At 45.0% G+C, this 115,343-nt stretch carries 97 protein-coding genes and 3 pseudogenes (2 of these 100 only partly in view); 57 read left to right on the top strand and 43 right to left on the bottom strand.

The window, feature by feature from the left end:
* The 3 genes from M5J74_RS29045 to M5J74_RS29035 form a co-directional block, all read right to left on the bottom strand.
* Positions 1–1,296, bottom strand: partial view of an NAD(P)H-quinone oxidoreductase subunit 5 gene (locus M5J74_RS29045; protein WP_106218935.1) — the 5' portion only. It extends 771 nt beyond the left edge of the window; 1,296 of the gene's 2,067 nt are visible here — the first part of the coding sequence; it begins with the start codon at positions 1,294–1,296; its stop codon lies beyond the left edge, outside the window.
* Between the two features lie 323 nt (positions 1,297–1,619).
* Positions 1,620–1,982, bottom strand: a complete 363-nt coding sequence (locus M5J74_RS29040) for a co-chaperone YbbN (protein ID WP_015157343.1) — start codon at positions 1,980–1,982, stop codon at positions 1,620–1,622.
* Between the two features lie 153 nt (positions 1,983–2,135).
* A complete protein-coding gene (locus M5J74_RS29035; RefSeq protein WP_250014749.1) occupies positions 2,136–2,849 on the bottom strand; it encodes an NnrU family protein in 714 nt (237 codons plus the stop codon).
* Between M5J74_RS29035 and M5J74_RS29030 the strand changes: the two genes are divergently transcribed.
* The 3 genes from M5J74_RS29030 (at position 2,841) to M5J74_RS29020 (ending at position 5,724) form a co-directional block, all read left to right on the top strand.
* Positions 2,841–3,041: a hypothetical protein gene (locus M5J74_RS29030; RefSeq protein WP_250014747.1), complete on the top strand. Its 201-nt coding sequence runs from the start codon at positions 2,841–2,843 to the stop codon at positions 3,039–3,041. The two genes, M5J74_RS29035 and M5J74_RS29030, sit on opposite strands and share 9 nt — an antisense overlap.
* A gap of 186 nt (positions 3,042–3,227) precedes the next feature.
* Positions 3,228–4,235 (top strand): LysR family transcriptional regulator, encoded by a 1,008-nt coding sequence (locus tag M5J74_RS29025; protein WP_015157340.1) that lies wholly within the window; start codon positions 3,228–3,230, stop codon positions 4,233–4,235.
* A 139-nt stretch (positions 4,236–4,374) separates the two neighbouring features.
* A complete protein-coding gene (locus tag M5J74_RS29020) occupies positions 4,375–5,724 on the top strand; it encodes a serine/threonine-protein kinase (RefSeq protein ID WP_127022718.1) in 1,350 nt (449 codons plus the stop codon).
* Here the strand turns inward: M5J74_RS29020 and M5J74_RS29015 are convergent.
* On the bottom strand, positions 5,704–5,940 hold the full coding sequence (locus M5J74_RS29015; protein ID WP_250014745.1) for a hypothetical protein: 237 nt from the start codon (positions 5,938–5,940) through the stop codon (positions 5,704–5,706). The genes M5J74_RS29020 and M5J74_RS29015 overlap by 21 nt on opposite strands.
* A gap of 21 nt (positions 5,941–5,961) precedes the next feature.
* Between M5J74_RS29015 and M5J74_RS29010 the strand changes: the two genes are divergently transcribed.
* The 3 genes from M5J74_RS29010 (at position 5,962) to M5J74_RS29000 (ending at position 10,010) form a co-directional block, all read left to right on the top strand.
* A complete protein-coding gene (locus M5J74_RS29010; RefSeq protein WP_106171011.1) occupies positions 5,962–7,383 on the top strand; it encodes an ABC transporter substrate-binding protein in 1,422 nt (473 codons plus the stop codon).
* A gap of 30 nt (positions 7,384–7,413) precedes the next feature.
* Positions 7,414–8,136, top strand: coding sequence for an MgtC/SapB family protein (locus M5J74_RS29005; RefSeq protein ID WP_015157337.1), 723 nt, complete (start codon positions 7,414–7,416; stop codon positions 8,134–8,136).
* A 431-nt stretch (positions 8,137–8,567) separates the two neighbouring features.
* The gene (locus M5J74_RS29000; RefSeq protein ID WP_015157336.1) at positions 8,568–10,010 is read left to right on the top strand and encodes an ABC transporter substrate-binding protein; all 1,443 of its coding nucleotides are present in this window, start codon (positions 8,568–8,570) and stop codon (positions 10,008–10,010) included.
* Positions 10,011–10,049: 39 nt separating this feature from the next.
* Here the strand turns inward: M5J74_RS29000 and M5J74_RS28995 are convergent, their stop codons facing one another.
* Positions 10,050–11,012 (bottom strand): AEC family transporter, encoded by a 963-nt coding sequence (locus tag M5J74_RS28995; protein WP_106547944.1) that lies wholly within the window; start codon positions 11,010–11,012, stop codon positions 10,050–10,052.
* Positions 11,013–11,854: 842 nt separating this feature from the next.
* Here M5J74_RS28995 and M5J74_RS28990 point away from each other — a divergent pair.
* From M5J74_RS28990 to M5J74_RS28980, 3 genes are all read left to right on the top strand, one after another.
* Positions 11,855–12,619, top strand: coding sequence for an HPP family protein (locus M5J74_RS28990; RefSeq protein ID WP_106168506.1), 765 nt, complete (start codon positions 11,855–11,857; stop codon positions 12,617–12,619).
* A 286-nt stretch (positions 12,620–12,905) separates the two neighbouring features.
* The gene (locus M5J74_RS28985; RefSeq protein ID WP_015157332.1) at positions 12,906–13,322 is read left to right on the top strand and encodes a hypothetical protein; all 417 of its coding nucleotides are present in this window, start codon (positions 12,906–12,908) and stop codon (positions 13,320–13,322) included.
* 367 nt (positions 13,323–13,689) lie between these two features.
* Positions 13,690–14,757: a PstS family phosphate ABC transporter substrate-binding protein gene (locus M5J74_RS28980; RefSeq protein ID WP_250014743.1), complete on the top strand. Its 1,068-nt coding sequence runs from the start codon at positions 13,690–13,692 to the stop codon at positions 14,755–14,757.
* Positions 14,758–14,798: 41 nt separating this feature from the next.
* Here the strand turns inward: M5J74_RS28980 and M5J74_RS28975 are convergent, their stop codons facing one another.
* On the bottom strand, positions 14,799–15,515 hold the full coding sequence (locus tag M5J74_RS28975; RefSeq protein WP_015157330.1) for a Crp/Fnr family transcriptional regulator: 717 nt from the start codon (positions 15,513–15,515) through the stop codon (positions 14,799–14,801).
* Between the two features lie 571 nt (positions 15,516–16,086).
* Between M5J74_RS28975 and M5J74_RS28970 the strand changes: the two genes are divergently transcribed.
* The gene (locus M5J74_RS28970) at positions 16,087–17,028 is read left to right on the top strand and encodes a DALR anticodon-binding domain-containing protein (protein WP_250014741.1); all 942 of its coding nucleotides are present in this window, start codon (positions 16,087–16,089) and stop codon (positions 17,026–17,028) included.
* 294 nt (positions 17,029–17,322) lie between these two features.
* Here the strand turns inward: M5J74_RS28970 and M5J74_RS28965 are convergent, their stop codons facing one another.
* Positions 17,323–18,144: a Cof-type HAD-IIB family hydrolase gene (locus M5J74_RS28965; RefSeq protein WP_250014739.1), complete on the bottom strand. Its 822-nt coding sequence runs from the start codon at positions 18,142–18,144 to the stop codon at positions 17,323–17,325.
* A 150-nt stretch (positions 18,145–18,294) separates the two neighbouring features.
* Positions 18,295–18,894 carry a hypothetical protein gene (locus M5J74_RS28960; protein ID WP_015157327.1) on the bottom strand — a complete coding sequence of 200 codons (600 nt, stop codon included), beginning with the start codon at positions 18,892–18,894 and terminating at the stop codon, positions 18,295–18,297.
* Between the two features lie 243 nt (positions 18,895–19,137).
* On the opposite strand from M5J74_RS28960, the gene rpsD reads away from it, so the two are divergent.
* Entirely contained in the window at positions 19,138–19,746 is a 609-nt protein-coding gene (rpsD, locus tag M5J74_RS28955) for a 30S ribosomal protein S4 (RefSeq protein ID WP_015157326.1), read from the top strand.
* Positions 19,747–19,951: 205 nt separating this feature from the next.
* Here rpsD and moaA read toward each other — a convergent pair whose 3' ends face one another.
* Positions 19,952–20,941, bottom strand: coding sequence for a GTP 3',8-cyclase MoaA (moaA, locus tag M5J74_RS28950; RefSeq protein ID WP_015157325.1), 990 nt, complete (start codon positions 20,939–20,941; stop codon positions 19,952–19,954).
* 97 nt (positions 20,942–21,038) lie between these two features.
* Positions 21,039–22,484, bottom strand: a complete 1,446-nt coding sequence (locus tag M5J74_RS28945) for an MFS transporter (protein ID WP_250014738.1) — start codon at positions 22,482–22,484, stop codon at positions 21,039–21,041.
* A 267-nt stretch (positions 22,485–22,751) separates the two neighbouring features.
* Here M5J74_RS28945 and M5J74_RS28940 point away from each other — a divergent pair, with 267 nt between their 5' ends.
* On the top strand, positions 22,752–23,252 hold the full coding sequence (locus M5J74_RS28940) for a PH domain-containing protein (RefSeq protein WP_250014736.1): 501 nt from the start codon (positions 22,752–22,754) through the stop codon (positions 23,250–23,252).
* An 82-nt stretch (positions 23,253–23,334) separates the two neighbouring features.
* Here the strand turns inward: M5J74_RS28940 and M5J74_RS28935 are convergent, their stop codons facing one another.
* The 6 genes from M5J74_RS28935 to M5J74_RS28910 all read right to left on the bottom strand — a co-directional run bounded on the left by M5J74_RS28935 (position 23,335) and on the right by M5J74_RS28910 (position 34,107).
* Complete coding sequence (locus tag M5J74_RS28935; protein WP_250014734.1) at positions 23,335–26,268, bottom strand: hybrid sensor histidine kinase/response regulator; 2,934 nt, start codon at positions 26,266–26,268, stop codon at positions 23,335–23,337.
* 136 nt (positions 26,269–26,404) lie between these two features.
* Positions 26,405–30,025, bottom strand: coding sequence for a GAF domain-containing protein (locus M5J74_RS28930; RefSeq protein ID WP_015157321.1), 3,621 nt, complete (start codon positions 30,023–30,025; stop codon positions 26,405–26,407).
* 167 nt (positions 30,026–30,192) lie between these two features.
* Positions 30,193–30,717 carry a chemotaxis protein CheW gene (locus M5J74_RS28925; protein WP_015157320.1) on the bottom strand — a complete coding sequence of 175 codons (525 nt, stop codon included), beginning with the start codon at positions 30,715–30,717 and terminating at the stop codon, positions 30,193–30,195.
* 13 nt (positions 30,718–30,730) lie between these two features.
* Complete coding sequence (locus M5J74_RS28920; protein WP_015157319.1) at positions 30,731–31,093, bottom strand: response regulator transcription factor; 363 nt, start codon at positions 31,091–31,093, stop codon at positions 30,731–30,733.
* Between the two features lie 128 nt (positions 31,094–31,221).
* Entirely contained in the window at positions 31,222–32,478 is a 1,257-nt protein-coding gene (locus M5J74_RS28915) for a response regulator (RefSeq protein WP_250014732.1), read from the bottom strand.
* 591 nt (positions 32,479–33,069) lie between these two features.
* Positions 33,070–34,107, bottom strand: a complete 1,038-nt coding sequence (locus tag M5J74_RS28910) for a helix-turn-helix domain-containing protein (protein ID WP_250014730.1) — start codon at positions 34,105–34,107, stop codon at positions 33,070–33,072.
* Between the two features lie 145 nt (positions 34,108–34,252).
* Here M5J74_RS28910 and M5J74_RS33725 point away from each other — a divergent pair.
* The 5 genes and pseudogenes from M5J74_RS33725 to M5J74_RS28890 all read left to right on the top strand — a co-directional run bounded on the left by M5J74_RS33725 (position 34,253) and on the right by M5J74_RS28890 (position 38,168).
* Positions 34,253–34,498 (top strand): annotated as a pseudogene (locus M5J74_RS33725) (UPF0175 family protein).
* 102 nt (positions 34,499–34,600) lie between these two features.
* Complete coding sequence (recQ, locus tag M5J74_RS28905; RefSeq protein ID WP_250014728.1) at positions 34,601–36,727, top strand: DNA helicase RecQ; 2,127 nt, start codon at positions 34,601–34,603, stop codon at positions 36,725–36,727.
* 190 nt (positions 36,728–36,917) lie between these two features.
* Complete coding sequence (locus M5J74_RS28900) at positions 36,918–37,223, top strand: RNA-binding protein (protein ID WP_106167977.1); 306 nt, start codon at positions 36,918–36,920, stop codon at positions 37,221–37,223.
* A 232-nt stretch (positions 37,224–37,455) separates the two neighbouring features.
* Positions 37,456–37,968: a hypothetical protein gene (locus M5J74_RS28895; RefSeq protein WP_106167978.1), complete on the top strand. Its 513-nt coding sequence runs from the start codon at positions 37,456–37,458 to the stop codon at positions 37,966–37,968.
* A complete protein-coding gene (locus M5J74_RS28890) occupies positions 37,965–38,168 on the top strand; it encodes a hypothetical protein (protein ID WP_015157311.1) in 204 nt (67 codons plus the stop codon). Before M5J74_RS28895 ends, M5J74_RS28890 begins: the two co-directional genes overlap by 4 nt.
* Before the next feature lie 157 nt (positions 38,169–38,325).
* Here M5J74_RS28890 and M5J74_RS28885 read toward each other — a convergent pair whose 3' ends face one another.
* From M5J74_RS28885 to M5J74_RS28860, 6 genes are all read right to left on the bottom strand, one after another.
* Positions 38,326–38,679 carry a DUF86 domain-containing protein gene (locus M5J74_RS28885; RefSeq protein WP_015157310.1) on the bottom strand — a complete coding sequence of 118 codons (354 nt, stop codon included), beginning with the start codon at positions 38,677–38,679 and terminating at the stop codon, positions 38,326–38,328.
* On the bottom strand, positions 38,676–38,969 hold the full coding sequence (locus M5J74_RS28880; RefSeq protein WP_015157309.1) for a nucleotidyltransferase family protein: 294 nt from the start codon (positions 38,967–38,969) through the stop codon (positions 38,676–38,678). The genes M5J74_RS28885 and M5J74_RS28880 overlap by 4 nt, the downstream gene beginning before the upstream one ends.
* Before the next feature lie 168 nt (positions 38,970–39,137).
* Entirely contained in the window at positions 39,138–40,424 is a 1,287-nt protein-coding gene (locus M5J74_RS28875; protein WP_015157308.1) for a glutamyl-tRNA reductase, read from the bottom strand.
* A 117-nt stretch (positions 40,425–40,541) separates the two neighbouring features.
* Positions 40,542–41,579 carry a class II fructose-bisphosphatase gene (gene glpX, locus M5J74_RS28870; RefSeq protein WP_015157307.1) on the bottom strand — a complete coding sequence of 346 codons (1,038 nt, stop codon included), beginning with the start codon at positions 41,577–41,579 and terminating at the stop codon, positions 40,542–40,544.
* Positions 41,580–41,936: 357 nt separating this feature from the next.
* Complete coding sequence (locus M5J74_RS28865) at positions 41,937–42,788, bottom strand: pentapeptide repeat-containing protein (protein WP_015157306.1); 852 nt, start codon at positions 42,786–42,788, stop codon at positions 41,937–41,939.
* 5 nt (positions 42,789–42,793) lie between these two features.
* Entirely contained in the window at positions 42,794–43,438 is a 645-nt protein-coding gene (locus M5J74_RS28860; RefSeq protein ID WP_015157305.1) for a microcompartments protein, read from the bottom strand.
* Positions 43,439–43,686: 248 nt separating this feature from the next.
* Here M5J74_RS28860 and grxC point away from each other — a divergent pair, with 248 nt between their 5' ends.
* From grxC to grxD, 6 genes are all read left to right on the top strand, one after another.
* The gene (gene grxC, locus M5J74_RS28855) at positions 43,687–43,998 is read left to right on the top strand and encodes a glutaredoxin 3 (protein WP_015157304.1); all 312 of its coding nucleotides are present in this window, start codon (positions 43,687–43,689) and stop codon (positions 43,996–43,998) included.
* Positions 43,999–44,088: 90 nt separating this feature from the next.
* Positions 44,089–44,592 carry a tRNA adenosine(34) deaminase TadA gene (gene tadA / locus M5J74_RS28850; protein WP_250014726.1) on the top strand — a complete coding sequence of 168 codons (504 nt, stop codon included), beginning with the start codon at positions 44,089–44,091 and terminating at the stop codon, positions 44,590–44,592.
* Between the two features lie 129 nt (positions 44,593–44,721).
* Positions 44,722–45,504: a 1-acyl-sn-glycerol-3-phosphate acyltransferase gene (locus M5J74_RS28845; protein ID WP_015157302.1), complete on the top strand. Its 783-nt coding sequence runs from the start codon at positions 44,722–44,724 to the stop codon at positions 45,502–45,504.
* A gap of 223 nt (positions 45,505–45,727) precedes the next feature.
* Positions 45,728–46,384, top strand: a complete 657-nt coding sequence (locus M5J74_RS28840) for a hypothetical protein (protein ID WP_250014724.1) — start codon at positions 45,728–45,730, stop codon at positions 46,382–46,384.
* Between the two features lie 71 nt (positions 46,385–46,455).
* Entirely contained in the window at positions 46,456–46,716 is a 261-nt protein-coding gene (locus M5J74_RS28835; protein ID WP_015157300.1) for a BolA family protein, read from the top strand.
* A gap of 65 nt (positions 46,717–46,781) precedes the next feature.
* Entirely contained in the window at positions 46,782–47,105 is a 324-nt protein-coding gene (gene grxD, locus M5J74_RS28830; protein ID WP_015157299.1) for a Grx4 family monothiol glutaredoxin, read from the top strand.
* A gap of 237 nt (positions 47,106–47,342) precedes the next feature.
* On the opposite strand, the gene M5J74_RS28825 is transcribed toward grxD, so the two are convergent.
* Complete coding sequence (locus M5J74_RS28825; protein ID WP_015157298.1) at positions 47,343–47,594, bottom strand: DUF6761 family protein; 252 nt, start codon at positions 47,592–47,594, stop codon at positions 47,343–47,345.
* A 529-nt stretch (positions 47,595–48,123) separates the two neighbouring features.
* On the opposite strand from M5J74_RS28825, the gene M5J74_RS28820 reads away from it, so the two are divergent.
* The 7 genes and pseudogenes from M5J74_RS28820 to M5J74_RS28790 all read left to right on the top strand — a co-directional run bounded on the left by M5J74_RS28820 (position 48,124) and on the right by M5J74_RS28790 (position 56,900).
* Complete coding sequence (locus M5J74_RS28820) at positions 48,124–48,930, top strand: response regulator transcription factor (RefSeq protein ID WP_015157297.1); 807 nt, start codon at positions 48,124–48,126, stop codon at positions 48,928–48,930.
* 93 nt (positions 48,931–49,023) lie between these two features.
* Entirely contained in the window at positions 49,024–50,130 is a 1,107-nt protein-coding gene (locus tag M5J74_RS28815; RefSeq protein ID WP_250014722.1) for a Gfo/Idh/MocA family protein, read from the top strand.
* A gap of 591 nt (positions 50,131–50,721) precedes the next feature.
* Positions 50,722–53,031: an ATP-binding protein gene (locus M5J74_RS28810; protein WP_250014720.1), complete on the top strand. Its 2,310-nt coding sequence runs from the start codon at positions 50,722–50,724 to the stop codon at positions 53,029–53,031.
* A complete protein-coding gene (locus M5J74_RS28805) occupies positions 52,976–53,425 on the top strand; it encodes a response regulator (RefSeq protein ID WP_015157294.1) in 450 nt (149 codons plus the stop codon). The genes M5J74_RS28810 and M5J74_RS28805 overlap by 56 nt, the downstream gene beginning before the upstream one ends.
* A gap of 52 nt (positions 53,426–53,477) precedes the next feature.
* Positions 53,478–53,830: pseudogene (locus M5J74_RS33720) on the top strand (four helix bundle protein).
* An 85-nt stretch (positions 53,831–53,915) separates the two neighbouring features.
* The gene (locus M5J74_RS28795) at positions 53,916–55,097 is read left to right on the top strand and encodes a hybrid sensor histidine kinase/response regulator (protein ID WP_041462649.1); all 1,182 of its coding nucleotides are present in this window, start codon (positions 53,916–53,918) and stop codon (positions 55,095–55,097) included.
* Positions 55,098–55,331: 234 nt separating this feature from the next.
* Positions 55,332–56,900, top strand: a complete 1,569-nt coding sequence (locus M5J74_RS28790) for a ferredoxin--nitrite reductase (protein ID WP_250014716.1) — start codon at positions 55,332–55,334, stop codon at positions 56,898–56,900.
* A gap of 137 nt (positions 56,901–57,037) precedes the next feature.
* Here the strand turns inward: M5J74_RS28790 and ggt are convergent, their stop codons facing one another.
* On the bottom strand, positions 57,038–58,591 hold the full coding sequence (ggt, locus tag M5J74_RS28785; RefSeq protein ID WP_250014708.1) for a gamma-glutamyltransferase: 1,554 nt from the start codon (positions 58,589–58,591) through the stop codon (positions 57,038–57,040).
* Between the two features lie 268 nt (positions 58,592–58,859).
* Here ggt and M5J74_RS28780 point away from each other — a divergent pair, with 268 nt between their 5' ends.
* Complete coding sequence (locus M5J74_RS28780; protein WP_127022694.1) at positions 58,860–59,657, top strand: N-formylglutamate amidohydrolase; 798 nt, start codon at positions 58,860–58,862, stop codon at positions 59,655–59,657.
* Between the two features lie 144 nt (positions 59,658–59,801).
* On the opposite strand, the gene M5J74_RS28775 is transcribed toward M5J74_RS28780, so the two are convergent.
* From M5J74_RS28775 to M5J74_RS28765, 3 genes are all read right to left on the bottom strand, one after another.
* Positions 59,802–60,263, bottom strand: coding sequence for an Hsp20/alpha crystallin family protein (locus M5J74_RS28775; protein ID WP_015157289.1), 462 nt, complete (start codon positions 60,261–60,263; stop codon positions 59,802–59,804).
* Positions 60,264–60,476: 213 nt separating this feature from the next.
* Positions 60,477–60,773 (bottom strand): hypothetical protein, encoded by a 297-nt coding sequence (locus tag M5J74_RS28770; protein WP_015157288.1) that lies wholly within the window; start codon positions 60,771–60,773, stop codon positions 60,477–60,479.
* Between the two features lie 218 nt (positions 60,774–60,991).
* Positions 60,992–63,103 carry a TIGR00300 family protein gene (locus M5J74_RS28765; protein WP_015157287.1) on the bottom strand — a complete coding sequence of 704 codons (2,112 nt, stop codon included), beginning with the start codon at positions 63,101–63,103 and terminating at the stop codon, positions 60,992–60,994.
* Positions 63,104–64,049: 946 nt separating this feature from the next.
* On the opposite strand from M5J74_RS28765, the gene M5J74_RS28760 reads away from it, so the two are divergent.
* The 6 genes from M5J74_RS28760 to M5J74_RS28735 all read left to right on the top strand — a co-directional run bounded on the left by M5J74_RS28760 (position 64,050) and on the right by M5J74_RS28735 (position 71,924).
* A complete protein-coding gene (locus M5J74_RS28760; RefSeq protein WP_106168226.1) occupies positions 64,050–66,356 on the top strand; it encodes an ATP-binding protein in 2,307 nt (768 codons plus the stop codon).
* Positions 66,304–66,750, top strand: coding sequence for a response regulator (locus M5J74_RS28755; protein ID WP_015157285.1), 447 nt, complete (start codon positions 66,304–66,306; stop codon positions 66,748–66,750). Before M5J74_RS28760 ends, M5J74_RS28755 begins: the two co-directional genes overlap by 53 nt.
* Positions 66,751–66,814: 64 nt before the next feature.
* Positions 66,815–68,020 (top strand): hybrid sensor histidine kinase/response regulator, encoded by a 1,206-nt coding sequence (locus M5J74_RS28750; protein WP_250014706.1) that lies wholly within the window; start codon positions 66,815–66,817, stop codon positions 68,018–68,020.
* A gap of 175 nt (positions 68,021–68,195) precedes the next feature.
* Positions 68,196–70,076 carry an aspartate kinase gene (locus tag M5J74_RS28745; protein WP_250014704.1) on the top strand — a complete coding sequence of 627 codons (1,881 nt, stop codon included), beginning with the start codon at positions 68,196–68,198 and terminating at the stop codon, positions 70,074–70,076.
* On the top strand, positions 70,076–70,693 hold the full coding sequence (locus tag M5J74_RS28740) for a TVP38/TMEM64 family protein (protein ID WP_106168228.1): 618 nt from the start codon (positions 70,076–70,078) through the stop codon (positions 70,691–70,693). Before M5J74_RS28745 ends, M5J74_RS28740 begins: the two co-directional genes overlap by 1 nt.
* A gap of 22 nt (positions 70,694–70,715) precedes the next feature.
* Positions 70,716–71,924, top strand: coding sequence for a chromate transporter (locus tag M5J74_RS28735; protein ID WP_106218606.1), 1,209 nt, complete (start codon positions 70,716–70,718; stop codon positions 71,922–71,924).
* A 67-nt stretch (positions 71,925–71,991) separates the two neighbouring features.
* Here the strand turns inward: M5J74_RS28735 and M5J74_RS28730 are convergent, their stop codons facing one another.
* From M5J74_RS28730 to gcvT, 4 genes are all read right to left on the bottom strand, one after another.
* Entirely contained in the window at positions 71,992–72,609 is a 618-nt protein-coding gene (locus M5J74_RS28730) for an exopolysaccharide biosynthesis protein (RefSeq protein WP_250014702.1), read from the bottom strand.
* A gap of 279 nt (positions 72,610–72,888) precedes the next feature.
* The gene (gene gcvP / locus M5J74_RS28725) at positions 72,889–75,873 is read right to left on the bottom strand and encodes an aminomethyl-transferring glycine dehydrogenase (RefSeq protein ID WP_250014700.1); all 2,985 of its coding nucleotides are present in this window, start codon (positions 75,871–75,873) and stop codon (positions 72,889–72,891) included.
* A 384-nt stretch (positions 75,874–76,257) separates the two neighbouring features.
* A complete protein-coding gene (gene gcvH / locus M5J74_RS28720; RefSeq protein WP_015157278.1) occupies positions 76,258–76,647 on the bottom strand; it encodes a glycine cleavage system protein GcvH in 390 nt (129 codons plus the stop codon).
* 117 nt (positions 76,648–76,764) lie between these two features.
* Entirely contained in the window at positions 76,765–77,898 is a 1,134-nt protein-coding gene (gene gcvT, locus M5J74_RS28715) for a glycine cleavage system aminomethyltransferase GcvT (protein ID WP_250014699.1), read from the bottom strand.
* Between the two features lie 657 nt (positions 77,899–78,555).
* Between gcvT and M5J74_RS28710 the strand changes: the two genes are divergently transcribed.
* From M5J74_RS28710 to M5J74_RS28700, 3 genes are all read left to right on the top strand, one after another.
* On the top strand, positions 78,556–79,401 hold the full coding sequence (locus M5J74_RS28710) for a calcium-binding protein (RefSeq protein WP_250014697.1): 846 nt from the start codon (positions 78,556–78,558) through the stop codon (positions 79,399–79,401).
* Between the two features lie 761 nt (positions 79,402–80,162).
* Complete coding sequence (locus M5J74_RS28705; RefSeq protein ID WP_250014695.1) at positions 80,163–81,128, top strand: calcium-binding protein; 966 nt, start codon at positions 80,163–80,165, stop codon at positions 81,126–81,128.
* Positions 81,129–81,181: 53 nt separating this feature from the next.
* Complete coding sequence (locus tag M5J74_RS28700; RefSeq protein WP_250014694.1) at positions 81,182–82,030, top strand: calcium-binding protein; 849 nt, start codon at positions 81,182–81,184, stop codon at positions 82,028–82,030.
* Positions 82,031–82,038: 8 nt separating this feature from the next.
* Here M5J74_RS28700 and M5J74_RS28695 read toward each other — a convergent pair whose 3' ends face one another.
* Positions 82,039–82,182 carry a hypothetical protein gene (locus tag M5J74_RS28695; protein WP_250014692.1) on the bottom strand — a complete coding sequence of 48 codons (144 nt, stop codon included), beginning with the start codon at positions 82,180–82,182 and terminating at the stop codon, positions 82,039–82,041.
* A gap of 26 nt (positions 82,183–82,208) precedes the next feature.
* Here M5J74_RS28695 and M5J74_RS33170 point away from each other — a divergent pair, with 26 nt between their 5' ends.
* Genes M5J74_RS33170 through M5J74_RS28665 form a run of 4 tightly spaced genes read left to right on the top strand, consistent with a single transcriptional unit; the run spans position 82,209 to position 84,682 of the window.
* A complete protein-coding gene (locus M5J74_RS33170) occupies positions 82,209–83,279 on the top strand; it encodes a calcium-binding protein (RefSeq protein ID WP_015157274.1) in 1,071 nt (356 codons plus the stop codon).
* Between the two features lie 9 nt (positions 83,280–83,288).
* A complete protein-coding gene (locus M5J74_RS28675) occupies positions 83,289–83,474 on the top strand; it encodes a hypothetical protein (protein ID WP_250014690.1) in 186 nt (61 codons plus the stop codon).
* Between the two features lie 40 nt (positions 83,475–83,514).
* Positions 83,515–84,528, top strand: a complete 1,014-nt coding sequence (locus M5J74_RS28670; RefSeq protein WP_250014688.1) for a phosphorylase — start codon at positions 83,515–83,517, stop codon at positions 84,526–84,528.
* Complete coding sequence (locus M5J74_RS28665) at positions 84,518–84,682, top strand: hypothetical protein (RefSeq protein WP_250014686.1); 165 nt, start codon at positions 84,518–84,520, stop codon at positions 84,680–84,682. Before M5J74_RS28670 ends, M5J74_RS28665 begins: the two co-directional genes overlap by 11 nt.
* Before the next feature lie 27 nt (positions 84,683–84,709).
* Here the strand turns inward: M5J74_RS28665 and M5J74_RS28660 are convergent, their stop codons facing one another.
* The gene (locus M5J74_RS28660) at positions 84,710–84,877 is read right to left on the bottom strand and encodes a hypothetical protein (RefSeq protein WP_250014685.1); all 168 of its coding nucleotides are present in this window, start codon (positions 84,875–84,877) and stop codon (positions 84,710–84,712) included.
* A gap of 118 nt (positions 84,878–84,995) precedes the next feature.
* Here M5J74_RS28660 and M5J74_RS28655 point away from each other — a divergent pair, with 118 nt between their 5' ends.
* The 5 genes from M5J74_RS28655 to purF all read left to right on the top strand — a co-directional run bounded on the left by M5J74_RS28655 (position 84,996) and on the right by purF (position 95,127).
* Entirely contained in the window at positions 84,996–88,160 is a 3,165-nt protein-coding gene (locus M5J74_RS28655; protein WP_250014683.1) for a PAS domain S-box protein, read from the top strand.
* Positions 88,161–88,170: 10 nt separating this feature from the next.
* Positions 88,171–88,650, top strand: a complete 480-nt coding sequence (locus M5J74_RS28650) for a response regulator (RefSeq protein ID WP_015157271.1) — start codon at positions 88,171–88,173, stop codon at positions 88,648–88,650.
* Complete coding sequence (locus tag M5J74_RS28645; RefSeq protein ID WP_305883613.1) at positions 88,647–90,929, top strand: response regulator; 2,283 nt, start codon at positions 88,647–88,649, stop codon at positions 90,927–90,929. The genes M5J74_RS28650 and M5J74_RS28645 overlap by 4 nt, the downstream gene beginning before the upstream one ends.
* A 104-nt stretch (positions 90,930–91,033) precedes the next feature.
* Positions 91,034–93,433, top strand: coding sequence for a phosphoribosylformylglycinamidine synthase subunit PurL (purL, locus tag M5J74_RS28640; protein WP_250014681.1), 2,400 nt, complete (start codon positions 91,034–91,036; stop codon positions 93,431–93,433).
* Between the two features lie 218 nt (positions 93,434–93,651).
* Entirely contained in the window at positions 93,652–95,127 is a 1,476-nt protein-coding gene (gene purF / locus M5J74_RS28635; RefSeq protein ID WP_371934097.1) for an amidophosphoribosyltransferase, read from the top strand.
* A gap of 238 nt (positions 95,128–95,365) precedes the next feature.
* Here the strand turns inward: purF and M5J74_RS28630 are convergent, their stop codons facing one another.
* Complete coding sequence (locus tag M5J74_RS28630; protein WP_106169572.1) at positions 95,366–96,250, bottom strand: alpha/beta fold hydrolase; 885 nt, start codon at positions 96,248–96,250, stop codon at positions 95,366–95,368.
* Between the two features lie 192 nt (positions 96,251–96,442).
* Between M5J74_RS28630 and M5J74_RS28625 the strand changes: the two genes are divergently transcribed.
* The 3 genes from M5J74_RS28625 to M5J74_RS28615 all read left to right on the top strand — a co-directional run bounded on the left by M5J74_RS28625 (position 96,443) and on the right by M5J74_RS28615 (position 99,016).
* The gene (locus M5J74_RS28625) at positions 96,443–97,243 is read left to right on the top strand and encodes a dienelactone hydrolase family protein (protein WP_250014679.1); all 801 of its coding nucleotides are present in this window, start codon (positions 96,443–96,445) and stop codon (positions 97,241–97,243) included.
* Between the two features lie 237 nt (positions 97,244–97,480).
* Complete coding sequence (locus M5J74_RS28620) at positions 97,481–98,353, top strand: transposase (protein ID WP_106168975.1); 873 nt, start codon at positions 97,481–97,483, stop codon at positions 98,351–98,353.
* Between the two features lie 318 nt (positions 98,354–98,671).
* Positions 98,672–99,016, top strand: coding sequence for a hypothetical protein (locus tag M5J74_RS28615; RefSeq protein ID WP_106168974.1), 345 nt, complete (start codon positions 98,672–98,674; stop codon positions 99,014–99,016).
* Positions 99,017–99,092: 76 nt separating this feature from the next.
* On the opposite strand, the gene M5J74_RS28610 is transcribed toward M5J74_RS28615, so the two are convergent.
* The 3 genes from M5J74_RS28610 to M5J74_RS28600 form a co-directional block, all read right to left on the bottom strand.
* Positions 99,093–99,515, bottom strand: coding sequence for an FHA domain-containing protein (locus M5J74_RS28610; protein ID WP_015157263.1), 423 nt, complete (start codon positions 99,513–99,515; stop codon positions 99,093–99,095).
* Positions 99,516–99,631: 116 nt separating this feature from the next.
* A complete protein-coding gene (locus tag M5J74_RS28605) occupies positions 99,632–102,259 on the bottom strand; it encodes a cation-translocating P-type ATPase (protein WP_250014678.1) in 2,628 nt (875 codons plus the stop codon).
* 135 nt (positions 102,260–102,394) lie between these two features.
* A complete protein-coding gene (locus M5J74_RS28600) occupies positions 102,395–102,868 on the bottom strand; it encodes an SHOCT domain-containing protein (RefSeq protein ID WP_250014676.1) in 474 nt (157 codons plus the stop codon).
* A 332-nt stretch (positions 102,869–103,200) separates the two neighbouring features.
* Here M5J74_RS28600 and M5J74_RS28595 point away from each other — a divergent pair, with 332 nt between their 5' ends.
* Positions 103,201–103,635 (top strand): DUF29 domain-containing protein, encoded by a 435-nt coding sequence (locus M5J74_RS28595; protein WP_106168971.1) that lies wholly within the window; start codon positions 103,201–103,203, stop codon positions 103,633–103,635.
* Between the two features lie 61 nt (positions 103,636–103,696).
* On the opposite strand, the gene M5J74_RS28590 is transcribed toward M5J74_RS28595, so the two are convergent.
* On the bottom strand, positions 103,697–105,379 hold the full coding sequence (locus tag M5J74_RS28590; protein WP_250014674.1) for a type II CAAX endopeptidase family protein: 1,683 nt from the start codon (positions 105,377–105,379) through the stop codon (positions 103,697–103,699).
* A 146-nt stretch (positions 105,380–105,525) separates the two neighbouring features.
* Here M5J74_RS28590 and M5J74_RS28585 point away from each other — a divergent pair, with 146 nt between their 5' ends.
* Both M5J74_RS28585 and M5J74_RS33715 read left to right on the top strand, forming a co-directional pair.
* Positions 105,526–106,893 (top strand): histidine phosphatase family protein, encoded by a 1,368-nt coding sequence (locus M5J74_RS28585; protein WP_106170400.1) that lies wholly within the window; start codon positions 105,526–105,528, stop codon positions 106,891–106,893.
* 123 nt (positions 106,894–107,016) lie between these two features.
* Positions 107,017–108,359, top strand: a pseudogene (locus M5J74_RS33715) (dihydroorotase).
* Positions 108,360–108,367: 8 nt separating this feature from the next.
* Here M5J74_RS33715 and lepB read toward each other — a convergent pair.
* Together lepB and M5J74_RS32970 are read right to left on the bottom strand one after the other, a co-directional pair.
* Positions 108,368–108,946: a signal peptidase I gene (gene lepB / locus M5J74_RS28570; protein WP_015157258.1), complete on the bottom strand. Its 579-nt coding sequence runs from the start codon at positions 108,944–108,946 to the stop codon at positions 108,368–108,370.
* A gap of 131 nt (positions 108,947–109,077) precedes the next feature.
* A complete protein-coding gene (locus M5J74_RS32970; protein ID WP_256498643.1) occupies positions 109,078–109,212 on the bottom strand; it encodes a hypothetical protein in 135 nt (44 codons plus the stop codon).
* Between M5J74_RS32970 and M5J74_RS28565 the strand changes: the two genes are divergently transcribed.
* Both M5J74_RS28565 and M5J74_RS28560 read left to right on the top strand, forming a co-directional pair.
* A complete protein-coding gene (locus M5J74_RS28565; protein WP_250014668.1) occupies positions 109,206–110,534 on the top strand; it encodes a dihydroorotase in 1,329 nt (442 codons plus the stop codon). The genes M5J74_RS32970 and M5J74_RS28565 overlap by 7 nt on opposite strands.
* A 417-nt stretch (positions 110,535–110,951) precedes the next feature.
* Positions 110,952–113,294 (top strand): diguanylate cyclase domain-containing protein, encoded by a 2,343-nt coding sequence (locus M5J74_RS28560; protein ID WP_250014666.1) that lies wholly within the window; start codon positions 110,952–110,954, stop codon positions 113,292–113,294.
* Between the two features lies 1 nt (position 113,295).
* Here the strand turns inward: M5J74_RS28560 and M5J74_RS28555 are convergent, their stop codons facing one another.
* The 3 genes from M5J74_RS28555 to yvcK form a co-directional block, all read right to left on the bottom strand.
* Positions 113,296–113,937: a LysE family transporter gene (locus tag M5J74_RS28555; RefSeq protein WP_250014649.1), complete on the bottom strand. Its 642-nt coding sequence runs from the start codon at positions 113,935–113,937 to the stop codon at positions 113,296–113,298.
* Positions 113,921–114,388, bottom strand: coding sequence for a tRNA (adenosine(37)-N6)-threonylcarbamoyltransferase complex ATPase subunit type 1 TsaE (tsaE, locus tag M5J74_RS28550; RefSeq protein WP_250014647.1), 468 nt, complete (start codon positions 114,386–114,388; stop codon positions 113,921–113,923). Before tsaE ends, M5J74_RS28555 begins: the two co-directional genes overlap by 17 nt.
* A gap of 114 nt (positions 114,389–114,502) precedes the next feature.
* Positions 114,503–115,343, bottom strand: the 3' portion of a protein-coding gene (yvcK, locus tag M5J74_RS28545; RefSeq protein WP_015157253.1) for a gluconeogenesis factor YvcK family protein. The gene runs 548 nt beyond the window's last position; the window shows 841 of its 1,389 coding nt (coding positions 549–1,389); its start codon lies beyond the right edge, outside the window; it ends in the stop codon at positions 114,503–114,505.

Here is a 115,343-nt window from a genome sequence, read left to right as displayed (position 1 = left end):
CCAAAGTAAAGGATTCGTGGCAAAAGCTGCCCCTAGAATCTCGTCTTTCGACCAAAAACCAGCAAAAGGCGGAATTCCCGAAATTGCCAAACAGCCAATTAAAAAAGTAATTGCCGTGACTGGCATATAGCGCCGCAATCCTCCCATGAGTCGCATATCCTGCGCCAAAACGGGGTCGTGACCGACAACAGCTTCCATCCCGTGGATGACTGAGCCGGAGCCAAGGAAGAGCATTGCTTTGAAGTAAGCGTGGGTCATTAAGTGGAACAATCCCGCGCCATACGCGCCTAAACCCATTGCCATCACCATATAACCCAATTGGGAGATGGTGGAATAAGCCAAGCCTTTCTTAATGTCGTTTTGAGTAATTGCGATCGTTGCCCCTAAAAATGCCGTAAACGCACCAGTATAGGCAATCACATTCATTGCTGCTGGGATGCCTTCAAACAAGGGATACATCCGAGCGATCAAAAATACCCCAGCTGCTACCATCGTCGCCGCGTGGATCAAAGCTGAGATGGGGGTGGGACCTTCCATCGCGTCCGGTAGCCAGACGTGCAAGGGAAACTGAGCTGACTTGGCAACTGGTCCTAAGAATACGAGAACGGCGAATACAACTGCCAAGAAACTGCTGATAGAACCTGATTCAACCAGAGTTTGCAACCGTTCGCCAATTTCGCCAAACTCAAAGCTGTTGGTTGCCCAGTAAAGCCCTAGAATGCCCAACAATAAACCAAAGTCACCCACACGGTTGACGACAAATGCTTTTTGACAAGCATCTGCTGCTGCCTTGCGATCGTACCAGAACCCAACTAGTAGGTACGAACACATCCCCACTAATTCCCAGAAAATATAAATCTGGACGATATTTGGGCTGACCACCAGACCGAGCATGGAAGAACCAAACAAACTCAGGTAGGAATAGAAGCGCACGTAACCTGGGTCGTGAGCCATGTAACCATCGGTATACACCATCACTAGCAAAGCTACCGTGGTCACTACCACCAACATCATGGCTGTCAGATGGTCGATCGTATATCCCATACTTAAATGGAAATTTCCGGCTGCTGCCCATTCCAGGGTTCTGGTATAGGGCGCGTGTCCTTGGATTTGACTCCAAAGAATCGCGAAAGACAGTACCGTTGCTGCTCCCATTAAAGAGATGACAAATACAGCATTGAGTTGCCGCAGGCGGTTAGTCGCCTGATTTGCCGATATTAACCCCAGACCGACCAGCATCGCCCCGACCAAGGGTAACACCGGAATCAGCCAGGCATATTGATAGATAGCTTCCATCACTTGCGCCTACTTTGAGAACTTTACTACTAACTTACTCAATGAAGCTATTAGCTTTTTTGTCATTTGTCATTTGTCATTTGTCATTTGTATGGAACTGAGTACAAATAACTGATGATGAATAACCTCTGACGACTAATCGCTTACTCCAAACTGTTAACAATTGTGACACATGGCTCCGATCGTAAAATACCCCACCTGAGGGAACCTAGATGGGGAAAACTTACTATGACTTTAGCTTTAGTAAGGGGTAGGAGAGTAGTTAGTGGCTAGTGACTGGTGGCTAGTTGCTAGAAAACACTAGTCCCCAGCCACTTATCTTTCTAGCTCCTAGCCCCTATTTCAAGTCGAACGGAGTTAGCGTAGTCGTACTGAATTGACTTTAGGATTTGCCGAAGTTCATCTCGACTGTGTAGGCGATCTAATCGCTGTCTGACAATACCTTTCTCAATCAAAATCAGTGTGGGCAAGGTTGTGAGTCGATAAGTATTGGATAATCTAAAATTTTCATCGGCATTTACGCCCACTATCTTGACGTGCTGGCTACCATGCTTGTGAAACTCTGATAGTACAGGTTGGATTAAATGACACAACCCACACCAGGGAGCCCAAAAATTGACTAAAACTGGAACTGAAGATTCTAAAACTTCTTTTGTAAACGTCCGCTCGTTAACTGACAATATCATGTTTCCTCTAGGCGGAATTATCTGAGTTTGCTATCAACTTGGAATTATGCTACATCGATTCGGGATCAATTCAAAAGTGGGAAAGATCGATTTTGTCAGCTATTGGGGAGTCGGGAATCGCGAACTTCCAAGTAGTTAATTCTGAATTCCCCACTACCAGGGAACTTTGGCTGTAGCTTGGATCAGCAGGGGATGCGATCGCCACAATAAAAAGACAAAAATGGCAACACCTATGTATGCAGGGCGGAGAAATTCTTGCCAATATAATGTTTGCCGTCCCTGCACGATCGCTAGAAAGGGAATGATGGAGGTGCGAGACTTAACTTTTTCAAATGCTTCTGAATAACGTTGACTCAAGCGGCGATCGCCATGCCACACTCCAAAGAGATGATGTAAGACTAAGCCAATGGAAGTGACGAGGGTAAAACTCGTTCCCAACCATAAAGTATGGGCAATACACCAAATCAACTGTCCTACCATCTGCGGATGACGGGTGATGCGAATAATTCCCGTCTCGTAGAGATGGACTTCGGGTTTTTGGACTGCGGCAATTTCCAGTAAATTAAATGTAGCGGGATAAAGAAAGAGGAAAGAAACAGCAGATAGCACCCAAACAATCTCGCGCACGCCTGGGACAGCTTGTACTTGCCAGAGTTGCGCTCCGTCGTAGCGATGGTTGAAAAAGTAAATTACTAAACCGACAGCTAAAGGTAAGCTGACGCTAGCAAATAAGACTCGGTAAAGCCTAGCACCAATTGCTTTTTCTGCCTGCATTCGCAGGGCGGCTAAACCGCTATGGGCGATCGCAAATCCTAGTAATAGACCCAGCATGACAAAATGACTGGGCGTTAGCCAACTGTGATTCATTTTAGGGGAAGGGACAAGGAAGACAAGGGAGACAAGGAGGACAAGGGAGACAAGGAGGACAAGGGAGACAAGGGAGACAAGGAAGACAAGGAAGACAAGGAAGACAAGGGAGACAAGGGAGACAAGGAAGCGAGAATAACCAACTACCCATTACCCATTACCCATTACCTCTCACCACCCACTTTCTATTAGTAAATTTTATATATTTTGTTCCTGTAAAGCTCCGATCGCGAATTATTAGGTAACTTTATATATTAATGTGGTGTTAGGGTCATTTTCGCGGAATGTTTCCCACTTTGAGCAGATGACACATTCGCGCTCTCTCACTAATCGAGTAGGTTGCCTGAAGTCTCCTTTCGTATTCATGGATATAGCTGTATGTCTGACCTACCTTTCACCTTAGATCAGTTACGCATTCTTAAAGCGATCGCTGCTGAAGGGAGCTTCAAGCGTGCCGCTGACAGTCTTTATGTCTCTCAACCTGCGGTGAGCTTGCAGGTGCAAAACTTAGAGCGGCAATTGGACGTGCCTTTATTCGACCGAGGCGGACGTAGAGCGCAACTGACAGAAGCAGGGTATTTGCTGCTCAACTATGGCGAAAAAATTCTCAGCCTCTGTCAAGAAACCTGTCGGGCAATTGAGGATCTGCAAAACCTTCAAGGCGGAACTCTGATTGTCGGTGCTTCTCAAACTACTGGCACGTACCTTTTACCCCGCATGATCGGCATGTTTCGGCAAAAATATCCTGATGTCGCGGTACAGTTGCACGTCCACTCAACTCGGCGCACTGCTTGGAGCGTGGCAAACGGACAGGTAGACTTAGCGATCATCGGTGGCGAAATTCCCTCAGAGTTACATGAATCTTTACAGATCGCTCCTTACGCCGAAGATGAGCTAGCCCTGATATTACCAGTGCTGCACCCCTTAGCAAAAGCCGAGAAAATCTATAAAGACGACCTCTATAAACTTCAGTTCATCGCTCTCGATTCCCAATCGACCATTCGCAAAGTCATTGACTCTGTATTAACTCGCTGCGAGATCGATACGCGACGACTCAAAATTGAAATGGAACTCAATTCAATTGAGGCAATTAAAAACGCCGTGCAGTCAGGGTTAGGAGCGGCTTTTGTTTCCGTCTCTGCGATCGCCAAAGAGCTACAAATGGGTATCTTGCACCGCTCTGCAATTGAGGGAGTCGTGGTGCGACGGACGCTAGCAGCAATTTTAAACCCCAACCGTTATCGCTCGAAAGCAGCTGATGCGTTTATCCGCGAGATTTTACCCCAATTTACAACTCCAGGTTGGGGCAAGGAACTGTTAGAGTCGCCGCGAGTTGCCAAGGAAACTATAGAAGTCGTAACGCCAGAGGTCGAGGAAGTGAATTGAGTTGTTTGAGCTAGACAGCTAAATTAAAAGCTATAGGAGTGGCTAGTGGTTAGTGGCTAGGGCTAGAAAACACCAGTCACTAGTCACCAGTCACTAGCCACCAGCCACTTATCTTTCTAGCCCCTAGCCTTTGCCGTTCATGGAAGTTTTCTGCACTCGTTTAGGCTGTCCCCGTCCGCTCAATCATTTTACCGATCTCGATAACAGCGCCATTCTCAAAACAACAGAACAAAAGTATTGCACCTGTTGCGGTATGCCGCTAATTTTACAGGGGCGCTATCTACCGGTAAAACTACTAGGACAAGGGGGATTTGGTGCGGCTTTTTTGGCACGCGATCGCTACACGCCTGGGATGCGTCAGTGTGTCGTGAAGCAATTCAAGCCTTCTGGTGACTTGAGCGCGACTCAGCTGATGACTGCCCAAACCCTATTTGAACGGGAAGCAGTCGCCTTAGAACAACTCGGCGATCGCCACGACCAAATCCCCGATTTGTTGGCTTTTTTTGAATTGAGCGTCCCGAGTTGGCAACCCAATAAACAGGAACGTTTTTTTTATCTCGTTCAAGAGTTTATCGACGGTGAAACTCTAGAAGCAGAACTAGAATCTCAAGGTCGGTTCTCCGAATCGCAGGTCTTGCAACTGCTCTACGCCATTTTACCCGTTTTACAGTTCGTTCACGAACAAAAAGCGATTCATCGGGATATCAAACCTTCTAATATCATCCGCGATCGCCACGGTAAGCTTTACTTACTCGATTTTGGTGCGGTCAAACAAGTGACGAGCCAAGCAGGAGGAGCGCAATCTGCTTCGACCGGAATTTATTCTATGGGTTTTGCCCCTCCCGAACAAGTCTCAGGCGGGGAAGTTTACCCTTCTACGGACTTGTATGCCTTGGCTGTAACCGCAGTCAACCTACTCACTGGCAAAAAACCTACAGATTTATATGATGCCGGTCGCAATCAATGGCATTGGCGAATGCATGTTGAAGTTAGCAGTGAGCTTGCCAGCATTCTGACCAAGATGCTATCAGCTCAACCCCAGCAGCGCTATCAGTCAGCTGCCGAAGTCCTTACCGCTCTGCACCAGCTCGATCGCCCCACCCCTATACCATCTACTCCCCCACCAATAACCAGGCGACCTAGTTTTGCTCTGTGGGAGGTTTTAACGGGAGCGGCTTTTAGCGGTTTTGAAGGTGCTTTGCTGGCGATCGCGCTTTCCAGCCTTTTTCCCTCTCCCGCTCTTGGTTGGGCAATCGCCGCTGTGATTTTGAGCGGTCTAGTTTTTGCCTTATCTCGTCGCTGGATCGAAAAAGTAGATTTATTAATTATTTCAGTAATTTCCTTGGTAGTTGTGGTTTTTATTCCTGCCCTGCACGCCAATCTCAGCGTTTCTAGCATTTTGGTTCTGGCGATCGGTGGCGGACTAATTGCAGTTGCCCTCACAGCTTTATTTAAAATAATTTATCAACTACTCGATCGAATTCTTTAACGAGGAAGTAGGGGGTAGAGTGTAGGGAATTGGTAGTTGGTAATGGGTAATGGGTAATGGGTAGTTGGTAGTTGGTAGTTGGTAGTTGGTAGTTAGTGGTAGTTGCCCCTCTGCTCCTCTGCTCCCCTGCCCCTCTGCTCTCTTCTCTCCCTTGTCCCCTTGTCTCCCCCCTCTCCCTTGTCTCCCTTGTCCCCCTTGTCTTCCCCTACTCCCCACTCCCTACTCCCTAGTTCTAATATGTCGCGTAAAAATGAAACAGTGCTTCTGCTACTATCGCTACTAATTACGCTCGGATTAGTAGGGGGAGGAGCTTTACTATTCAGTAATTTTTTTGGCAAATCGTTTGTCGGTATTGGAAATCAATCTAACTCGACTCCTACAGATGGTACTTCTGCAACTGGAAAACCAATTAGTTTTGGTGAGAAAACGTTATTTTCAGGGAAGATATTACCAGCAAAACAGGAAGGAATAGAGGCGATCGCGGCTCGAAATTGGAGTGTTGCAACCGAGAAATTGCAAGTAGCATTAACACAAAATCGCAACGATCCCGAAACCCTAATTTTCCTTAACAATGCCAAGATAGGCGATCGCAAAAGCTACGCAATTGCTGTTGTCGTTCCCACTGGTACTAGTCCTAATGGAAGTTTGGAAGTTCTACGTGGCGTTGCGCAGGCACAGACCGAAACAAATCAAACGGGGAATATTAATGGTGTTCCCTTGAAAGTGGCGATCGTCAACGACAACAATCAAGAAGACCAAGCTCAACAAGTTGCTTCAACTTTGGTCAACACTTCTGAAATTTTGGCAGTTATCGGTCACTGGGCAAGTCAAGTCACCCTTGCCGTTGCACCTATATATGATGAGGGAAAGTTAGTCGCGATCTCTCCTGTCAGTACTTCTGTTAAACTTTCCGGCATCAGTCCCTACATTTTTCGTACCGTTCCCAGCGATTATATTGCTGCAAGAGCTTTGGCAAATTATATGCTGACCAATTTACAGCAAAAGAATGCTGCTGTTTTTTTCAATCCCCAAAGTGCTTACAGCCAATCCTTAAAATCTGAGTTTGTCACAGCGGTTCTACTCGGAGGTGGAAAAGTCACATCTGAGTTTGACTTATCAGACCCTAGTTTTAGCCCAGCTAACAGCATTAACCAAGCCATCAAGCAAGGGGCAAAAGTCCTGATGTTAGCACCTAATACTGGGTCTAGTACTAGCATTATCGATAAAGCCCTACAGGTCGTGCAAGTCAACCGCAGACGATTGCAACTTCTAGGTGGTGATGCCATTTACAACTCAACCACGCTAGAGGTCGCAGGAGACGCGGCTGTGAATATGGTAGTTGCTATTCCGTGGGATATTGATACCGATCCGAAATCTCAGTTCGTGCGTCAGTCACGACAGTTTTGGGGAGCTGAGGTCAACTGGCGTACTGCTCTTGCCTACAATGCAACCAAGGCTTTGACTGCGGCAATGCAGAAGTCTCCTACTCGTGAAGGGATTCAACAAACTCTGACTAGTAATGATTTTTCCACTCCTGGCGCAGCTAATCCAGTGCAGTTTCTTCCCTCTGGCGATAGTAACGCACCAGTGCAGCTAGTACAAGTCGTGCGTCAAGTCAATACAAGTACTGGCTATGATTTCGTACCAGTGCGACAATAGCAATTTGGGTGCAACCAAACGAAAAAAACAATGACTTGGGTAGATTTTGCAATTCGCCTGCTACTGGCATTCATTCTCGGTGCGGCAATTGGCAGCGAAAGACAATGGCGGCGAACTCGCTCGGTACTGAAAACAAATGTGTTGGTGTCTCTTGGTGCTGCTATGTTCGTCATGCTCTCGGCAATGATTCCCGGCGATGCCAGTCCTACACGTATAGCAGCCCAAGTTGTCTCTGGCATTGGCTTTTTGGGTGGCGGTGTAATTTTGCGGGAAGGAACCAGCGTGCGCGGACTCAATACCGCAGCTACCCTCTGGTGTGCTGCTGCCGTGGGTAGTTTGGTCGGGGCGGGATTGCTATTTCAAGCTTATTTTGGCACTTTAGCAGTGGTAGGAGCAAATCTACTTTTGCGCCCGATGGTACAGTGGTTTCAGCAGTTAGACGAGCAATTGATTACGCACACAAAAGCAGAAACTCGCTATTGCTGTCGCCTCATTTGTTTAACTGAAGACGAAGTAGCTGTGAGGGCTGTGCTACTGGCACAAACCACACCAGGACAAATGATATTGAATGAATTGTCTAGTAAAAATATTAACAGTAAAGATCTCGATAACTTCTCTTCAGTAGAAATCAAGGCAGAATATACTTCCAATGGTCGCAACGATCTGTTGATGGAAGAGATTGTCATGCAGTTGCGATCGCAAATAAAAGTGACTGCAATTAAGTGGGAAGTAGTTACAGAAGATACAGATTGAGCGGAGCGCGATCGCCAAACTCTTTACTGCTATAGTTAAGTAAATCTCTTATACGTATAGGCTTAGACTCAGTAAATTTGCGTAAGTAATTTCACGGTTAAAATCAGCTGCATTATATTTTTTCCGTAAAATTACGGTTGGTACGCAAGTAGTTGTGGCTCTATTTTGTTTGGTTATGGGTCAAATCAAATATTATTTATTTATATGTTAAAAAAACCAACTTTCAAGCTGTAGCTTTGTTTGTGGGTATTCATCTCGTACTATTATTGCGATCGCCCAAAGTGCTGTTGCTAAAAAGAATATGATTTAGATCCTTATAGATTCTTCGACATCTGGGTTGTACCAAGTCATGGCGATACAGAAAATATGAGGCTGGGAAAGTTATCTAGAAATGTCTAACAATACTTGACTTAACTCCCGTTCCAAACTTTATGTTGCAAAGCAAAAAAAACACTGTCCTGGTTCTCTATCTCATCGCCCTCTGCTTGATCGGTCCGCTAATTTTTTGGTTGAGTTATCGCAGTGGTAGAGGAGGGCAACAAGCAACTCAACCATCTCTCAATGGATTGCTCAATCCCCCCAACCGCAACCCAGCTTTGCAAAAACGAATTAGTTTAGGTAATAAAGTTTTATTTACTGCCGACAATAATCCAGACAAACAAGCAGGGGTACAAGCTTTTGCCGCAGGAGATTTTTCCACGGCAGTCACCAAATTTAATGCGGCTTTGCAGGTGAAGCGCAACGATCCCGAAACGTGGATTTATTTAAATAATGCTTCGGCAGCTGCAATTAGCAATACAGTTAAGATCGGTGTTAGCGTTCCTGTAGGAGGTAACTTAAACGTTGCCAGAGAGATGCTGCGGGGCGTGGCACAGGCACAATACGAAATTAATCACGGTGGCGGGATTGGCGGCAAGCTGGTTCAAGTGCAAGTTGCCAACGACGATAATAACCCCATTGTTGCCAAACAAATCGCGGCTGAATTTGCCAACGATCCAGATATTCTCGCAGTAGTAGGACATAACTCTAGTGATGCATCCATCGCCGCTGCTCCCATCTATCAAAAAAGCGGTTTGGTGATGATCTCGCCCACGAGCGTAGCGCGTAACTTAAGTGGAGTTGGGAGATTTATCTTTCGGACTACGCCAAATTCAAGAGCGATCGCCGATGCTTTGGCTAGCTACGTCGTGAAAACAGCACGCAAAACCAGAATTGCGATCTGTGCGGATTCTCAGGCAGAAGCAAGTCGCTCGTTTCAAGAGGAGTTCACTTCTAGCGTGTTTGAAAATGGCGGTTATATCACCAGTACCCCCTGCGATTTTGCTGCTACTAATTTTAACCCTAGCGAAATTCCCTCTCAAGCAGTCAGCGATGGAGCAGAAGCTTTGCTGCTAGCACCAGATGTAAATAGAATGGGTCGTGCAGTGGAAGTAGCGCAAGCAAATCGCAGTCGATTGACTTTGTTCGGCAGCCACACAATGTATACGTACGACACGTTGCAGCAAGGACAAGCTGATGTTAATACTATGGTGCTTTCTGTACCTTGGCATCCTTCTGCTTTCCCCAATAGTTCTTTCATTGCCAATGCTAAGCGGTTTTGGGGTGGGGCTGGTAATTGGCGAACTGCATTGACTTACGATGCAACAATTGCTGTTTTCACGGGTTTAAAAGCGAGTACGAATCGCGAACAGCTACAGAAAGCTTTATCTAATACTGGTTTTATGTTTAAAGGGGCAACTGGGATAGTCAAGTTTTTACCGTCAGGCGATCGCCAAGAATCAGGAACTCTAGTCAGAGTTCAGCCTGGTAGATACTCCGGCACTGGTTACGATTTTACTCCCCTACCTAGTTCGGTTGACACGAGCCTTCGTTGATCGAGAGACGACGCAGAGAAGTTCCACGCAGAGTCTCTATTATCTAAATAAATACAACCATAGGGGAAGTACCAGTGGTAGCAAAACCGTACTGAGAACAATCGTACTGGCAGCTAGCGGACGATTGAGGTTGTACTCTTCTGCTAAAATCGCATTGGCGAAAGCACTTGGCATTCCAGACATCAAGACTAAAGCCAAGCGTGCTTCGTGGGGAAATCCCAAGCATGTTATTACCATTCCTGCCAAAATGGGCAGAACAAATGTCTTGATCGTACTGGGAACGATCGCCCCTCGTAGATTTTCAATTCCTTGAAGCCGTGATAATTGCATCCCAATCAACAAAAAAGCTCCAGGTACGACTAAATAGACTATTGCTTGAAGTAAGGGATCGATGAAACTGACAATTTGCCAAGGTTTACTATAGTAACCCAGCGCAAACGCCCATAAAGCAGGAACGCGCAAAATGTCTCGCCATGCAGCTTTCCATTTATTATTTGCTGTGGTTTGCCCAAAATAACTTGCTAAAAATACTCCCAGTCCGTAACTACCAATTAGATTGTGCGTTACGCCATACAACACTACCCAAACTAAATAGTCTTGACTGACAAAAGCTGGAACGATCGCTAACCCGATGAAGCCGGTGTTTCCCAAAATTGAAGCGAGGACAAAACTACCTTGTTCAGCGCGATCGCTAGGATAAAAACTATCGGACAATTGTTTTACCCATGAAACCGAGCGGTACTGAGTCAGTTGTTTGAGTAGCTGTAAACTGACATAAGCTAAGCCCAAACCCAACAGCAATATTGCAATTGTCAAGATTGGGGGCAACCAAATCGATTGCGATAAATTTGACTTGCGCGTCAGTACTAAAATTTGCAAAGGTACACCCAGCCAGTAAAGAAGGCGACCTAGCAAATTGGGAAAGGAACGAGGAATTATTTCTCTTCTGAATAAGAATGCACCCAGACTCGTACAAAAAACGCTTGCTGTAATTTCTATCATCAGTTTCGTTCTATCTCAACAGCACCCATGAATTAGCAATTCAACAACCACATTTTCAAGTTAAATCGCGATCGCTTGGTTTAGTTTCGCTACTATTGCGTAACAAATTAAGCTCTCATTACGTAACAATTAAAACTAACCCAACAAACAAATTTGCCTCTGTATCAAGTCACAATCTATAGCTTTACTAGCATTTCCATGCAGAGGCACAGAAGCTAAAAAGCTAATCTTCAGATTTTACTCAACCGTGCAGCAAAAATGCTGCAACCAAAGTTACAGTAAAAATACGATAAATCTCAAAGCTATTCCATAACACTAAGAGCAATTAAAATTTTGATGAATAAAATTAAAATACAAGATTAACTCTCTTGAAATAAAAAATTTGAATACCATCGAATAAACAAAGAACACTTCGATCGATTCTGAAATGTCTTGTCAGATTTTAACTACAATAATTAAATATAGTTATACAGCGATAAATATTTGAGCGAGCTATAGCAGTTCTAAATGATTTGTAAAGTAGGCTTCTAGCCTGCTCCACGTTCATGAATCAAATAGGATTGCTCTAGTAGCTAGCGATCGCTGTCAATATTTTTTGAAAAAATTAATTTATCCATTTAATTTATTTGATAGTTCTAGCGTTATTGCGAGCGTAGTTTGCTCTAAGTTGCAAGTATAAAATAGTACTTTTTCGTTGATTGTATGCGGTTAGAGCAATTTCAAAATGCGCTTCTTTCATGAGCAATAATATTCCGTATCAGTTAACACAATTTATAGTAGTGAGATCGCAATATCACAGAATTAATCTAAGTTTTTGCAATTCATTATTTAGCGATCGAAGTATGAAAGACATTAGTAAAACTGCGGCGAAACCAAATACAAATACTAGCTCTATGACAAAACTTACCAAAGCTATGTCTACCTTTGAGTTGACAAGCAAACAACAACAATTCCAGCAGTATCAACAGCAACTAGAACAACAGCAACAGCAATTAATCATTCAGCAGCAACAACTAGAGCAACTCACAGCTGAACTAGCTGCTTTGAGAAAAAATCGTTCCCAGTCTACATGGAGCTTTCGATTTAAATCGGCTCGACTCAAAAACTTCTTGGCTAAAATTCACGGCAGCTCTAAATATCAACCCCGCTTTCCTTTAAAGCAAATTGTTTTTTCTTACATAGGTAGTTTTATTGGCATTGCCGCGCTAGCTTACATCAGCGTTAGTACGCATTATCCTCTAATCGCAGCTCCTTTCGGAGCGGCTGCCGTTTTATTATTTGCTGCACCCGATAGTCCTCTAGCACAGCCACGCAACTGTATTGTAGGCAATTTTCTCGGCGGATTAGTCAGCTTAATTATGGTACATTTATTCGGCTCAGAACCTTGGGTAATGGCTTTAGCTGTTGCTACAGCAATCAAAGTCATGCAACTGACAAAAACTCTCCATCCACCAGGAGGAGCAGTTGCTTTAGTAGGAGTGATGAGCCGTGCTGAATGGAGTTTTCTATTCACGCCAGTATTAGCAGGTTCAATTGTTTTAGTCTTTTGTACTTTTGTTTTTAACAATCTCATGCCAGGTAGAACTTATCCAAAACACTGGTTGTAATCTGTAGAAGGAGGCAGAAGTTAGAAAATTAATTGTGAAAAAGCTGCAATTAATGCTACGAAATCAAAAACTTTTCTGATGTAAAATGTTGATTTTGTTGGTATAAAAACTAATATAGCAATCCAAATTGATTTGTGAACGTTTTCCCTGTAGAGACGTTCCATGTGTGTAGAGACGTTACATGGAACGTCTCTACAGGAACAATCGATTTCACGATTCATTTAGAATTGCTATATCCACTTCTGACTCTTCTTTATTAAAAAGCTTGTGATTCAGGAAATTAATTATGAGTCAGATCTATCTAAAAAGAAAACGAGCCGTTATAGTAATTTTAGCTACAATTTTTGCTGCGGGGATAGTCACAGTAACTCCTGCAATAAATTTAGAATTATTCAAGCAAATATTTTTGACGGTTGCTGATGTTGCTATGTGTACTGTTGTCTGGGATATATACTTTGATGAGGAACTAGCAACCAAGGATACTAAATCTATACTTTTAGAATTAGGACTGATTAGTATAATTTCTGCCGTTACTGCATTCATTACGGCGAAAGCAGTTTTAGCTTTACTAGGAAGATTAATTATATTAGTAGGAGCATTCGGCTGGGTTATAGCGGGGATAATTGCTAGCGTAACTACAGCTATTTTGGGTATAGCTTGGTTATTTTACTGCGACGATCTTTTCAGACACTCTAATCACTAGGTTAAATAAGTCGTAATTTGTAATTCGTAAGTCGTAAGTAAGAAATTCTTACCCTTACCCCTATTCTCATGACCAACGATCGTGACTTTATGTAGTTGTGTGTATACTATTTGTGCCAAAAGCCGCTAAATATATATAGTTAATCGTCCTGACAAGATTAAGGTTAGGTTATGATAAAACAGACATAAGAGTTTAATTCATAGGATTACTGAGAGCAAAACACTTAACTTAAGTACTTTGATTTCATCATAGGACGATCGCTTGAATTAGAGGCGATCTCACAGGGATGCAACACTGCTTTGCTGCGGGGATAATCTGTACGCAAGCAAGTATATGTTGCACTTATTACAGCACTTATCATTCTGTTATGTCGTCGCAAAAAAATGAAACAGCTGTTCTCGTTCTGACTCTATTGATCGTAGCTGGGGGTTTAGCTGGTGGTTTTTGGTGGCTGACGAGAAATTCTAGCACTAGTGTCGAACTCAGCGATCCTCAGCCAAGATCTATTTCCACCCCCAACACATCCGATATAACTTCAGATCCAGAATTGACTGGCTCAAGTTTTAGCGGTGTTTCAGGCATTCCTAAAGGGTTATTCAGCTATGGTGGTAGTACTTCTTGGGCAGCAATTCGACAAGCGATCGATCCGCAAATTAGGGCAGCTTATCCAGAATTTCAGTTACGATTTGTAGAACCGACAAATGCTTCCCCAGGAACCAGTAATGGTATTCGGATGCTGATTGAAGGTAGGCTTACCTTTGCTCAGTCGTCTCGACCCTTACAAGATCGAGAGGTATCTCGCGCTCAGCAAAGAGGATTTAATTTAAAAGAAATTCCGGTAGCAATTGATGGTTTAGCAATCGCAGTTCACCCCAGCCTAAATATACCAGGACTAACCTTGGCACAGCTGCAAGCAATTTACACGGGTAAGGCAAATAACTGGAAACAACTCGGTGGTCCTAACCTGCCGATTCAACCTTATTCTCGTCCGATGAGCGAGGGTGGTACGGTCGAGCTTTTCGTACAGGATGTTTTAGCAGGTCAAGCATTAGCTGCTAATGTTGAATTTGTCAGTACGACAACTCAAGCTCTACAAAAGCTAGCTAGTAACCGTGGCGGAATTTACTACGCCTCGGCTCCAGAAATCGTACCTCAGTGTAGGATTAGACCCTTACCGCTAGGTCGTCAATCAGGGCAATTTACTCCTCCCTACCAAGAACCTTTAGTAACAGCGAATAACTGTCCTCAGCGGCGCAATCAGCTCAATACAGATGCTTTTCAAACCGGACAATATCCTCTGACACGTAACCTGTACGTTGTCGTCAAGCAGGATGACGATTTAGCACAGCAAGCAGGAGAAGCTTATGCTAAATTACTGCTGACGCAGCAAGGACAGTCGGCGATCGCTAACGCTGGATTTGTGCGAATGCGCTAGGCATAGGATTATAGAGACGCGAAGTTTCGCGTCTCTATAATTCAACTAGCTCGATTGATTGAATCGGCTGGCAAACAGATGAGATTATCTTCTTGGGCGATAAGTAAACCGCGTTGGCGTAACTTACCCATTAAACGAGTCACCGTAACTCGCGTCGAACCGATCGCACTACCAATTTGGGCGTGCGTCAGCGTAAACGGTAGAGAGTATCCGCGCAGAATCTCGGGATCTTCTTCACTTGTCGCTGGTTGTCCGTATTCTTCTACCAGCAGGGTTAAGAATCCCAAGAGACGATCGATCGTCCGTCGCTGTCCTAAAGCACTCAGCCACAGTAACTTGCGCTGATGTTGGTAGCGAAATGCATCGAGAACTTCCCGCCGAAAGTGGGGCCAGTTATCCAAGTCATGCCAGTACATCCACACGACTAAAGTGGGTTCTACGTGGGCATAAGCTTGGAGCGTAAACGGAGATTGGGCAACAATTTCAAACGGCTGTCCAGCGCCAACAAAGCCTAAAAAAGCTTCTTCAGGTGTTCTGTTGATGCGCCGAGATGATAGCTGACTAGTTGCGCTAACTTGAGCTGTACCTACAAGTCGCACAGCACCTCTTTGAACGAGATAGAGCAGTCCAGGTCGAGCTGGAATGCGTTCGTCTTTACTAAAAGAGCGAACGCGATAGTGTTCCTGCGCCCAGTCAAGAATCCGTTGCCAGGTTAAAAATGGTCTTTGCGACTCTGGAGAAGCGGATGGGGAATGCATAATTTGCAGCAGTTGGCGATAGACGAAACGTCACTGTGAAGCTCACCTATTGCCAAATTGGTTGGCAGGTGAACTCCACTCCTCAAACCAGTAATAGCAATCGCAGCTAAGCGAACTTAGCCATAGATTTGTTTTATCTGTCTTGCAACACAATCCTAGTATTCTCAATCACTCAATTACTCGATCAAGTCTCCTGCTTTTCAGTTTTTTTATCCGTATAGTTCATGTTTAAAACAACAGATAAGTGTAAACAATCAAACCAGGGAATTGCAAGTAACAGTTGTACAAATGATTGTAGTTGAGCTAGGGAAAATTGTGACAAAATATTGTCAACAACATAGGACTGAGTTTTTTTGTACCGTAAATCTACTGAAATCACCAGATTTTTTAGCGAAAACTCATAGATCTTTCAGTACGATCGCGGATGAACGAACGCTCCAGTAATAGTAAATTTCGCTAGGGCATAGTATTCTCAGGTAGCCATTCAAAAAATAGGGGTTAAGCAATTCGTTTGCATGGAACCTTGGTAAATCCCCCAGGTAGGGATAGGGATTTTAACTATAAATTAAAAGTGGATCACCGATCGCCTCCATTAGCTGAGTTAACACCTAAGCAAGCGCTGTTACAGCAGATACAAGCAGCGCTAAGTTTGTATATATTAGACACTCCATCCTTAACAGATCGCAAAAGTTATATTCCTTTACAGTTATCTAAACAGCGCCCGGTTGTTTACAGGTGCGCGATCGCGTTTAAATTAAGTAAACTTGTCAACTCCCCAACTATAGAAGTTGCCCAATCTATATCGCAGCTAATTGCCCAACAAGATTGTCAACAAAACTTGATTCTTCAAGTTGTTCCCCCAGGGTGGATCGACCTAGAATTACCTCAACCCAGTCTGGCTGCTTGGTTGCAACACTGGATTGAGACACTACCCTGTTTAGGGAGCAGGGGGGAGAAGAGAGCTGAGGGAGCTGAGGGAGCTGAGGGAGCTGAGGGAGCTGAGGGAGACATTGCCAACTACCAATTACCAATTACCAATTACCAATTACCAATTACCAATTCCCTATTTCCCATCCAATACGCTCATGCTCGTTGTTGTTCTCTATTGAAAATGGCTCATGAGGAGAAAATAATTATAATTAAGTCAAAAAACTCTGACATTAAGTCTTCATGTCTACAGGTCATATCACCTCAACCTATTCCTTGGTTGAGTGAAGCAAAAATTTGTTTGCACCACCCATCCGAGTTAAATTTACTCCTCGAATCGATTGGAGTATTAGACGCTCTCTATTGCCCCGATCCTACTCGCAAGTCTTTAAATTGGTTGAAAGTAGCTCTGAATCTGAGTCAAGCTTTTCAAACTTTTTATAGTCAATGTCGCATTTGGGGAGAGGTCAAAAATCAAAATCTCAACTTAGCACAAGGGCGACTTGGCTTAATAGCGATCGCTCAATCTGTATTCAGAATTCTATTAGTAGAAGTACTAAATAGTTGCGCACCCTTAGAACTTTGAACTAGCGAACAGTATAAAACTGGTCACTAGTCACCGGTCACTGGTCACTGGTCACTGGTCACTGTATAAGGCATCTTGCTCTATAGGCAAATCTTATCTGTCTTTAGGTAGAAATTAGCGTTCAAGGGGGTGACAAATCAAGAACATTACTCTAATATAAGGGTGTGTGAGGAGCGAACCAGTCAGGACACCAAGACGAAACACGGACAGTCGTTGGTGTCCTTTCTGATTTTTGGTCATTCGTCGTTAGTAGAACGCTTGCCAATGACAACTGACAACTGACAAATGACTGATTTAAAGTAAGAATTTTTCAATTGCAATTGCAACACCATTTTGCTCGACACTAGGCGCTACCCACTGAGCGATCGCCTGTACGTCAGATGGAGCATTACCCATCGCTACACCGATCCCGGCATACTCTAGCATCTCTACATCGTTAAAGTTGTCACCAATTGCCATCACGTTAGCAGCAGTGATTCCCAGGAGTTCTTCAGCTAAGTAACGCACGCCTACACCCTTATTAATCGAAGGGTTGGTTGCTTCAAAGAAGGTAGCAACGGATTTAGTCAGGTACAGTTCAGCAGGGGTATATTGCTGGCGCAGACTGCTGAGTAAGTTATCGATGATTTCGGTATCGTCGCACAGAGCTAATACTTTTGTTGGTTCTGTTGTTAAAGCTTGGCGTAAATCTCCCACCGCGATCGCTTCAATCCCAGAGCGTTCGGAGTAAAGTCGAGTTTCAGAAGTCAGTTCGCGCACGTAGAGGCAATCGTTGATATAGAAATGAACCGAAAGCAGCGATCGCAATTCAGGTTGCTCGAAGTAATCTAACAGTTGAATTGCTGTTTGCTTGGCAACAGTCCAATGACGGTGCATTTTCTGGGTAGCTGGATCTTGAATCCAAGCACCTTGATAGGCAAGTAGAGGCAAAGTCGAACCTATCTCATGATGGAAACGTAGGGCAGAACGATACATTCGTCCTGTTGCTACAGCCACTTGTATGCCTTTTGCCCGCACTGCTTGAATCGCTTTTTTAACTTTGGCATGAATTTGATTTGACTTACCCGCGATCGTCCCATCAATATCGAGGACGAGTAATTTAATTTCTTGGTTCATAACGGGGAGTCAGTTATCAGTTATCAGTTATCAGGAAACCGTAGGGGCGGGTTTAGCCAACAATTCATGGCTACGACCAAAAATCTTGCCGCAAAACCCGCCCGTACAGGAGTAATTCCGAATTCCGAATTCCGAATTCCGAATTCCGTTCTAAGGTGCATCTGGCGCGGGAGCAGTTTGTTCGGGTGTTGCAGGTGTAGTCAGAGCCGGAGATGTGACTGGTGGTTGTAATTGACCTTGGGGAATAAAATTAGGTGCAAAATCCAAAGGGCGATCGCCTGCACTAATACAAGTTTCCATTGCTTGGGTAGGAGCTAACTCATTAATTTCTCGCCGCAATCCAACGACACATTCAGCATAACGAATTGGTAATAAACTGCGACCGCAAAAATCTAATACTCCTGGTACGGGCTGCCCTTGACTATTTTCGCTAATGCCAACGACACATCTTGACAACTCTACAGGTCGGCGGGCTTGGGTGCAAGTTGCTAAAGCATCTTGGGCAGAAATTTCCGTCTGCCCCTCAATTCTCGTCACGCAACGAGCGACATCCTTCGGGTAAAGCGCTCCCGCACAGGCTCTTGCTGCTGCTTCCGGTGAAACTCCAGAATTGAGCATTCGCCCCGTACAAGCACGATAGCCGTTGCGTAAAGAGTCGGTGACAATTTCAGCCCCAGTTGCAGGAAAATTGCTACCGATCCAACCGGCGATCGCCAAAGAGCCAGCCACTAAATACATTGTTTTCCCCATAACACTCCCACCAAGAAATTTGTAAATAACTACAATTTGAGGGTATCAGTTATCAGTTATCAATTATGAGTTATCAGCGACCAGTTGTCAGTGACTATTGGCTGGTGACTAGTGACTAGATGAAGAATTCTACGACTAGCCACTAGCCACTAGCCACTAACCAGGGCTTTTCAGACACAAGCTTTTAGACTTATAATTATAGTTTTGGAATAGTTCGCGCAGAATTAAGCAGAGGAAGATTGAATGTCCCGCTATCGAGGACCAAGACTAAGAGTTGTTCGTCGCCTGGGCGATCTGCCAGGTTTGACTCGGAAAAATGCCAGACGCTCCTACCCACCTGGACAACACGGACAGGCTCGCAAGAAGCGTTCTGAGTATGCTATTCGTTTGGAAGAAAAGCAAAAGCTCCGCTTTAACTACGGCTTGACTGAAAAGCAGTTGCTGCGTTACGTGCGGCGGGCAAGAAGAGTGACTGGCTCTACCGGACAAGTGCTGTTGCAACTGTTGGAAATGCGTTTGGATAATACCGTTTTTCGCATGGGTATGGCTCCCACAATCCCAGCAGCGCGGCAGCTAGTCAATCACGGTCACGTTATGGTAAACGGTCGTGAAGTTAATATCGCTAGCTATCAATGTCGTCCAGGGGAAGTCATTGGGATCAAAAATAAAGCGCAATCGCGGCAGTTAGTAGAAAATAATCTCCAGTATCCTGGTTTAGCAAACCTACCCAGCCACCTCGAATTTGATAAGAATAAGCTGGAAGGTAAAGTTAACAGCGTCATTGAGCGCGAATGGGTCGCCCTGCAAGTGAACGAACTGTTGGTAGTTGAATACTATTCCAGACAGGCTTAATTTCGATGGCTGCACTCGTGCGGCTGCGGTGCGCCATTGACGATCCTATGATTAAGTTTTGTAATTTTTAATATCAAGCCCTCCGATTCCGTCAATTGGAGGGCTTGTTGATTTTTACCCGTTTGATTTTGGATGAGGGCGCACAGAAATTGGGGGTAGGGGCGCGCAGAAATTGGGGGTAGGGGCGCACAGCTGTGCGCCCCTACTATCCGCCAATTTGCGACATGGTACGGGCATAAGTTCCGGCAGATGTTCCAGATTCTCTTTGTTTGTAATTAATCTCCGATTTCAGGGCAAGTAGTTGGGCTACTCGATCGCGAATTTCAGTAGTAGGAACGCCAGCGCGCAGGGCAGATTTAAGGTCAATTTGTCCCATTTCGTTGAGCAGACAGGGACGCAGCCAGCCATCAGCAGACAGACGCATTCGATTGCAGCGATCGCAAAAACATTCTGACATTTGGCTGATAAATCCCAGCGTCCCTTTTGCCCCAGGAATTTGAAATACGTCAGCAGGTCCATTACCCCGCACTTGCGACTCGACTAAGCCGTAAGCCTCGCAGATGCGCTGGCGTAACTCAGCCGAAGCAACCCAACCGCGATCGCCAAATAGTTGTGAGTTACCGATAGGCATAAATTCAATAAACCGGACGTGCCAGTAACGAGTTAGGGTAAGGGCGGCTAAATCTAAGACTTCGCAATCATTTACCCCAGGAATCACGACGACATTCAATTTCAAGGGGTCGAAACCCACCCGATGCGCGGCGAGAATGCCGTCCCAAACCTGCTGCCAACGGGAACGTCCGCGACTACCCACAATGCGATCGAACACTTCAGGATCGAGGGAGTCGAGGCTGATATTGATCCGTCTTAACCCGGCATCGTAGAGATTTTGTGCCTTGTTTGCCAACAAAAATGCGTTTGTTGTCATCGCCAGGTCTTGAGTTTGAGGTAGAGTTGCGATCGCCCGGACAATTTCCACAACCTGCGGATGCAGTAATGGTTCGCCGCCAGTCAATCGAAATCGCGTAAACCCTACTGGAATGAATACCTCGCGAATTAAAGTTAGCAATTCCTCAGCCGTCAATAGCTGTTGTCGCAAAATATAATCCAGCTCTGCACCTTCGGGCATACAATACTGGCACCGAAAGTTACAGCGATCGATTAAGCTAATTCGGAGGTAATCTACTTGATTCATGCTGTTGATTCGGGTGAGAAAACGGGAGTCGGGAGTTGGGAGTCGGGAGTCGGAGGTGACGACTCACTACTCACTACTTACCACTCACTACTCACCTTTATTGTGCAGAATTAGTCGCGCTTGTTGCAGGCTCCTGTGTTACTAATTGCGGTTTCCGTAAGTGACGCAAAACTTGCGTAAGAGGCTGGCTGCGCGGTTCGCGGACGAAAATTAAGGGAAATAAAGCAAGTAAGCGCACAATAGCAGAAATAATAAATACTCCAGGTAGACCGCCGATCGCATCTAAAGTTGCGAGTTGACTGCCTACAGTTGTCCCCAAAGCGCCAAATACCCCAGCAGTGGCAGCAGCGATCGCAAAATAACTGGAAGGATGGGACTTGGGTGCTAATTCCATTTGGATATTGTTACTACACAAGTCAATTGCTGCCCACAGGGAACCTTTAACCAGGTGAATGAGCGGCAACCACAACCACAGCGATAATAAGTTATTTCCCGTTCCCAGCCAAAATAAAGGTAAAACTCCCACTAAAATCCCTACTATTAACAATAAGGGACGATTCCCCAGGCGATCGGCTAGCTTACCCCAAATAAGCAGCATCACCAAGTTCGTGCCTGCATGGAGACTCGTATATAAAGACACCCAATTGAGGTCTAGTTTTAAATTGTCTAGCAAGTAAAGGTTATAAAACGGCACGATTAAGTTAACCGCAAATGCCCACAAACCGAAGTACAGCAGAAATTTGACAAAATTTAAATCTCGGAACAAGCTAAAAATTGGCGGCGGTTGTATGACTTCTGCTACTGCTAGAGAATTTGATTTTGATGGCGATAACAGCGATGGTGGTGGCAATTGGGGATTGACATCGACCATAAAATTTTGACACGCCAAACTGAGAATTCCTGCAATAATTCCCAATCCCAAGACGATTCCGTATCCTTGAATGGTGCTACCAGGCAGAATTGAAATCGCAAATCCGGCTAGTGGTACGGCGATTAAAGTCGTCAAACTTGCCGCACTATTGCGAAAGCCAAAATATCGACCCCGCAAGCGATGGGGGACTAAAGCCGCCATCCAGCTCAACCATGAGGAAGTCCCTAAGCCTGCAAGAATGTTGCTAGCAAAAATTGTTACCAAAGTCAAACTGACTAATTGGTGAGAGTTAGTATTAAACCAAACAATCCAACAAATACCTGCGATGGGAATTAACCATAACAGTCGTGCGGGGATAAAAGTCCACCAACAAAAAAAGTGACGGCTGCTACTTCGTTCGGCTAAGTATGCTCCTAATGGTTGTAGTAAACTCGTCAGCATTGGAATCGAAGAGAGCATTCCAACTTCTAGAGGATTTGCCCCCAACTGAAGCAAAAAGTTAGTTAGTAAGACACCACTGGTAACGCTAGAAAAGATGGCAGCAAAAACACCATCGATAGTAGAAGCCTTGAGGCTAGTCCGAAGGACGGGTTTAGAAATTATCGGCGGCTGGTGGGTGGTGGTTAATTCTGTTACAGCCGCTAGAGGTTGCGTATTGCTGAGAGCTGACAAGGTTTCTACAAGAGTTGAGTAAATAATGAGTTTAGGCGATCGCGCTCTGCCAACTTAACATTTTTCAACGCCTATAATTAGCGGTCGAAAAGGCTCGTTTAGCAGCATTTCGAGCAGCATAAGTTAGCCCGAAAGAGGTAGGCAAGTGTCAAGGGGAAGAAAGATTTTGATATGAATTGGTAATGGGTAGTTGGTAATGGGTAGTTGGTAGTTGGCGATCGATACTACAGTCAAACTATTCTGAAGTTTGAAAAGTGGAGGGAACTTATGTATACGGGTACGGTTTTTAATGCCCCTTGGGATAAGTCACTCATTTTCAGTACTATGCTCTTTAGCTCTATTTTGCTAGGGGTAGCTTTGATTGGCTTATTAGTAGGGGAAGAACGGAACAATTTTTTCTGGCTACTAGCAATGGTTGTACTACCTCTAGCAATTCTTATTGCATCGGCGCTGTTCGGTGTTAGAGGATACAAACTAACAAATGACGCACTTTACATTCAGCGCTTTGGCTGGAATTCTAAGATTCCATTAACGCAGCTAATCAATGCTGAGAGCAATCCGCACGCTATGGACAACTCGCTACGAACGTGGGGAAATGGGGGATTATTTGCGATAACTGGACGGTTTCGCAACGATCGCCTTGGTTCCTATCAAGCTTATGCTACCGATCCCCTGCGATCTGTAATTTTGAGATTTCCGCAGCGCACGATCGTCCTGACTCCAGATAATCCAGAACAGTTTGTCAGAGAAGTGCGGCAAATGATGTAGGTAAGTCAAAAGTTAAAAGTCAAAAGTCAAAATCAGCCACTCACTAATTACAAATGACGAATGACAAATGACCAATGACACTTTATCGAACTAACTGAGCCACAGTTGCCAAAAGTTCCTGGTGCGATCGCGATTTATTGATATAGTCAGTTGCGCCTAATTCCATTGCTGCCGTCCGATTTTCTGCATCAGTATTAGCAGTCAAAATTAAAAAGGGAATTTGGGCAAAACTTGAAGATTGACGACAGTAGTGGAGTAATTCCAAGCCATTCATTTCTGGCATTTCTAAATCGCAGACGATCGCCCCAAAATCGGGATGCGATCGCATTTGTGTCATTGCCTCGCGACCGTTATCTGCTTGTATCACTAGATATCCAGCCTGTTGTAGCGTCAGTGCTAAAGTTTGTCGCCAAGTGAGCGAATCATCGACTAACAAGATTTTTGCTCCCACAGCAGTTTGTTTCGATGGCAATTCCCCAATCGAGCGCATAGGCGTAACGCTACCTAGTAGACTGCTATCCTTGTCACTCCTCACCTGCCCCATGCCCTGAGTTACTTGTCGCTCTAGTACGTACTTTGCTAAAGCAGTAGTGTCAATTGCCAGGGTAAGTTTGCCATCAGCCAAAATACTACCACCATAAACATAGCTAGGCGGAACGATCGTCGGGTCTAGAGGTCGAATCACCAATTCTTGTTCGCCGATCGCCTGGTCTATTTCTACTGCTATAAGTTGGTCTTGATAGCGTAGCAATACAATGCGTCCTTGTAGAGCGGTGGAACTATCAGCAGGAGACGTTAGCGGTGCAAAGTAGGGCAAAATTCCTTTCAGGAGTAAAACAGGAATTAACTGTTCTGCATTTGCTTCACCCCATCGCAATACCTTACCTCCCCGCCAAGGGCGCAATTGTTCTGGTTGAGGTAGTAAGATTTGCTCGATCGCGCTTCCGAGTAAAGCATAGGTAGTAGAACCAACCTGACAGAGAAATAATTTCGCAATTGTCAAACTTAAGGGAATTTGGAGGATGAAAGTCGTACCGCGTTGGGGTTGAGAATAAACCGCGATCGCTCCTTGAAGAGAATGTAACTGAGCGCGAACCACGTCTAGTCCCACACCTCGTCCTGAAAGGTTGTTCACCTGAGTCGCAGTCGAAAAGCCTGGTTCAAAAATAAAATCCATTAGCTGAACTTCGCTGAGACTGCTAGCGTCAACTGGTGAAACTAAACCCATTTCGAGCGCTCGTTGGCGAATGCGATCGTAATTGAGTCCTTGTCCGTCATCTTGGATTTCAATTGTCAGGTGGCTGCCTTGATGAAAAGCACGAATGGCAATTCGACCCGTTGACGCTTTCCCCAATTGCGATCGCCTAGACTTAGGCTCAATACCATGATCGAAGGCATTGCGCACCAAATGCAAAAGGGGGTCGTAAAGTTTTTCAGCGACGGCTTTGTCTATGAATACTTCTTTACCGCTGAAATCCAACGCTACAGACTTATCGTGCAGAGTTTCTAGTTGTCTTAAAATAGGGGGCAGGCGATCGAAAACAACGCTGATGGGAATAACTCTCGCTGTCAAAAACTCATCTCGCACGCTATTTAACAAGCGGCTTTGTTTTTCCAACATCTGGCTAGACTGACGAGTATAAATGTCAATTTCATCCCCAGTTGCTTGCAGTTGCGCTCCATTTGCTAATAAAGATTGCACCAACACGGCAAGTTTACTAGAACTGTCTTTTTCCTGTAAGTCCAAGCGCTGCTTGAGTTCCATCAACATTTGCTGTTGCTGTTGGATTAATTCAAGTAACCCTTGCATCCCGCCTTGTAGTTTTTCATCTTGTAAAGTCTGGCGGTTTTGATTAGTCAGCAATTCGCCAATCGAATAATTCAGCCGCTCTAAATGCCCGACATTAACTCTGACTGTATCCGACATAGCTGCATCTCTTTTCGCTAAAGATGAAGGTGGCGACACCGATCGCTCGGAGTTAGTATTGGTTGCTGTGGTGACTGTCTCTGACGGCTCTGATGGTTCTGCTTCCTCATCGTCTACAGGTTCGGCGATCGTCCAGATTGACTCTAACAAGGAGTTTTCATCTTCGGGAGTCGGGAGTGGGAGAGTGGGAGTCGGGGAGAAGAGAGCTGGGGGAGTTGGGGAAGAAAAGCTTCCTTGTCCCCTTGTCCCCTTGTCTTCCTTGTCCCCCTTGTCCCCCTTGTCCCCCTTGTCCCCCTTGTCTTCCTTGTCCTCTCCTCCCACCAATTCCAACAACTGCGCCGAAGGACTCCCACCTCCACTGCGATCGCCTGCTAGGATGGATGCTTGCCCTTGTTGAAAGTCTGCTAGGGCTATTTGGGCAATGGTTATCGCTTTGTCGGGATCGCCAGCCAAAGCTGCGATCGCCAGTGCGGCGATCGCTCCAAATCCCGGTAAATTTAAAGACTCTGCCAAGCCCAAAAAGACTTCGGCTTGAGTTTGCAGCGCGATCGCGATCGTCTCCACTTCCCCACCAGCTAAAGCGCGATCGATCTCTGCCAGGCGTTGAGCTACTCCAACTTCAAAAATAGATTTGGTGACATCAAACCCCAATTCATCTGAGTTAGGAATTTCAACTTCTGACGCGAAATTAACTCCTAGTTTTGCTTGCAATTCGCTAAAAACTGCGGCAGCGCGATCGAAGACTTCGGCATCATGACTGTGGCTGCCAGTAATTTCTGCCATCAAAGGGGTACGCAGGCAGTCATAAGCTTCAAATAGTAAGGCTTCCGTTTCGCGATCGAGCGTAACTTCCGGTCGGCACAGGTGGCGGAAAATATCTTCAAAAGAGTGTGCGATCTGCTTGATACTGTCCAAACCAACACAAGCCGCCGAGCCTTTAAGCGTGTGAGTTACCCGCATGAGAGTATGAACCTTATTCATACTCCACTCGGCTTTCAGATTCAATAATTCCTCTTCCAAAACTTGCAACAATTGCGGTGCTTCTTGGAGAAAGTAAGCATAGCTTTGTTCGTGGAGCGAGTCGTTCATACTAGGGGTGAGGAGTTAGAAGTTAGGGGTTGGGGAGGGACAAGGGAGACAAGGGAGACAATTCAAGTTACAAGTCGCAAGTCGCAATGACTAGCCACCAGCCACTAGTCACTAGCCACTCCTGACTCCCGACTCCTTACTCCCGACTCACAATAAACTTACTAGCACTGGCTTGTAGTTCTTGTGACATGATGAGTAATTCGTGGAAGGCGATAGATAGCAGAGTGGCATCGTCGGAGGTTCTGGTAGCAATATTTGCCACTTCGGATACGGCTTGGGTGACGGACTGGGACTGCTGAGTTTGCGATTGGGTGGCTTGATTAATCCCGGCAACGAGTTGACCGATTTCGGCGGTGGCTTCCACGATCGCAGTGAGGCTAGAGCGGGTATCGCTGACTAAATGACTGCTGGCGATCGCCTGTTGCACGCCTGTTTCCATTGCTTGGCTGACTTGCGCCGTGCTGGCTTGGATCTCTTGCACGAGCTTGCCAATTTCTGTGGTTGCTGTGGCTGACTGACGGGCAAGCGATCGCACTTCATCGGCAACTACAGCAAAGCCTCGACCGTATTCTCCGGCTCTAGTCGCTTCAATCGCGGCGTTGAGGGCGAGAAGTTGAGTTTGAGTCGTAAAGTTACCGATCGCGTCTACGGCTTTAGAAATCTTTTGCGAGGAGGCACTCAAGCGCTGGATTAATTGGCTGGTTTCTGCTACTGTCTCCCGCAAGGCAAGAATCCCCTCCACCGTGCGGTTCATTGCCGCATCCCCTTGCCGTACGGTCTGGTGGGTGCGTTGCGCCGCTTTTTCTACCTGTGCGGCATCGGCAGCTACAACTGTGGTAGCATCAACCATCGCTTGAATTTCGGTCATGGCACGCTGCAACGCTGTCAATTGTTGTTGTGCTTGTATCGTCAGTGCCGACATTGCCGACTCGCTATTTTGGGAAGTTTGGCTAACTTGTGTCGATGCCGTTTGTAATTGCATGACAATTCGCCGCAGGCTTTGCAAGGTATTATTGTAAGCATCCGCGATCGTCCCAACTTCATCATCTGTGATGGGAGCGCGGACTGTCAGATCGCCATTTAGAGCGGGGCGCACGGCAACGAGTAGCTGCATCGCCCTTTGCTGAAGTTGTTCTTTGGCTACTTTTTCCCTTTGGGCGAGTTGTTGCAATTGTTCTGTCTGAGTGCGAATTTGTTCTAGATAATTTACTTTTTGTAACGCTGCGCCGACTTGGTTGCCTACTTGTGCTAAGGCACTGACTTCTGTTTCTTCCCATTCACGGGGCGCAGAATTCTGATAGGCTGCGAGTAAACCCCAAAGTTCCTGCTGAACGAAGACGGGGACGATCGTGTAGGCTCTGGCTTCCATTTGCTCTAGCAGTTCCACATGACAAGCAGAGTGTCCTGCTGTATAAATATTGTTTACAGCTATAGTTCCTCCTTGGCGATAGCGTCCGCCTTGGGTGTCTTGTAAGTGGCTGTCTTCAATTACGGGTAAGACTTCTAGCAAGCTACTCCACCCAGCCGCCACGGATTCTGCGACAAACTCGCCGCCCCAATCGGGCTTGAATTTATACAAAACTACGCGCTCGGCTGCTAGCATTTGCCGCACTTCTTTCGGAATAATTTTATAAATCGCCGACTCCGTATCGAGCGATCGCAACAAGCGACTGGTAATTCGAGTCACGGCTTGTTCTATAGTTGCCGCACGGCTCAATTTTGCCGATGTTGCTTGGACTTGCTGTAATGCTTCTGCCTGTTGTAGCGCAATCCCCAAAGGGTTACGTACTTGCAGCATAATTTCTATTTCCTCTGCTTGCCAGTGGCGCGCTCCAGAATTTTGATAGGCAGCCAACAAGCCCCACAACTTATCTCCTTGATAAACTGGTATGGTAATGTAGGCTCTGGCTTGGAATTTATCGAGCAATTCCATATAGCACGCCGAAAAATCAGCCTTGTAAACATCATCGACTTGAAGATATTGCTTGTCTCGCAGCGAACTACCCTTGTTATTTTGTAAGAAAGTATCAACGGTAGTCGATCCTGGCGCAGGTATATCTTTGACGACACAGCCTTCATCGTCCGTAAAGTTATGCTGGAGGCTATCGTCTTGTTTTTGCGCTTCTAGTAGCGATCGCCACCCAGGAGCGATGGATTCCGCCACAAATTCCCCACTCCAATCGGGATTGAAGCGATAAATCGCGACTCGATCGGCTTTGAGTAATTGGCGTAATTCGTATGTCGTGGTTCTAAATATATTATTGATATTCAAAGACTGCCGGATCTTATCGATAATCCGAGTCACGGTACGTTCCCGTTCGGCGGCTTGGGCAATTCGATCGGCTTGAGACTGCAATTGCTGACGGACTTCTGCCTGTTGCAAAGCAATTGCGAGGGGATTGCTTAATTGCAGCATGATATTGACTTCCCCGTCTTGCCAGTGGCGGGGACCAGAATTTTGATAAGCAGCTAGCAGTCCCCATAGTTTCGTATCTTGGAAAATGGGAACGATGACATATGCCCGCGCTTGGTATTTCTCTAAGCTGGCGATATAACAGGGAGAAAATCCCGCCGTGTAGATATCATCCACGCGCTTAAATTTTTCCCCTCTAGCGTAGCCACCACCTTTTGTATCTTGCAAATAGGTATCGGCATCGGCGTTAGGAGTATAGGCTGTCAAGTTTCTTAACGTACAGCGGTCTTGGCTGGCGCGATCGCTTTTTAAAACCTCGTCTCCCTCCTGCGCTTCAATCACCGAAACCCAGCCAGCAGCGACGGACTCCGCAATAAATTCCCCACTCCAATCGGGATTGAAACGATAAATTGCCACTCGATCTGCTTTGAGTAACTGGCGTAATTCTTGAGTAGTCGTGCGGAATATACTGCCAATGTCGGGGGAACCTTGAATTTTTTCAATCACCCGCGCTAAGACTTTTTGCTGTTCGCCAAGCGATCGCAAAAGAATCTTGTATTCTTCTGGTTGTACGAGCAAGGCTAATTCAGTGGCAACTCGATCCAGCAGACTGATTTCGCTTTCCGTCCAACTACGAGGACTCTGGCATTGCTGCGCCACCAACAGACCCCATCCTCCCTCTGGCAAAGCAATCGGGACGCTTAAGCTAGCACAAACTTGAAACCGTTCTAGCAATTGAATTTGATAGGGACTCAAGGAAGCTTGATAAATATCTGCTAGAGCGATCGCGGGCGAGTGTTGGTACGCTTGTAAATTTTCTGCCCCAAACATCCGCACTGCTAGAGTTTCCCCCAAACTCGGGGTAAAATCTCCCACCATTGCCTCTGCTAAAACAACACCTTTTTCCTCATCCAAAAAACGATAAATTAATACTCGGTCGGCTTGCAGATACTGACACACCAGATGAGCTGTCGTTGGTAACAGTCCGTCTTCTGCTGCCGCTTGTCGCATCACGCTGGCGATCGCGCTCAATCGTTGCCGTTCGCTTTTGAAGCTACTAGCAGTTGCTACATCCTGGTCTTTCATTCCCATTTGAAGCATTTGTGCCAATTGCTCCAACTGGAGAAACTTAGCTCTAGCTTCCGGTGCATTCAACAATCCCGCTTGTTCTAATTCCGCTTTCATGGCATTGACTAGTGCGGTAGGTTGAGTTGCATCTGCAACTGCGTCACTAGCAGACTGCTGCGTGCTATCTAAAGGTGGCAGTATTTTTGTGCTACCGCGATATTGTTGTCTCTGCTCTGGAAGTTCCTGTTCTTGCTTAAATAAATTTTTAAATTGCATTAGTTGTTAGTTGTTAGTTGTTAGGAGAGTGAGTAGTGAGTATTTATCAGTGTAGAGACGTTACATGTAACGTCTGTACAAAGTTATCAGTTGTCAGTAGAGAGTAGTGCGCGGTGCGTGGTGCATCTTCAATTCCGAATTCCGAATTCCGAATTTTGAATTCTCCCCTATCCCCTATGCAGTTGCCACATCGGACAACGGGCGATCGCCTCGGGGTCGAGGACTATAGCATCGGCTTGAGGCAAGTATCCTTGTAAAAAGGGTAAGGTTTTGGCAGCAAATAAACTTGCTGTTGCTGGTTGAATCTGACTCGGATCGTGCCATTCGATATCCTGCACTTGCGATACCACTAGACCCATTGACTGTCCTTCAATCTGCATGACGATCGCCATCAGCGGGACGCTGGCGATTTCTGAGGCGACAAGGGGCGGATAGTCGAGAAAGAGATTCAGATCGACTAGCCACAGCATTTTTCCCCGCCAGTTGCAAATTCCCAAAATGCATTCAGGCATGGCGGGTACGGGTAATATTTCTGCTAATACAATTTGTATAACTTCGGCAACATGAATTAAAGCCAGCAAACCGCTATCTTGGGAGCCGAGGCGACAGCGGAGAAACTTTTCCTGGGAGGATGGTGCTACTCCATCCAGTCGTAACGAACTCGTTTTAGCTAGAGAATCAAGTATCTCCATAAGTTCTCTAAAACTATAAAATAAACTGTTGGATGACTTGCAGTAATTGTTGTTGGTCTACTGGTTTAGCTATGTAAGCATTTGCACCTAACATAGAACCCCACAGGCGATCGACTTCCGTACCTTTGGAAGAACAAATCACGATTGGGATTTTCTTGGTTGCATCATTTGTTTTCAAGCTGTGACAGAGTTCAAATCCACTTTGACCAGGTAAAATGACATCCAAGATCACCAAGTCTGGTGTTTGCAATCTTAGCTGTGCCTCGGCTTCTTCACCGCTTTGCACGCCAATTACCGTTAATCCTATTTGTCTGAGATAGCGGGTTAATAGTTCGGCATCAGTCAAACTATCTTCTACTAACAAAACTGTACTCACAAACTCTCTCCTACCAATTGCTCCAATTCAATTGTCCTGCTTACCACCCCACTCGCGACAACAAGGCTCGGTCGATTTCAATCAATTCCATATTCCATCGCTGGTTTCTCGTCGGCAACGCGAGTATTTCAATCGCCGAATTCTAAATATTTTCTCACCACGTTGAGGATTTTCGGCGCTTCGATTGGTTTTGAGATAAATTCTGTCGATCGCACGACTTTGGCACGGACGCGATCGATAATCCCGTCGTTACTGGTTAAAATAATGGCGGGTGTATCTTTCAATACAGAAGTTCGGCGGATTTGGGCGCAAATTTCGTAACCATTGGCGATCGGCATCACCAAATCTAAGAAAATTAAACTAGGTTTATGTTCTAAAAGCATTGGTAGGGCAAGCACGGAGTCTTGCAAGCTGATGTATCGATAGCCTGCTTGGGTGAGAATTCTGCCTAACAACTGGCTATCTCTAGGACTGTCATCGATATAGGCTATGAGAGGACTCGTCGTCTTTGGCTGTGCGGTAGAAGACTGGGAACCTCTCTTGATGATGTGTTCCAGCTTCTCGCCAATATCCCCCACTTCAATCGACTTCATCCAGCCGCGCCGGATATAGGGGAGCAGAGATTGGGTGAGTAATATCGGGTCTTGTCGCAATCTCAAGGCTAAATCTCGCAGCGTTCGCTTACCATCTACCATCGATACCAGACTGCGGTAGACGACGGGTGAAGATTGTTGCTGCAATTCTTCGCGCTGCCAGATCAACGGAGCCACATTCGGTGAAAACTCTTCTAGTCCCGCCTGACACCATTTCTGCCAAGCCTGCTTTGCTTGCTGCCAAGAACGATCTGGAGAGAGAAAAACTAAAGGCGCAGCATATAAGTTTTCTTCGGGAGTAAAAGTATAGCTCAGGGGCGGAAGGGAGCGATCGCGCAGCCACTGTTCCTGTTGCAGAATATCAAATAAGACTTCTGCTACGCTACCTTGAACCACCGATACCATTTGCTGGCGCAGTATCTCTCTTTTGCTCATCAATGCAGCTAAAAACTCATAATCGTCGCGGCGATATTTTTGTTCTTGGTAAAGGTGTATCGGATCGACTTGAATTTGAGGGCAGTACTGCGCCAACTGACGCAGCCAACGCCGCCGGGGATGCACTCCGCCTGCATCCCCAATCAGATGACCCAAGTGAAAATACAAACTCCACTGCTGCCGTCCATTGGAGTCTTGAATCTTCAACCTACCGTTCCTTAATTGCCCTTGGCTCCAAGCTTGTAGCCAGTTGTTTAGTTTCACTGTATGTAAATGACTCTCAGTCATTGCCGATTCCATGTGGCAGATGCTTGTGTTGGTAGTTGGTATGTGACAATCTAGTTCGTATCGACGCATGATGTTCGCGCCGACTCACCTTCTCGGTAGAGCAGGTCAGCCTCAAATGCTACCTGCTGAATCGAGCAGTTCTACTCCTGGCATTTCACTCCATCGACTCGGTTACTAATTCTGATTAATAAGAATAAGAGAATTTGTGAATACTTAATAGTACTAGAAGCAAATTGTCAATTGCCAGTAATAATCTTTAGAAAATTAAGCTACTTGCAGATTTATATCGCTTATCGCTTTGACTTTTTTCATAGAGCATAAAGTCTAAGCCCTCCTGAAGTCAAGCAGTTGTCCCACCCGAGCCAGCTTTCGCTATTGTCTTGTTTGTTTGCCCCTACTGCAAATTTATGTATATTAAAATACCGCAGCTTGTACCTGAATATGATACTGGCTTTCTCTCGTTTCTAGACTAGAGCGATCGCAGAGATTTCTGTTTGTCTAATAAAGCCTTGTCGTTCTTGAAGGCGCACGATATGAACTAGAGCTATATGTAAGGGCGCGATCGGCAGTACCATTCTCCCCATCAATACCAATAATGATACGCGATCGTAACACAAGCTCGTAATCGAAAATACTTGATTTCTTCATGTCTATGGCTGTTTAGCTTGAAGGCTTACGCCAAACAATTGGATAATATTTTCCCATATAAGTTGTGAAGTCAAAAGAGAAAGTATGCTGCTCAGAATTTATCTGGCAAATTCCCATGTTTCTCTGATCTGAACCTTTAGGCATAGCTTTTAGCTTGACAGTTCCATTGCAAAAAGGGCATACACCATAAGTTTCGGTCAAAAAAATGTTTCCATTGCTATTACTCTTTAAAGATATCCCAGCTTTTAACCAAACATTTCTCTTATTTCTGAGCGCCGAGCCTGAACCTAAAGATGTGGCACTCAACCAAGCCAATAAGAAAAAAGCAATAGAAAAGTTACTTCCTAAAATGACATAGGTATAAATGAAGCCGATGATACTAGGGAAAATTCCAATCCGTCCCCACTTAACTAAACTTGTCGGATTAAAAAAAGTATAAATCAAGCCAACAATACTTGAAAAAAGTCCAATCTGTATCCATTGAATTAGACTTCGTGAAGTAAAAGGAAGTAGCTTTACTGGTTTATATTGATATTGGATTAAAGGACTAAGCCCTTCTGTTAGATTTTGTACTACCTCAGCAGCACCCATACTTGCTATTTCTTCTATTGTGGCTTCAAACCTAGATGAACTACCACGCCTAACATAGACAATATTTTTTTTCAATTGTCCATAGTTTTGCTTTAGAAAAACTGGACGCTTCTGCATTGGTATAGTGATAATACCAATCTGACGACCTTCAAACGGATATGCCCTATAGGAAAATTCTATGGGATGCTGTGTCTTACTGTTGACAAATTGTTGAAGGCTTGCATCATCTAAGTGGTGCTGAACTCCTACAACACGACTCCTCTCACCCCTTACTTCATCGACTCCAACAAGTATATAAGCAGATGTTCTTCGCCAAGCATTAGTAAAAGCTAATATGTCTTTAAGAAGTTCACTTTTTTCTTCATTACTAGCATTAGCAAAGGGATATTGATCTCGCTTGAAGTCAAGAGATGAGCTTTCATCTTCATTCAAGAGCTGTTCTAGCAAAATATCATCCATAAATTACCCAGCTTTAACTACTGTCCACGCCACATTGCTTCAATGGAGAATGACCCTTTAATACCTGAGAGAACTTCCTAGCTTAAATACATTACGTCTTATGTATGTAATATAGATTAAATATTAACATCAAAGGACGAAAAGGATGAGTATTACTATTTTTGACGAAATGCTAGCGACGACTCGCATGAGTGAAGCCGCAATGAAACAGGAAATTGCAGTGATGCTGTTTTAAAAGGAGAAATTAACCATAGCCCAAGCGAGTTGATTTGCTGGAACGAATCGCATCGCATTTCAGCATCTACTGGCGAGTCGCCAAATTCTAGTTCATTACGGTGTGGAAGATTTTGAACAAGATATTAAGAATTTGTGGGAAATGGGTAGGCTGTGATCGCTGTCAGCGATACCTCGCCTATTTTCCAACTACAAACCTTTTCGCGCATCGTGAATCTGGGCAAAATACAATATAGTAATCCCGCACACTACCTCAACCATGCCTCGGTTTCAATCCCTGGAAGCAGCACTCAAACACTACTTCGGCTACGATAGCTTCCGCCCTGGACAAAAACAAATCGTCGAACAAGCGCTGCAAAATCGGGATCAACTGATTGTCATGCCTACAGGTGGCGGAAAATCTCTCTGCTTTCAGCTGCCAGCCCTGTTACAGCCAGGTTTAACTGTAGTCGTATCCCCCCTGATCGCCCTCATGCAAGACCAGGTGGAGGCGCTGCGAGATAACGGAATTGGGGCAACATTTCTCAATAGCAGCCTCAACTTACATCAAGTGCGATCGCGGGAACAAGCGATTCTCAGCGGCAAAACTAAACTCCTCTACGTCGCCCCAGAACGCCTGTTAAACGAAAAATTTCTGCCTTTTCTCGACTTAATTCGCGAGAAAATCGGGATTGCAGCTTTTGCAATCGATGAAGCCCACTGCGTCTCGGAGTGGGGACACGACTTTCGCCCCGAATATCGCCAGTTAAAACAGTTGCGTCAGCGTTACCCTGGTGTACCAACCCTCGCCCTCACCGCCACAGCCACAGATAGAGTTCGTCAAGATATTATTCAACAGTTAGGATTATCACAACCTAGCATTCATATTGCGAGTTTCAACCGCCCTAATCTTTACTACGAAGTTCAACCGAAACAAAAGCAAAGTTACAGCCAACTTTTACAAATTATTCGTCAATCGGAAGGATCGGGAATTGTCTATTGTCTCAGTCGTCGTAAAGTAGATGAGATTGCCTTTAAGTTACAACAAGACAAAATTGCGGCTCTACCTTACCATGCAGGTTTAAGCGATACAGAAAGAGCGGAAAATCAAACCCGTTTTATTCGCGATGATGTCAGAGTTATGGTAGCAACGATCGCCTTTGGGATGGGAATTAATAAACCTGATGTACGATTCGTTATCCATCACGATTTACCTCGAAATATTGAAGGTTACTATCAAGAATCGGGACGGGCGGGAAGAGATGGTGAAACAGCCCGTTGTACTCTATTTTTAGGTTACGGTGATATCAAAACAATTGAATATTTAATCGACCAAAAAACCGATTTGCAAGAACAAAGAATTGCCCGTCAACAGTTGCGTCAGGTCATAGATTTTGCTGAAGGGACAGATTGTCGGCGCACAATTGTCTTAGGCTATTTTGGCGAAAGATTTGCCGGACAATGTAGCGGTTGCGATAATTGTCTTGCACCTAAACCAGTTGCGGACTGGACAATCGAGGCGATGAAATTTCTTTCTTGCGTGGCGCGCTGCAAAGAGAAATTTGGCATGAATCACATTATTGATATCTTGCGCGGTTCTAAAAATCAAAAAGTTTTGCAATACAACCATAATAAACTTTCAACTTACGGAATTGGCAAAGATAAAACTGTAGAAGAATGGCGATTGTTAGGGCGATCGCTACTACACCAAGGTTTACTAGATCAAACAACTGATGGTTATTCTGTTTTAAAACTTAATGCTGCAAGTTGGGAAGTCATGCGGCGACAGCGGACAGTTTCAATTGCAATCGATACCACCCCAAATCTCTCGGCTCAACCGTTAGAAGCACGAACGGCTGAAGTCGAAATGTTATTTCAAAAATTGCGATCGCTGCGTAAAGAAATTGCTGACGAACAATCAGTTCCACCCTATGTCATCTTTGCCGATTCTACGCTGAAATTGATGGCGTTGCAGCAACCACAAACTTTAACTGAATTTGCCCAACTTTCGGGTGTAACCTCACATAAAATAGCTCAGTATGGCAATAAATTCTTAACAGAAATTCAAGCTTACACTAAAACTCAAACCCAAACTTCAAATATACCAACTGACACCGAACAATTTACATTACATTTATATCAACAAGGATTAAGCGTAGCAGAAATTGCCCAAAAGCGAGATTTGCGCCCGACAACAATTATCCGCCACCTGTCAGATTTGGTGGAAAAGAATCAAGATGTAGATTTAGATCGTTTAGTGAATCGCGATCGCCAGATTAAAATTTGTCAAGCTTTAGAAAAACTGGGTGATATTTCCCTGACCCCAATTCGAGAATATTTAGGTGAGGATTATTCCTACGACGAAATCCGCTTGGTGAGGGGACGCTGGCGAAAAGACAAAAATTGAAGCTGGCTCTAAAAGGTCAACTAGCGCGCCATTGAGATCGCGATCGCCGCGATCGCGATCGTCCAAAAATCTCATAATGCGGTAGCATATAGACGAGACAATGAAATTCGGTTGTATTGTTTGTGATTAAAATCAACAGGCTTCTCTCCGAAATCTGAATCTCTGCACCTTCTGATTTTGGAGACAATGTATGTCAATTTATGTAGGTAACTTATCATATGAGGTAACGCCAGAAGACCTCAGCGCTGCTTTTGCACAGTATGGCTCTGTAAAAAGAGTTCAATTACCAACCGACCGCGAAACAGGTCGAGTGCGTGGTTTTGCATTCGTAGAAATGGATACAGATGCCGAAGAAACCACTGCTATTGATGCCCTCGATGGCGCTGAGTGGATGGGGCGGAATATGAAGGTGAATAAAGCAAAGCCTAGAGAAGACAGAGGCTCGTCTGATGGTAGACGTGGAAGCAACAACGGGGGATACTCTCGTCGTTACTAAACTTTGATACAAAGAATTTGACTCTAAGGTTTGAGGGTAGACAAGGAGTCTGCCCTTTTGTTTTTGAACATAGCTTGCGGAGCAGGTTGGCTAAATTCTAGCCTAGTTGATTTTATAACAAAGGAACACAGCTAGATTGGAGTGACTGCATTTTCGCAACTACAAACACCATACTTAGTATTGACAAAATAGCCAAAAATGAAAGCAACTTAAGTAAAAAAACACTTAAAATATGACTCCAGAAGCAATACGCATTGTTACTCAATTAAGGCGTGAGTTTTATTCTCTCTTTGCTACAGAGATGAGAGTTCCAGTAATTATTACTAACAGTAACTCATCCGCTAGTAATCCTTCTATAGCTTCTTGGGTAGATCGTCAACAAAGATTAAACTATGTATATATTTACGTCCACTTATCACCTGATGAATTAATCCCCAACCGTCCATTTCTGCTGAAGTTAGCTATTAATAAAGGTGCTGGTATAGCTACATTTACGAAACAGCATCAAGACTATCGAAAACCGAATCAGCGTTGGTACTTCGAGTTAACTCTATTGCCAGAAGAAATCTTAGATTTTCTGCCCTGGATAGTTAGCTTGGTTCAGTCTCATGAAAAAGGTTTTAACTCATTTGCGTTAGAACCACCACATCCGTTTGAGGTCAAGATGTCTCATCTACGATTATCCGGTGATATTTGGACTCAGAAAGCTGGACAGCAAGCTTCTCATACTCTGGTAGTCCAATGAAAATTCAAGCATTAAACATTCAGATTGGCGATCGCATTGTTGCCTATTGTAATAGCAAGAGACAAATCTGTACTGTCAAGCAAGTACTAGATTCCGGTCAAGGTAGCATCGCACTGACAGTATGCCCTTCTGGGAATAATCGGCTTTCACTTTCACGGGTGATTCGGTTCCACCAAGATGCTTCTGTCGATGTCCTGTAGAGACTTTACATGTAACGTCTCTACAGACTCGTCTCCAGATTTTCAACGATCTCTGCTGCTAGCACATCGGGTTCTGGTGGATTGTCTAGATCGTACAGGCTCTCATCCTTAAGATAACGTTTGCCTTACTTGGCCGATCGGATTACACAATATCTTATTAAGAAAAGTCTTTTACATCTCGCAAAACTTCCGAAATCATTGTTTTCAACTGAGGAACGTCTTCTTGAACCGCTTTCCAGATAATTTCTATATCCGTATTGAAATAATCATGGATTAGTTTATCCCGCATTCCAGCAATATCTCGCCAGGGAATATCAGGATATTGGCTTCTCACTGAATCGGGGATTCGCTTCACGGCTTCGCCAATAATTTCGATCGCCCTTGAAACGGCAAACACCTTCTCCAGGTTTTGTGAGAAATCCTCAAAGTTAATGCCTGTCGTAAACTGCTCGATCGCAGCAACAGCATCCAAAATATCCTGCAAGTAGTCTGCAACTTCCCGCTTACTCACAGATAGACGACCTCTGCCAAAATCCGCTCTCCAATGCGTGGTTTTAAACCAGCCTTATGCACCAGATCGACCTTGACTCCCAGATTATCGCTGAGATAGTTCTCTAAATTGACAAATTTCAACAAGCTTGGTGTCTCAAAAAACTCCACTAGCACATCCACATCGCTAGTTTCGGTCTGTTCTTGCCTAACGTAAGAACCAAAAACCCCTAACTCTCGAACTTTGTAACGTTCCTGCAACAATGACTTGTTTTGTACAAGCCACTGCTTAATCTCCTCCAGCGTTTTCATAAAGCCTAACTCCCTCAAGGCAAGCACAGCACGTAATCTAGCTTACCCTGCTCTGTTCCGGCTCTGAAATTGTGGTTAGGACGGGCTGACAAAGATCCTTGTATTTATTCAAAGATTCCTGGTGAACCCGCCCCTACGAATGACAAATGACAAATGACGAATGACAAACTAACCAAACTGTTCCTCAGCATCCAAATTAAACAGGACTTGAAGAGTCTGCATACAACGCCGCCTCGCTTCAATATCCTGCTGCGATCGCAACTGTACCATCGGATCGTGCAAAATTTTATTTACGATTCCTCTAGTTAAAGCTTCGATTACTTCTTGGTGCTTTTCGGCAAATTCCGAACCCAAACGCGATAGAGCTTTTTCTAACTCTTGTTCGCGAATGGTTTCGACTTTATGACGCAAGCAACTGATCGTAGAAACAGTTTCCAGCGATCGCCACCACACGTCAAATGTTTCTACTTCCTCATCCAGCAGCTTTTCAGCTTCCATTGCCATTCTGCGACGGCTTTCTTGGTTTTGAGCCACCACAGCCTTTAAATCGTCTACGTTAAACGCTTGTACGTTGTCTAAATTGTTGACATCTTCATGTACGTTACGCGGTACGGAGATATCAAATAGCATCAATGGGCGATTTGGTTCTAAAGCAATTTCTAGCTTAGCGCGATCGATCAGCGGTTCTGTAGCCGAGGTACTAGTAAATACCAAATCTGATGTTGCCACCACTGGCATCATTTCTGATAGTAAACAAAGTTTTAAATCTGCATGTTGAAACTGATTAGCTAAAGCTTGCGATCGCTTTAAAGAACGATTCAAAATACAAATTTGACTCGCACCTTTTGCCACCAAATGTTTGACGAGTAACTCCGACATTTTACCCGCCCCAACGATCGCCACTCGGCAAGCAGCCAAATTAGCAACTTTCATTTGGGCTAATTCTACTGCCGCAGAACTAATCGAAACCGCACCAGTACCGATACTAGTTTCAGAACGTACCCGTTTGCCAGCCGTAATTGCTTGTTTAAACAGCTTATTCAGAATGAGTTTGATACCGTTATATTGTTGTCCTAAACTGTGAGTTTGTTTTACCTGAGCTAAGATTTGCCCTTCTCCTAACACCAAGCTATCCAAACCAGCCGAGACTCGCATCAAGTGCATGACTGCATCTTGGTGGAGCAAAATAAATAAATGTTGTCTTAAATCGCGGACTGGTAATTTGCTATGTTCGCCCAAAAACTGGGTCACTTCTCGAATCCCTTGTTCCGTTTCTGGAGTAACAATATAAATTTCCAGACGATTACAAGTGCTAAGTATTGCTGCTTCGGTAATATGCGGATAGCTACACAAAAGAGCGATCGCGCCTTCCAACTGCGATTCTGGAATACTCAGCTTTTCCCTAACTTCTACTGGGGCTGTTTTGTGACTTAACCCGATAACCGCAATGTTCATGTCTCCTCCCAAATGAGGGGCTAGGGGTGAGGAGTGAGGGGCGAGGGAATTCTTCATTAATTCCGAATTCCGAATTCTCCCTGCTCGATCGCTCCTGCTCCCTGCTCCCTTTTCTTCCTACTTCAGTTGCAGTGTCTTTGGTTCGTCAAACATATGGATCGTGTCTACAAACCGCGCCGTGCGAGATTGGCTGGAGATAACTAAACTTTGGGTTCTGGCTCCACCTTTGAAGAAGCGGACACCTTCCATCAGCGTACCTGGGGTAATACCACAAGCAGCGAACAGAACGGTTTGACCCGAAGCTAACTCTTCAGCATTGTAAACTCGGTCTGGGTCATTAATTCCCATTTCTTTCAAACGGGCAATATTTCCCTCTTTACTTTCGCCAATCAAACCAGTTTTGACTACTTCTGGATCGTAGATCAATTGTCCTTGGAAATGCCCGCCCAAACAGCGCAATGCAGCAGCAGAAATCACGCCTTCTGGAGCTGCGCCAATTCCCATCAAGGCATGAATGTTCGTTCCCGAGAAAGCGCAGGAGATCGCGGCGGAGACATCACCATCGCTAATTAAGCGTACTCTTGCCCCTGCTTGACGAATTTCTTGAATGAGTTCTTTGTGGCGAGGGCGATCCATCACGACCACAACTAGCTCCTCTACGGCGCGTCCGAGGCATTCTGAGAGGATTTTGAGGTTTTGGGTAGCCGATTTATTAATATCGACATGACCGCGTGCTGGGGCTGGTGCTGCGAGCTTTCTCATGTAAAAGTCAGGAGCAGCAAACAAACCACCTTTTTCGGCGATCGCCAACACAGCCATCGAGCCGTTTTGTCCGTAGGCGACTAAGTTAGTCCCTTCACAAGGGTCAACGGCAATGTCAATTTCAACTAATTCATCTGGGTTACAGTAATCTTTGGCATCGGCACGGGTACAAATCCCGACTTCTTCGCCAATGTATAACATGGGGGCTTCATCCCGTTCGCCTTCACCGATGACAATCCGACCCCGCATGTAAATTTTATTCATTCTCTCCCGCATGGCTTCTACAGCCACTTGGTCAGCAGTGTTTTTCTCGCCTTTACCCATCCAACGGGAAGATGCGATCGCTGCTTGTTCTACAACTTCAATAATCTCTAAACCTAGAGTATTTTCCACGCGGTCTGTCCTCCCAATGCTCTGTTTGCTGCTGTTGTTTTGCGGCTGTATCAGTACATAAGTCTACCAAACGGCGTAACCCCGTGGACTACAAGTATTTACTCAGGTTTTGTTAAGTTTTGCTGCTGAAGATGGGTAAGGGGTAAGGGGTAAGGGGTAAAAGGGAATTGAGGAGGCGATCGCAACTTCAATTTTCTTGACCGTCTTTTAGTATTTTTGTACTTATGGTTTAGCAATTGTTATAGAATTCGCGGCTATAACAGACAAAACCTGCCTCCGCAGGTTTCAAATCTTCCATTGTTTCCTAGTCCGCCTGTGCGGACTTAGTTTGTCTAGCTGCGATTTTAATCGCCCATTTTAATGACGAACCTTACCATCAGGCATAATTGCCCCCTGAAAAATCGCCTTACTCAAATTAGCTCCATCCAACTTAGCTTCGGTTAAATTAGCCCCTATAAAAATAGCCCTACTCAAATTAGCGCCCCGCAAATCTGCTCTAATTAAATTAGCATTTGTAAAATTAACTTTACTTAAATTCGTCCATCTCAAATCCGTCAGATAAAGCTCTGCTGCACTTAAATCAGCACCAAACAAATACGCCCCACCAAAATGAGCTTCACTCAAATTAGCTTGACATAAATTAGCGCGATAAAAATAAGTAGCGATCGCCTCAGCCTCATATAAATTAGCACTACTCAAATTAGCATGACTGAAATTAGCCCCAGTTAAATTAGCATAAACCAGACTAGCCCGACTTAATTTCGCCACGCTCAAGTCTGCTTCGCTAAGAGTAGCTCCAATAAATTCAGCCGCCGTCAAATTAGCATGGCTGAGATCTGCGGCTTTTAAATCGACACCCCGCAAATCTGCTCCTATCAGGTTGGCATAAGCTAAATCTGCACCCATCATTTGAGCCGAAATTAACTGAGCGTCAACTAATTCGGCTTTTTGCAAATTAGCGTCAATCAATTCAGCTTCGCACAAACTAGCTGCACTGAGATTAGCCCCACATAAATTAGCTGCAATCAGTTTAGCGCGATCGAGATTGGCTCTTTTTAGATTAGCCTTGGTAAGATTAGCACCCCTAAAATTAGCCCCACACAAATTAGCCGCGCTCAAGTCAGGTACAATCTGCACGTATGAAGAGCGCCACTCTAACCAAGTAACCGCACCCTGTTGCAGTAGCGCCAGATGCTCCCGATTTGCCATTCCTGCTACTCCTTGCGCCCACCAACAGTAGGAAGTTCGCGCCCGTGGGCATTTTCCATCGCCGCCAACGCCGCACTCGAACCCGCAATAATATCTCGTTCTTCCCCACCCAGGTAAAGCCGTCCAAAACTACCCACCGCTTGAATCTCTAGAATATTAATCAAAGCTGCTTTTTCTGCTTGATTTGCGGCTAGAGCTGCATAAGCCGCAGGTTGAACTTCTAATACATACAACGTTTGTCCTGCCAAAATCATCTGTCCTCGGCGGGTGCGGTTAATCAATTGTGTTTGGTGCGGATCGATATTGCGAATAATCTGACTCGACATCACTTGTGGCTTGAGGCAATCTCGTTCGCGTACTCCCATTGCTTCCATCACCGCCTTACCCGCTGCCCGCGTCTCCCCCTGGCGACTAGAATGGACTTCTAGCAATCCATAAAGCCGTTCTACAACCTGCACCCCTGGACGCACAGAAGCAGATTTTAAGGCAATATCCATTAATCGGATCACCTCAATCCCTGGCGAGACTTCAATCCACAGAGAAGCATCACCTGGTAATGGCAAAAAACCTGCTGCCACCGTTCCCATGTAAGCTGCGTGTTGAGGTTGTAAGCTGTCTATAAATACATAACTACGTAATTCAATACCCAAAACTTAAATCTCCAAGCTCGTCATTGGTCATTAGTCATTAGTCATTTGTGAGTTTCTAGCGATCGCCAGTAAAAATACCAATAGAGGCATAATTAAAGACTTACAGTGAAGGTGAGAGATAGTACCGATTACCAATTACCAATTACCAATTACCAAACTCTCACGTAGGCTGACTGTAGTTAAGTATAATCAGAATTAATATGCGATCGCGTTCGTAAATTTCTGCCCAGATTGCCAATAATATAACTATGTTGGATTTCCTCAATCCGATTCTCAACCGTCATCCAGAGCGAGTCAAAGCCAACGTTGAGATTTATACCTGGCAGACTTGCCCCTACTGCATCCGCGCCAAACTACTACTGTGGTGGAAGGGTGTCAACTACACGGAATACAAGATTGATGGTGATGATGTAGCGAGAAATAAAATGGCAGAACGCGCCAACGGACGGCGCACCGTTCCGCAAATCTTCATCAATAACGAGCATTTCGGTGGCTGCGACGATATTTACAAACTAGATAGCGAAGGCAAATTAGATCCTCTCCTCGCTCAGCCAGCCTAATATTTGTAGAAACGTTCGTAGGGATGCACGCTGTAGTAGGGGCGCACAGCTGTGCGCCCCTACTATGTGCGAACAAAAAACAGCAGAAACATGATTGAAGCCCCAGAATACATCATCCACTGCCAATGGATGCAACGGGCGATCGCTCTTGCCCAAATTGCCGGGGAAGCCGGAGAAGTTCCCGTGGGCGCAATAATTATCGATTCAAACGGTAACGTCATTGCCGAAGCAGAAAATCGGCGCGAACGAGACAACGATCCCACCGCCCACGCAGAAATTATTGCTTTGCGCCAAGCTGGTAAAACCTTACAAAACTGGCATCTCGATCGCTGTACCCTATACGTTACCCTAGAACCTTGTCCCATGTGTGCGGGAGCGATCGTCCAAGCACGAATTGGTTTACTTGTCTATGGTGCAGACGATCCGAAAACTGGAGCTATTCGCACCGTCACCAACATTCCCGATAGCGCCTGCTCCTACCATCGTCTCCCCGTTCTCGCTGGCATTTTAGAATCTACCTGTCGTCAACAACTGCAAGATTGGTTCCGCCAGAAGAGAGGGAGCAGGGAGCAGGGAGTAGGGGGAGAAAAGTAACTAGTCACTGGTCACTGGTCACTGTTCACTGCTAAAACTGTCCCCTATGTGTAGCGATCGCGACTAAAAAAAATTAGGGTGGAATTAAAGCCATATAACTTTACGTTCGCTTACACACTCGCCACCCTCATGATTCAGCTCGATTCCTCGCACACTGATATTGGGACAACTAAAAAGACCAAGGTGGCTGCAAGCTCTCACGTTTCGCCTTGGTTAACGCCCATAGTCTATCCTATCGGACGGCGTTTGGTCTTCCCCTTTTATTTTGACAAGATTGAAGTTAGCGGATGGGAAAACTTGCCGAATGGAGGTCCTGTCATCGTAGCACCTACCCACCGTTCTCGTTGGGATGCGCTCATGGTTCCTGCAATCGTGGGTAAGGTTGCAACCGGGCGAGATCCGCGTTTTATGGTGTCCATAGACGAAATGAAGGGTATCCAAGGATGGTTTATTAGCCATCTCGGAGGGTTTGCTGTTGATGTGAAGCGTCCATCCATTGCTACTCTCAGACATGGCGTAGAATTACTACAACAAGGAGAAATGCTAGTCATTTTTCCTGAAGGTGGCGACCTGAAAAAAAATCGCGAGTGTACGCTGAATTCTCTTCAACCTGGTTTAGCTCGCCTAGCACTACAAGCCGAATCAAGTCAGCCAAATTTAGGTGTCAAAATATTACCGCTCGGTATTTACTATAATCCTCCCACCGTACCGTGGAGATCTCAGGTTAGGATTAGTATTGGTTCTCCTATCCAAGTAGGAGATTACAGCACGGGTTCGATTAAAAAAGATGCGAAGCAATTGACACAAGATTTAGAACTAGCACTTAAACAGTTGGGCAGTAAGACGCAAGCAACCGTAGAGCAAGACAGCGCTCCTTCCCTATACTCTGAAAGAAAGGAATCTTTTATTTAAAACAATAGCTTCAGGTATCGCCGCCGAGGGAACAAAGTCAAAAGTCAAAAGTCAAAAGTCAAAAGCTAAAAGTCGAAAGTAACTGCTTTCTATCCCCGACTTCCCATACAGACGTTGCCTGCAACGGCTCTACACCGACTTCCTGATAACTGATAACTGATACCTGATAAGATACCCGAAGTTCAAAATCGGTCTTGTGTTTTTTAGCGCACGGAATTAAGCCATGATTTCTGCTGGAACTCAACGCTTCCTTTACCATAGCTGCATAACATTATTTTCGGCGATCGCAGCTATTACTTTGCTGTCCCCAACTTACGTCCAGGCGCAAACGCCACCAGCACCAGCTACTCCTAACCAAGCTCAACCTATCGATCCAAAAAATCCTAACATTATTCAACCTTCTGCCCAGAATAATAGCGTTTTGAGCGTGGCTGGAGGTCAACGGCTGATGTCGGAAGCTAGCAGCGCTATCTCCTCTCAAAACTACGACACAGCGGTGAAAAAGTTGCAGGAGGCGCGTCAGGTTTTCAATCAAATGTCTAATTTCTACCAACAGCTAGCTGGTAACTTTCAAGGTATTGACAATCGCGTTGCCGATAGCCAGCGTAAGAAAGCCTTGGATACTGCCCAAATGCGCGATGATGCGACTTACCAACTGGCATTGGTACATCGAGCGCAAAACAAGCCAGAACTTGCCGTACCGCTGCTGGTTCAGATTGTTAACAGTCAAAACCCAACTAGAGATTTGGGCAAAAAAGCCTATCAACAACTATTCGAGTTAGGATTTGTTGACACGCCTTTTCCGCGTACTAGCGATACTGGTAATGCGCCGCAACGGAGTGAAGCTAAGCCTGCCGAACAATCTGCTCCAAAACAGTAGCGCCGGGGCGATCGCTCATCTATCCTTAGAAATAGTTAAATTAGAAAAGAGTTCAGCAATTAGGAATTGAAATGATTAGTCCTCAGCAAGTTGAGGAAATGATTAAGGTAGCGATCCCAGATGCCCAAGTTCAAGTACAAGACTTGACTGGGGGTGGAGATCATTACCAAGTAGTAGTCGTTTCTTCCCAGTTTGAAGGTAAGGGACGAGTACAACAGCACCAACTCGTCTACAGTTCCCTCAATCAAGCAATGTCATCAGAAGCTATCCATGCCCTAGCACTAAGGACTTACACACCCCAAGCTTGGCAAGCTGTCAGCCAAGTGGTGTAAGCTGGCTTCTCCCATAATTCTACGGTAGCGCTAATATCTCATCCTCAAGACTAGGAATAACAGCTATGACTCCAGAATTGAAAGAGCGACTCGATAATCTCGTTCAACAAAACAAAATCTTGGTTTTCATGAAGGGCAACAAATTGATGCCCCAGTGTGGTTTTTCTAACAATGTCGTGCAAATTCTTAACACTCTGGGAGTTCCCTTCGAGACTGTTGACGTTTTAGCAGACTCTGAAATCCGACAAGGAATTAAAGAGTATTCCAATTGGCCTACCATTCCTCAAGTTTATGTTAACGGTCAATTTGTGGGCGGCTCTGATATTCTGATTGAAATGTACCAAAGTGGCGAGTTACAACAGATGGTAGAAGTCGCACTTGCTTCTTAACAATTAACGATTTGGATAGAAATGCGTATAGGGGCGTACAGTTGTATGCCCCTATTCATTTGCGGCAAAGTGTATTTTTAATTGTTGGCAATTTTTAGCCAATTTTAAGCATCAGCATAAATAGCTGACCGATCTAAGCTTGACCTTACCCGCTCGGAAGAAGCCCAATTTAATTCAAAATTCAAAATTTCGATCTGATTTTCCACTGAATCCTATTTCGAGCCAATCTACAGTAACTTAATAGTAGTCTGATTCTGGTTCTGGCTGAACCGGCATTTCAAAGTTATACGGATCGTATAGAAAGCGGGTTGCTTCTTCCTCTAAACGATGAATTAGATAGGGTTCGAGGATGTTGGAATGCCTCATGGCTGCGAGATAGCCGTCTAAATACAAACGTAAATCGTCTGTGCGATAGCCTCTTTGCCACATTTCGACCAGGGCATCGGTCAGTTTTTGATAGTGGCGAATTGTTTGAGTATCTTGTAACATAGCGCAAGATGAAGGGATCGATTGTGCCTTGAAAATGTGTTTCTTAAAGGAATTTGCCGGGATAGAACTTTTAAGTTGTCTGCTCTAAGCTGAGTTTTTCAAGCAGCGATCGCGCTTACTAGCGACATAGAAATTATGAATTTCTTCTTAGTAAGAGTGTATTCAGTTTTAGCAAGTCGATTTTATCTTGAGTCCTCTATACTAACTAATAGTCGAACAATGACTGTACTGTATATAATTTTTGTCTCATTTATTTCATCATAGACCAAATTGATACCAAAAAGTTTGTATCTCTAGGGCGATTTTTCCTGCGTGTCATTCTTGACCAATTTTATGTTAGATGCTTGAGCGACCGATCGAGTCTCAAAATATTAAGTTTTTTTAAGTTTAGTTTTAGAAAGACATAGTAGCCGATGTCTGTTCGCTCGTCAAGACTGCTAGAGAGTTGATCCTGAGGTAGCAGCTGTTACAAAAGCTTGACACAGGCTTTGATACCTTGAGAGTCACGTATAAAAGGAATCTTGCACCTGTGACCTCGGTTTGTATAGAAATTGTAGAGGGAAATCCACATCTGCGATCGCTACTCAGTTGGCACTTACAACAGGTAGGCTATCGAGTATATCAAGCAGCTAGTCTCTATCAAGCGCGAGACGTATTTTTAACGCGCCAACCCACACTAGTGATCCTCGATGCTGAATTAGCTGATGGTGACGGGACAGAGTTTTGCCGTTGGCTACAGCAACAGCAGCAACCACTGATTCTGATGCTATCTGCCCGCAACACCGAAGCGGATATTGTCACTGGCTTAAAAGCAGGAGCAGACGATTACTTGTGCAAACCCTTTGGGATGCAGGAATTTTTGGCGCGAATCGAAGCGCTGATTCGCCGTCAACGCACGCCAGCCGCACCAGCTTACTTGGACTACGGCACTTTGCAAATAGATCTAGTCCAGCGTCGCGTTTACTTCAAAGGGGAATACATCGACCTCACGCCGCAAGAATTTAGTTTACTTTACGTTTTGGCGCAAGCAGGAGGTTTACCCCTCAGCCGCTCCGAATTACTGCGGCGTGCTTGGCCCGATGCTATAGATAATCCCCGTACCATCGATACTCACGTCTTATCTTTGCGGAAAAAAGTCGAAATTGACCCGCGCCAACCAAGCTTAATTCAAACTGTACGTAACGTAGGGTATCGCTTCAACGCGGAAATTCTCAAAGCCAACAGCGTACAGCCAACCGACATTTCCCAACGCCAAACCGCAAATCACCACTCGACTTTAGAAGAAACGAGGGAGAAGTCAGAAGTCACAAGTCAAAAGTCAGAAGTGTTTTACTAGTAAGTCAAAAGCAGTGTAGAGACGTTACATGTAACGTCTCTACACTGCCTATCTGTCGCACAATAAGAAAGAGCAGTGGCATGAGATTGGGTTATGTCTTCAATTGGTGTGGCGGTAGTCGGAACGGGATTTGGACAAAAAGTTCATTTACCTGGGTTTAAGGCTCATCCTCGGACGCAGGTTGTAGCAGTGTATCACCGCGATCGCGACAAAGCTCAGGCGATCGCTCAAACTCATAATATTCCCCATGCGAGTTCTGCGCTAGAAGAAATTGTCGCTCTACCAGAAGTCCAAGCAGTTAGCATCTCTACCCCGCCGTTTCTACATTACGAAATGGCAAAAACAGTACTGCAAGCAGGTAAGCACCTGTTATTAGAAAAACCCACCACGCTCTCAGCTACAGGAGCGCGAGAACTGTACCATATAGCTAGAGCTAACAATCTCGTCGTGACTCTAGATTTTGAATATCGCTTCGTTCCCGCATGGCAAAGGTTAGCTGAATTACTAGCGGAAGATTATGTGGGTGAAAAACGGCTGATTAAAATTGATTGGTTGGTTCCCAGTCGCGCCGATGCTTCCCGCCCCTGGAATTGGTATTCTCGTAAAGATATGGGTGGTGGGGCTTTGGGGGCGCTAGCTTCCCATACTTTTGATTACATGAATTGGTTGTTTGGTGCAGTGCAAAAACTGTGCGCCCAGCTCAGTACTAGCATTCCTCAACGGCTCGATCCTCTGACGGGGGAAATGAAGCTAGTAGATGCTGATGACACCTGTATGCTGATGCTAGAGCTGGCAGACGGTACGCCTTGCCAAATTAATATTAGTTCGGCAGTGTATGCAAATCGCACGCACTCAGTAGAAGTGTATGGCGATCGCGGTACTTTAGTTTTAGTCAGTCAAAATCAAAAAGATTACGTCCACGGCTTTCACCTCTGGGCTGCTGCCGCCGGACAACCGCCAGTAGAATTGGAAATTCCCATGCGGTTGGGATTTGACAAAACTTATACAGACGGACGCATCGCTCCATTTATTCGCGTGGTTAATCAATGGGTGCAAGGAATTGATAGCGGAGAATCCCTAATTCCTTCCATTCGCGAAGGCGTTTACTCGCAATTGTTAATGGATCTCAGCCATGCTTCTCACCAACAACGCAGTTGGGTAGACGTACCAGATTTAGATAAATATCTCACCAGAGGCTAAAGGTAACTATCTACATCGATTCATAATTAAATTGTTTCCATATATATAGCAACCTAGATGAATTGTGAAATCAATTGTCCGTGTAGAGACGTTACATGTAACGTCTCTACACGGGAAACTTTCATACCAAAATATAAGTAAACCCACCCTTACATTACGAAGGTATTTGTAACGAAAAATTTATTTGAATTGAATTTTTTATAAAAAGTTTATATTTCTGCAAAATTAGCTCACATTAATTAAGATACAAAACGCGATCGTGCAGAGTTTTGTTTTGTCGAACATGATACACTTCTTTGAAGAATAAAGATTGAATTGTAGAGGTGAGTTTAATACTTTTCGGTTAAAACAAGATCCCCTAGCCCCCTTTTTAAGGGGGGAATAAAGTCTCATTAAACAAGAGGGAACAAAGCCCCCTTTTTAAAGGAGTTGGGGATCTCCGAGAGCTTTTCGTTACTGACAGAGCAGAAGTATTTTTTCACACATCACGGGAGCGACATTGAGATAATACCAAGATGGTCGATCGCCAAAAAATCAAAAGAGCGATCGCATCTCTATTGCTGCTCCCGTCATCAACTTAGGAGAAGTAATATGGTCATCGATTTTCAAGCTCAAGGTATCGATATCACCCGTTTAAAAGAACCAGCAATTCATACTTTTAATCAGATTCAACCGCATGGAATTTTAATTGTTTTAGCAGAGCCGGATCTGACTATTTTACAAATTAGTAGTAATGCGATCGCCACGTTCGGAATTGCTGCCGAACAAATGTTACAAAGACCTTTATCAGAATTTATCGATCCTTTTCAGTTAGAGAGAATTCAGACTGGATTAAGCGCAACAGAAGATCTCGATATCATCAATCCCGTCAAATTGTGGGTACGAAAGAAGGGCGATGAATATTCTGTATTTGATGGCGTATTTCACCGCAATATAGAAGGATTTCTAATTTTAGAATTAGAACCAGCGCTAGCCCAAGAAAATATTCCTTTTCTCAGTTTTTATCACTTAGCTAGAGCATCTATTAATCGCTTAGAAGAAACTTCAAATCTCAGAGAGTTCTGTCAAATTATCGTCCAAGAAGTTCGCAACGTGACTGGCTTCGATCGCGTCATGTTGTATAAATTCGATAACGACGGACATGGTTCTGTCATTGCTGAAGAAAAACTCGATAGCATGGAACCATATTTGGGGCTACACTTTCCTGAATCTGATATTCCTAGACCAGCCAGAAAACTATTTGCCTCTAATTGGATTCGCTTAATTCCCGATAGTCATTGCGAACCTGTAACCCTCGTACCAGCAATTAATCCAATTAGCAAAGAACCTACAGAACTGACGAATTCCATTCTTAGAAGTGCCGCAGCTTGTCATTTTGAATATTTACACAATATGGGTGTAGGTGCTTCGCTGACAATCTCGTTAATTAAAGACCAAAAACTTTGGGGTTTAATTGCTTGTCACCATCAAACACCCATGTATGTTTCTTACGAATTACGCAAAGCGTGCGAATTTTTGGGACGGATGGTCTTTTCTGAAATTGCTTCTAGGGAAGAAACGGAGGATTTTGCCTATCGGCGACAATTGGCTTACGTGCAGTCAGCTTTAGTCGAATATATGTCTCAAGAAGAGAACTTTGTTGATGGTTTGATTAAACACAAACCAAACCTTCTCAACTTAGCCGATGCCCAAGGTGCAGCAATTTGTTTTGGCAATACTTGCACGACGATTGGTAAAACTCCCGTAGCAGAAGACTTAAATTTCTTAGTTCAGTGGCTGAAAAATAACGTTCAAGAAGAAGTGTTCTACACCGATTCCTTAGCGCAAGTTTATCCCAATGCGGAAAGATTCAAACATGTTGCTAGTGGTTTATTAGCAATTCCAATTTCTAAGCGCAATTACGTATTATGGTTCCGTCCCGAAGTGATTCAAACAGTAAATTGGGGCGGCGATCCTCATAATGCTTACGAATTGAATCAAGAGAATGGACTGCGATTGTGTCCGCGCAAATCTTTCCAATTATGGCAAGAAACAGTCAGCCTCACGTCTTTACCCTGGAAACAAGTAGAAATTAAAGCCGCGCTGGAACTAAGAAAAGCAATTGTCAATATCGTACTGCGCCAAGCTGACGAATTAGCACAATTAGCCGCCGATTTAGAAAGATCGAATGCCGAATTGAAAAAATTTGCTTACGTTGCTTCCCATGACTTACAAGAACCGCTAAATCAGGTAGCAAATTACGTCCAATTGCTAGAAATGCGCTATCAATCGCAACTCGATGCAGACGCGAAGGAATTTATTAATTTTGCTGTCGAGGGAGTTAGCTTAATGCAAACCCTGATCGATGACGTGCTGGCGTATTCTAAAGTAGAAATGCAGGGAGTTGAGTTTGAACTGACGGAAGTTGATACGGCTTTAGACCGTGCTTTAGGTAATTTAAGACAGCGCATTACCGAAAGTGGGGCGAAAATTAGCCGCGATCCGTTACCAACTGTCATGGCAGATAGCACCCAATTGATGCAACTGTTTCAAAATTTGATTGGTAATGCAATTAAATTCCGCAGTGACAAACCCCTAGAAATTCACATCTCGGCACAGCGTCAAGAAGAGGATGAGTGGCTGTTTGCAGTACGAGATAATGGGATGGGTATTGAACCACAATTTAGCGATCGCATTTTCGTGATCTTCCAACGCCTGCACCCACGAGACGAATACCCAGGTACGGGAATGGGTTTAGCAATCTGTAAAAAGATTGTCGAGTGTCACCGAGGACGAATTTGGGTGGAGTCGCAACTTGGGGCTGGGGCAACATTTTATTTTACGCTACCCGTAGGAGGGCGCGATCGTGAGCGGAGAAACGGACGCAAAGCACAAAACGATCTTTTTGGTAGAGGACAATAGAGCCGATGTCCGTTTAATTGAAGAGGCGTTAAAAAATAGTTCCGTACCGCATCAAGTGATGTCGGTACGGGATGGAGTCAACGCGATCGCATTTTTGCGTCAAGAGGGCGAGTTTGTAAATGCACCTCGCCCCGATTTAATTCTGCTGGATCTCAACTTACCCAAAAAGGACGGGCGAGAAGTCTTGGCAGAAATTAAAGCCGATCCTCAACTCAAAAGCATTCCTGTTGTCGTCCTCACGACTTCGCGGAATGACGAGGACATCGCCCATAGCTACGCTTTACACGTCAATTGTTACATCACCAAATCTCGCAATCTCAGCCAATTGTTTCAGATTGTCAAGGGAATTGAAGAGTTTTGGCTCTCTACCGTTACATTGCCATCAAATCAGTGACCAGTGACCAGTGACCAGCGAACAGTGAAACATTGACCAGATGTAGTAAGCAATGAATAGTAAAGTTTATGATAAGGCTTATCTATTTGCTATTAGGATTGTGAATGCTTACAGGCATCTATGTAACGATAAAAAGGAGTTTGTACTGTCAAAACAATTACTCAGAAGCGGAACTGCAATTGGGCAAATATTGCAGAAGCAAACGGAGCCATGTCTCCAGCAGAGTTTCGAGCCAAAATATCAATAGCTTATAAAGAATGCTTGGAGACAAAATACTGGCTTTCTTTACTAAAGGACACAGGCTACTTTAACGAAAAAGCTTTTGACAGCATTTATCAAGATGCAGAAGAACTCAGCAAAATGTTGTGGCAAATTCTCAAAATGAGCCGAGAAAATGGTCGCTGAATCATCGGTCATTAGTCACTGTTCGCTGGTCACTGGTCACTGGTCACTGATAACTGTAAAAAGGAAGGGGAAAAACCAGAAAACTATGCTTGCCAGTTTAGTAAAAGTCTTGTTAATTGAAGATAGTTTGGCAGAAGCCAGATTTTTACAAGAGATTTTGCGGCAAGCTAATCTCAGACACTTTCATCTGGCACATGTCAAGCGATTGGGAGATGCTTTAGCAGAACTGGATCGAGGGTTAATATCGTCACAACCTTACGATGCAGTTTTACTAGACTTGACTCTCCCAGATAGCCAGGGTTTGGCATCTTTACCCCTGCTGCTACAACAAGCGCCTAGCTTACCAATTGTCGTGCTGACGAATACGAACGATGACGAATTAGCAATTGAGGCAGTGCGACAAGGGGCGCAAGACTATTTAGTGAAACGGCAGATCGATGCTAAATTGTTAGTGCGATCGCTATGTTATGCGATCGAGCGCAAGCAGGCAGCAGAAGCTTTACAAGCCAAAAATCAAGCATTAGCAACCCAGGTGCAGGAAAGTGCAGTTGAGTTAGATAAAGCTAAGCAACTGAATCGATTTAAATCTGAATTTGTCTCAATGCTATCGCATGATTTTCGCAGTCCACTGACAACTATTCTTTTAGCAACTGGACTACTACAAAATAGCGAAAGAAAATTAACTGAAAAACAAAAACTAACCCATTTTCAACATATTAATGCTGCGATTAAAAATATGGCGCAGATGTTGGATGAAGTTTCTCTAGCGGGGAAAGCTGAAGCGGGACAACTTCAATGCCAACCTACCTATTTAGATATTCAAGAATTTTGCCGAGAACTAGTTGCAACACTAGAACTGAGTGCAGCCAAAAAACAAATTGCTCTAGTTTTCACCTGTCAGGGTCAAACAGAAAAAGCATTATGGGATGAAAATCTACTGCGACATATTTTAGCTAACTTACTCAGCAATGCAATTAAATATTCTTCCGCAGGTAGTAGCGTACAATTTCATTTAATTGCTCAACCAGAAATGGTAACTTTTCAAATTCGAGATTGGGGAATAGGTATTCCCAAAGCAGATTTACAACAGCTTTTTCAACCCTTTCACCGCGCTAGCAATGTCGGTAGCACTCCTGGTACTGGCTTAGGACTGGCGATCGCTAAAAAGTGTGTTGAAGTCTGCGGCGGCGAGATTTATGTGGAGAGTGAAGTCGATGTAGGAACCACATTTACTATCATTTTACCCGTGGTCTCCGTACCAATCTAAATGCATTCGCCATCAAATTTGTCTACCAACTGTAGATTAAAAATAATACTATAGATAGATGCATTAATTCTAAAGACAGATAACTTCTACAAAACTAGAGCAACGGTAACAAAGCCTACGAACCCTTTCATCAAAGCCGAATAATCTAGCAACAAAAGGATTTTACCGAACAACCCGATCTGACGCGCAAATGCGATCGCACTTGCTGTAAAGTAACTCTCGTAGGCTAGATCGATGACACAAGCAGTTAAAAAACAGAAATTAAATAAAGTCGAACAAGCCAAAGCTAAAAAACACCCTCTATTACTCAAACAAGAACTAGAACACTTCGCCCAAATTGGCTGGGAAGCAATGGACGAGTTCGAGCGAGATTTCGGACTCAAGTGGTTGGGTTTCTTCCATCGCCCAGTAACTCCTGGTAAATTTATGATGCGGATGCGGATACCCAACGGCATCTTAACTAGTACTCAAATGCGAGTTCTAGCAGATATTGTCCAACGCTACTGTCAAGGTGCGGGATTTCAAGACCAAGGTAACGCAGACATTACCACGCGCCAAAACTTACAACTGCGTGGCATCCGCATCGAAGATATTGCTGATATTATCAACATACTGGCACAAGCTGGTCTAACCTGCGTCCAGTCAGGGATGGACAACGTGCGGAACATTACGGGTTCCCCTGTTGCAGGTATCGATGCCAACGAACTCATTGACACGCGCGGATTGTGCCGCATTCTCCAAGATGCCATTACTAACAACGGTGAAGGCAATCTCGAACTGAGCGATTTACCCCGAAAATTTAACATAGCTGTGGCTGGTGGTCGCGATAACTCGGTTCACGCCGAAATTAACGACCTCGGCTTGCTTCCAGCATATAAAAACGGGACACTAGGCTTTAACATCATTGTCGGTGGTTATTTTGCCCCCAATCAATATGTATCGGCGATTCCCCTTGATGCTTGGATTCCTCCCGAAGATGTGGTTGCTTTAACTTTGGCGATGATGATGGTCTATCGCGAAAATGGACCGAGGGAAAACCGCCAGAAGTGCCGCATGATGCATCTAATTAACCAATGGGGAATAGAAAAGTTTCGCGCTGAGGTAGAACAACGGTTCGGTAAACCGCTAGCTACAGCCGCAGAAAAAGATGAAATTGACTGGGAAAAACGCGACCATATTGGAGTTTATCCCCAAAAACAAACAGGATTAAATTATGTCGGATTGCACGTTCCTGTCGGTCGCTTGTATGCAAATGAAATGTTTGAACTGGCGCGAATGGCAGAGGTTTACGGCAATGGAGAACTTCGCCTCACCGTCGAGCAAAATTTAATTATTCCCCATATTCCCGATACACGTTTGAGTGCATTTTTAGCCGAACCTCTGCTAAAAGAGCGTTTTACAATTGAGCCAGGAATTTTAAATCGAGGCTTAGTTTCTTGTACTGGAAATGAGTTTTGCGGTTTTGCCATTATTGAAACTAAAAACCGCGCTTTAGCAATAGTTAAGGAACTCGAACAAGAGTTAATCTTAACTCAACCAGTGCGAATTCATTGGACTGGTTGCCCGAATTCCTGCGGTCAACCTCAAGTTGCAGATATTGGTTTTATCGGCACGAAAACGCGCAAAGACGATCGCACGGTGGAGGCAGTAGATATATGGATGGGTGGCAAGGTTGGTAAGGATGCTCACTTAGGTAAAGAGGTGATGAAACGGGTTGCCTGTGAAGATTTAAAATCAGTGGTGCGGGACTTATTGGTCGAACATTTTGGGGCAAAAATTAAAGAGGAAGCATTGGTAGGTTAGATCTCCCCAACCCCCCTTAAAAAGGGGGCTTTAGATCCCCCAACCCCCTTTTAAAAAGGGAGACTTTGGTTAATTCATATGTAGGGGCGCACAGCTAGCTGTGCGCCCCTACCAGCCGACATTCAATCAAGGGGGGTTTAGATAGATGCGATCGCACCATTGCGTCGTTTATCTCCCGCACCTGAAATGATTCCCGACTCATCTTCCATGACTGTATGCACGCCGCCAAAAAACATATTCTGCTTGTTCCATAATAGGGATGTTTCATCAGCAGAAATTAAGTTAGCGATCGCTTCTTCATTCCACCCTGGTTCCAGATTCAAGACATTATCTTCCCAATGCAGGCGAGAACTATTCACAGCTAGATCTACAGGCATTTGAAAATCGATAATATTAGAAATAACTTGTAAAATAGCCGTTCTAATTCGCTTAGAACCACCAGAACCTAAAACAATTTCAGGGCGATTGTCTTTTAATACAATTGTGGGCGACATCATTGAAGAAATTCGGACATTTTCTTGCCATTGATGAAAACCATGTGGATTTATATCGTCCTCACCTAGCATATTATTTAGCATGATGCCCGTACCCGGAATAATGTAACCACAACCCTCTCCATTAGAAGTTGTGACGCTAGCGGCATTTCCTTCATCATCTACAACGCTAAGATGGGTAGTACTACCCCATTTATTCACAACTGAATTTAATTGCGATGCATATTCGGTAATTTGAGCAGCAGCTAAAAATATTTCAGTTATATCAGTTTGATAAACATTAGTATCGTACTTTTCTTTTCTAGCGCGATCGGTTAATCGCATGACTGCTGTAAGAATTTGTAAGTGTAGCGGCGTACCAAAACCAATTTTAGATAAATCGAGTTGAGCCAATAATTCTAAAGCAAAAGCAATCAACATTCCTCCCGAACTAGGAGGTGGATTTGTTAATAGTGTATTCCCTCGATAGTTAATCGTCAGCGGTTCTCTTTCAATGACTTGATATTCTGCTAAATCTGCATCAGTTAAATAACCGCCATCGGTTTGACAATCTTTAATTAATTGTCGGGCAATATCTCCTCGATAAAACTCTTGCACCCCTCGTTCGGCAAGATAATTTAAAGTTGCGGCAAAATCAGGCATGAATAATTTATCCCCTACCTCCAGCAACACGCCTTGCGGCGCGTAAATTTGTCGTGCTGCTTTGGTAGCTGTCAAAATTGGTTGTAAAATTTGCCAGCAGTAAGTTTGAAACTCATTCACTTCTATACCATATTTAGCATAGTGAATTGCTGGTTCGGTAACGACATGAAAAGGTAATTTACCTAACTTTTGTTGAACGTGATAAATACCACCAATATTTCCTGGCGTAGCGATCGCACCCAGTCCAATATGAAATTCTTGAATAGCATCGCCAAAGTTAACGTCTATTGGATAAAAATCAACTTCTTGTTGAGGTCTTTTATGAATCGGAGTTTGGGAAAAGAAATCAAATAAAATATTCTGATTGTTCTGAGTATGCGCTAACAGAAAACCTCCACCAGCAGCAGAAGTCAGCGATGATTCGGTAACAAATGACGCTAAAACAGCAGCGGCGGCTGCATCAAAAGCATTCCCACCCAGGCGAAACATTTCAATTCCTGCTGCGGCGGTTCTTGCATCTCCAGCCGCGATCGTACCGCGTGTAACCTTGCCCATGTTTGCAGACTACCACAAAAGAAGTCGTAAGGGCGGGTTTACCTATAATTTCCGTTCAGTACAAAGTTTTTTGGTAAACCCACCAGTACAGAAGTCAGAAGTTAAAAAGTGTGATTCATTACAGTTTATAGTACACTACATACGAGAAAATAAAAATGCTAATGAGTATTTAGCAAAGGAAAAACCAATTTACTAAAAATTAGGTCAAATAATACTTTTAAAACTGCTACTTACTTTCTATTTGCTGATAACTGATAACTGATAACTGATGAATCCCTGCTGGGTATTAGAGCGAGTTGGAAATGGCGCGATCGCGGCTGTAGCTTTACATGACGGTCATGATGTCAGGCAGGAAGTTGCAGATTTAATGGTCATCAGCGAAGCCGATCGCTGGCGAGAAGAAGACCCATTTACGGCGGCTTGGACGACGATCGCAGATACGCAAATTGTGGTAAAGCGATCGCGGTTTGAATTAGATCTCAACCGTCCTAGAGAAAAAGCAGTTTATATTGACCCCAGAGATGCATGGGGTTTGGAAGTTTGGCAATCCGTACCATCAGCTGAAATTCTTGCCCGTTCCTTAGCTGAATACGATACTTTTTATGCTAATTTAGAACGAATTTTTAGAGATTTAGAACGCCGTCACGGACGTTTTGTTGTATTTGAACTGCATACTTATAATCATCGCCGTTTGGGACGGGATGCTGAACCTGCCGATCCGAGATATAATCCAGAAATCAATTTAGGCACTGCCACGCTGGATCGCGATCGCTGGCATTCTATCATTCAAAGTTTTCTCTCGGATCTCCGCAACTTTGATTTTTTGGGAAGGCAACTTGACGTAAGAGAAAATGTCAAATTTTACGGCGGACATTTTCCTACTTGGGTACATCAAAAGTTTCCTGATTCTGCTTGCGTCCTCTCGATTGAAGTTAAAAAGTTTTTTATGGATGAATGGACGAACGAAGTAGATTTAGAGCAATTAGAAGCGATCCGCCACGCCTTACAATCGACTGTACCAGGGATATTGAAGCAGCTAGCGGTAGAAACCAGACGAAAATATTAAATTTGCTAATTTAGGGGCTAGTTGCGATCGCGATTCGAGTCAACGGCGGACTTAGCCTGTGTAGTCGCGAATTCTATTCGCTCAATCTCTTCGTATTACAAACAGTAAATAGTCAGGTAGGTGAATTCCTACCTGACTGAGAATTTATCCGATATTAACTTTCACAACCTTATTCTTTTCTTCTTCTGCTTTCGGTAATGTGAGAGTTAGAACGCCATTTTGATAGTTAGCTTGGACGTTTTCATGCTGAATTCTCGTTGGCAGTGGAATGACGCGACGGAACGAACCATAACGAAATTCAGAACGAGTTACACCTTTTTCTTCAGTCTTGGTTTCAGATTTACGTTCGCCGCTAATTGCAACAGCTTCAGATGTTACTTGTACGTCTAAATCTTTAGCTTCCATTCCAGGAACTTCGAGTTTCAGGTGAATTGCTTCTGGTGTTTCTTGCAATTCAGCTGCGGGTACGAACGCCATTCCACCATTACCACCAGTGCGAGGTGACAAGCTGTCAAACAAACGGTTCATTTCTCTTTGTAAGCTGCCAAATTCGCGGAATGGTTCCATTTCAAATTCGCGGAATGGTTCCCAACGTACTAGTGCCATAATTACCTCCGAACTTTGCTGTATCTCTAGCTAATGTGTGTTAACTGAATTTCCGACTCAACAGCTGTTTATTTATCGGGGGTTGACTTTTCTCAACCCAATATTAGGCTACCAAAGGCACTCATTGAGGGATGTTCGGTTCTTTGCCTATGTCGTGTTCTTCTTCCCGTAATTGTGACAGGGTAGGGGCGCACAGCTGTGCGCCCCTACTGCTCATTTCGATTTACACAAATATGCTGTAGGTTCTAAAACCCAAATTGAAAATCCTTTAGGGGTTTTAACAATTAAAGCATCGTTGCCTTTTTCTTGAAGCTTATTAATTACACTTAAGGCTTTTTCTCTATCTTTAACTGACTTAAAAAAACTATAGTATTGCTTATTGACTATAATTGCAGCCATCCGCTCATCTGATTCTGATATACCAATATGGCAGGTACAATATTCACCTGGGGAGAGAAATGGATTATTTTTAAAATCGCGATTGGAAAGAGATGACATGGTAGGTTGCATAATTTTTTCTGTTATCTATTGACCCAGCAGAGGATAAGTTACAGATAGCTATTACCTGAAAATAAATTTCGTTCATATTATTACAATATGTAAATTTAGCCGTGAGTGCATACCGTACCATTGCGGATTTCGACAAAAATAGGTAGCACGGCTGTGCTACCCAACAGACAGTAATTCTTAGTAAGGTGCGTTTTCAAAACGCACCCTACCACTTGAGATTAGACTTGTACCAAGTGATAAGGACTGGTCAACTTATCCAACTGCTGTACTAACAAACTCAGGAATAATCCTACATCCGTTACTACACCCACAGATTCAACCGAACCGCGATCGCTCAGTTTTGTGACTACGGCGGGGTTAATATCGACGCAGACCATTTTCACCCCAGCAGCCGTCATATTCCCTACACCGATCGAATGCAGCATCGAGGAGAGCATTAAAATCATATCTGCTCCCTGCAATAACCGAGCGTATTCGGTTTGAGCTTTAATTAAGTCCATCTCGGTGTCAGGTAAAGGACCATCATCTCGAATCGAACCCGCTAAGCAGAAGGGGACGTTGTTACGGACGCACTCGTACATGACTCCGCTTTGCAATACACCTTGCTCGACAGCCTTAGCAATACTGCCATAACGCCGGATCGTGTTGATAACCTTCAAGTGGTGGCGGTGTCCTCCCTGTACGGCGACTCCTCGCTTCATATCAACACCGAGGGAAGTCCCCATCATATTTTGCTCGATATCGTGGACGGCGATCGCATTTCCACCCAACAAAGCTTGCACGTAGCCTTGGCGGATTAACTGCGATAGGTGTTCCCCGCCACCTGTATGAATTACTACGGGTCCAGCCGTGACAACCACCTTACCACCTTGGTCGCGCACTTGTCGCAGTTCCCAAGCAACTTGTTCCACCACTAATTCGACGCGACGTTCGCTGGAGACTCCAGCCGACATAAAACTAAATTCTTGCTTGTTGCGCTGTTCCCGCGATTCCGTCTTGCGAATGGTACGAATTCCTTCAATTCCAACGATGACGTGTTCGCCGACTTCTAGATCCCGTAATAACTTGCACCGAGCCACGGGACTACCAGAATTAAATGTAACTGCGATCGCGCCATCCATGCGCTGATTTTGCACCTTCACCCACTCGCAATTTACCCGCACTTCTGTCGGATAAATCGTCGTCACGTAAAAATCATCGGGAGCTACACCCGCTTGATGTACGGGTTCCATATTCACGTCGCAAACTTCTTGCGGACGGGGCACAGCACCCAAATCGATTAGCTGAGATATAATCTCTTCCATCACGTCGCGCGATGGCGCTGTTACCTTCACCTCAGCCGAAGACGTGCTTTGTCGCTGTTCTCCCAAGCTAAAATTCAGCACTTGGAAGCTACCGCCATTTTCCACGATCGCATCTAAAGCGCGGTTGATTAAACCGGAATCCAACAAATGTCCTTCCATACGGACAGCACGACTTTCCACAGGCGTGCTGGCGTGGACTTCTTCCCGTACTGGTTCTGTCACCCGCAACGTCAGACATTTGGCGGCTCCCCCAGCTTTGAGGAATTCTGTCAGCGGGGTTTCAATTACCTGAAATCCCAGTTTAGTCAAGCGAGCTTTTAAATCTTCGCTCGCCTTATTCATCACCACTACCGAGTCGATATTGACGGCGTTACAGGCGAAGTTCACCGCATCGGCTTCTTTGATAGCGATCCGCTTTTCAGCTGGAACCCGCATTTCAATCAGACGGTTGGAATAGGAATCAAAAGCGGGAGGATAGTAGAGGAGATAACCGCCACTCAAGGGACAAAAACAGGTATCGAGGTGGTAGAAGCGCTCGTCCATCAAGCGCAAGGATAACACTTCAATATCAAGCCATTTGGCGAGATAAGGGTGAGAATCGAGTTCGGAACGGAAGCCATACCCAGCCCATAACCAGCGTCCTTCCCGATCTAGCAGTGCATCTCCAGCACCTTCAAATGGTAAGTCTTTAGGCAGTTCGTGTACCGTGTAACCTTTGGACTCAAACCACTGCTTGAAGAATGGTTCTTCTCCCTGACGCTCCTTGTGGAAGAATCGGCTGAGGACAACTGTATCCCCCAAAACCAAGCCTGCATTCGCAGTAAATACCATGTCTGGTACGCCTGGTTGCGGTTGCACCAAATCGACAACGGCTTGTTCCTTTAGGACATGGAACAACTTTTGCCACTGTTCGACGGCGCGATCGCGGGAGGACTTGTGAATGTTACCCTCCATCCAGGGGTTAATCACGTAGTCCACATCATAGTGGTCGGGGGCGCACATTAAGAAGCGGATCGAAGAACTCATAGAAAGCTTTCTATTGGGTCAAGATGACAAACTCTTCATGAATACAGATTTTTATGTCACCAATTCTGTAGAAATTGTTACGGAATCTGTACTCAATGCAACTATATTGCAACTGCAATTCTAGATCTTCATTCTATTACTTTGAGGAACAGTAGGATGAAATGGCTTGTGAGGGGGCGATCGCAATGTTTGTGCTTCGCAATTCTTGATGAGATTAAGTATTTACTCTTATTGGCTGAATTAGCGATATTGCAGCTATTTTTAATAATTTGCGTGTTAGCTTAACTAATTTGCTGTAGATAAAAGCCAATTGAGTATAGGTGGGCAATGCCTACCCTACTATAAAATCGCTACTATAAAATCGCGATCGCTCATAGTAACGACAGATTATGGCGATAAATTAGTCAAGCTAGCTTGATTTTTAGCTCGCTAGCAAATAGCACGAACTATTGCCCAATTCTGCTATTTTTAATATTTTCTACATAATTCACAACGAAGGGTTAGCAACTAAATAATAATCGCGCTTTTCAACCTGTAAACCCACTACCAACTAACATTTACCAATTACCTAGCTAGCTTTTGTATTGCAAAAATGCAGCTATTTTTCATCATAATTAGTCGCTGAATTCAAGAACTACTAATTTTTCTTAACATTTACCTCGATCGCAAAAAACGCTATGTTAAGCTGTTGGCGCGAGTAACATTTGAGGAAATAGAGAAAAGCAACCGTTTTCCATAAATTTACTTATATAGATCGACTAATAAATATTACGGATAAAGCTAGTAGTGTCATGCGTCAACCTACTAAAAAAATTGCATTATGACAACACATAATTTTGCTTTTACTCTTAATTTTGCATCTCAACTCAACAAAAAGTCGTGCAACATAGTTTCCATTATTTTGACTTTTAACTTTTAATCTTTGACTTTTCAGGAGAGGCTCTTTGTGTCAGAAAACTTGCAAGTAACAGATGTTGAATTTTCCCTTTGGGATGAAGAACCAGTTCAACTAATTAACCAAATTCAATCACACGGAGTCATTCTAGTTTTAGAAGAGCCAAACCTCAAAATTTTACAAGTCAGTACTAATGCATTTTCTGTTTTTGGAATTTCCCCTGAAGAATTGGTTTTGCAGAATCTAGAAGATCTGCTCGACTCTTATCAAATAGAAAGAATCAAACTAGGACTAGCAGAAGAAAACTTCGATCTGCTCAACCCTATAAAAATTTGGTTGAGACTTAAAGGAGACGATTACGTAGTATTTGACGGCATTTTCCACCGCAACCGCGATAAATTTCTAATTTTAGAATTAGAACCAGCTCTGACTCAAGAAAATATACCATTTTTAAGTTTTTATCACCTAGCTAGAGCCTCAATTAATCGATTAGCAACAACAACAAAATTACAAGATTTCGGTCAAGTTATCGTTCAAGAAGTACGTAAAGTCACGGGATTCGATCGCGTGATGCTCTATAAATTTGACAACGACGGACATGGTGTTGTCATTGCCGAAGAAAAATTAGATGATATGGAAGCTTACTTAGGATTGCACTTTCCCGAGTCGGATATTCCTAAACCAGCAAGAAAACTGTTTTGTTCCAATTGGATTAGAATAATTCCCAACGCTCATGCTAAACCAGTAGAACTTTTTCCTTTAATTAACCCGACAAATTTACGTCCGCTAGATTTGACTCATTCAACCTTAAGAAGTGCATCTTCCTGTCATCTTAAGTACTTACATAATATGGAAGTGGGTGCTTCTTTAACAATTTCTTTAATTAAAGAAGACAAACTTTGGGGGTTAATTGCTTGTCACCATCGATCGCCTAAATATGTATCTTACGAGCTACGTAAAGCTTGCGAGTTTCTCGGACGAATGATTTTTGCCGAAATTTCGGCAATAGAAGAAACAGACGATTACGACTATAACCTTCACATCACATATGTGCGATCGCAACTAGTCGAATATATGTCGCAAGCCGAAAACTGGATTGATGGTTTAGTTAAACAAGAACCGAACTTATTAGAATTAGTTGACGCTCAAGGAGCAGCCATCTATTTTAATAACGAATGGACGACAATTGGGCAAGTTCCAAAGCAAGAGAACTTAAATGTTATCTTACAGTGGTTAAGATACCAGTTTCGAGATGAGGAAGTTTTCTACACGGATACCCTACCACTAGTATTTCCAGAAGCAGAAATTTACAAACATGTTGCTAGTGGCTTGTTAGCGATTCCTATTGCCGACAAAAGCTATATTTTATGGTTTCGTCCTGAAGTCATCCAAACAGTGAATTGGGGTGGTAATCCACATGAGGCATTTGAATTCGGTCGGGAGAATGACAGCGTATATTTGTCTCCCCGCAAATCCTTTCAATTATGGCAAGAAACCGTACAGGGTAAATCTTTGCCGTGGAAGAAAGTAGAAATCAAAGCCGCGATCGATCTGCGTAAAGCCACAATTGAGATAGTTTTAAGACAAGCAGAAGAACTATCACAAATCGCCTACGATTTAGAACGTTCTAATGCCGAACTGAAAAAGTTTGCCTACGTCGCTTCCCACGACTTACAAGAACCATTAAATCAAGTTGCGAATTACGTCCAGTTGTTAGAGATGCGCTATCAAGAACAGCTCGATGAAGATGCTAAAGAATTTATTAGCTATGCGGTATCGGGAGTCAGCCTCATGCAGACGCTCATAGATGACGTACTAGCTTATTCCAAGGTAGATCGACAGAATGTCGAATTTCAACCCGTAGATTTGGAGGTAGCCTTAAAACGCGCTCTCAGTGGCTTACAGGGACGAATTTCAGAAACGGGAGCTACAATTTCTTACGATCCACTACCAACAGTATTAGCAGATAGCACGCAGATGCTTCAGCTATTTCAAAATCTGATTGGGAATGCGATCAAGTTTCGTAGCGACAAGCCACCTATGATTCATATTGGTGTCTCACCACTAGAAGATGCCTGGTTATTTTCCGTTAAAGATAATGGGATCGGTATCGATCCCCAGTTTAGCGATCGCATTTTTGTCATCTTCCAACGCTTGCATACCAGAGATGAATATTCCGGTACGGGAATGGGTTTGGCAATTTGCCAAAAAGTCGTTGAATGCCATCGAGGAGATATCTGGGTGGCTTCAGAATTAGGTCAAGGTGCAACATTCTACTTTACAATTCCCGCCGGAGGTAAGAAATATGAGTACAGGCACGGCAGAAAAACTCAGAACCATTTTCCTAGTAGAGGATAATAAAGCTGATGTCCGCTTGGTGGAAGAAGCACTCAAACGCAGTACCATCCCCAACCAAGTTTTATCTGTACGAAACGGGATGGATGCGATCGCTTTTTTGCGTCAAGAAGGAGAATATACCGACGCACCCCACCCAGATTTAATTCTGCTCGATCTCAACTTACCCAAGAAAGACGGTCGGGAAGTTTTGGCAGAAATTAAAGCCGATCCCCAACTGCGACGTATCCCTGTCGTGATCTTGACTACCTCCAAAAACGAGGAAGATATTTGTCACAGCTACGATTTACACGTCAACTGCTACATTACCAAGTCTCGCAACCTCAGCCAATTGTTTCAAATTGTCAAAGGAATTGAAGAGTTTTGGCTTTCTACCGTAACTTTGCCTGTAAATTAATCCTCGTATGCCGATAATTATGTGTATGACTTTTGACTTTTGACTTCTGACTTTTGACTTCACCATGACTCCGGTAAAAGTTCTGTTGATTGAAGACAACTTGGCAGAAGCCAGACTCATGCGAGAGCTGCTGAAGGAGTCTCCAGTCAAGCAGTTTGAACTAGTACACGCCCAGCGATTGCAGGAAGCGCTCGACCGATTGCAAGAGAATTGCTTTGATGTTGTTCTATTAGACTTAACTCTACCGGATAGCGCTGGGTTAGGATCGCTCATACCATTACTCAAAGCCGTTCCCAGCCTTCCCATCGTCGTGCTGACAAATACGAATGATGACGATCTGGCTCTAGAAGCAGTCCGCCAGGGAGCGCAGGATTATCTTGTCAAACGACAGGTCAATTCAGGCGTGCTGATACGTTCTTTATGCTATGCGATCGAACGCAAGCAGGTAGCTGAAGCGTTAAAAACAGTCAATCAAGCCTTAGAAGTGAGCGTGCAGGAACGCACTGCCGAACTTATGAAAGCAAAAGAAATGAATCAGTTTAAATCTGATTTTGCTTCCATCCTCTCACACGATTTTCGCAGTCCTCTAACGACAATTTTGCTAGCAACTGGATTGCTACAAAATAACGAACAGAAATTAAGCCAAGAAAAAAAGTTCGCTCACTTTCAATTGATTCGTTCTGCCATTAACGACATGGCTAGGCTATTAGATGAATTTTTGCTTTTGAGCCAAGCTGAAGCAGGCAAACTCAAATGCAAGCTCATCCCAATGGAATTAGAGCAGTTTTGCAGCAAACTTGTAGAGGAAGCAAAATTAAGTACCAATGCAAAAGACTCGATCTTAACTTTTTATTGTCAGAATGGCGATCGCTTGCATGGTTCGGTCTGGGATGAGAGTTTGTTAAAACACATTTTAAGTAATTTACTCAACAACGCAATTAAATATTCTCCTGCTGGCGGTCAGGTACAGTTTGAACTGATCGTTGAAGAAAAAACTGCGATCTTTCGATTTCAAGACCAAGGGATCGGTATTCCTCAAGCAGACCAAGCACAGCTGTTTCAGCCTTTTTTTCGCGCTCATAATGCCGAGAAGATTCCTGGGACTGGTTTAGGATTGGCAATTGTGAAAAAATGTGTTACTGCACATAGCGGTGAAATTACCTTGGAAAGCACGGTGGGAATGGGTACGACTTTTACAGTCACCCTACCGTTAATCAAGGGAATCGGCGATGTTTGCCCCGTATTTATGCAATCGATCGAGCAGTTGTAGGAGTGAATTCGGAATTCGGAATTGAAGAGGGTACGAGCTTCTAATTTCGCGATCGCCGCTCAACTCGCGTTAATCTTATATAGTCAGGAGTGACACGCTCCTAAAATCTCAGTTCTCGATCCCCTTAACCCCCATAAAAAGGGGAAATTTGTTAATTGCTCATTGTTTCAAAGTTATGGCTCTGATTGTCCAGAAATACGGTGGTACTTCGGTCGGTTCGGTGGAACGCATTCAAGCTGTGGCAGATCGCGTTCTCCAAACAGTGAAAGCAGGAAACGCTTTGGTGGTTGTCGTTTCTGCGATGGGTAAGTCTACCGATGCACTGGTCAAACTAGCGCATGAAGTTTCCGCTAATCCCAGTCGCCGGGAAATGGATATGTTGCTCTCAACAGGAGAACAGGTGACGATTGCCCTGTTAAGCATGGCATTACAAGAATTGGGACAACCAGCAATTTCGCTCACGGGCGCTCAAGTGGGGATCGTCACCGAAGCAGAACACACGCGGGCGCGGATCTTACACATTCAAACATCTCGGATTGAAAAGCAACTGAAAATTGGTAAAGTTGTGGTTGTTGCTGGGTTTCAAGGTATTACCAGTACGGAAGAATTAGAAATTACCACCTTGGGGCGGGGTGGCTCCGATACTTCAGCCGTAGCGCTAGCAGCAGCACTTCGCGCCGATTGTTGCGAAATTTATACAGATGTTCCAGGGATTCTGACCACAGATCCCCGTCTCGTCCCAGAAGCGCAGTTAATGACAGAAATTACTTGCAACGAGATGCTAGAACTTGCCAGTTTGGGGGCAAAGGTCTTACATCCGAGAGCGGTAGAAATTGCTCGTAATTACGGCGTACCCCTGGTCGTGCGTTCCAGTTGGACGAGCGATCCTGGAACTTGGGTGGTTTCGCCCAAACCTCAACCCCGTCCGCTGGTAGATTTAGAAATTGCCCGTCCGGTTGATGGGGTAGAACTGGACGCAGATCAAGCTAGAATTGCTTTGTTGCGCGTCCCCGATCGCCCAGGAATAGCGGCACGGCTATTTAGCGAGATTGCCCGTCAAGGCTTAGACGTAGATTTGATCGTCCAGTCGATCCACGAAGGCAACAGCAACGACATTGCTTTTACCGTCACGAGTTCGCTACTCAGGCAAACAGAAGCAGTCGCCGCCGCGATCGCACCCGTGTTGCGCTCCCATCCCGACCCGAAATCGGAGGAAGCAGAAGTGATGGTGCAGCCGCACATTGCCAAAGTCAGCATCGACGGGGCAGGCATGATCGGTCGTCCTGGGGTAGCGGCGCAAATGTTTTCGACCCTAGCTGAGGCAGGAGTTAACATTCAAATGATCTCTACCTCAGAAGTCAAAGTCAGTTGCGTTATCGATGCCAGCGACGGCGATCGCGCTGTCGCAGCCCTGCGATCTGCTTTTGGTGTGGGAGACGAGCGGATTGAGGTGAAAGGACAAGGGGACAAGGGAGACAAGGGAGACAAGGGAGACAAGGGGGACAAGGGAGACGAGGAAGAAAAAACTACCAACTACCAATTACCCACTCCCCCAGTACGCGGTGTAGCCTTAGACATCAACCAAGCCCGTTTAGCAATTCTCCAAGTACCGGATCGCCCTGGGTTAGCAGCGAGATTGTTCGGATTGTTGGCGCGGGAGAATATTAGCGTGGATACGATTATTCAATCTCAACGCTGTCGGATTGCGGACGGCGTGCCGAAGCGGGATATTGTTTGTACGGTAGCGCAGATGGATGCGGCAGCTGCGAAGCAAGCCTTAGAACAAGCAGCGTCGGAGCATGGCTGGGGACAAGTCGTGGTAGATACTGCGATCGCTAAGGTCAGCGTCGTCGGTGCGGGAATGGTCGGTCAACCAGGAGTCGCGGCAAAGATGTTTGCTGCCTTGGCACGAGAACAAATTAATATTCAAATGATCGCGACTTCCGAAATTAAAATTAGTTGTGTCGTCGCTCAAGAACAAGGAGTTGCCGCACTCCAGGCAATTCATGCTGCTTTTGGGTTGAGTGGTAGCGGTGCAATTCAAGTCTCGGCGTGATGGAGATTAATTTACCAGAACTGTTACGGCAAGCTTTGCAAGGAATAGAAAATCTTGGTGCTATAGGCGCGATCGCGTTTATCTTGCTGTACGTCATTGCCACGGTTGCTTTGATTCCAGGCACAATTCTTACCTTGGGTGCGGGGGTTGTTTACGGGGCAGTTTTCGGTTCGATTTATGTATTTATTGGTGCGACTTTGGGAGCCACCGCAGCTTTTTTAGTTGGGCGTTATCTGGCGCGGGGATGGGTGGCAAAAAAAATTGCCAGTCAGCAAAAATTTCAAGCCATTGACGAGGCAGTTGGAAAAGAGGGATTCAAAATTGTTTTGTTAACCAGACTTTCACCAATATTTCCCTTTAGCCTGTTAAACTACGCTTTTAGCATCACTCAAGTTTCGCTCAAAGATTATTTCCTTGGCTCGGTGGGAATGTTGCCTGGGACAGTCATGTATGTTTATCTTGGCTCTCTAGCTGGTAGCCTTGCCACAATTAGCAGTAGCGATCGCCCCACCAATTCAACTGTCGTATGGATAATTCGGATAATTGGTTTTATTGCTACGGTAACGGTAACTCTGTACGTGACTCGGATCGCTCGTAAAGCGTTGGCGAAATTGTAGAAAAACTGATAACTGATAACCGATGTCTCAGGAAACTGAAGGAATTCGACCGGAAGAACAGCAAATTCCCTATACTGCCCTCAATTCGCAGCAAAAAAAGCAAAGACTGCGAGAATTAGCAGTAGTATTTCTCAAGTTAGGTACGATCGCCTTTGGTGGTCCCGCCGCACATATCGCCATGATGGATGATGAGGTGGCAAAGCGCAGGCAGTGGATGAGTCGCGAGAAACTACTCGATTTGCTGGGCGTAACTAACTTAATTCCCGGACCCAATTCTACAGAACTAGCTATTCACATCGGCTACGAACGGGCAGGATGGCGCGGTTTGATTATCGCGGGAACCTGCTTTATTTTACCTGCCATGTCGATCGTCTGGGTATTGGCGATCGCCTACAAGCAATACCAAACTTTACCCCAAGCTGAAGGATTGCTCTACGGGATCAAACCCGTTATCATCGCGATCGTCTTACAAGCATTGTGGAAGTTAGGTCAAAAAGCAATTAAGGACGTACCAACGGGGATAGTAGCAGTAGCGGTCATAGTCGCCTTTTTTTTTGGCTGGGATGAAATCGTATTGCTGTTACTGGCGGGACTGAGTGTGATGTTGGTAAAAAGTCTGGGGCGTAGTCGGGGTAATGCGGCAGCTTGGCTGTTGCCGCTATCTTTGCCGCTGGCACAAGCAGGTCATACAACCCCTACTCCACCTGTAGGCTGGCTGAATGTGTTTCTATTTTTCCTCAAAATTGGTTCGGTGCTGTACGGCAGTGGTTATGTTTTACTTGCCTTTTTGCAACGAGATTTGGTAGAACGCAATCAGTGGCTAACATCTCAACAGCTTTTAGATGCAGTTGCGATCGGTCAATTTACCCCTGGTCCCGTGTTTACTACTGCTACTTTCATCGGCTATCTTTTAGCTGGTCATGCAGGGGCGATCGCGGCTACAATCGGAATTTTTCTGCCTGCATTTGTACTGGTCGGTATTATCAATCCCTGGGTTCCAAAACTACGTCAATCTACTTTAGTTGGTGGTTTTTTAGATGGAGTGAATGCTGCATCTTTGGGCTTGATGGCTGTTGTTTCATATACTTTGGGACGCACAGCATTGATAGATATCGTGACTGTAGTTTTAGCAATTGTTAGCGCGATCGCTGTTTTCCGCTTCAAGATTAATTCTGCTTGGCTAGTTTTAGCTGGGGGAATTATTGGCTTAATCTTACAATTAGTAAGGTAAAAAATCTCCCCAACTTCTATTTCATTATTAAAAATATTGGGGTATTAATGCGTGACTTTTAATTTGACTAAAAATTAAGTTGTTGTCGGAGTTGTTGAAAAGAACTTCTCAAACTATTAGCAACAAAACCGATCGCGCTGACCATGACTGCCAGAATAATACTAGCTGCCACGACTCCCACAATGACGAGTAAGCCATCACCTTCACTCATACCTAGACTAATGACAACGATCGCGATCGCGGGCAGCATATTTCCTAGCGGGATAGGCAAGGCAATAACTATCGCCATCAACAAAATAAATAATCCTAACAACCTTTGCGCCAATCGCGAAGTGATAAAACCCCAACGGGGACGGACGATTTTTTCAGCTTTTGCGAGGTAATTCAGCCCTTTTTCTACTACCTTAGCTAAATTTTTTTGCTTCCAACGCCGTTTAGCTAGCCATTTTGGTAGATAAGGACGAGAAAAACCCAAACTTAATTGCGCCGAAACCAGCATTAACGGAATTGCAATAATCGCCGATACACCCGCCACAGGGAGGGGTAATGCTTCTGGTAAAGCGCAGATGACCAGTAAAGGACCATAAGCGCGATCGCCCAACTCTACCACTAACTCCCCCAAACTGACATACTCTTGTTCGGCGTGCCGTTCTAGAAACTGCCGCAGCAATCTGGAAGTGTGCAAGCCTGGGGAGGATTTGGTCGTAGAAGGCATGATAACGGAGGGACAAGGGGGACAAGGGGGACAAGGGGGACAAGGAAGACAAGGGGGAACTCGCTCTTCCCCGCGACCGAAGGGAGTGGGGATTAGGGGGCGAAGGGGGACAAGGGAGAAAGAAATTTACAATCTCCACACCCGACAACGCCAGTTGCTACGACGGGGGGCGACGAAGTCCGCGATCGCGCTACCCCCGCAACGCACCGACCTCCCGCACTGGCTCCCCTACACCCCACACCCTATACCCTACACCCCAGAATACGCCTCCATCGGTTGGCAGGAACAGACGAAATTGCGATCGCCAAAAGCACTATCAATTCGTCCCACGGCAACCCAGAACTTGTGTTCTCGCGTCCAGGGGGCGGGATATGCGGCTTGTTCGCGGGTGTAAGGATGTTGCCAATCGCTTGCTAGCAAACTTTCGGCAGTATGGGGAGCATTTTTTAATAAATTATCTTCCCGACTGACTTTACCCGCTTCAATTTCAGCAATTTCCTGGCGAATCGCAATCATGGCATCGCAGAATCGATCCAATTCTTCCTTCGATTCGCTTTCTGTGGGTTCTACCATCATCGTCCCTGCAACGGGCCAAGAAATTGTTGGGGCGTGGAAGCCGTAGTCCATCAAGCGTTTGGCAATGTCTTCGACTTCAATTGAGGCAGTTTTCTTGAGCGATCGCAGATCTAAAATACACTCGTGGGCGACAAAACCAGCTTTACCCTTGTACAGTACGGGGTAGTATGGCTCTAGTCTGCGGGCGATGTAGTTGGCGTTGAGGATTGCTACTTTAGTCGCCTCTGTTAACCCCTCACCGCCCATCATGGCGATGTACATCCACGAAATTGTCAGGATGCTAGCACTGCCCCAAGGTGCAGCGGAAATAGCTCCAATCTTGGAGGGGTGAGGAGTGAGGAGTGAGGGATGAGTATCGCTACTGATTTGGGCAATAGAAGTGTCAGGGAGGAAGGGGGCGAGGTGAGTTGCTACACCAATTGGACCCATCCCAGGACCACCACCACCGTGAGGGATACAGAAGGTTTTGTGCAGGTTGAGATGACAGACATCTGCCCCAATATCCCCAGGGCGACACAAACCGACTTGGGCGTTGAGATTTGCCCCATCCATGTAGACTTGTCCGCCGTAAGCATGGACGATCGCGCAAATGTCTTTAATTTGTTCTTCAAACACGCCGTGGGTGGAGGGATATGTCACCATCAACGCGGCGAGTTCGTCTTTGTGCTTTTCCGCCTTTGCCTGCAAATCTTCTATGTCTACGTTACCTTGTTCGTCACAGGCGATCGCCACCACTTTCATCCCCGCCATCACCGCACTAGCTGGGTTCGTACCGTGGGCAGATTGGGGAATCAAACAAATATTCCGATGTCCTTCTCCCCGACTTTCATGGTAGTGTCGAATCGTCAGCAGACCAGCATATTCACCCTGCGAACCAGCGTTAGGTTGCAGAGAAACCGCAGCAAAACCCGTAATTTCCGCTAACCATGCTTCTAACTGCTGGAACAAAATCTGATACCCTCGCGTTTGCGACAGCGGGGCAAACGGATGCAGATTGCCAAATTCCTGCCAGGTGACGGGCATCATCTCTGCCGTTGCATTCAGTTTCATCGTGCAGGAACCCAAGGGAATCATCGATGTTGTCAAGGACAAATCCTTTGCCTGCAATCGATAAATGTATCGCAGCAATTCTGTTTCCGAATGGTAGCGATTGAAAACAGGATGGGTGAGAAATTCGCTGGTGCGAGTCAGTTCTGTGGGTGCTTGTAGGGGCGGGTTTTGCCGAGATCTCTGACTACCCCCAGATCGATCTGTCAAACCCGCCCCCAATTCTTCGATGGTGAAGGGTAGGCTGTCATTACCTGCGAAAATCTCGAATAGGTCGGTTAAATCGGCTTCTGCGATCGTTTCATCTAAAGAGATACCTACAGACTTTTCATCAAATATTCGTATATTGATTTTCTTAGCTTGGCAAGCCTGCAAAATATCATCTAAGTTATGACTGACCAAATTAATTCGTAATGTATCGAAGAAAGATTCTGAACTGATGGTATAGCCTAGCTGCTTTAATCCTGCTGCCAAAATTGCTGTAAGTTTGTGGATTCTGGTAGCAATTTGCTTCAGTCCTTGGGAACCGTGATACACCGCATACATCGAAGCCATGACTGCCAGTAAGACCTGCGCCGTGCAAATATTACTGGTGGCTTTGTCGCGGCGGATATGTTGTTCGCGAGTTTGTAGTGCTAGGCGTAAGGCTGTTTTCCCGTGGATATCTTTAGAAACTCCGACAATCCGCCCTGGAACTTGTCGCTTAAATTCTTCTTTCGTGGCGAAATATGCTGCATGGGGTCCGCCATAACCCATCGGTACGCCGAAGCGCTGCGTGCTGCCTACCGCAATATCAGCACCCCACTCTCCTGGGGGAGTCAATAAAGTTAAACTCAAAGGGTCGGCGGCGACAGTGACCAATGCCCCGGCAGCATGGGCTTGTTCCACAAATGCCCGATAGTCGTAAATCGTACCGTCACTGGCTGGGTATTGCAGCAACACGCCAAATACTGGCACGTCAAACTTAAAAGTTTGGTGGTCGCCAACAATCACGTTAATTCCCAGTGGTCTAGCACGGGTCTGCACGACTTGAATTGTCTGCGGATGGCAGTTCTGAGAGACAAAGAAAGCTTTTGCCTTCGTTTTGCACAGACCATAACTCATAGTCATGGCTTCGGCGGCGGCTGTGCCTTCGTCCAGCAAAGAAGCGTTAGCAATTTCCAAACCCGTCAAGTCAATAATTGTCGTTTGGAAATTCAGCAGCGCCTCTAGTCGTCCCTGAGCAATTTCTGGTTGGTAGGGAGTATAAGCAGTGTACCAGCCTGGGTTTTCCAAAATATTGCGCTGAATTACTGGTGGAGTAATGCAGCCGTAATATCCCATACCAATAAACGATCGAAATACTTGGTTTTTCGAGGCGATCGCCTTTAACTGCGCCAAAGCCGCATACTCGCTGCGATCGCCTTCCAATTGCAGCGATCGCTGTTGGCGAATGGCTTGCGGCACTGTCCGGTCAATCAAAGCATCAAGGGTCGGTAGCCCTAACACTTCTAGCATTTGCTCAACCTCAATCGGTTGAGGTCCAATGTGTCTTTGTCGAAATGAAATTGACTCGCTGCTTATTTGTTTTTGCTGCCGATCGCGTTGAATACGAGGACTGTCTAGTACCACAAATAGCTTCTCCAGTAGTGTCTTATTAATATTCTGCAATATTTCGTTCGGTTCTCAGTTATCGAAGAAGTCAGTTGTTAATCAGGGAGCAAGGAGCAGTTATCAGTGACCAGTGACCAGTGACCAGTTATCAGTGAACAAAGGGTACGGGGTGTGGGGTGTGGGAAATTTGTTGTTGGTTGTTGGTTGTTGGTTGTTATTCTCCCTTGTCTCCCTTGTCCCCCTTGTCTCCCTTGTCTCCCCCCTCTCCCTTGTCTCCCTTGTCCCCCTTGTCTCCCTTGTCTCCCCCTCTCCCTTGTCCCCCTTGTCCCCCTTGTCCCCTTGTCCCCCTTGTCCCCCTTGTCCCCTTGTCCCCCTTGTCCCCCTTGTTTACCCAGCCCCTCGCTACGCTCCCTCTACCTGGGTACGGTATTCTTCAGCAGTTAGCGCCTCGTCTAATTCGCTGGCATCTTCGACACGCACTTTCAGTAACCAGCCTTCGCCATAGGGATCGTCCGCTAGTTGTTCTGGTGTCTCCAGCACAGTTTCATTGCGTTCGACGACCGTACCAGTCACGGCGCAGTACATATCTTCTACGGCTTTGACTGATTCGACAGAACCAAAGGTTTCTCCCTTAGTGACGCGATCGCCAACTTCAGGAAGTTCCAGAAATACAATGTCACCTAGCTGATCGACAGCAAAAGCAGAAATGCCAATCGTAGCGATATCGCCATCCATGCGGACGTATTCGTGCGAGTCAAGATATTTTAGGTCGCTTGGATATTCCAACTCCATGTCAGTTCCTCAACCAAATCGCGGATCTATCGTTAATTAATATGCTTTACTATAGACGCGATCGCCTATCTATTTGTAGAGACGTAGCATGCTACGTCTCTACAAAAAATCAAATATTTATTTTCCCGGACGATTCTTAGCCCGATAGAAGGGTTTTTTCACAACTACCGCTGGATAGGTCTTACCTCTGATTTCTACGTCTAAGGTTTGCCCTGGCTGGCTGAGGGGTGTAGGAACGTAAGCAAGGGCGATCGGATAGCCTAAAGTAGGGGATAAAGTGCCGCTGGTAATCTCTCCTACGACTTTACCTTCAGATAAGACTTGGTATCCGTGGCGGGCAATGTGTCGCCCTGGCATTTGCAACCCTACTAATCGTCGTGAAACTCCGTTTGTTTTCTGTTGCTCTAGGATATCGTGCCCGATAAAGTCGCCTTTGGTGTCGAGGTGGACGAGCCAGCCTAAACCTGCTTCTAAGGGAGTGGTATTATCATCAATGTCTTGTCCGTAAAGTGCCATAGCTGCCTCTAATCGTAGGGTGTCTCTCGCCCCTAGTCCACAGGGAATGACTCCGGCTTGAGCGAGCGATCGCCACACCTTCACGCCTGCTTCTGGTTCTAACATCACTTCAAATCCATCTTCTCCGGTATAACCAGTCCGAGCCATAAAACTCGGTTCTCCTAGTATCTTTGTTTCTAAATGCCCGAAGGCTTTGACTTGAGATAAGTCTGCTTCTACCAAGTTTTGCAAATGTGCTACAGCTTGCGGTCCTTGCACTGCAATTAAGATTTTCTGGCGTGAAATGTCTTGTAGTTCTACCTGCTCTGGGTCGAGGTGTTGCAACAACCATTTTTTATCTTTACTGGTGGTTGCCGCATTGACGATCAATACTCCTTGCTGCGTATCATTATCTTCTCCCTGATAGTAGAAGATGATGTCATCGATAATTCCGGCTTGCGGATTTAATAGCACCGTGTACTGTGCTTCTCCCGATCGCAACCGACTCAAATCGGAGGGGACTAAGTTTTGCAGTTGAGCGACTAGCTGTTTTCCCCGTAGGACGAATTTACCCATGTGGGAAATATCAAACATTCCCGCCGTTGTCCTGACCGCAGCATGTTCTTGTCCGATCCCAACAAACTGCACGGGCATTTCCCAGCCACCAAAACTCGTTAACCTTGCCTTCAGCTCTAAAGCGAGGTGATAGAGGGGTGTTTGCGCTAGAGGTAGGGCAGTTTCTTCTTGATTAGCCACAGATAGTCTTGTCGTTGTAGGTGAATCTTTATCTATCCTACGGAAACATTAGGTGTACGGGAAAGTCAAGATTTTTATCCCAAGTATCAAAATACACTTTTTCTGAATTTAAGTAAGATGATTAAGAAAAATCAGGAAATTTGTTTCCTCTATCGGCTTATGCATGTAGAGCGATATTTTTTACATAAAATGGTACTTGGCTTGGCAAAAAAAGGTTGGCTATAGATTGTAGCCTTATTAAGGTTTAATAATTGTTAATTTACTCGTGTTTATACATATTTATTTTTTCCAAAGTTGCGATCGCACTCACTTTTTTTATAGTCAAATTTAAAAAACATAAGTTTACTGTGTTTTGTTTTATACATAAAACAAGGGCTTGAAATACAGATATCTAAGGCACAAACACGTTAGATACGAATATTTCTTCTGAAAATCCCAAATATATAAAGATAGCGATCGCAAAATATAAAGAATATGTAAACTGAGTGGGTTGGTTCGGGAAATATAAAAACTGGCTTTGTATCCTACCCGCATGAAATAGCCAGCAAAACTCAGTCATTCCTATGGTTTATGGATGACAAGTTTGTGCTGGCAATTGAGACACACCAAGACTAACTTTTTACGATTTACGACTATTTTGAGTGAGGGATTGACATCATGTCCGTAATATTTGGTACAGATTTAGACGATTCCTTAACTGGTGGAGACGGCAACGACAGAATCTATGGCAAAGCCGGAAATGACAACCTTAACGGGAATAAAGGCAACGATCTCCTTTATGGTGGAGTAGGTGACGATCGCCTGTTGGGTGGAGATGGCAAAGACACCTTATATGGCAATGAAAATAACGATTTTTTGAATGGCGATGCAGGTGATGATACCTTGTACGGGGGTAGCGGTAACGATACCTTGTACGGGGGTAACGATAACGATACCTTGTACGGCGATGCAGGTAATGACTTTCTCAACGGTTATGTCGGTAACGATCGCTTATACGGCGGCTATGGGAACGATGATTTAGAAGGTTCGTTTGGTAACGATGTTGTCAATGGTGGAGCTGGAGATGACATCATTAATGGTGCGGGTGGTTTTGGACTAGAGCTATTTAGTAGTGCCAGTCGCGGATCTAACGAAATTGATACCCTTACAGGTGGAGCCGGAAAAGATAAGTTTAGACTTGAATCCAGTGGTGCTGGACGCGATGGTCGAGGTGTTTCCTATCGCTATGGCAACAACGACTATGCCTTAATTACTGACTTTAATTTGAATGAAGATATCATTACACTCAGTAGCAATGATATCTCTGGACCATCATTTCTGTTTACAGATGTCACCTATAGTTTGGGTGCATCGCCTGATGGTTTGCCATCGGGAACGGGAATTTACGCTCAATTTGCTAACAATACGAGTGCAGCACCAGATCTAATTGCCATCTTACAAGGTGTTTCTCCCGACACGCTTGATTTGAATGCATCCTACTTCCAGTATATTCGGTATTCTTAATAATCAGTTTTGCCTTACTCAAGCTTAACTGAACAAGGCGATCGCTGACTTGCCAAAATTGCGATCGCCTATCTATATCGCGGCGCACTGAGTTAAAAAAAACTCGGTAATTTTGTGTAGCATTCACGCGATCGATCCGCTCTAATTTTAGTAGATAAACTAACGTTTTATTTATGTCTCAGTATTTCCACTTGATTTAACTCTATTCGTGCTGTAGCGAATTCTATCTAAGTCATAAGCTTGTCACTTTGGCTATTGAGAAATGGTTCTTCGATGTACGTTATTCAGTGCTATCAACCATCAACTATCAACTATTAACAGCTACCACGGAAAGTTTACAGCTAAAATTGATACGTTCTATCTTAGTTAATGGCTAGGCTTTTTTAGCTTATTCAAATAGAGAAAAATGGACAAAAACATTTGTTAAAAAAATATGATAAATGAGATGAAATAACGTAGAAATAGCATTATATTGTCAGTATTACCGCATCAGTTTAACTTGCAAAATATCCAGTTTTTTGTAGATCGACTGTGTTACTTGTAAGTAAAGACAAAGCGCGATAATTTATCGAGGATTGCATCAATTAACTTCAGTAAGTCGATCGCTTACTAGTTTTTGGCTGGGCATATATTTAACGCTTTAATTCATTGAAAGCCAAACACTATTTGGATAGTTTTGTTGTGGCAATTTGAAAGGCGATCGCAGGGTAAAAACATCTACATAAACTAATTAGAATTCTTAGAATTCAAGGTTGCTCGACATGGCAAATATCTTTGGTACGAACTTAGACGATACCTTAACTGGTACGGATGGCAACGACGGCATCTATGGCAAAGCCGGAAAAGATACCATATCTGGCGGTTTAGGTGGCGACATTTTAGATGGTAGTCATGGTGCAGACACCCTCAAAGGTGAAGACGGAAATGACACCTTGTATGGTGGTGCTGGGAGCGATCGCCTCTATGGTGGTGCTGGTGACGATAACTTGCAAGGAGGAGCTGATAACGACACCTTATATGGTGGTGCTGGGAGCGATCGCCTCTATGGTGGTGCTGGTAACGACGAAATTTATGGCGATTACTACAGTGAGGTAGGCAACGATCGCCTCTATGGTGGTGCTGGAAGCGATCGCATTGCTGGTGGTGCTGGAAGCGACGAAATTTATGGTGAGGATGGCGATGACATCATCAGCGGCGGACTCATCGGTAATAGCAGCAATGATAACGACCGCTTGTACGGTGGTAAAGGCAAAGACACCTTAGTTGGAGAGTTCGGTAACGACTCTTTAAATGGAGGCGATGGAGACGACTACATCAATGGTGCTGGAGGAAGAGTATTTCACTGGGATGGTGATGTCAGTCGTGGCAGAGGTGAAATTGATACTCTGACAGGTGGAGCGGGAAAAGATTCATTTATCCTTACGGGAGGCTCTGGACGGTCTGGTGTAGGACCTTCTTACATAGGTAATGGCAATGGTGACTACGCTCTCATTACCGACTTCAACAAGAACGAAGATGTCATCTCGCTAGCCAAAACTGAGAGCAGTCCCGTAGTCTATCCCCCAGTCACAATCGAATACAGTCTGGGTGCAGTACCGGAAGGTTTACCGCAGGGAACGGGAATATATGCGAACAACTTAGGAGCGCAACCAGATCTCATTGCGATCTTGCAAGGAGTTTCTCCCGACTCCGTAAGTTTAAGCGGGTCTTATTTCCAGATTTCCTAAGTGCTAGTTTTTTTGATTGCTACGTAGACTAATTAAGATTAAAGGCTGATGACATGGCAAATATCTTTGGTACGAACTTAGACGATACCTTAACTGGTACGGACAGCAACGACAGAATCTATGGCAAAGCTGGAAAAGATTTTATTGATGGGAACAAAGGCAACGATCTCCTTTATGGTGGAGCGGGTGACGATCGCCTGTTGGCTAGAGATGGCAGAGACATCTTATATGGTGATGAGGGAAATGACTATGTAGATGGCGGCGCTGGTAATGACAAATTATGTGGCGGTGCTGGCGATGACAGCTTGTTCGGCGACAACGATGACGATATCTTGTATGGCAACTCCGGTAACGACTCTCTCAATGGTTATTACGGTAACGATCGCCTATATGGTGGCGATGGTAACGATTACTTAACCGGTTCGTTTGGTAATGATTTTGTCAATGGTGAAGCTGGGGATGACACCGTTAATGGTGCGCGTGGTTTCTCAGGTTCTATTGGTAGCGGAGCCAGCCTCGGACTTGGCGAAATTGACACCCTTACGGGTGGAGCCGGAAAAGATAGATTTGAACTTGCTGGTAACAGTGCTGGACGCGATCCTAGAGGTCCTTATTATCTTGGTAGCAATGACTATGCTCTAATTACTGATTTCAATTTGAATGAAGATGTTATTACGCTCAGCCGTAACTACATCCAGCCACTATCTTCATCTCTCTCATCAGAAGTTACTTATAGTCTGGGTGCAGCGCCTGACGGTTTACCGCAAGGAACGGGAATATACGCTCAATTAGTCAATAATCCGAGCGCATCGCCAAACCTAATTGGAATTTTGCAGGGTGTTTCTCCCGAATCTCTGAATTTGAATGCATCGTACTTTCAGTACATTCAGTATTCTAGTTGAGGACTTTTCTAGCTAATAGTAGTTTTTGGCTGGACGGAGCGATCGCTTGCATAGTTGCATTGATTAGCTCGTCTTTGCTGAAGTTTCAAGCTGACTTGAGATGTTTTTGTAGCGCTCGAACAAGCGATCGCAGGGTAAATATATCTACGCATACTCATCAAAAGCGAGAATTTTTATTATGGCAAATATCTTTGGTACGAACTTAGACGATACCTTAACTGGTACAGATAGCAACGACAGAATCTATGGCAAAGCTGGAAAAGACACAATATCCGGTTTAGGTGGGGACGATCGCCTCTATGGTGGTGCAGGTGACGACTCTCTAAGTGGTGGAGATGGTAACGATACCTTATGTGGTGACGAAGATAACGATTCTCTGGGGGGTGGCAGCGGTAATGACACGTTGTACGGTGGCAGTGGCAATGACAAGCTATACGGTGGCGACGGAAACGACACCTTACAAGGAGGCAACGGCAATGACTATATAGAAGGTGGATTTGGTGAAGATGTCATCTATGGTGGTCAAGGCGACGATGTAATAGTAGGAGATCTCGACGATTATCGAATCAGAACTGGTGATAGCGATCGCATCTATGGCGGTGCTGGTGACGATTCGATTTACGGTCGCTATGGTAACGATTCGATTTATGGCGATGATGGCGACGATCTCCTGGCTGGCGATGGCTATGGAGTCATTTCTGGTCCTGATTATGGTGTGAGAAAAGACGACAACGATCGCATATATGGAGGTAATGGCAAAGATATATTAGTTGGCGAGTTCGGGAGTGATGTTTTAGATGGAGGATCTGGGGACGATCTCTTGATTGGTGCTGGTGGTGGATGGTTACGCGGTACTGTTGATTCCAGCCGTGGCGATTCAGAGAAAGATGTTTTAACAGGAGGATCGGGAAAAGATACATTTGTCCTTGCAGGTAGTGGCGGAAGACCTGGTTCAGGAACTTACTATGAAGCAGGGGATAGCTACGCTTTGATAACTGACTTCAATAAGTATGAAGATACAATCTTTTTGGCAAAAACCAACCGCCCTGTAACTGAATCTCAGTACATAATTGAATACAGTTTGGGCGCAGCACCGGAAGGCTTGCCAGCAGGCACGGCAATCTATGCAAATAATGTAGGAGAAACCCAACCAAATCTGATTGCGATCTTGCAGGGTATTTCACCCGATTCTATAAATCTGAATGCGTCCTACTTCAAGATTAGCGACGAGTACGTTCGGTATAGTTAATTGCTGTCTGTGAGTGACATTTGTATGGGCGCACGGCTGTGCGCCCATACAGAGCGTGTGTTTTACCCAATTGAAAACTGCTCTGACTGTACGATCGCCTACCTCGATCGCGTACCATCATACGACAAGAGTTATTTTGTGTTAGAGCGCGGCGATCGAGTACATTATTGGGTAAAGCTAGGGCGAGAAGCCTAAAGTTACGCTGCCGATCCAAAATTTGATAATGCAAGAGGACATGAATGCACGCGGAATAATACTACAACCTGGGACGCTACTGGATAGGGCGATCGCAATAACCCAACATGCCCTTGAACGCGGGGCTCTAGTCACCATTCCCACCGAATATCAGTTTGTAGAACAGCAAGGCGTGCGTTTCCTGGTCAGAACAGCCACCAATCTCAATCGCAAAGACGAGGCAAAGCAAAAACAGGATCGGCAAAATGCTACGACTGATAAAGACTTTAATCCCTTTCTACCCTACGATAAAAACTTATACGTAGCAGACATCTCCGAAACTCATGTTTGTTTGTTAAATAAATTCAATGTCGTCGATTGTCACCTGTTGCTAATTACCCGCGCCTTTGAAGAACAAGAAGCCTTACTAACTCTCGCTGATTTTACTGCCATGTGGGTATGTCTGGCGGAATTTAACGGACTGACATTCTACAACGGTGGCAAGACAGCAGGCGCAAGCCAACGTCACAAACATTTGCAGATCGTTCCCCTGCCACTCACACCCGCAGATTTTCCTCAAATTCCCCTCGAACCTTTGTTGGTAACTACTAATCGCGGTACAGTCGAAACTCTACCCAGCTTGCCTTTTGTCCATGCTTTCGTACAACTAGAACCAATTCAAACAAAATCTCCTCAAGCAGCTGCCACAGTAACGCTCAATTATTACTACCAAATGCTCAATGCAGTGGGGCTAAAGCATGACATCGGCTCGAAGAACATCCAAGCAGGAGCTTACAACTTGCTCGTAACGCGCCAATGGATGCTGCTGATTCCCCGTTCCCAAGAAAGCTTTGAGTCGATTGCCATCAACTCTTTGGGATTTGCTGGCACAATGTTCGTGCGTAACGATCGACAAATGCAAATCTTAAAAGAATTAGGACCGATGCGCGTGTTGAGTCAGGTGGGAATATTGAAAAGCGAGTCGGGAGTCGGGAGTCGGGAAGAAGAGGACAAGGGAGACAAGGGAGACAAGGGGGAACTCGGGGACCCCACGACCGAAGGGAGTGGGGATTAGGGGGCGAAGGGGGACAAGGGGGACAAAGGAGAAGAGAGCAGAGGGAGCAGAGGAGACTAGGAGCAGAGGAGCGACAACTAACAACCAACAACCAACAACCAACAACAAATTTCCCACACCCCACGTCCCACACCCTTTCTTCACTGATAACTGACAACTGATAACTGACAACTGAATATATCTATCGTAGGAGAGATTTATTCAGAGTGGCTGTCTCCCTTAAGTTAAGTTTTAGAGGGAGCGATGTTTCTGTCGGCGTTGGAGTGAGCAGTAGAATGGTGACACTGTTTTGGCATAGCAAGCGATCGCTTTCAACCTGAGACAGAAACATATGGCTAACTTGCGTCACAGTCAATTACCTAGTAAGAGTTGCTAGCGCGATCGCGTTTGGTGTTGGCTGTCTAACTCTGATTGGCTGGATATTTGATATTGCCATTTTCAAAAGCGCGATTCTAGGCACAGCCACGATGAAAGCTAATACAGCCGTGGCTTTTATTTTAGCTGGCGTGTCTTTGTTTGTTCGCAATGGTAGGGGCACACAGCTGTGCGCCCCTACTAGAATAACGACTCCCGACTCCCTAATTACCAAAATTTGCGCTGCTGCTGTCGCCTTAATTGGTTTGCTCACTCTTTGCCAATACATATTTAATTGGAATTTGGGGATTGATGAGTTGCTGGTTCGAGATTTACCGTTGTCTCCAGCAAATCCTTATCCTGGTCGCATGGCGGATAATACTGCTTTGAATTTTGTGCTGCTAGGCGGGGCGCTGTGGCTGTTGGCTGTTCGATCCCCCAACCCCCTTACAAAGGGGGGCAAGTCAATCCTCCTTCTACGGGGAGACAAATCCACCTGTTCCATCTCACCTATCAAGGGAGACAAACCCACCTTTTCCACCCCCCTTAAAAAGGGGGGCAGGGGGGATCGCATTTTCTTGGCTCAAGCTTTAAGTCTTGCTGTTATTTTAATTGCCTTACTTGCTCTCATAGGATATGCCTATGGCGTAGAAGTTTTTTATCGGTTTATTGTCTACTCCACATCAATGAGTTGGCACACGGCAATAATTTTTCTCTTGCTCGGTGCAGGTACGTTGTTGGTAGATCTCGATCGCGGTTTTATGGCAGTTGTCACAAGCGAATTGAATGGGGGCATAGTTGCGCGTCGTCTGATTCCTAGCGCGATCGCAATTCCAATAATTTTGGGTTGGCTGATTTTGCAGGGATACCGCTGGAAACTCTACGATCCAGGTTTCGCGATCGCGCTGCTGGTATTATTGCTAATTGCGGTTTATATCAGTGTAATTTGGCACAATGCCAGATCTTTGAACCGAATAGATCGCGATCGTCAACGCACAATAGCCACTTTACAGGAGAGTGAAGCCAAGTTTAGAAGGCTAGTAGAATCAAATATCATTGGCATCTACTTTGGTGACTTTAGCGGACGAATTTTTGAAGCCAATGACGCTTTTCTCTCCATGATGGGGTACACCCGTCCTGAGTTAGCAGCAGGAAAGCTGTATTGGAATCGCATGACACCGCCAGAGTATGAAGCATTAGATCGACAGAGAGTCGCAGAAATTCAAGCATATGGTGCTTGTTCTCCGTTTGAAAAAGAATATATTCGTAAAGACGGGATTCGCGTGCCGATTCTGCTTGGTATTACTCAAATTGAGGGTGGAGAAAACGGCTATAGTGCTTGCTTTGTGATTGACTTGACAGAACGCAAACAAGCTGAAATTGCTTTATGTGAAAGTGAAGAACGTTTTCGCCGTGCTGTTGTCAATGCACCATTTCCAATCGTTATCCATGCCGAAGATGGCGAAGTCGTACACATTAGCCAAGCTTGGACGGAATTATCCGGTTACACTGCTGATGAAATTCCCACAATTGCAGCTTGGACGGAAAAAGCTTATGGAGCAGCGAAAGATACAGTTAAAGCAAGCATAGAGCGCTTATACAGCCTAGACAGAAGGCTAGAAGAAGGGGAATTCTCAATTACTACCAAGCAGGGAGAAAAGAGGACTTGGGATTTTAGTTCTGCTCCCTTGGGTCGTCTGGCAGATGGTAGACGATTGGTTATCAGCATGGCAGCTGATGTGAGCGATCGCAAGTTGACAGAAAATGCATTGCGTCAGAGTGAAGCTAGATTACGACTATTTGTCGAATCAGATGTCATCGGCATTTTATACGGAGACATTCATGGCGGAATAAATTATGCCAATGATGCCTTTTTGCACATTATTGGTTACACTCGTGCCGATTTAGAGGCGGGTAGAGTGCGCTGGAACGATCTGACTCCCCCAGAATATTTACCATTGGATGCTGAGAGAATTGCCGAGGCACGAACTAAGGGAACTTGTACGCCCTATGAAAAAGAGTATATTCGCCAAGATGGAACGCGGGTTTTTGTGATGCTGGGTTATGCCTTGCTGGGGGAAAATCGGGAACAGTCAGTCGCATTTATTTTAGATATTAGCGATCGCAAACATGCTGAAATCGAACGCGATCGCTTTTTTACACTTTCCTTAGATATGCTTTGTATCGCTGGGTTAGATGGTTACTTTAAGCGGATCAATCCTGCTTTTGAAACCATTCTCGGCTTTACTCAAAAGGAAATTCTTCAGACACCATATATCGATTTGATTCATCCAGAAGACCGAGAAAAATCTCTTGCTGAGGTCGAAAAACTCTCAACTGGAGCTATTACTATCAACTTTGAAAATCGTTTTTTATGTAAAAACGGTTCTTACAAATGGCTGATTTGGAGTTCTGTACCCGATGTTGAATCAAAACTGTTATATGCAGTGGGACATGATGTCACCGAACGCAAACATTTAGAACACAAACTGCGCAAACAAGCAGAAGTTCTGCATAAACTGAATGCAACTTTGGAAGAAAGAGTCAGGCAGCGCACGGCACAACTTGAAGCCGCTAACCAAGAATTAGAATCTTTCTCCTACTCAGTCTCCCACGATCTCCGCGCCCCATTGCGTCACATTGCCGGATTTGTCGATCTGCTACAAAAGCGCATTAAATCCAACACCACGCTAGATGAGACAAGTCAGCGCTACCTCAATATCATTGTGGACACGACTCAACTAGCTGGCAAGTTGATCGATGACTTATTATCCTTCTCCCGCATGGGACGCATGGAAATGCGCTTTACCAATATTGATATGAATTTACTGGTGCAGGAGGTATTGCAAGAACTAGAGTTAGAAACTAAGAAACGCCAAATTTCCTGGCAGATTAAAGCCTTACTGAGCGTTCAGGGCGACCCGGCAATGTTACGTTTAGTATGGCGGAATCTGATTGAAAATGCGCTTAAATATACTAAGTTAAACTCGCAGACAGAAATTACTATTGGGAGTCAAATTTTATCAGAGTCTCAGGAGGTGGTATTTTTCGTAAGAGACAACGGTATCGGTTTTGATATGCAGTACGTAAATAAATTGTTTGGAGTGTTTCAACGCCTGCACAGCGACCCCAACTTTCAAGGTACGGGAGTAGGATTAGCTAATGTTCAGCGCATCATACACCGTCATGGCGGGCGAGTATGGGCAGAAGGAGAAATAGATAAAGGAGCAACGTTCTTCTTCTCGTTACCAAGACTGGGAGTGAGGGGTGGAGAGTAGAGAGCGAACAATGGAATTAAAGCGCATTCTCCTGGTGGAGGACAGCATTAACGACGTAGAGTTAATCCTGACTGCCCTAGCAGAAAACCATTTAGGTAACGAAGTCGTCGTTGTCCGCGATGGCGAAGAAGCTTTAGATTATTTGTACCGCCGAGGCGTGTATCGATTGCGACGTGAAGGCAATCCCGTTGTGGTGCTACTCGATCTAAAACTACCAAAGGTTGATGGGATAGAAGTTCTAGGGCAATTGAAAGCAGATAGATATCTGAGAACCGTGCCTGTAGTGATTTTGACTTCTTCCCGCGAAGAACGAGATTTAACTCGCTGTTATGAATTAGGTACAAACGCTTATGTAGTTAAACCAATTGATTTTCATGAATTTGTGGGTGCGATTCAAGGTTTAGGGCTGTTTTGGGCAATTATTAACGAGCCACCACCTGGCTCGCTGTCTAGCGCTCGTAGCGATCGACCAAATCAAGGAATAGAATGATGTCACTCAAGTTTCTGATTCTAGAAGACAGCATACTGGATGCAGAACTGATTACTGCGTTACTCGCAGAAAGCGAGATTGAGTGCGAATCGATTCAAGTGAAGACTCGTTCGGAGTTTCAAGTGGCACTCGAACGGGGTGGGTTTGACTTGATTCTGTCTGACTATTCCTTGCCTGGTTTTGATGGCATTTCTGCCCTGGTTATGGCTCGACAGCTCTGCCCAGACGTGCCATTCATTTTCGTGACAGCCACAATGGGAGAAGAAGTGGCAATTGAAACCCTCAAAGGTGGTGCAACTGACTACGTACTGAAACAACGCTTAGAACGCCTGATTCCTGCCGTAGAGCGATCGCTACGCGAAGCAGCAGAACGTCGCGCCCGTGTTGTTGCCGAAGCAGAACTCAACCGTCGCGAAGAAGAATTTCGCGCTTTGGTGGAAAATTCTCCCGATATTATTGCTCGATTCGACCGAGATTTGCGTCATCTGTACGTGAATCCGGTAGTCGCACAAGCTACAGGCAAGCCACCCGAAATGTATGTCGGAAAAACTCATGCTGAAGTGGGTGTATCACCAGAAATTTGTACGCTTTGGCAATCGAGTTTGCGCCAAGTCTTTGCAACTCAAAAAGAAGACTTTTTTGAATATGATTTTCCCGCACCGGGCAATGGCATTCGTTATTACCAAACGCGAGTCGTACCAGAATTTAATCCAGACGGTTCGGTGCAAACCTTACTAGCAATCACCCGCGATATCACCCAGTCCAAACTTGCAGAACAAGCATTACGAGCGCGAGAAGCTCAACTGCAACAGCAAGCCGAGGAACTTAAACGAGCAAATCAAGTTAAAGACGAGTTTTTAGCCGTACTGTCCCACGAATTGCGATCGCCCCTCAATGCAATCCTGGGGTGGGCGAAATTATTACGGACTCGTAAATTCAGCCCTGAGATTTTTAACCGCGCCCTAGAAACGATCGAACGTAACGCTCAATTACAGACTCGGTTGATTGAAGACTTGTTAGATATCTCGCGCATCATTCGCGGCAAACTCACCCTCAATCCCCAACCTATCAATTTAGAAACAGTCATTACCAATGCTTTAGAAACCGTTGGTCTCTCAGCTCAAACTAAGTGCATCGAACTAGTTTTTGAGGGAGCAGGGAGTCGGGAGTCGGGAGTCGGGAGTCGAGAAGAGAGACAAGGGGGACAAGGGGGACAAGGAAGCAATTCTAGCCACCAGCCACTAGCTACTAGCCACTCTCAATTACCAACAACCAACAACCAACAACCAATCGTCTTAGGAGATCCGAGTCGGTTGCAGCAGATTGTTTGGAATCTCCTTTCCAATGCAATCAAATTCACTCCATCCGGCGGGCGCGTAGAAGTGAAATTGCAATTATCAACAGTAGCGCCCACAACAACTATCAGGGAGCAGGGAACCTGGGAGTGCAGGGAGCAGGGGGAAGAGGGCAGAGGAGCAGAGAAGCAACAACTATCAACCGTCAACTGTCAACCTTCACAGAGTTTAGCGTTAGCGTCTACGATCGACAACCAACAACCAACAACTAACTACGCCCAAATCGCAGTTACAGATACCGGAATTGGTATTAGTGCTGAATTTTTGCCCCATATATTCGATTATTTTCGCCAAGCAGATGCATCGATTACTCGCAGTTATGGCGGTTTAGGTCTGGGTTTAGCAATAGTACGTCACTTGGTAGAACTGCATGGGGGAACAGTCTGCGCCGAAAGTCTAGGAGTCGGACAGGGAGCAACATTTAGAGTTATGTTACCCCTGCTGGAGAATTCGGAATTCGGAATTCGGAATTCGGAATTCGGAATGAATCACACCCGTACGGGCGGGTTTGGAAACCCGCCCCTACCGATTCCCGACTCTCGACTTAATAACATCCGAGTATTAGTTGTAGAAGACGATCGCGATACGCGAGAATTTTTAGCACTGACTCTAGAAGAATATGGGGCGCAGTCAATCGTAGTTGATTCAGCAGTAGCAGCACTAGAAGCGTTGGAAAAATCGCTACCAGATATTTTAGTGAGCGATATTGGGATGCCAGCCACAGACGGCTATACATTTATCCAGAAAGTCAGGACATTACCTCCAGAACAAGGCGGAAAAATTCCTGCGATCGCCTTAACAGCATATGCTAGAGAACAAGACCGCGATCGCGCGATCGCCGCAGGTTTCCAAATTCATCTTGCCAAACCAGTCGTTTCCGATGAATTAGTAGAGGCGATCGGGCAATTAATCAGTGACCAGTGACCAGTGACCAGTGACTAGTTATCAGTTAACCATCAACCATCAACCATCAACAAATATAGAGATAGAGATAGAATGATTTTCTGTTCTCTTTGCGCAACGTCCTTATGTCTGCCACTCCTGCCGCACCTTTTTCCATTGAAGAAATCGCTGCTGAAGGCATTAAGCCGGAAGAATACGAAGAAATTGTCAGAAGACTAGGACGACACCCTAATAAAGCAGAGTTAGGCATGTTTGGTGTGATGTGGTCGGAACATTGCTGTTACAAAAATTCTCGACCGCTATTAAAACAGTTTCCTACTACTGGTAAACGCATTTTGGTAGGACCAGGCGAAAATGCAGGTGTTGTCGATTTGGGTGACGGGCTGCAACTGGCTTTTAAAATTGAATCGCACAATCACCCCTCAGCCGTAGAACCATTTCAAGGGGCTGCAACTGGAGTCGGAGGCATTCTGCGCGATATTTTTACGATGGGGGCGCGTCCCATTGCCTTACTTAACTCTCTGCGCTTTGGTTCCTTAGATGATGCTCGTACCAGACAGCTATTCAACGGTGTGGTTGCAGGAATCTCTCATTACGGTAACTGTGTGGGAGTCCCCACAGTCGGGGGAGAAGTCTATTTCGATCCGGCATACTCTGGTAATCCCTTAGTCAATGTGATGGCATTAGGATTGATGGAAACGCCGGAGATCGTCAAATCGGGAGCATCTGGTACGGGGAATCCAGTTTTATATGTCGGTTCCACCACCGGACGCGATGGGATGAAAGGAGCGAGTTTCGCCAGTGCAGAATTGAGCGAAGAGTCAGAACAAGACCGTCCCGCCGTGCAAGTGGGCGATCCGTTTTTAGAAAAATCTTTAATTGAAGCTTGTTTAGAAGCATTTAAAACTGGAATTGTCGTTGCAGCCCAAGATATGGGTGCAGCAGGGATTACCTGTTCGACATCCGAAATGGCGGCTAAAGGCGGTGTAGGCATTGAATTCGACCTCGATAAAATTCCCGTGCGCGAGACGGGCATGGTTCCTTACGAATATCTGCTATCGGAATCTCAGGAACGAATGTTATTTGTCGCCCACAAGGGTAGAGAACAGGAATTAATCGATATTTTCCACCGTTGGGGACTTCATGCTGTCGTGGCTGGTACGGTAATTGAGGAGCCAATTGTCAGAATTTTATTTAAGGGCAAGGTAGCTGCTGAAATTCCTGCTAACGCATTGGCAGAAAACACACCCCTCTACCACCGAGAAATATTGAGCGAACCACCAGAATATGCCCGTAAAGCTTGGGAGTGGCAGGCTGAATCTCTACCAACCTGTACCATTGCTGGAATTAACATCCAAGGTCAGCACCAAAATTGGAACCAGATATTACTAACTTTACTCGATACCCCAACGATCGCCTCTAAGCGATGGGTTTATCGTCAATACGACCACCAAGTCCAAAACAATACAGTCATCTTTCCCGGTGGTGCAGATGCCGCAGTTGTCAGATTGCGCCCATTAGAAGAATTCAAAAGTCAAAAGTTAAAAGTCAAAAATAATTCCGAATTCCGAACTCCGAATTCCGAATTCTCCAAAGGCGTAGCTGCCACAGTCGATTGCAACCCGCGTTACGTCTACCTCGATCCTTATGAAGGTGCAAAGGCAGTTGTTGCAGAAGCCGCCCGTAATTTAAGCTGTGTAGGGGCGGAACCAGTTGCGGTGACAGATAACCTCAATTTTGGTAGTCCTGAAAAACCAATTGGTTATTGGCAACTTGGCGAAGCTTGTCGCGGTTTAGCAGAAGCCTGCCAAGAATTTCAAACCCCTGTAACTGGCGGAAATGTCTCCCTGTACAACGAAACCTTCGACTCTGAAGGCAAGCCACAACCAATCTACCCTACTCCCGTAGTCGGGATGGTGGGCTTAATTCCCGACTTATCTAAAACCTGTACTCAAGGCTGGCAAACCGAAGGAGATATTATTTATCTTCTGGGACTTCCACTGAAATCTAAAATCACACTGGGTGCATCCGAATATCTTGCCACAATTCACGGCATAGTCGCCGGAAAGCCACCCCAAGTAGACTTTGACCTCGAACGGCGCGTCCAAGCTACCTGTCGAGAAGGCATTCAACAAAGTTGGGTCAAATCAGCGCACGACGTTGCTGAAGGTGGATTGATAGTCGCCCTTGCCGAAGCCTGCATCAGTACTGGATTGGGTGCTGAAATTAACCTGGGGTTAACCGACGATTTACCGCAACGCTGGGATGAACTTTTATTTGGTGAAGGTGGGGCGCGAATTTTGGTTTCCGTCTCAACACAACATCAACAAGTCTGGGAATCCTATTTAGCAGAGCAACTCGGAGATAACTGGCAAAAACTCGGTCATGTCGGCAGTTCCACCCAAGATTTACAGGTTTTCACAACCGACCGACAGACGATCGTAACCGCTACGATTGAGATGATGCGCGATCGCTTTTTCAATGCTATAGAACGGCGGCTATCTGACTCAGCTACCCTGCCGTAGCTAAGTGACAAAAAAATAATTGACCAAAATCTTGCTCTTAACAAAATTTATGACGATACTGTTGTATGTATCTTGATTAACATTTTTTTAAGTATTAGTTAATGTTTTCAAACTCATGAGTTTGGATTATCTAGTTCGCCAAGTCAATTCCACAAAGTCAACTCGCCGCTCAGGAGCAACACTGTAGCATGGATTTCTACCAGCCCACTTCAGGAAGTATGCAGGATGTAAGTCACAGTATGGACATGCGATCGCTTCATCCTTCAGAACCCTCTGACAAGCAAGAAGAAGCTTGCGGCGTTTTCGGCATTTACGCACCCGCAGAGGACGTTGCCAAACTTACTTACTTCGGTTTGTACGCCCTACAACACCGAGGGCAAGAGTCAGCCGGAATTGCTACGTTTGACGGCACGACAATTCACCTACACAAAGAAATGGGGCTGGTTTCTCAAGTCTTCAACGAGTCAATTTTGCAACAAATGCCTGGTAGGATGGCAGTCGGTCATACCCGTTACTCTACTACTGGCTCTAGTCGGGTAGTGAACGCCCAGCCTGCGGTGGTCGAAACTCGCTTAGGCAGTTTTGCTCTAGCACATAATGGAAATTTAGTCAATACTAAAGCTTTACGAGACGAATTACTCCAGCGGCAGTGTAACTTTAACACGACGACAGATTCAGAAGCGATCGCCTTTGCGATCGCCGAAGCAGTTAACGATGGCGAAGATTGGTTAGATGGGGCAATTACCGCTTGCAAACGCTGCCACGGCGCTTTTAGTTTAGTGGTCGGAACCCCAGCAGGGTTGATGGGAGTGCGCGACCCGAACGGCATTCGTCCCCTTGTCATTGGCACGTTGGGCAACAATCCCCATCGCTACGTTTTAGCTTCTGAAACCTGCGGGTTAGATATTATTGGTGCAGAATACCTGCGAGACGTAGAACCAGGCGAACTAGTATGGATTACTGAGGCAGGCATAGCCTCCTATCACTGGGCGCAAGAACCCCAGCGCAAACTATGCATCTTTGAGATGATTTACTTTGCCCGTCCAGATAGCGTCATGCACAACGAAAGCTTGTACACCTATCGCTTGCGATTGGGCAGACAACTGGCAAAAGAATCTCTTGTGGAAGCAGATATGGTCATGGGCGTACCTGATTCCGGTATCCCCGCCGCAATTGGCTTTTCTCAAGCCTCTGGGATTCCCTATGCCGAGGGGTTGATTAAAAATCGCTATGTTGGGCGCACCTTCATCCAACCAACTCAAATGATGCGCGAGTCAGGCATCAAAATGAAACTGAATCCCCTCAGAGATGTCTTGGCTGGAAAACGAGTCATCATCGTTGATGATTCTATCGTGCGCGGAACGACCAGCCGCAAACTCGTTAAGACACTACGCGAGGCGGGTGCAACAGAAGTGCATATGCGAATTTCCTCCCCTCCTGTCACTCATCCCTGTTTCTACGGCATTGACACGGATAATCAAGACCAGTTGATTGCTGCGACTAAATCAGTGGAAGAAATTGGCAAACAAATTGAAGTCGATTCCCTTGCCTACCTCAGTTGGGAAGGAATGCTGTTAGCCACAGGAGAAGACCCTAATAGTTTCTGTTCGGCTTGTTTCACAGGCGATTATCCCGTCGCCGTACCCGAACTGCTGAAGCGTTCTAAGTTGATGCTGGAAAAGTCGTCGGTTTGATCCAAAGGCAGTAGAGACTTTCCACAGAAAGTCTCTACTGTATACATTCATTTGAACGGGCGATCGCAGCAGCCAGGTTTTTTATTGCCTGCATTTTTCGATAAGCCAGAAGAGTTTATAGCAATTCTCGATTGTGTGGATAACATTTGTAGGGGCGCACAGAGAAAGCGCCCCTACCAGACGTGTATTGCATCCAATTGAAAACCGCTAGAGACGATACATGTAATGTCTCTACATGTTAACTATCAAGCCATTCTAATATTTGCGCATTGACCAATTCTGGAACTTCATCGTGAGGACAATGACCAGCATTAGGAATGGGAACAATTTCAACATTGTGCCCCTTCTCCTTTACTTGTTGAAAAATCTTAGCACCAGTAATTGGTGTCCAAGGATCGTCCGCACCCCAAATCACCAAGAGAGGATGCTGGACGTTCGGTAAAAGTTCTGCAATGGTGGGACCAGGAGGCGCAGCTAAAATGGAAGCAAATACTTGTTGCGCTCCGGGGTCACAGGAAGGCGCATGTAAAATATCTACTAGTTCATCTGTTACGGCTTCTCGGTTGCGGTAAACCTGAAGTAAAGTCCGGCGAATCTGGGGCTTTTGGCGAACCCGATTGAAAATAATTTTTCCCGTAATTTGAGAACGTACCAAGCGATTAAACGCCGACATCACCACTCGTAAAGGTGGATTGAGTTCGTGGGGACGGTGAGATAATCCCCCCGCACAGTTAATTAAAATTCCCCCAGCAGCTATCTCTGGATGGTTGGCAACTGTCATCAAGCTTAGCAGCGCCCCAATCGAGTTACCGACAAATACCGTAGGCTTTTGAATGTGTTCCGTCCAAAAATCTTTTAGTAGTTCTTGCCATACTTCCATCGTATAGTTGAGTGGCGGCTTATCAGAACCACCAAAACCAAGTAAGTCTATGGCAAAGACTCGATAACCACCAGCCGCCAACGCGGGGATATTTTTGCGCCAGTGACCGATTGAAGCACCGAAGCCATGTACGAGCATCAAGGGGTTACCCTCGCCCATGACGGTATATTGAATCTTGTAGCCTTGCCAGTGCCAAATCTGTTTCTCGATAGATGCCGTCGATGCTAGCTGCGGAGTAATCACGAGGGGGTATGAAGATTTATGAATGGTTGTCTTTATAGATCGTACATATTTTTGCTAGACACGCCAGCGCTGAGCGTGGAGAGTAGCGCCAAGTACCAGCAATTATTGCTGTAAGAGAATAACTTGTTTACGGGGATGCACGCTCGAATTAAGCTAAATCCCAATCGTTATTTTTTTTATTGACCGAACCTCATGAACAGACGCGATTTATTGATTTTATCTGCTGGTGTTGCTACTACACCTCTACTGGTACAGGCAGGCAAGGGCAACGCTCAAACCAAACCTACAGCCAAAGGCGAAACGGTTACTTTGGGTAAAGATTTACAGGGATATTACGTTCGTCCTCAAGGCAGCGGCACTTTTCCCGCCATCATGGTCTTTATGGAGGCATTTGGCTTAAACCCAAATATTAAAAATGTCTGCGATCGCTTTGCCCAAGCAGGCTATGTTGCCCTTGCCCCAGATTTCTATCATGGCGATGTTTATGAATACAAGGATATACAAGCAGCAGTAGCCAAACTGAAATCTTTAAATGACGACACCGTAATGGCTGAAGTCGGACAAGGTTTAGACTTCTTAGCCAAACGCCAAGAGGTAGCTGCCGATAAAATTGGCGTGACGGGTTTTTGTATGGGTGGCAGACATGCATTTCTAGCCAATGCCGCTCACGCCGATCGGCTTAAAGCAGTAGTAAGTTTTTACGGTAGTGGCATCGCCGTGGACAAAATAGGGCGGAAGCCCCTACTAGATCGAGTTGATGCCATGCGATCGCCCATTATGTTAATTTACGGCGCGGATGATGAGATGATAGCCGCCGACGAACATGCCCGTATTAGCCAAGCCCTTTCCCAAGCCAAAAAACGTTATATTCTCACCGTCTTTCCCGATGCCGGACATGGCTTTTTAAGCGATCGCCGCGATAGCTACGCCGCTGCCCCAGCCAAAGAAGCATGGGAAATGACTATGAATTTCTTTCAACAGTATTTGAAATGATAATGGGTAATGGGTAATGGGTAATGGGTAATGGGTAATGGGTAATGGGTTGATGGTTGATGGTTGTTTGTCGCTCCTCTGCTTCCTCTGCCCCTCTGCCCCTCTGCCCCTCTGCTCCCTCAGCTCTCTTCTGCGACTCCCCTTTAGCCCTTTTTATACAAGTATGTAGTTTAACTAGTTGCACACTATGCTGTTGCTCCGCTAGCCTAACTAAATTAGTCTAGCTGTCCGATTTATATGGAAGTAATACACCCTTACTGTGCGGGTTTGGATGTCCAGAAAAAAGCTGTACTGGCGTGCTGTATTACCTCAAACTCAAAAGGAGAGAGGGTAAGTCAGACGCACAGCTTCAACAATAAAGTGCCGGACTTACTAGCTTTATCTGATTGGCTAGGAAGCAATGGCGTGACTCATATCGCATTAGATATTACTGGTGAAGACTGGAAAACGGTTTATCACATTCTGGAAGCTAATTTTAGCGTTTTAGTTGTCAATGCCCAGCGGATCAAAGATGTGCCAGGACGTAATACCGATACGCCGGATTTTGAATGGCTAGCCGAATTGCTGCGTCATGGTTTGATCCGCAACAGTTTTATTCACCCCGTACCGCAAAGAGACTTACGAGACTTGATGCGCCAGCGTCATTTCTTAGTCAAAGAACGCCTGAGTGTGGTCGATCGCCTTTACAAAGTTTTAGAATCAGCCAACGTTAAACTCGTATCTATGGTTAGCGATATCATGCACATCTCTGCCCGTGCTTTACTAGTGGCGATCGCCGAAGGAGAAACGAATACTTCTAATGTCAGCGATATCGCGATCGATCTACGCCAGCAGCAGCCGCAGGATTCCTATTTTCAACCCGTGCGATCGCACCATCGCTTCCTAATTGCCAATCACCTAAATCACATTGATTTTCTCGATCGGCAGATTGGCATTTTTAATGACAAAATTGCTGAATACGTGCAAAAGCGAATCGTTCGCATCACAACTTCTGGCACGAATCAAGTACAACCATCCACCCATGCTACTGCTAACTCCGTGCAAACTGCCAAACTCATTCCCAGTTGGGAAGAGGCTTTAGCAGCTTTCTTAAACGGAGGTAGAATCTAAAAATTTTAGATTTGAGATTTTGGATTATAGTCCGAGCAATGGCGTTCTCTTAAAAGTTTGCTGTTGAGGATGCTTGCTGTCGCTCGGCAATCCACAATATCTGCTGAAATAATTTCTCAATACCTTCAGTTCCAACATCAATTCCAACATTTAGTCACCATTTGATTGACCAAATCAATTTAGAACTCAAAGTTAATTTTGACTTTTGACTTTTGGAGCAGCAACTTGACTGGAGGTGTCTACGTAATTTTTCAGGGACACTCAATGAAAGCTTGGCTATTATAGTATCGACTATTACCCAGGTGAGGGGTGTTTGCTATGGCTCGCTATACTTGTTCGTTTACAGTTGCAGATGATGTAGAGTTTTTGCGTCAATTATTGAGTCAAGTTTTGCACTCGTGCCATTTAGATATTCAACACGATAACAGCGATTACATGATGGCGCGAGAACGTCTGGGTCAAGTCTCGTTTTCAAAGCTAGTCAAGGTGGAAGCACTCATCGATAAAACTACCGCTACTACCTCAGCAACACGGGTAGATTTGATTGTCAAAAATGAAGAACTACCACTTCAAACAGATAATCACTGCTACCAAATATTTAATTTAGTCAAGCAGGCGATCGTAGATAATTGCCAATGGCAGTTAGTAGAAACTGCGGTTTAGTCGATTCAGATCGAAGCCTTCTACCTTCTGCCTTCCTGCATGAGTTTGCATCCAGGTTGCTGTTTTGCGAATTGGTCTAATCGTCAAAATCTGGCATCATATTGGGTCCAATCAGCGTCACGTCATATTCATCTAGTGGCGCTGAGGGAATAGTATCGCGTTTGAGGAGATAGTAGATTGCCCGTACCCTCGGACCAAAAACAACTTCATCCTCATCTTGCAGGTCGTGGACTTGAAGCTTGCGACCGTTAATTAATAATCCATTAGCACTCGGCTTGCCCTTAGCATCACCGTCTACAATTCGATAGAAGGAACTGCCATCCTCCTGTGGCAATCGAACTAAAGTGGCATGGCGGCGAGATACAAACTGTGAAAACAGCCGAATATCGCAGCGGGAGTCTCTACCAATAGAATAAACAGGACCGTCTAAAACAAACTCTTTGCGCCCTTGATCGTCTTCTATAATTAGTAGATGGTTCTGATTGGGTTGTGAAGGCATTGAAAGCGGGTTGTGATTTGTTGTAGGTTTTGACTCTCTAGAATATGTAACCTTTTGAGGTATCCATTACTCAACCACACTCTTGAGTAATCATTCTTGACCTAGTTTAACCTCGATTAGTTGAGATCGAGTCTATTTTTTAAACGACGTAATAACAAGGAGTTACTGACGACACTAACAGAACTAAATGCCATCAGCGCTCCCGCCGCCGCAGGACTGAGGACGAATCCCGATATTGGTAGTAATACACCTGCTGCGATGGGAATTCCGCAAACATTATAAGCAAATGCCCAAAATAGATTTTGGCGAATTTTGTTAAATGTCGCTCTACTAAGATGAATTGCTTCCACAACATCGGTTAATTTCGTTCCCATCAGCACGATCCCAGCCGTCTCCATCGCTACATCTGTTCCAGCTTGCAAGGCAATCCCCACATCAGCTTGAGCTAAGGCTGGCGCGTCGTTGATTCCGTCTCCAATCATGGCGACTACTGAGAAAGAATTCGGAATTCGGAATTCGGAATTCGGAATTAATTTTGAATTTTGAATTGTTCCGTTGTCTCCTTGTCCTCTTATCCTTCTTTGCTGAAGTTCTTGAATCACTCCTGCTTTTCCGTCGGGGCGGATGTTGGCAAAGACTTGCTTGATGCCCAGTTGTTGGGCGATCGCACTCGCAACTTCTTGTCTATCTCCAGTTAAAATAATGACTCTCAGCCCCATTTTTTGCAGGCTCTCAACGGTTTTCTTTGCCTCTGGTCTGGGGGTATCCATCACCGCAATTAGACCTGCTAACTGCCCCGCTACAGCAATGTAGATCGTTGTTTTACCTGCGGCTGCAAGTGTTTGAGCTTGGGTTTGCGTGGCTTCATCGATCGCTATTCCCTGTTGAGTCAACCAGTCTTCATTACCCAGGAATACCTGTTGTCCTTCGACTACAGCAGATACTCCCAATCCTGGTGCGGTATGAAATTCACTCGCTACTGGAATTGATAAACCCTGTTGCTTGGCTTCCTGTTGAATTGCTGTCGCCAGAGGATGAATCGATCCGCTTTCCGCCGCTGCTACTAATTGTAGGAGTGAGGAGTGAGGAGTGAGGAGTGAGGAGTGAGTGGTTAGTGGCTGGTGGCTAGTGGCTAGATCTTCTCCCTTGTCGCTGTCTTCCCGACTGCCGACTCCCGACTGCCGACTCCCGACTTCAATACAATCCGTCACCACGGGACACCCAGTGGTTAGGGTTCCAGTTTTATCAAATACCACTGTGTCCAGTTGGTGTACTCGTTCGAGGACATCCCCACCTTTAATTAACAATCCCCGTTCGGCTGCCATACCCGTACCGACTAAAATTGCTGTAGGAGTAGCGAGTCCCAAGGCGCAGGGACAGGCAACAACCATCACCGCGATCGCCAGTTTTAAACTGAGCAATAAGGGAGAATAGTGCGTAGGGGCGCACGGCTGTGCGCCCGTACAGAAGTGATGCGTGGCGTAGTAATGAGCTAAATGTTGAGTGTGTAGCGAGTGATGCGCGTGATGCCAATCTGTCACAGTTAAGACATCAGACCAAATATGAGTGCCGAAAAAGTACCAAAAGGTAAATGTTAAAGCTGCAACTGTTAGCACGCTGTAGGTAAAATAACCAGCTACCGTATCGGCTAATTTCTGCACTGGAGCCTTACGGGTTTGGGCTGCTTCTACTAATGCCACAATTTGAGATAGGGTGGTATCCTTACCTGTACGAGTGGCGCGAATGGCGATCGCACCCGATTGATTTAACGTCCCCGCTGCTACAGTATCCCCGATTTGTTTCATCACGGGAATCGATTCCCCTGTCAGCATCGACTCATCTACTGTTGTTTGTCCGATCGCCACTTCCCCATCCACGGGAATTTTTTCCGATGGTAAGACTTGCAACCATTCTCCAACACGGACGCGATCGGCAGGAATTTCAATACTCGTATTTTGTCCCTGGGACGTGACTTTTTCTGGATTTGGAATTAATCGTGCAACTTGGGGTTGTAGTGCAAGTAAATTTCTAAATGCGGTGGCGGCGCGTCCTCTGGCTTGTTGTTCTAACGTCCTGCCCAGTAAAATAAATCCCAGCAACATCACGGGTTCGTCAAAGAAGCACTCCCAACCCAGTTGAGGGAAGAGTAAAGCTATCAGGCTTGCCGTATATGCCGTTAGTGCGCCTAAGCCCACTAAAGTATTCATATTCGGCGCGTTGTGACGTAATCCTCGCCAGCCATCTACTAAAATTTCTCGTGCTGGTAGGAGTAGGGTAACTGTAGCTAAACCGCAGTGAAACCAGATATTACTTAAAATCGGTAAGACTGGTCCGCCTAACTCGCTCAAATGCCCGATACTAGAGAGAACGAGCAGTATGGATGCTACTGTCAGTTGTCTCTGTGCCGATCGCATTTTTTGGCGATGTTTTTCTTCAACATCTTCGCCAACGTTTGTTTGTGCTGTTTCCGCTGTCCTTGCTTGCGTTGTAAACCCCGCCGCCGTTAATCTTTCTGCTAAGACGGCTGGTTCGACTGCACCAGTTTCGCACTCTACAACTGCAACTTCCGTCACCAGATTCACGCAAGCAGAAATTACGCCGGGATGTTGAGATAATTGTTTTTCTACAGTTTTGACACAACCCGCGCACTTCATTCCCTGGACATCCAGAGTAATGCTTTCGGTTGACGTGGCGATCGCGCTAGTATCTACTGGCTGTGGTTCGGTTTTTGGGACAAGTTGCATATGACAACTAAGAGTGACTTGCAAAAAAGGCTCAGTAACCACTCTAGCGTTATTGCCACCAGTAAAGAAAGCCTGCTGATTCGTACAAATTGTTTTTAACCAAATTTAAAGCTTTTTCAAAACTTACAAGCTAAGTTAAATACCAAGAATTTTTCTTTTCGCGGCTTCAAACTCAGCATCATTTATGACACCTTGGGCATGAAGTATTGAAAGAGACTCAATTTGTCTAGCTATCCCAGAAGTTCTATAACCAGATTTTTTGGCTGAGTTATCCGAGTTAGAATTGCTGTCCTTATAAGCTTTTTTAGCAGCTTTTATGGCTTTCTTTGCCGTCATAAATTCTTGCCTTCTTTCCTTTTCAACATAGCCAACTAGCTTTCTACCATCATTTAAAATTACTTGAAAAAAATACTGTTTTTCCCTGTCCCATTTATTGAGATCGCCCATATCGGTCAAATCTAGTTGAGTAATATCAATTGTTTCCCCACAAATCTCGGCTACAACTCGATCTGTGTAGATGTGAATTATCTGCTTAAAAAAGGCATTTTTACCTATGTCAGACCTAAGTTTGGCTATTGAAAAGTGAAATGCATAGATAGAATTATTCATGATTCCGATAAAATCAACTAAAGTTCCAAGTTTGGAATGAAAAATTTGATTTTTTGATATTAGTCAAAATAGGTATTACCTACCTGACAAGCAGCACTACTATTGCTGGCTATTTCAATAGATAGCGTTCCCAGTTAGCTACTACATGCATCAAAACCATCGCGAATTTAATATTTCTTAAATTTTGCTGACTCAAGCTCTCGGACATAGCAGCATTGGAGCAAAAAGATTGTGCGATCGCATGTAACCTTTTTTCCACACAATACTCAACTCACCTTATGCTACGCTAGCAGCAGATGACCTTAATAGGACAGTAGAGTGATAATCGTACCATGAAAAATCTTTACGAAAAAGACTTTTATCAATGGACGCAACAGACTGTCCAGATGATAAAAGATAAACAATATAATTTGGTAGACTGGGATAATTTAATTGAGGAAATCGAGACTTTGGGCAGAAGCGAAAAAAGGGCAGTAAAAAGCCATTTAGTAATTTTATTAATGCATCTGCTCAAATGGCAATATCAACCAGAACATCGTAGTAATAGTTGGAAAGCTTCGATTCGCAATGCTAGAACTGAACTGAGTGATTTATTACAAGATAATCCGAGTTTAGCTGGCGATTTCTTAGTAGAAGTCTTACCGCTTGTTTATACTAGGGCAAGCGAGCAAGCCGCAGAAGAAACAACAATATTTTTACAGCATTTTCCTATTGAATGTCCCTACAGCTTGTCGCAAATATTGGATTTTGAATTTTTGCCAAGCTGATGCAATTGCCTATACTCTCTTTTCCAAAGTTGTGACTTTTGACTTTTAACTTTTGACTTTCTCAAGTAGCACCACTCCCCAAAATATACAAACTCACCAGCGTCCCACTATTCCACAAACTGTGCAGCAACATTGGTGCTAAAAGATTGCGCGATCGCGTGTAAACTATCCCTAAAATTATTCCCAACGTCATCAACGGTAAAATTTCTGAAAGACTGAGATGAGCTAAGGCAAACAAGAAAGCGCTCAAAATAATTGCCCACCAAACAGACATATATCTGGTAAGAGAAGGTAACAGAAAACCGCGAAACAGAAATTCTTCAAACAAAGGAGCAGCGATCGCGGCAGTAAAAAAGAATATACTCAAAGCTACACTATCTCGTGCTTCCAATGCTAACGATAAGAGCGGATTGCTACCGCCTTGCCCTTGCCACAATTGTTGATTGATAATTGACACGATCAATACCAAAGGCAAAGCAACGCAATACCCACCAAAACCCCATAATATCCAGTTACTTCGCCAGTTAAAACGAAACCAGCCTTCAGGGAGGGGAAAAAACGATTTAATCGATAAATATAAAACTCCCAGCCCTCCCGCAGCTAGTAGTAAGTAATTAACCAAAACGTAGAAAGCCTGAATCCTAATTTGTCCGCCTACAGGCTTGACACCAAGGAATGAAAGTGTTAGGGGAATTAACACTTGTCCCATCAGGAAAAAACCGACAATAAATACTTGCCAAACTATTTCCCCAGTCCAAGGTGTAACCCAAACTGTATCTTCATTTCGAGATAGAACAGATTCTTTGCCTTTTCTCAATCTCTGAGCTATCAAAAAAATCAGCAACCCTAAGCCAGTCACGCCTGCCAACCAGGGTAAACTACCAATAATTGCTAGCTTGACAATTGCCCGTTCGGCTAATTCTTGTTGTGTCGCTTGTAGTTGTGCAAATGCATCTTGTCGTTGCTGAAGTTCGTAGAGACGCAACAAAGCGCGATCGCGAAACCATCCGTCTAAATTAGTTTGAATCAACTGCTGTGCGTCAGGCAACAACCGCGCCGGATTGCTCCACAGTCCGATGAGGGCGTTAGCTGTTTCAATAATTGGGGTGTAGGGTGTAGGGTGTGGGGTGTGGGGTGTCGTAAGTGAAATACTCTCCCCCTGTCCCCCTTGTCCCCCTTGTCCCCCTTGTCCCCCTTGTCCCCCTTGTCCCCCTTGTCCCCCTTGTCTTATCAACTCTTCCCAAGTCTTCACCGCCTCCGCCGTCTTTCCTTGCTGTGCTTGGAGAATTCCCAAGCGTAAGGTGAGTTCGGCGTTGAGTTTTTCTAGTCGAGCGAGCGATCGCTGTGATATAGTCTCTTGGTTAGCACGAGACGTTTCTGTCACTGGTGGAGTGGCAGATTTAGGCTGAGGAGTAGCTGGTGCGGATTCAGGTAGAGATCGCGCTTGTTTGAGTTGTGCTAAAGCTTTCTTAATGTTTTTCTGGGTAGAAGTCTTAGCTTCCTGATATTGCTCGATTGCTGATTCTATGGGCTTATCTCCCAACAAAGCTTTACGAGCATTAGTCAAATCTTTACCCCCACTATCTTGGGGTTGCCACTCGGCAGCACGCAAGAGAAGATTAGTTTCGTAGAGTTCCAAGCGACTTTGAAACTGGGGCTGCTGCCAACTTTGCCATAAAGATGCTCCAGCCAGTAAAACTGTTAACACCGTCAACACACTTAAAACTACCCGCTTAATTGTCATGCCACACTCTAGAATGCGATCGCCCTTCTTGAGCATTATGGCAAGAAACAGCCAGGGGGAAAAATTTTTCCCTAGCGATGGCGATCGCTGCAAGTTAAAATGACCCTGGCAATAAATTTGAATTCTAAACCTTAGCTCTTATCTAAATGACCACTCGTGTTGTAATCGTGCGCCACGGACAAAGCAGCTATAACGCCGAACGTCGCATCCAAGGACGTAGCGATGTTTCAGTCTTAACAGAACAAGGGCGTGAAGATGCCCTCAAAGTCGGCGCAGCCCTGAGCAATCTCAACTTTGCCGCTATCTACTCCAGCCCGCTGCAACGTGCCAGACAAACAGCAGAAATCGTTCGCAACTGTTTTGCCACGACAACACCTCTAACAGTTACAGAACAATTACTAGAAATTGACTTACCCTTATGGGAAAAGCTCACAGTCCATGAAGTCAAGGAGAAATTTCCCACAGATTACCGCTTGTGGCACGAGTTTCCTCACGAATTCAAAATGGAGCTACAAACGCCTCAAGGCACAAAAGAGCATTTTCCCGTCCTCGCCCTCTATCAACAAGCACGGCAATTTTGGCAAGATATTCTCTCCCGCCATGCTGGGGAAACTATCTTAATTGTGGGACACAACGGCATTAACCGCGCCCTCCTCAGTACCGCAATTGGCATTTCTCCCAGCCGCTATCATTCCATCCAACAATCCAATTGCGGGATTAGCGTTTTAAATTTTAAACCCCCCTTCCCGCCTAGTGAAAGTCAGGGTCAAGGCGGTTCCGTACAGCTTGAATCAATGAATCAACTCGCCCACCTGGGCAGAGATGTTTTACCATCTTTCCGACCGAACCATCAAGGACAAAGAATCTTACTGATTCGGCATGGCGAAACCGAGTGGAATCGCCAGACCAAATTTCAAGGGCAAATAGACGTTCCCCTCAATGACAATGGCAGAGAACAAGCCCGTAAAGCCGCAGAATTTCTCAAAACCGTAAAACTCGATTTTGCCTTCAGCAGTCCGATGCTGCGTCCCAAGGAAACAGCCGAAATTATTTTGCAGCATCACCCGGAAACTCAACTGAAGTTATATGACGGACTCAGAGAAATCGGTCACGGACTTTGGGAAGGAAAATTAGAAGCAGAAATCGAACAAACATTTCCAGGGGAACTAGAACGGTGGCGGACAGTACCAGGTGAGGTGCAAATGCCAGAAGGAGAAAATTTACAGCAAGTCTGGGAACGCAGCGTTGTTGATTGGCAGACAATGCTATCTTCGGTCACCGATCGCCCTCAGACAGGTATAGTGGTGGCACACGATGCCACAAACAAAGTTTTGCTATGCCACGTTTTAGGTTTATCCACCGCTCAGTTTTGGAACTTCCGCCAAGGTAACGGAGCCGTGACAGTCATTGATTATCCTCAAGGCTTAAATGGTTTACCCGTGTTGCAAGCAATGAATATTACCACCCACTTAGGCGGAGGCGTACTCGACAAGACCGCAGCTGGAGCGTTGTAAATATCATTGGTCATGAATAAGTCAAAAGTCAAAAGTCAAAAGTCAAAACCAAGAACAACTAACCACGATTTATTACAAATGACATAGGGCGAAGCCCTTCCCGTAGGGTATGACAAATGACAAATGACGATGAGTGAATTACTACGACAAGTACGGGTTATCGATCCGGTGACGGGGAGCGATCGCCAAGCATGTGACGTGTTAATTGTAGATGGCGCGATCGCGGCAATAGCGCCACAATTGACCGATTATCCAGCTGATACTCAAGTTAATGACTGTCAAGGCTCGATCTTAGGCACGGGGCTGGTAGATCTCTACAGCCATTCGGGAGAACCAGGGTTTGAAGAACGAGAGACGCTGGCAACTCTTGCAGCAGCAGCTGCTGCTGGCGGCTTCACGCGCGTTAATTTGTTACCCGATACCGTTCCGCCTGTGGATAACTCGGCTGTGGTGTCTAGGCTACTGGGAAAGGGACAAGGGGGACAAGGGGGACAAGGAAGAACTGAGAAATTTGCTCCCTTGTCTTCCCCTCTCCCTTGTCTCCTCAGCTCCCTCAGCTCCCTCAGCTCCCCCAGCTCTCTTTTTGGGGTGCGCTCACAACCGGAGTCCAGGGACAGCAAATGACGGAGTTAGCAGAATTGGGAGCGGCGGGAATTGTGGGTTTTGCTGACGGTCAGCCAATTGAAAATTGGGGGCTGTTGCGGCGGATGTTGGAATATCTCAAACCTTTAGATAAGCCAGTAGCGCTCTGCGCTTGTCACCGTGGTCTGGTTGGCAATGGAGTGGTGCGAGAGGGTGTTTACTCTATGCGATCTGGCTTACCAGGAAACCCCGCGATCGCCGAAACAACTGCTCTGGCTGCTCTGCTAGAATTAGTTGCCGCGATTGGTACTTCCGTGCATCTGATGCGGGTTTCTACTGCCCGTAGCGTTGAGTTAATCGCAACGGCAAAAGCACGCGGTTTACCAATTACCGCTAGTACGACTTGGATGCATCTATTGCTCGATACCAAAGCCTTGAGCAGTTACAATCCTGCTTTACGGGTAGAACCACCTTTAGGCAATCCTGAAGATGTTGTAGCCCTACGCCAAGGCGTGCGGACGGGGGTTATAGACGCGATCGCGATCGACCACACGCCCTATACCTATGAAGAAAAAACGGTTGCCTTTGCGGAAGCACCTGCTGGGGCAATTGGCTTAGAACTCGCTTTACCCTTACTCTGGCAAAATCTCGTAGCAACTGGAGAATTTTCCGCCTTAGAGTTATGGCAAGCCTTAAGTCACCGTCCATCTGAGTGCTTGCAACAGAATGTAAATGCGATCGCTCCCAACTCGCCAGCGGAATTGATTCTCTTCGACCCCCAACACACTTGGACTGTGACGCAGCAGACTTTAAAATCTCGCTCTCACAATACCCCTTGGTTGGGTCAACAAGTCAACGGTCGCGTTGTCAAAATCTGGCTGTAGAGTCTAATTTAATTCAACTCTCCAATTCGGTTGAGAGGCCAAAACCGGACAATTGCCCGACCAATGATATTATCTCTAGGGACAAATCCCCAAAAATGACTGTCATAACTGTTGTTGCGGTTATCACCTAAAACTAGGTAAGAATTCGGTGGTACGGTGACAGGTCCGTACTGGTACTGTGGCGGAGCTTCAATATACTTTTCCTGTAAGGGGCGATCGTTGATATAGACCCGCTCTCCTTTAACTTCTACTTTATCCCCTGGCAGTCCAACAATGCGTTTAATAAAAGCGTCTTTCAGGTTAGGATTATCTTTTTTAATTGTCTCTGTAGGTGAAAATACTACAATATCGCCCCGTTCCGGCTCGACAAAATGATAACTGACTTTGTCCACAATCAGCTTGTCATACTTTTGGAGTGTCGGAACCATTGATTCCGAGGGAATCCAGCGGGCTTCTGCCACAAAGGTACGAATACCCAAAGCCAAAATTACACTCAAGATAATTGTTCTGCCTAGTTCTCCAATCCACGAACCTTCGTTGTCTTGAGGAGAATTCTGCTCTGGCACTTGATTTTGGACTCGCGACATAGATGCTAAATCTTGTGTTTAGGGGGTAGTAGGTAAAAAAACGTAACTTGGTGAAAAATGTTGCTTGTTAATCGGATCTATAGAAATTGTATTCTCTCTATTATCAGTTATCAGTGGCTAGTGGCTAGTGGCTAGTGGGGTGTGGGGTGTAGGGTGTAGGGTGTAGGGTGTAGGGTGTAGGGTGTGGAGATTGTAAATTTCTTTCTCCCTTGTCTCCCTTGTCTCCCTTGTCTCCCAACTTCCGACTTACCAGTTCTATATGTCATCTACTTCTAGCTTACTCATTCGCCACGCTCGTATTCTGTTGCCCTCTGGAGAATTTCTCTTGGGAGATGTTCTGACTCGCGATCGCCAGATCGTTGAAATTGCCCCAAATATTCCCACTCCCAGCGACGCAGCCGTGACGGAAATTGACGCAACGGGTTTAACTTTGCTACCAGGGGCGATCGATCCGCAAGTCCACTTTCGCGAACCAGGACTGGAACATAAAGAAGATTTATTCACCGCTAGCTGTGCTTGTGCTAAGGGTGGAGTGACTTCATTTTTGGAGATGCCTAACACTCGTCCGCTGACGACGACTCAACAAACGCTAGATGACAAGCTACAACGAGCTGCGCAAAAGTGTGTAGTCAATTATGGCTTTTTTATCGGAGCAACTGCTGAAAATCTCCCCGACTTGCTGACTGCCCACCCCACACCAGGGATCAAGATTTTTATGGGTTCGATGCACGGGGCATTATTGGTAGATGGAGAAGCGTATTTAGAAGCAATTTTTGCACGGGGCGATCGCTTAATTGCCGTTCATGCTGAAGATCAAGCCCGCATTAACCAAAGACGACAGGAATTTGCTGGCATTCACGATCCGGCAATTCACTCGCAAATTCAAGATAATCAAGCCGCGCTTCTAGCGACACAATTAGCGCTCAAACTGTCGAAAAAGTACCAACGTCGCCTGCATATTCTCCATATGTCTACAGCAGAAGAAGCGGAGTTATTGCGGCAAGACAAACCGAGTTGGGTAACGGCGGAAGTTACACCCCAGCACTTGTTACTCAATACCAGTGCTTACGAAACAATCGGGACTTGGGCGCAGATGAATCCACCCCTGCGATCGCCTCACGACAATGAAGTTCTCTGGCAAGCTTTACTCGATGGTGTCATCGATTTTATCGCCACAGACCATGCGCCACACACCTTAGAAGAGAAAGCCCAGCAATATCCCAATACACCTTCTGGTATGCCAGGGGTAGAAACATCTTTGCCTCTCATGCTGACACAGGCAATGCAAGGGCGCTGTACCGTCGCCCAGGTATCTCATTGGATGTCTACAGCTGTAGCCAAAGCTTACAAAATACCTAATAAAGGGGCGATCGCCCCAGGTTATGATGCCGATCTCGTCCTCGTCGATTTGAATAACTACCATCCCGTCAGACGAGAAGAATTACAGACAAAATGTGGCTGGAGTCCCTTTGAAGGTTGGAATTTAACTGGTTGGGCTGCCTACACCATTGTCGGCGGTCAACTCGTCTACGATCGCGGCAAGTTAAATACTCAAGTTAGAGGGCAAGCTTTGAGTTTTGGCGAGTAATTGTTGACAGTTATCAGTGAAGAAAGGGTGTGGGGAGAATTCGGAATTCGGAATTCGGAATTCGGAATTCGTTGTGACTTGTCTTGCTACCTCTGCCCCTCTGCTCTCTGCTCTCTGCTCTCTGCTCCCTGATAACTGGTCACTGATAACTGACAACTGGCAACAACTTCAGCAAATTTACGGATATATTTTTTAAATAGCTAAATATTAATAAATTCTAAAACTCATATCAAATAAGATAATACCGCAAACCTACGGAGGACTTAAAAATAGGAAATGTTAGGAGTTCACGACATCAGTAAATTTACGGTGGTAGCCCTATAGAACTTTATGATTTCCTAAGAATGTTATTCACCTCGACGGGTTAACAATCCTCATTGGTAGCAGACGATCGCTTTTTAAATTTACTTTTTTAAATTGAAATTATTGAAGGCGATAACTGGGTTGAAATTACACTTAGCCGTGCTGCAATTATGGGGTTTGGAAACTTCTTTAGTCAAGCTTTTAAGGGTTAGCAAAGTCAAACCCATGAGACTACGCCAAAAAATACTGCCAATTGTCGGAACTACTATAGTTAGCCTGGTTACAGTTCTTTACACTACCTCGTCTACCGTTTTACTTGGTAGCTTTATCCAGTTAGAGCAACAGGAGACTCGCGCTCGGGTTGAGCGAGTCCAAAAAGCTTTGGATGAAGAAATTTTTCGAGTCAATCTGATTGCTACAGATTGGGCTGAATGGGACGAAACTTACGTGTTCTTTGACAACTCGAATCAAAGCTATATTGACAATAATGTAGATAATCTTAGTCTCACTAACGTCCAGCTAAACTTAGTAGCTTTTGTCAATTCATCGGGGGAAATTGTTTACGGAAAATTTTCCGAGCCGACCTGTCAAAAATGCTTACCCGTTGGTAGCGATCTTCAGCAACATTTGGCTAGCAAGGAACTGTTGCGGGGAGATAATGCGATCGCCGGATTAATTCTGCTTCAACGTACCCCAATATTAATTGCTGTCAGACCGATTCGCAAAACAGAGCGGAGCAAATCGAGTCATGGAGTCTTAATTCTCGGTCGCTATCTCAACCGCGATGCGATCGCTCGCATATCCGAACGCACTCATCTCGATTTTGCTCTACACGCAGTTAATGACGATCGCCTACCTGCCGATCTCCAAGCAGCAAGGACTGCTTTATTGCAGCAGCAAGTTTTGGTGCGTCCTCTCAACGAAGAAACTATTGCTGGATATACTCTGATTAGGGATATTTACGGGCAACCTGCTGTCATTGTGAGCGTTAAAATGCCCAGAAATATCTACCATCAAGGACAAGCTAGCATTCGCTACTTATTTTTATGCTTATTGGTCGTTAGTGTAAGCGTGAGCGCGATCGTGCTACTGCTACTCGATCGATTAGTGTTTTCAAGGCTTTCTAGCCTCAGCAGCAATGTTCGCAGTCTCAGCACGGGAGATGCAGTATCCCAAAATATAGCAGCAAATAAAGATGAACTATCAAGCTTAGCAGATGCAATTAATCATATGCTGCAAGCCTTAGCAGATTCTCAATATCAACAACGAGCGAGGGAAGAACGCTATTACAAATACAGCAAGATTTTAACCGAGCTAGCTAAGCGACAAACGGCAGAAAATAGCGACCTCAACGCTCGTTTACGTGAAATTACGGCAGCAGCAGCCGATACTCTAGAGGTGGAGTATGCCAGCGTGTGGGTGTATAGTCCTGGAGGCAGAAAATTACAGTGTGCGGCTCTATATCAATGCAGTACTGCTGCGTATACAACAGGGATGGAGTGGCAAGCGTCAGATTATCCTGGTTACTTTAAAGCCTTGCGTCAAGAGCGAGCATTAGCAACAGCAGATGTACGCACCGAACCCAAAACCAAAAAAATGGCAGAGCGATTTTTGGGAAAACTTGGAATTGGCGCAATGGTGAACGCACCAATTTACCTCAATGGTAGGATTGTAGGTATTGTCTGCCACGGACACAAGAAAACATCACGCCAATGGTTAATTGAAGAACAAAATTTTACAGCTTCGATCGCGAATTTAGTTGCTTTGGCATTATCAGCTTGGGAACGACAACGATCGCAAGTTGCCTTACAGTCAGCCTACGACGAAGTAGAAAACAGAATTCGCGAACGGACTGGAGAATTGGCAGAAGTCAATCAGCAACTCCGCGCCGAAATTCTCGCGTGTCACATCACCGAGAAAAAACTGATGCATCAAGCTTCGCACGATCCTTTAACTGGATTGGCTAACCGTACTTTATTCATGCAACGTTTAGATAGCGCTCTCGATGGCAGTCAACAAGAACATTCTTTATTAGCTGTTTTATTTGTTGATTTAGATCGGTTTAAATCAGTTAACGATACTCTAGGACATGCAATTGGCGATCGCTTGTTAATTGCAATTTCACATCGTCTGCAAGCTTGTCTGCGCCCAGACGACTTAGTAGCCAGGTTAGGAGGAGACGAATTTACTATCTTACTAGAAAATATTAAAAATACGAATGATGCCGTACATGTTGCCGAGCGCATTCAACGAGAATTAAATTTACCTTTTCACTTCGGCGGACATACGATCGATACTAGCGCTAGTATTGGCGTTGCCTTTAATCTTACAGGTTACGAACGACCGGAAGATTTGTTACACAAGGCTGACCTCACTATGTATCGGGCAAAAACTACTGGTAAAGGACGTTATGAAATTTGCGATCGCAATCCAGTCGAACAGTCGGCGCGGCGATAATTTATTTCTCTACTCCCGATAATGCAACCCTGATTCCTAAAGCAATTAAAACTGCTCCCATTGCCTTTTCTAAATAATGGGTAACTGAAAGTAATTTTTCTTTAAGTATGGGGTGAGACATGACGAGCGCTACTGATGTATACCAAGTAAAAGTCATTATTCCCATTTGCAAGCCGTACCAAATTTGAACGGGTATAGGTGTAAGCGGGTTGATAACTTGAGTAAATAAACTTAAAAAAAATAAAGTCACTTTAGGATTGAGAATATTGTTAACAAACCCCATTCTAACGGCTGCTAGCTTACTAAGATCTTGACTAGTCTGCGAGCGTCTAGACTGCTGTTCTAGTTGCCGTCTTGGTTTTGCTATTAATGATTTATAACCAAGGTAAATTAGATAAGCAGCACCTAAATACTTAATCAAAGCAAATAAAACAATCGATCGCGAGATAATAAAACCAATCCCAATTAAAGAATAACTAGCATGAACCAAAATTCCCAAAGTTAAACCGAGAGCAGAATAAATTCCCGTTCGCCGCGAATAAACTAAACTATTACGACAAATCACCACAAAATCTGCTCCAGGTGCAATAATCACTAGAAATTGTAAAATAGCTACAGCAATTAATTCAGGTAATAAAGGCATAATCTAATTGAAAGTTTCCAATCCAGGTAAGTTCAGCTATGCGATCGCGATCGTCTCGATGCATCAGTCGAATCAGGAGATAATCTAACGGCTTGTAATCTAACTTTTCTGCCCATTCAATTGCCACAATTCCAGGGGCAAACTCTATTCCTTCCCAATAAATTTCTGGTTGTAATTCTGTAATTTCTGTTGGTTCTAAACGATACAAATCGAAATGATATAAAGGTATTCGACCTTCTAAATACTCGCTAATTAACGTAAAAGTAGGACTCTGGATTGGCTCGTGAATCCCCAAACCCGCACCAATCCCCTGTACCAAAGTCGTTTTCCCACTACCTAGATCGCCTTCTAACAAAATCGTACTACCAGCAGGCAAACAGCGCCCTAAATTAACACCAAGCGATCGCGTTGCTGCTGCATTTGTTAACGAAAGTACAATTGTCTCTCTCATGATTTGAATGAGTAGTTATCAGTTATCAGTTATCAGTTACTACTGGTTAGTCATAACTTCTGTCTCCTGACTCCTGACTTTTGACTTTTGACTTTTAACTTTTGACTTTTAACCTCATCCTCTCATCTTACTCGCCCGACTGTACCAGCGAAATAGGACTCCTGCCAAGCGTTGCGGGTTGTGACGTACTAAACCTTGTTCGTCTTCATCCATCACGTTAGCAAGGATAATTCGTCGCTTTAACTGTGCTACTTCTTCGCGATCGAGAAAGACAGGATGAGAATTTTCTTGAGCGTAGCGGATTAAGCTAGTTTCTGAAGGAGATTGCTTTTGTACGAGTACAGCACTAAATAAATGTCGCCCGCAAGCGCGATCGATCGCGCGAATGTGATCTGCAACAGAATAACCTTGAGTTTCACCTGGTTGAGTCATGATATTGCAGACGTAGATACAGGGAATCGGAGGATTGCCTTTTTGACACCGTTTGGCGATCGCGGCGGCGATTTCTGGTACTAACAAATTAGGAATGATACTAGTGTAAAGACTGCCAGGACCAATAACAATAAAGTCTGCTTCCTCGATCGCTTGCAAGGCTTTGGGTAGTGCTGGGGGATTGGTAGGAGTGCAACCGAGTCTGATAATACTACCCTTAGCATGAGTGATATTAGACTCCCCTTCTATCCGGCGACCGTCCGCTAATTCTGCCCACAAACGCATATCGCTGAGAGTTGCTGGCAACACTTGACCTCTGACAGCAAGAACCTTGGAACTTGCCGCGATCGCCTGTTCCAAATCTCCAGTAATATCGCTCATAGCGGTCAAAAATAAATTGCCAAAACTGTGTCCGACTAATCCATCTCCAGCTTTGAAGCGATACTGAAATAGTTCTGTCAATAATTTTTCTTCTGATGCTAGCGCTGCTAGGCAACTACGAATATCTCCTGGGGGTAAAACG

Source organism: Chroococcidiopsis sp. CCNUC1, assembly GCF_023546805.1.
Lineage (GTDB): Bacteria > Cyanobacteriota > Cyanobacteriia > Cyanobacteriales > Chroococcidiopsidaceae > Chroococcidiopsis > Chroococcidiopsis thermalis.
The sequence above is the reverse complement of the archived record's forward strand: the minus strand, read 5'-3'. Positions and strand labels throughout refer to the sequence as shown.

Coding starts and splice junctions, on each gene's coding strand:
- M5J74_RS29040 (WP_015157343.1), bottom strand. CDS start 1,982: ATGATATTGTCAGTTAACGAGCGGACGTTTACAAAAGAAGTTTTAGAA.
- M5J74_RS29035 (WP_250014749.1), bottom strand. CDS start 2,849: ATGAATCACAGTTGGCTAACGCCCAGTCATTTTGTCATGCTGGGTCTA.
- M5J74_RS29025 (WP_015157340.1), top strand. CDS start 3,228: ATGTCTGACCTACCTTTCACCTTAGATCAGTTACGCATTCTTAAAGCG.
- M5J74_RS29020 (WP_127022718.1), top strand. CDS start 4,375: ATGGAAGTTTTCTGCACTCGTTTAGGCTGTCCCCGTCCGCTCAATCAT.
- M5J74_RS29010 (WP_106171011.1), top strand. CDS start 5,962: ATGTCGCGTAAAAATGAAACAGTGCTTCTGCTACTATCGCTACTAATT.
- M5J74_RS29005 (WP_015157337.1), top strand. CDS start 7,414: ATGACTTGGGTAGATTTTGCAATTCGCCTGCTACTGGCATTCATTCTC.
- M5J74_RS29000 (WP_015157336.1), top strand. CDS start 8,568: ATGTTGCAAAGCAAAAAAAACACTGTCCTGGTTCTCTATCTCATCGCC.
- M5J74_RS28995 (WP_106547944.1), bottom strand. CDS start 11,012: ATGATAGAAATTACAGCAAGCGTTTTTTGTACGAGTCTGGGTGCATTC.
- M5J74_RS28990 (WP_106168506.1), top strand. CDS start 11,855: ATGAAAGACATTAGTAAAACTGCGGCGAAACCAAATACAAATACTAGC.
- M5J74_RS28985 (WP_015157332.1), top strand. CDS start 12,906: ATGAGTCAGATCTATCTAAAAAGAAAACGAGCCGTTATAGTAATTTTA.
- M5J74_RS28980 (WP_250014743.1), top strand. CDS start 13,690: ATGTCGTCGCAAAAAAATGAAACAGCTGTTCTCGTTCTGACTCTATTG.
- M5J74_RS28975 (WP_015157330.1), bottom strand. CDS start 15,515: ATGCATTCCCCATCCGCTTCTCCAGAGTCGCAAAGACCATTTTTAACC.
- M5J74_RS28965 (WP_250014739.1), bottom strand. CDS start 18,144: ATGAACCAAGAAATTAAATTACTCGTCCTCGATATTGATGGGACGATC.
- M5J74_RS28960 (WP_015157327.1), bottom strand. CDS start 18,894: ATGGGGAAAACAATGTATTTAGTGGCTGGCTCTTTGGCGATCGCCGGT.
- rpsD (WP_015157326.1), top strand. CDS start 19,138: ATGTCCCGCTATCGAGGACCAAGACTAAGAGTTGTTCGTCGCCTGGGC.
- moaA (WP_015157325.1), bottom strand. CDS start 20,941: ATGAATCAAGTAGATTACCTCCGAATTAGCTTAATCGATCGCTGTAAC.
- M5J74_RS28940 (WP_250014736.1), top strand. CDS start 22,752: ATGTATACGGGTACGGTTTTTAATGCCCCTTGGGATAAGTCACTCATT.
- M5J74_RS28935 (WP_250014734.1), bottom strand. CDS start 26,268: ATGAACGACTCGCTCCACGAACAAAGCTATGCTTACTTTCTCCAAGAA.
- M5J74_RS28930 (WP_015157321.1), bottom strand. CDS start 30,025: ATGCAATTTAAAAATTTATTTAAGCAAGAACAGGAACTTCCAGAGCAG.
- M5J74_RS28925 (WP_015157320.1), bottom strand. CDS start 30,717: ATGGAGATACTTGATTCTCTAGCTAAAACGAGTTCGTTACGACTGGAT.
- M5J74_RS28915 (WP_250014732.1), bottom strand. CDS start 32,478: ATGCGTCGATACGAACTAGATTGTCACATACCAACTACCAACACAAGC.
- M5J74_RS28910 (WP_250014730.1), bottom strand. CDS start 34,107: ATGGATGATATTTTGCTAGAACAGCTCTTGAATGAAGATGAAAGCTCA.
- recQ (WP_250014728.1), top strand. CDS start 34,601: ATGCCTCGGTTTCAATCCCTGGAAGCAGCACTCAAACACTACTTCGGC.
- M5J74_RS28900 (WP_106167977.1), top strand. CDS start 36,918: ATGTCAATTTATGTAGGTAACTTATCATATGAGGTAACGCCAGAAGAC.
- M5J74_RS28895 (WP_106167978.1), top strand. CDS start 37,456: ATGACTCCAGAAGCAATACGCATTGTTACTCAATTAAGGCGTGAGTTT.
- M5J74_RS28890 (WP_015157311.1), top strand. CDS start 37,965: ATGAAAATTCAAGCATTAAACATTCAGATTGGCGATCGCATTGTTGCC.
- M5J74_RS28880 (WP_015157309.1), bottom strand. CDS start 38,969: ATGAAAACGCTGGAGGAGATTAAGCAGTGGCTTGTACAAAACAAGTCA.
- M5J74_RS28875 (WP_015157308.1), bottom strand. CDS start 40,424: ATGAACATTGCGGTTATCGGGTTAAGTCACAAAACAGCCCCAGTAGAA.
- M5J74_RS28865 (WP_015157306.1), bottom strand. CDS start 42,788: ATGGCAAATCGGGAGCATCTGGCGCTACTGCAACAGGGTGCGGTTACT.
- grxC (WP_015157304.1), top strand. CDS start 43,687: ATGTTGGATTTCCTCAATCCGATTCTCAACCGTCATCCAGAGCGAGTC.
- tadA (WP_250014726.1), top strand. CDS start 44,089: ATGATTGAAGCCCCAGAATACATCATCCACTGCCAATGGATGCAACGG.
- M5J74_RS28845 (WP_015157302.1), top strand. CDS start 44,722: ATGATTCAGCTCGATTCCTCGCACACTGATATTGGGACAACTAAAAAG.
- M5J74_RS28840 (WP_250014724.1), top strand. CDS start 45,728: ATGATTTCTGCTGGAACTCAACGCTTCCTTTACCATAGCTGCATAACA.
- M5J74_RS28835 (WP_015157300.1), top strand. CDS start 46,456: ATGATTAGTCCTCAGCAAGTTGAGGAAATGATTAAGGTAGCGATCCCA.
- grxD (WP_015157299.1), top strand. CDS start 46,782: ATGACTCCAGAATTGAAAGAGCGACTCGATAATCTCGTTCAACAAAAC.
- M5J74_RS28825 (WP_015157298.1), bottom strand. CDS start 47,594: ATGTTACAAGATACTCAAACAATTCGCCACTATCAAAAACTGACCGAT.
- M5J74_RS28815 (WP_250014722.1), top strand. CDS start 49,024: ATGTCTTCAATTGGTGTGGCGGTAGTCGGAACGGGATTTGGACAAAAA.
- M5J74_RS28810 (WP_250014720.1), top strand. CDS start 50,722: ATGGTCATCGATTTTCAAGCTCAAGGTATCGATATCACCCGTTTAAAA.
- M5J74_RS28795 (WP_041462649.1), top strand. CDS start 53,916: ATGCTTGCCAGTTTAGTAAAAGTCTTGTTAATTGAAGATAGTTTGGCA.
- M5J74_RS28790 (WP_250014716.1), top strand. CDS start 55,332: ATGACACAAGCAGTTAAAAAACAGAAATTAAATAAAGTCGAACAAGCC.
- ggt (WP_250014708.1), bottom strand. CDS start 58,591: ATGGGCAAGGTTACACGCGGTACGATCGCGGCTGGAGATGCAAGAACC.
- M5J74_RS28780 (WP_127022694.1), top strand. CDS start 58,860: ATGAATCCCTGCTGGGTATTAGAGCGAGTTGGAAATGGCGCGATCGCG.
- M5J74_RS28775 (WP_015157289.1), bottom strand. CDS start 60,263: ATGGCACTAGTACGTTGGGAACCATTCCGCGAATTTGAAATGGAACCA.
- M5J74_RS28770 (WP_015157288.1), bottom strand. CDS start 60,773: ATGCAACCTACCATGTCATCTCTTTCCAATCGCGATTTTAAAAATAAT.
- M5J74_RS28765 (WP_015157287.1), bottom strand. CDS start 63,103: ATGAGTTCTTCGATCCGCTTCTTAATGTGCGCCCCCGACCACTATGAT.
- M5J74_RS28755 (WP_015157285.1), top strand. CDS start 66,304: ATGAGTACAGGCACGGCAGAAAAACTCAGAACCATTTTCCTAGTAGAG.
- M5J74_RS28750 (WP_250014706.1), top strand. CDS start 66,815: ATGACTCCGGTAAAAGTTCTGTTGATTGAAGACAACTTGGCAGAAGCC.
- M5J74_RS28745 (WP_250014704.1), top strand. CDS start 68,196: ATGGCTCTGATTGTCCAGAAATACGGTGGTACTTCGGTCGGTTCGGTG.
- M5J74_RS28740 (WP_106168228.1), top strand. CDS start 70,076: ATGGAGATTAATTTACCAGAACTGTTACGGCAAGCTTTGCAAGGAATA.
- M5J74_RS28735 (WP_106218606.1), top strand. CDS start 70,716: ATGTCTCAGGAAACTGAAGGAATTCGACCGGAAGAACAGCAAATTCCC.
- gcvH (WP_015157278.1), bottom strand. CDS start 76,647: ATGGAGTTGGAATATCCAAGCGACCTAAAATATCTTGACTCGCACGAA.
- M5J74_RS28710 (WP_250014697.1), top strand. CDS start 78,556: ATGTCCGTAATATTTGGTACAGATTTAGACGATTCCTTAACTGGTGGA.
- M5J74_RS28705 (WP_250014695.1), top strand. CDS start 80,163: ATGGCAAATATCTTTGGTACGAACTTAGACGATACCTTAACTGGTACG.
- M5J74_RS28700 (WP_250014694.1), top strand. CDS start 81,182: ATGGCAAATATCTTTGGTACGAACTTAGACGATACCTTAACTGGTACG.
- M5J74_RS28695 (WP_250014692.1), bottom strand. CDS start 82,182: ATGCGTAGATATATTTACCCTGCGATCGCTTGTTCGAGCGCTACAAAA.
- M5J74_RS33170 (WP_015157274.1), top strand. CDS start 82,209: ATGGCAAATATCTTTGGTACGAACTTAGACGATACCTTAACTGGTACA.
- M5J74_RS28670 (WP_250014688.1), top strand. CDS start 83,515: ATGAATGCACGCGGAATAATACTACAACCTGGGACGCTACTGGATAGG.
- M5J74_RS28655 (WP_250014683.1), top strand. CDS start 84,996: ATGAAAGCTAATACAGCCGTGGCTTTTATTTTAGCTGGCGTGTCTTTG.
- M5J74_RS28650 (WP_015157271.1), top strand. CDS start 88,171: ATGGAATTAAAGCGCATTCTCCTGGTGGAGGACAGCATTAACGACGTA.
- M5J74_RS28645 (WP_305883613.1), top strand. CDS start 88,647: ATGATGTCACTCAAGTTTCTGATTCTAGAAGACAGCATACTGGATGCA.
- purL (WP_250014681.1), top strand. CDS start 91,034: ATGTCTGCCACTCCTGCCGCACCTTTTTCCATTGAAGAAATCGCTGCT.
- purF (WP_371934097.1), top strand. CDS start 93,652: ATGCAGGATGTAAGTCACAGTATGGACATGCGATCGCTTCATCCTTCA.
- M5J74_RS28625 (WP_250014679.1), top strand. CDS start 96,443: ATGAACAGACGCGATTTATTGATTTTATCTGCTGGTGTTGCTACTACA.
- M5J74_RS28620 (WP_106168975.1), top strand. CDS start 97,481: ATGGAAGTAATACACCCTTACTGTGCGGGTTTGGATGTCCAGAAAAAA.
- M5J74_RS28615 (WP_106168974.1), top strand. CDS start 98,672: ATGGCTCGCTATACTTGTTCGTTTACAGTTGCAGATGATGTAGAGTTT.
- M5J74_RS28610 (WP_015157263.1), bottom strand. CDS start 99,515: ATGCCTTCACAACCCAATCAGAACCATCTACTAATTATAGAAGACGAT.
- M5J74_RS28605 (WP_250014678.1), bottom strand. CDS start 102,259: ATGCAACTTGTCCCAAAAACCGAACCACAGCCAGTAGATACTAGCGCG.
- M5J74_RS28600 (WP_250014676.1), bottom strand. CDS start 102,868: ATGAATAATTCTATCTATGCATTTCACTTTTCAATAGCCAAACTTAGG.
- M5J74_RS28595 (WP_106168971.1), top strand. CDS start 103,201: ATGAAAAATCTTTACGAAAAAGACTTTTATCAATGGACGCAACAGACT.
- M5J74_RS28590 (WP_250014674.1), bottom strand. CDS start 105,379: ATGACAATTAAGCGGGTAGTTTTAAGTGTGTTGACGGTGTTAACAGTT.
- M5J74_RS28585 (WP_106170400.1), top strand. CDS start 105,526: ATGACCACTCGTGTTGTAATCGTGCGCCACGGACAAAGCAGCTATAAC.
- lepB (WP_015157258.1), bottom strand. CDS start 108,946: ATGTCGCGAGTCCAAAATCAAGTGCCAGAGCAGAATTCTCCTCAAGAC.
- M5J74_RS28565 (WP_250014668.1), top strand. CDS start 109,206: ATGTCATCTACTTCTAGCTTACTCATTCGCCACGCTCGTATTCTGTTG.
- M5J74_RS32970 (WP_256498643.1), bottom strand. CDS start 109,212: ATGACATATAGAACTGGTAAGTCGGAAGTTGGGAGACAAGGGAGACAA.
- M5J74_RS28555 (WP_250014649.1), bottom strand. CDS start 113,937: ATGCCTTTATTACCTGAATTAATTGCTGTAGCTATTTTACAATTTCTA.
- tsaE (WP_250014647.1), bottom strand. CDS start 114,388: ATGAGAGAGACAATTGTACTTTCGTTAACAAATGCAGCAGCAACGCGA.